This window comes from Mogibacterium kristiansenii (assembly GCF_029224645.1).
Lineage (GTDB): Bacteria > Bacillota > Clostridia > Peptostreptococcales > Anaerovoracaceae > Mogibacterium_A > Mogibacterium_A kristiansenii.
This window is the reverse complement of the sequence record NZ_JAQXUZ010000014.1, coordinates 1-96818: the sequence shown is the minus strand read 5'-3', so window position 1 is coordinate 96818 and position 96818 is coordinate 1. Positions and strand designations below refer to the sequence as shown.

Genomic DNA, 96818 nt, shown 5'->3' with positions numbered 1-96818 from the left:
TTCATTCCCATCATTAACACAATATTTAGCCCAACCACGAGAACCAGAAGTAAGCGAAATAATGTAATTAGAAAGCCGATTGATTTGATATCCATTTGGATTTTCAGTTGGATCCCCAAAGAGTTCTACAAATCGGGCTTTAATCAAATCGTCAAGGTTTGATATCTCTTTTCGGCGTAAATTAATCACTTTCAAGATTTGATCTAACTGTGCGCAAATAGCTACCTGTTTGTTCAGAGGAATTTCTGTAATCTCATATCGAGAGACATAATCATCGGTTTTAAGGTTATGTAATCCCGTCGTCTTATTTTCAAACGGACGAGTACCGCCTTTCTTATAATTTGCAAATAATGAATAGAATACATAACGAGGAAACCACTCATTTTTATCACGCACTCGTAAAAGTCCAGTAAAATTATTAAACAGATATGTGTTTTCGGGACCATCAAAATAGATAACTCGTCCAACTGGCTGTTTATCACTTCCACCAGATTTCTCAATAATGATATCACCAGATTGTAAATACTTTTCGGAAATGTCTTTTTTAGTGATTATTCTAGTTACAACATTCTCATAATTTACAATGCCTTCATTGGTAAAATTTGTCGTTCTAAGAACAGGAATACCAACTCCTGTTTCGTCATCGGTTCCCCATTCTCCCGACAGAGCTTTTCCTGTAATATCTTTAAGTTTTGTCATTTGTTTATTCCTATAAATCTACATTTAAGTAACAAATCCTAATGTCATCTCACGCATTATGAAGTTCCCGTGAAGTGTTGTGCATTTCCGGCAATTCAGCCCCAATCTGCACAACATTTTCGTTCAAGAAGCAGTTCTTTGCCGAGAATTGGAGAAATCACCTTCCTGTATGGATTATCCTATTAGAACATCCCCGGAATCCGTGCTGTTTTTATGCCGAACCCGTCCGAAACGGGCCAGCTGCACACCATCTCGCCGCGTCGCCTTTGAAATGTTAGCGCAAAAAGTAGCTTCCGCCGGCAATATGCATAACGTTTCACACCAACTTCACATTCCGGTCCGGCGGCCACTCTAATTTCCGCTGTTTTCCGCCGTTTCCCGTCAGCCGCTCGGGTCCCACATTTCGCAAAAGAATAAATATCAATTTCTCTCTCTATATATCCGCAAAGCCGCCGAACCGTCAACCCCGGCACACACTTCACTGCACTTCTTAGTCTTCACCCAGCATCACGGTCAGCTCGTCCATCGCCGTGGCGATCTCCATCTCGATTTCCCGCAGGTTGGTGAGAATCTCCTGTGTCGATGGATATTCCACCGGAACGTACTCCACTTCCTTGTATTTGTTGATGGACAGGTCGTAGTCGTTCTCCACGATATCCTCTTTCGGCACCATGAAGCTGTGCTCCGTCCGCTTCCGCTCCATCTCCCCATCCAAGTGATGGAACCGCCGGATGATATCCGGAATATCGTTCTCCTCAATCGGACTCCGCTTGTCATCCAGACTGAGGCCATCGTTTTGCATGTCGTAGAACCAGACGTGATCCGTTCCGCCGGCTTCGGTTTTGGTAAAAATAAGGATCGCCGTAGATACGCCCGCGTACGGTTTGAATACGCCGGAAGGCATAGAGATTACGGCTTCCAGACGGTTGTTCTCCACGATTTCCTTTCGGATGGACTTGTGTGCCTTCGAAGAACCGAACAGCACCCCGTCCGGAACGATGCAGGCACAGCGACCACCGATTTTCAGCATGCGAAGGAACAGGGTTACGAACAGAAGCTCCGTCTTCTTCGTCTTGCAGATTTTCAGCAGATCCGGCGAGACGATATCGTAATCCAAGCTTCCCTTGAACGGCGGATTCGCCAGGACTAATGAATACTTGTTTTTGTCCTCATTCTGATCCGACAGACTGTCTTTGTATTCAATGCACGGGTTGTCAATCCCGTGAGCCATCATGTTCATGGCACCGATACGGAGCATGGTTCGGTCCATGTCGTATCCGTGGAACATGTGATTCAAATAGTGCTCTTTATTCTCCTTATCGAAAAGAACTTCCCGCTTTCGCTCCTCGTCTTCCATCAGATATTCGCTGGCTGCGATGAGGAATCCCGAAGTTCCGCAGGCCGGGTCGCAGATGATTTCATCCGGCTTCGGCTGCATCAATTCCACCATCATTTTGATGATATGGCGCGGTGTACGGAACTGTCCGTTTCTTCCGGCCGTGTTTAATTTGGACAGAAGATACTCGTACACGTCCCCTCGAACATCCTCCTTATCCAGCTTTGTTTCCTTCATCATCCGGAACAAATCGCTGAGCTTCTCCACGACTTTAGAGAGGAGCAGCGGCGTCGGAATCATGAAAATCGCATCGCTCATGTACTTTGAATACGCGCTTTCCCGGTCGCTGTGGAGATTGATGATGAACGGGAACACCTCATTTTTTACCACATCGAACATCTTCTCTGCCGGGAAATCCTGAAATACGGACCACTTCAGCTGCTTTCCGTCTACCGTCCGGCCCTCTACTTCCACTTTATCCTTGAAGATGCTTTCGTGGGAAATTCCCAGCATCATGGCTTCCATGCTGCCCTTATTATCCGCCTCATCCAGATCGTGGATGAACATCAAATAGGTAATCTGCTCAATCACCGTCAGCGGGTTTACGATTCCCCCCGCCGCAAAATCATCCCACAGGCTGTCAATCCGATTTTTCAGTTCTCCGGTTATCATTTTTTCCTCCATTATCCTCTCAGCGCTTCATCCAGTTCGTCCACATTTGCCACGAACTCAAACAGTTCCATCTCCTCCTCCGGCAGGAATTCCTTCTCCACCATCTGGCGAAATGTGCCGCGAAGGGGTTCGTAATATCCGTTGATATTGTACAGAAATGCCCGTTTCTCCGTCCGCCCCAGTCTCTTGAGGGTCAGCACTTCCGTGATTTCCTCCAGGGTTCCGATGCCTCCCGGCATGGCGATAAAAGCATCCCCAAGTTCAATCATCCGACTCTTCCGGGTGGACATGGAGTGCACCACTTCCAAGGTGTGAAGGCCTTCGTGCCCCTGCTCACAGTGCAGCAGGAAATCCGGAATAATGCCGATGACCTTTCCGCCGTTCTCCAGCACGGTATCTGCAATGATTCCCATCAAGCCGATATTGCCGCCGCCGTACACCAGCGTGTGCCCGTTCCCGGCAATCCAGAGCCCCAGTGCCTCCGCCGCTTTCTTGTAATCCGGATCCGACCCCATGCTGGATCCGCAGTATACCGTTACATTCATATATTTCTCCCTCTTCTTTCCGCTTGCATAAAGTCCCTACCATTATACCAATCCGACGCTGAAATTCAAATGTCCCCAGGAAGGTCTTTGTACTATTTTGAATAAAACCCTTAACTTTTTTGGGGTACGTGCTATAATAAAATAGTTCGGTAAGAGTTCTCTACCGACGCGTTATTATTTTTGTGAAATCCAAAAATCGGATTGACAGCAAAGAGGTGAATAAAATGAAAAAAGAAGTTCTAGAGCTTCGGGAAAAGATGAAAGCCAGTGGTGTGGATGTTTATTACGTACCATCCGGCGACTATCACAGTTCCGAGTATGTAAACGATTTCTTTAAAGCTCGTGAATTCATGAGCGGACTGACCGGAGAATCCGGTGAACTCATCGTCGATGACGAAGGTGCTTATCTTTGGACCGACGGCAGATATTTCCTCCAGGCAGAGCGTCAGCTGGCCGGAAGTGAAATCGAGCTGATGAGAATGGCAGAGCCGGGCGTTCCGACCGTTGAAGAATTCCTGATTGACCTGGCCAAGAAAAAAGGCGGCTATACGCTGGGATTTGACGGCAAGGTTGTTCCGGGATATTACGGTGAAGATCTTCAGTCGAAGCTGGGTGAACTGGGCGTTACCATTAAATGGGATAAAGACCTGGTAGGTGAAGTATGGACTTCCCGTCCGCAGATTCAGCCATCGGAAATCTACGAACTGCCACTGACCACTACCGGCAAGACCGCAACCGAAAAGATTGCAGATGTTCGGAAAGCCATGGCCGAAAAGAATGCGGATTACCTGCTGGTTACCGATCTGATGGAAAACGCATGGCTCCTGAACATGAGAGGCAGTGATATCGATTACACACCGGTATTCTTCTCCTTCATCCTGCTTTCCAAGGATTCTGTGAACCTGTACGTAATGGACGGTGCGGTAAAAGATTCCCTGCCGGAAGACCTGTCCTTCGTTACCGTGAAAGGATATGATGAAATCGAACAGGACGTTGCCGCTCTGGATGCATCCAAGACATTGTGGCTGGATTCCGGTTCCGCGAACTACGCTCTGTGCCTGAGAATTCCGGAAGGCATGAAGACGGTGGATGAAGCTACTCCAATCGCTATGATGAAGGCCGTTAAGAATGAGACCGAAATCAAGAGCTCCCTCAACGCGCATAAGAAGGATGCGGTTGCAATGGTCAAATTCATCAAGTGGATTAAGGATGTTGCTGCAAAGACACCGCATCAGACCGAACTCAGTGCGGCAGAACAGCTGCGGAAGTTCCGTGCCGAAGAGGATGGCTTCTTCGATCTGTCCTTTGAGACCATTGCCGGATACGGACCAAACGGTTCCGTCATCCACTACGCACCGACACCGGAAACCGATGCCGAAATTCTGCCGGAAGGCTTCCTGCTTCTGGACTCCGGTGGTCATTACACAGACGGTACCACGGATATTACCCGTACCATCGCCGTTGGACCGCTGACTCAGGAAATGATTGATGACTATACCTATGTTCTCAAGGCTCATCTGGCAATGCACAATGCCGTGTTAACTCCGGGAATGAACGGAATCGACTTGGATGCCATCACCCGTGCACCGATGAGAGCGGTAGGTCTGGACTTTAAGCACGGTCTGTCCCACGGTGTGGGTCACCTTCTCAGCGTCCACGAAGGTCCGAATATCCTTCGCCGTGTACCGACTCCGATTACCATTTGTCCGGGCATGATTATGTCCAACGAGCCGGGCGTATACATCGATAACCAGTTTGGTGTTCGTATCGAGAACGAAGTTCTGATGAAGGACGACGGTAAAGGAAACACCATTAACGAGCCGATCACCTTCGTACCGTACGAGAGAGAAGCCATCAACCCGGCTCTGCTCACCGACGAAGAGCTGGCATGGGTCAACAACTACCACAAGATGGTTCGTGAAGTACTGCTTCCACGCGTGGATGGCGACCTGGCAGAATTCGTCAAGGCACAGACTGAAGAGATTACCAAATAAAGCAACCAATTATAAGGAGACATAGAGATGAAATATACAAACACTGACAAAGCACCTGCTGCAATCGGCCCGTACTCTCAGGCAGTCACTGCCGGCGGATTCCTGTTCATTTCCGGACAGACTCCGTTCAGCCCGGAAACCGGTGAAACCATCGGTACCGATGTTGCGGGACAGGCGGAGCAGGCATGCAAAAACATCGGAGAGATTCTGAAGGCCAACGACCTGACCTTCGAAGATGTGGTAAAGACCACCTGCTTTATCACCGATATGGCAGACTTCGGTGCATTCAATGAAGTCTATGCGAAGTATTTCGTGTCCAAGCCGGCTAGATCCTGCGTTGCGGTAAAAGAACTTCCGAAGAGCATCCTTTGCGAAATCGAAGTAATCGCCGCTGCGAAGTAGGTAAGTGCATTCATTCGATAAACGACACTTGTATAAACGGGAGTGAACCAAAGTTCATGGTTCGCTCCCGCTTTGTTTTTGGTTCTTCACTTTTTCCGCCGCTGCTGCTACACGTACCGCAGAATCTCCACCCAGATTCGTCCCTTCTTAGACTCCCCGCCGATTTCCTGCAGCACCGCCTTTCCTTTTCCCCGCAGCACGATTACCGCCCCCTCGTCAATCCGCTGGTCGATTTTCGTGCACTCCATGTGATCCACCGATACAATTCCGCTTCGAATCCCCTTCACCGCATCGGACCGGGAAAGCTTGAACGCCGTGGACACCACGTTATCCAACCGCAGGCTGGGGAGCGTATCCCGGATGACCTGCACCCGCCGCTCCGGAACCGCCAGCTCCCCGATGGGTCTCACTTCGATTTTGGCATCGGTCCTTCCCACAGATCGATATTCCTGCTCCAGGAACGTGCTGATATCCGGACGGACAATCATGTCCGCCCCCTTCTCATCCACCAGGATGTCGCCAATCATTCGACGCTCAATTCCAAGCCCCAGCACGGAGCCCAGGTAATCCCGATGGCTCAGCTTTCGGTCACTGCCGCCGGTTTCCACGTGAATCACCTGCAGGAATTTCTCCATGCCCAGCACATCCTGCAGCGTCTCCCCGTAATCCTTCGGGGCGATAATCAGAATGCGCCGTTCCGCGTCTTCATATCCCCCATAAAACCAGAATCGAAGATCCGAGTGTCCCCGGCACTCCTCTCGAGCCAGGGCTTGCTGGTGCAGATCCAGAAAATCCGTATTCGTTATATAGAAGCCTTCCTCTGCCTGGCGGATTCGGTCCGCAATCCGAGACTTCAGCAATTTACTATCATCCATTTCATCGGTCACCTTTCGCACGTTGTATTTGTATTTTTATTCTGCTCTTGTCAATAACCAGTCCGCAATATCAACAATTTCAATTCCTTCATAACTGTATTGAGGATGCCTGGTTCTGGCAATCACCTTTTTGGGGTATGCATCACGAATCTGAAGCAATGGCGATACTTCTCGCTCAAAAGTCTCTTTGCCGGTGATATTATCGCTAACCTGAATATAAACCTTCTCGCTGCCTCTTTGTGCCACAAAATCAATTTCTTTTTTATATAGTTTTCCGACATAGACTTCATATCCACGGCGGAGAAGTTCAATGCAGACGATATTCTCATAAACTCTTCCGTAGTCCATATTCCTGCTTCCGAGGATTGCATACCGAATTCCATTGTCGCACAGATAAAACTTTTCCGAAGTCTCCAGATATTTCTTTCCTCGGATATCGTATCGTTTAATATCATAAAAAACGAACGCATTGCACAAGTACTTAATATACTTGCCGATAGTCACGTGATTGGTTGGCATCTCGTTCGCTGTCAACTGCTGACTAATCTTATTCGGAGATGTCAGATTGCTGATGTTATCCATGAGAAACTCGCTTAAACGCTGCAGAACCAATGTATCCGGCAGAATATATTTCTGTATCAAATCTCTTGTGACGATGGTTTCGTAGACTTCCTTGATGTAATTCGTTCTGTCTTTTTCCGTCCTGTACGCATAGGATCCTGCTAAGCCGCCCTTAATCGAATACTCCTCAAAGAGCTTATCCTTATCTTGAACATCATCATAGTATTGACAATACTCTTGAAAACTGAACGGAAAAACATGAATTTCAATGTAGCGGCCTGTAAAAAGTGTCGCCAAATCTGCACTCAGCAGAAAAGCGTTGGAGCCGGTTATGTAAATATCATATTTTCCTTTGGAATAAAGGCTGTTGATTGCCAGTTCAAATTGCGGGCACATCTGAACCTCATCCACAAATAGATAATTGGGTTTTCCTTCTTGATAATTCGCTTCCACATAAGCATGCAATGCATGATATTCTTTAAGTTCTTCATATGCCAAATCCATGAAATCAATGAAGATGACATTAATGTTCTCAAAGCTGCTTTTCAAGTATTCGATATATGCCTGCATTAGTTTCGACTTTCCGCTACGGCGAATTCCTGTGATGATTTTTATATCCGGAGTACCATTTAGTTCGATAATTCGATTCAGGTACTGCGTTCTCGTAATTATTTTCATATAGCCGACCTCTTTCAAAAGTTGAATTTTTTTCGTTTTTCGAAACCATCTTGTTTCACTTATTATACTGCCTGCAAATAGCATATGCAAGAACCCGCTTTCGAAACTTGAAAATTTTTCATTTTTCGAAACCGGCTTTCCGACGGCGCGAATACATCCAAAAAACGCCCGTCGCTACTATGATTTCTATTGTCAAACGCCACCCCCGGTGAGATAATAAACATATATTCTTTATTATATTTATGCAGTCACTGCAGAAAGGGACCCGATATGAACGAACACCCGGTGAACGAACCGTACAAACCCAACGCAAGGGAAACAAGGATTCAGATTATTAAGTTCGCCCTGTTCTCCGCATCGGCGGGAATTATTGAAACCGCCGCTTTTACGGTACTGGACATGGTGACCCCTTGGAAATACTGGCCCTGCTACCTGATTGCCCTGGTACTCTCGGTGCTGTGGAACTTCACGCTGAATCGAGAATTCACCTTTAAATCCGCGAATAATGTGTCCAAAGCCATGGTGCAGATTTTTCTGTTCTACTGCGTCTTCACGCCTCTCTCTACCTGGTGGGGCAATGCGCTGACGGAAAAAGCCGGCTGGAACAGCTACGCCGTCCTTTTTCTCACCATGGCCACGAACCTTATTTCTGAATATATTTACGATCGATTTGTGGTATACCGGAACAGCATGAATACGAACCGGCGGGCACAACGCCAAGAGGAAAGGAGCGAACAAAAATGACAAATTGTGGAATCAGCAGATGGGACTCCCCGGATAAAATCAATGCCGCATTGAAGGCATTGACCGAAGAACCGATCTGGGAGGTGGATGACGACTATTACGAAAACACCATTCTCAAGTATTACGACGAGAAGTGCACCAATTCCAAAGCCATCTACGAAGAAGCGAAGGAATACATCCCGGGAGGCGTGCAGCACAACCTGGCCTTCAACAAGCCGTTCCCGGTAGCCTTCCGGAAAGCCGAAGGGGCCTACCTCTACGACGAGGACGGCAATAAGTACCTGGACTTCCTTCAGGCCGGCGGCCCAACCATTCTGGGAAGCAACTATCCGGCCATTCGGAATGCGGTCATCGAGCTGCTCAATGAATGCGGCCCGGTCACCGGACTCCTGCACAAATCCGAACTTCTTTTGGCCAAAGAGATTCACAAGCACATGCCGGGCGTGGAGATGTTCCGGATGCTGGGCAGCGGCACAGAATCCGTCATGGCCTCCCTGCGAATCGCCCGCATCGCTACCGGAAACAAGCGCATCATTAAAGAAGGCGGCGATTACCACGGCTGGAGCGATCAGATGGTCTACGGCACGAAGATTCCGGGTTCCCGCGGACTGCTGGAATCCCACGGAATTCCGAGACGCCTCTACTCCCTCACCGACGAGGTTCGTCCGAATGACCTGAACATGCTGGAGAGCATGCTGAAGCTGAACAAGTTCCGCGGCGGCACCGCAGCGGTCATCATCGAGCCGTGCGGTCCGGAAAGCGGCACCCGTCCGGTTTCCAAGGAATACAACAAAGGCGTTCGCTACCTCTGCGACAAGTACGGCGCCCTGCTGATTTTCGACGAAGTGGTCACCGGTTTCCGCACCTCCATCGGCGGCGCCCAGGGCTATTTCGACGTCACACCGGACCTCACCATCTTCGGAAAAGTCGTTGCCGGCGGTTATCCGGGAGCCGGCGGCGTCGGCGGAAAAAAAGAATACGCCGGGCTGATGGCGGCCGGCGTTGCCAGCGGAAAACATCGGGCATACGTGGGCGGAACCCTGGCGGCTGCGCCGATTTCCGCACTGGCCGGCTACACCTGCATCAAGGAAATTGAACGCACCAATGCCTGTGAAATTGCCGGAAAAGCGGGAGATAAGCTGACCGACGGAATCAAATCCCTGATTCAGCAGTATCGCCTTCCGTTCGTGGCATATAATCAGGGCAGCATCTGCCACCTGGAATGCACCGGGGCCATGAGCTTCGACTTCTCCTCCTTCAACATCCTGAAATCCGCCGTCGGACTTCTGCGGAACAAGGAAATGATGTACGAACGGAAGGATTCCATGGAGCGGATGGGCGCTGCCTATATGGCCAACGGTCTGGTGACTTTAGCCGGAAGCCGGCTCTACACCTCCATGGCTACCACCGACGAAGTCATCGACGATGCACTGAACCGCTTTGAAGAGGTATTTAAGCACGTGGTTCCTACGGACAAGGGATTGCTGTAAGAAAGAAGAAACGCTATGAAAGAATATATTCTCGCCCACGATATCGGCACCGGTTCCGATAAAGCAGTACTGGTGGATTTTTCCGGCAAGATTATCGCCGCCGCCACCGCCCCCTACCCCACTTTCTATCCGGAGCCGGCATGGGTGGAGCAGAATCCGGAGGATTATTGGAAAGCGGTATGCAGAACCGGCCGGGAAGTTGTAGAAAAAGCAAGCATCCAAAAAAGCCAAATTAAAGGCATCGTGTTCTCTACCCAGGCACAGGGAGTCATTCCCGTGTCCGAGGACGGCACCGTTCTCTATCCCAACATCACCTGGGTGGACGGACGGGCGCAGAAGCAGGCGGAGCATATCATGAACCGCGTGGGCGGCAAGAAGCTGTTCACCCTCTTCGCCGGCACCCCGATCATGGGAAAGGACTGCATCGCAAAAATCACCTGGCTCAAGGAAGAACGCCCGGAAATCTACGCCAAAACCCACCTGATTTTGGACGTAAACGGCTACCTTAAATACAAATGCACCGGCCGCATGGTCACGGAACTGTCCGGAGCTTCCTCCTACGGACTGGATCTAAAGAAAAAGGATTGGATGTCCGTCTTCCCACTGGTGGGCATCGATATGAACCGGCTGCCGCCGCTAGTGGCCAGCACGGATATCGTGGGCGGCCTCACCCGGGAAGCCGCTGCGGAAACGGGACTCATGGAAGGAACGCCGGTGTTCGGCGGATGCGACGACGTCCAGGCGGCGACGGTGGGCTCCGGCATGTGCGACGACGGCGACATTCACATCTATCTAGGCACCTCTGCCTGGGTGGCAGCCTGCAGCCGAACAGCGGACAAATTCAAGCACGGTGCCGCCGCCATCCAAAGCGCCGACAAGGAGATGAACCTGATTGCGGGAATCACGGAATCCGCCGGCGCCAACATCGAGTGGCTGAAGAACCAGTTTTTCCGAAAGGAAATGGAAGAACTGGGTGACGGAATCTATGACTACATGGACTCCGTGGTGGCCGACATCCCACCGGGCAGCGACCACCTGATCTGCACCCCGTGGATGCTGGGAGAGAGATGTCCCGTCTCCTCCACCACCACTCGGGCCACTCTGTTCAACATGACCATGATTCACACCCGGGAGCACATCATGCGAGCCATGTACGAAGGCATCGGATACAACCTGCGGTGGATTCTGGAGAACTACCGGCAGGATTACGGTTTCCGGTGCGACAATTTCCGCATCATCGGCGGCGGTTCTCTGGACAAAGGCTGGATGCAGATTATCGCGGATATTACGGGAAAACATTTTGCGGTGGTGAAGGATCCGCGGAATGCGGGTGCCGTGGGTGCCGCCATGATTCCGTTAATCGGTCTGGGCGTCATTCCGTCCTTTGCGGCAGCGAAGGAATTCGTGCCCATCGAACGGGAATACCACCCAAACCCGGAAAACGCCGCCATCTACAACAAGCTGTTCCAAGATTACAAGAACGTCTATCGTTCGCTGGAAAAAGCTTACCGCCAAGCGAACTCCGCCCGCTTTGAAGGGACGGATCAGGAATAACGGAAAGGAGCACGAACAGAGCTTATGACACTCCACGCAGTGAAACAGAATATAATTGAATACGGAAAAAAATTTGCGGACATCGGTTTCTCTCTGGGGGATTCCCCTCGGATTCTGGTGCAGCAGAACCATCGGGTCTTCGGGACGGAACCGGATGCGGACTTTACCGATCTTCAGGTAAAAGAAATTTGCGACATCACCGGCACTTCCGACCCGGCCAAAGGCGCACTGATTGCCTCCCCTTACGAAGCCATGGTGGTGGCAAAAACAGAATATACCGCCATGTGCATCCGGGATGGTCTGAGCATTCCGGCCGTGCTGGACGATATGGCCATGATTATCGGTAGCCGAGTTTCCATCGTTCCGGAGGATCGCCTCAGCCTGGCCAAAGCCCTGAGAAAATCCCCGTCCGTTCTCACCACGGAAGGCAATCTGATGGTCTGCGGGCGAAACCTGTACGAGGTGTTCACCGGACTCCTGATTCTGGAGAAGAACGCCGGTATCTTTGTGGATGCGGATTTCCTCGGCGGTGCTCATCCGGTGTGCCCGCTGATGGGAAAACTGGAGCATAAAATCTATCTGAAAAAGTATTCTCGGAAAGAGATGGAACGGCAGGACCGGCTGGAACAGCAGGCTCCTGCGGAAATACCGGAAGATATTCTGCAAGACGCGGCATCGGATTACGCGGAGATGGATTTGCCGAAAAAAGACCGGTCACCGGAAGAACAGAAGTGCCGGGAGCAGGTGGTGGAATACGGTATCCGATTGTTGGATTCCGGACTGGTCCAGGGCACCTGGGGAAACCTTTCCCTTCGGCTGGACGATGAATGGATGCTGTGCACCCCATCCGGGATGGACTACCGGGGACTGACTCCGGAGGATATCGTAAAGGTGAACCTGGAAACCTTGGCCTATGAGGGTGCGCTCAAGCCCACTTCGGAAAAGGACTTCCACGCCGGAATCTACCGGAATCGGCCGGATGTAAATGCCGTCATCCACACCCATGCGCGGTACGCCTGCGTCTATGCCGCCTGCGGACTTTCTTTTACCACCAGCAGCGGCGATGCCATCGAATGCGCCGCCTACGGGCCTTCCGGCACCGGTCTGCTTTCCCGAAATGTGCAGAATGCCATCGGGGAGAACCGCGGCTGCCTGATGAAGAACCACGGCATGGTGGCGGTGGGTTCAGACCTGGACGATGCCTTCCACACGGCCATGAGCATCGAAAATGCCGCCAAAGCACGCATCGAACAATTCTGGGCAGAATAACAAAATCTGGGCAGTATAATAAAAACCTGCACCGGGCAACAACAGCTTGCTGTTCGGTGCAGGTTTTTGGTTCTTCACTTTTTATATACGGTTGGATCACCCACATCGTAATCTTTATATTCATCCGGCAAAACTTGCTCAACAATCAAGTTTTCATCCTTGAAGTAACAATTTAGTGTTAGTGTATTACCTTCCTCATCAAAAGGAATCTGCACGGTGTATGAATCACCGGATTTCTTATACGTTCCATCTGCAGTTACTAATGCACTGTTAATTGTTACAACACCCTTCTGTTTAAACTCAATGGTCTGGCTCCTTAATTGTTCTGCAACGTCTTTGTCAAACGAATCGTCAAAAGAGTGTATCTCATTATCTACCAGAGTTCCATATGCTTGCCATTTACCCTTCCGCCGATTCGGCACGGCTTTGGATTCGGTGATTTTCATAGCCACCTGTTTCGTGTTTCCGCTGGAGATTCCGGCCCCCGTGTTGGGGTGCTTTACCGAATAGATTTGATCGAAGGAGAATAGGCTGATCAGCATGATGGCCGCCAGCAGAAGAGCCTTTCGGTTCACCTTCTTCAGGAGGTTGTCCAGCAGCGGCGCAATGAGATAGACTATGGCCAGTCCCCCAAGGCCGAATACCAAAAGTCCTTCCGCGCAAATTCTTCCGTCTATATTCATGAAATATCCGCTGTAGTCCCACCATTTCTGGCCGTATTTCGTCTCCAGGAACCAGGCCGTACCGTATTCCACAATGCCGCAGACCACCACCGTCAGGGTGAACTGCAGCACCGGCTTCTCCCGAAAACGCTTCAGCAGAATCAGCACCAGAAGGCTTCCCACGCCGTAGATTGGAAGCCACGGTCCGTGCAGCACACCGCGGTTGACAAAGACTCCGTCTTCCACCAGATGCAGGCTCACTTCCCAGCACCAGCCCACAAAGGACATCATGAAGAAAATCATGATCAAGCTCAGCAAGGAATAGCTCCGAGTCGGCAGCATGGTGAACCGAGGCGTAAATTGGAAATTGCCGAAGAACGGTCCCAGTCTGCCGGGATACACCACGCCGTCCAGAATCGCCTGACCGTATCCCAGCTGGTACTGCATCGCCTTATTCCGTTCGTATTCCTCCAGCTTTCGGGATGGAAGGAGTTCAACGCCGAACCACTTCGCAATGAATCCGCTCATCCCCGTGGGCTCCGGAACGGCGTTCTTCTCATTTTCTTCAATCCGGCTCACCAAATACGGATACTTCTCTCGCAGTATCTCCTTCGGCGCCGGACAGTAGAGATATTCGTCCATCAGGTTTTCGGTACCGGAGATGCAAGCTTCCTTGGAAACCTCCCGGATTCTTGCGTAATACTCTCCGTAGAACGCCGCTTTATACGGGTTAGAAAAGAAGATGCCGGACAATCCGATGGTGAAAATGTCCAGAACATCCCAGCCCAAGAAGCTCATGTCCGCCTTGAACAGCTCCCACTTGTGACCCTGCATCATTTTTCGCGAGAGGGTGATGACCTCATTGGCTTTTATGGTGGGATTTTCCGCCAGAATATACGGCACCAGCGCATAGGAATACCGCTTAATCACTCCGCCCACGACGGTCAATGTCCACAGGAAACGGTACAGTGACTGTACGAACATGGTCCAGGCGATTTTCGGCCAGGACCGCGTCTCCAGCGGATAGAACAATCGCTGAATCGTGACCTTTTCATATACCCGGCCCTCCAGTACCATACGCCGCATCACCACGCGGTAGGTTTCTTTGATGAACAGCCAAATAAACAGGTACACCGCCACGCTCCCCAGAATCATCAGAGAAATAGAGACGGTTCGGGAACCGGAAAGACTAAGCAGTGCCTCTGCTACGGCGAATCGAAAACCGCCGGCGGAATAGGAATTGGCAATACCGGAAAAAACACCGTTGGACCGGCCCAGGTACCGGCTGTGATCGTTCTTTACGAGATCTTCTTTCTGTTCCCGGATTTCCTTCCGGACCTGATCCCCTTCTCCGTTGGCAATCCGGTCCACCGTTTCTTTGAAATCCGAATTCTCCACAATTGTTTCGTACAGCTGTCCGATGGAAGTGTATTCAATATTGTCCATATGGTAGCGGATGGTGGACATGCCATATTCCACCCCGCAAAAGCTGGCGAAGAGACAGATGACCAGCACCATAAGATAGTGCTTTTTCAGATTTTCCTTCGCCCGTCGTTTTAATTCCTTACGCATAGAACTCCCTATCTATCTTCCATCTTCAAACCGTACGTTCAGCACCATCACTTCGCTGTTGCTCAGAAGCCGAAGCGGCGGTCCGTAGACTCCCACGCCGGAGGTCACCGCCCCGGTGGCCGTGCCCAGCTTCTCCACGCCCCAGTAATTCTCCCACACAAAGGACCGCATGATGGTCAGCGGGAAGAACTGCCCCGCATGGGTATGACCTGCCATCAGCAAATCCACCCCCGTATCCTTGTAATCCTTCAAGTGCTCCGGTTCGTGATTCAGCACCAGCACGGGCTTGTTTTTGTCCACTGTCTGCATCAAGTTCTGAAGGGACTCCCGCCGGTTGTTCCGATATCCGGTCTTCTCCCCGTCCAGCCGACCCACCAGATCTATTTTTCCATCCACCGAAATCACCTGATCCTGAAGCATGGTGATTCCCGCCTTCGCCATCATCCGGTCGATGCGCGGATCCCGCGTGGGATTGGCGTCGGTTTGAGTGGTAAAACCACCCACCAGCTTCTCCGACACATCGTGATTTCCGTACACACCGTACGTTCCGTAGCGGCTTCGGATTCCTTTCAGAACCTTCGCCACCTCCTCCGGCTTGTGAATGGCTTCATATTCGTTATCGTAAATATCCCCGGCCACCAGCACCAGATCCGGATTCTGTTCGTTGATTTTTTTTACCATCCGCTTCATATCCCGAACGCCGATGGAATACCCCAGGTGCCAGTCCGACACCAGCACGATTTTCATCTCCTTCATGCCATCCACCGACTTGTGAATGGTCACGTTCTGCGTGTTCACCGTCACGTGTCTGGCGTGAATGCCGCCGCAAACGGTCAGCCCCGCCGACAGCAGAAGTATGATGCCGAAGGTTGCCGTGTGCCACGTAAAAGCAGGTTTCTTCCACACACGCTTCCGAAGAATCAGCGCGATATCCAGTAGGGCAAAGAAGAACACCAGGTAAATCCAGAAGCCCAGGAAGTAGTTGGAAAATTCAATTATATGGCGCCGAAATCCGTCGGCCGGCAGAAAACGCCCCACCAAAATCATCAGGCAGCACACTCCCACCAGCGTGCACATCCCCACCAAGTATCGCCTCTTCTTTCCGGTGATGAATTCCAGCCCTTTGTGAAAATGCGCCATCGTATATATCAGCAGTATTACGTACACCGCCAGCATGAACCATTTGAACATAAATCTCTGTCTTTACCCTTCCTCGTTTTCTGTATTCTACTTAATATGTTGCTCTTCCGAGCAAACCACATCCACCACCTGCAGCACATCCCCCCGAACCTGAAACCGCACGTCGTAGGAAGCGAACTTCATTCCGTACACGTATCCCGGCTTCTTCTCGTACGCCGCACGGGGATCCTGTTCCAGCACCCCGATTAGAGGCTGCCGCTTCTCTTCGCTCACCTTCCGAAGGAGCTCTTCCGGAAATACCACTTCCAGGAATTTCATCTCCGGCCGGGCGAATCCGGACCTCGCTTTCGGATGCGCATCGGAGTATGCCGCATACGGCTTGATGTCGTAGATGGGCGTGCCGTCCAGCAAGTCTGCGCCGCCTACAATCAGCAGCGGATTCTCCGGGTTTGCCGTGTCCACCCGAAGGAGTTTTACCGCGGACATGCCAAGGCCGTTGGGCCGGAAGGGAGAGCGAGTGGCAAACACCCCTTTCTTCTCCTTTCCGCCCAGCCTTGGCGGCCGCACCAGCTTCGACCATTTCGGTTCCGGCTCTCCTTCCCGGGAATAATCCCAGTTCTCCGAAAACCCGAAAATCAGCCAAAGGTATTCAAAATCTTCCATTCCCCGAACTACATCCGGCGTCCGGAATTCCGGCTCGAACTCCACGGTGCCCGTCAAACCCGGCACCAATCCCGGCTGCCGGGGAATTCCGAATTTCTCTTTGAAATCCGTACGAATGTACGCCACCGGCTGAATGGAAAGCCGGTCTCTCTCTCTACCGGAACAGCACATGGAGCACCTTCTCGTACATCTTCTTGTACGGCTGATACCGCATCGGCAGATCCGGCCGTGTTTTCTTATCCACAATTCCCTTGTAGTGGGAGAAGGTATCGAATCCCCACTTGCCGTGGTAGTTTCCGATTCCGCTGTCGCCCACGCCGCCGAAGCCCAACTTGTTGGACGCGATGTGGATGATGGTGTCGTTCACGCAGCCGCCTCCGAATCGGCATCGGGACAGGAAGTACTCCGCCACTTTCTTTTTTCCGGTAAAAACATACAGCGCCAGTGGATGAGGCAGCCGATTCAGCGTCTGTATCGCTTCCTCCGTGCTGCGGTAGGTGAGAATCGGAAGAATCGGTCCGAAAATCTCTTCTCCCATCACCGGATCGGTCCATTCCACCGAATCCATGATGGTAGGTTCTATCTGCAGGGTTTCCGGATCGGAACCACCGCCCAGAATTACTTTCTCCGGATCCATCAGTCCGTTCAAACGCCGGAAATGCTTCTCGTTGACGATCTTTCCGTAGTCTGGATTCAGCAGTGCATTCGGCGAATACTGCCGGATGGTCTCCGCCTTTAGAGCTTCCGCCAATTCTTCTCGAACATCCTCGTGGCAATAGATGTAATCCGGTGCGATGCAGGTCTGACCGCAGTTCAGGAATTTGCCGAATACGATTCGGCGCGCCGCCAGCTTAATGTTGGCCGTCTTGTCGACGATGCATGGACTCTTCCCGCCCAGCTCCAAGGCAAATGGGGTCAGGTGCTCTGCCGACTTCTGCATCACCAGCTGTCCCACACTCTTGCTTCCGGTAAAAAAGATAAAATCAAATTTCTCATCCAAAAGATACTGATTCTCCTTCCGTCCGCCGGTCACCACCGCAACGTATTCTTCCGGAAAGCAAACTTTAATGATATTCCGGATCACGGATCCGGTCTCCGGAGAGTAGGCGCTCGGCTTCACCATCGCCGTATTGCCCGCTGCAATCGCATCAATCAGCGGCTCCATGGTAAGGAGAAACGGATAGTTCCACGGGCTCATAATCAGCACCGTTCCCAGCGGAGACGGCTTCACAAAGCTGCGAGAACGAAACTGTGCCAGCGGCGTCCGCACGTTCTTCTCCTTGGCAAAGTGCCGCACATTCCGAATCATGTAGGAAATCTCGTCGTACACCATGCCGATTTCACACATAAAGCTCTCGTAGGAGCCCTTTCCCAAATCTGCCTTTAACGCCCGGCAGATGGCATCCTCGTACCGACGAATCCCCGCCCGAAGAGTTTTCAGCGCGGAAATTCGATGTCCCACATCCAGCGTGGTGCCGGTAAGAAAATATTGATTCTGCAAATCTCGAATTCGAATTATTTCTGAGCGATCCATAGCTTCCCTCTTTCCCTGCATCTCGGAACGATTTTCTCTTCCGGTTGCAAAATGCCTACCAAAGTGGTATCTTATAAAAATAATATATAAATCATTGTACCATGAATCTGTGATATAATGAACGAAAAGTAACAAACGGAGGAATTCAATGTCTGAAAAAGTTCTCGTGGCCATGAGCGGCGGTGTGGACAGCAGTGTTGCGGCTTACCTGATTCGGGAAGCCGGATACGAAGCCACCGGCGTCACCATGCGCCTTTATGATAATGAAACCATCGGTATCAGCAGCGCCAAGACCTGCTGCAGCCTGGACAGCATTAACGATGCGGTCAGCGTGGCCAATCGGTTAGGCATCTATTTTCTGGTGTACGATTTCCGAGAGGAGTTCAAGAAGGAAGTCATCCAGCGCTTCATCGACTCCTACGAACAGGGAATTACCCCGAATCCCTGCGTGGAATGCAACCGTTACCTCAAATTCGACCACCTGTACACCGCCGGAAAAGAAATCGATCAGGACTACATCGCTACCGGTCACTATGCCATCATCGAACAGGACCGGGGAACCGGACGATATCTCCTGAAGAAATCCGCCGACCTGAGCAAGGATCAGAGCTATGTGCTCTATTCCCTGACCCAGGATCAGCTCTCCCGCACCCTGTTTCCGCTGGGAGGCCTCCACAAGACGGAAACCCGCCGAATCGCCGAAGAGCAGGGCTTCATCAACGCCGAAAAACGGGACAGCCAGGACATCTGCTTTATCCCGGATGGGGATTACGCCGGCTTTATCGAGAAGTACACCGGCCGAACCTACCCTTCCGGTTATTTCACCGACCGGGAAGGAAATATTCTGGGCGAGCACCGGGGCATCATCCACTACACCATCGGACAGCGAAAGGGCTTAGGTCTCGCCCTGAAGAAACCGATGTATGTGCAGGAGCTGGATATGGAGCGCAACCGGGTCATCCTGGGAGACAACGCGGATCTCTTTACTCGGGAATTCGATGCCAAGGACTTCAACTGGATTGCCACGGATACCCCGGCCTCTGACATTCGGGCCAAAGCCCGAATTCGCTACAAGCACAAAGAGGCGGATGCCACCATCGTCCCAACGGGACCGGATACCGTCCATGTAATTTTCGACGAACCCCAGCGAGCCATCACCCGGGGCCAGTCGGTCGTTCTATACGACGGCGACTACGTCATCGGCGGCGGAACCATCTGCTAGAACCGATTCTGTTTTTACAGAAAATCAAAAACAGGAGCGACTTTGCCGGAATCTTCCGGAAGTCACTCCTGTTTTTTTGATTATCCTTTTAACACTTTTTGTGCCATCTCCATGTATTCGTCTCGGACGACGGACGGGGAAATAATCCGGATTTTTCCGGCGAAACGGAAAATCCAGGAAAAGAAGTTGGGACTGACGGATACCTCCATCGTGGCGAGGAAGTGTTTTTCATCCGTTACCCGCGTGTGTACATCCTCCCCGAAATGGTCGATGACGTACTTCATCACCTCGTTCTCGCATTCCAGGGTCACAATCTGAAGCTCTCCCCGGTACATCTCGAACACCTTCTGGCAATAATCCTCCGGATCCCAGCCCATAGGCTTCTTGGCCGCCGGAAGATCGGCGATTTCCACATTGGTCATCCGATCCACCCGGAAAGAGGAAATGTTCAAGTGCTTGTCCGACCAGCCAATCACGTAATAGAAATCATCGTTCCAAAACAAGGTGTATGGGCTTAGACGATAGAGTTCTCCATTTCCCCGGAGCACCTTCTCCTTCTCCGCGTTGTACTCAAAGTAGTTAAAACGAATCATCTTCTCCCGGCTGATGGCATCGTTAATCAGCTCGATGATATAGTAGATATTCTCGTTCAGCGCTTTCACGCGGCTTCCGAAGATGAGATGCCGCTGCAGCTCGTTTCGCTGGTTCTCGCTCAAGAATCGATTCAGCTTCTCGATAAGCTGCTGGCTTTTCTTTGGTGTTATGAAGCGAGAAGAGGACACCGCATCCACCAAAAGCTTCAGTTCCGGAAGCTCGAACTCCCGCGAACCCCAGAAGTATCGATTCGGCTTGCTCTTGATTTCAATAATATCATAAGCAGAGTCCTCACCGGTCAGGAATTCCATATCCGTCTTCAAGGTCTTCCGATTGGTTCCAACCCCCTGCTCCTCCAGATAATCCAACAAATCATAGGTGGATGCGGGATGCTGTTCATCCGTATTCAGATATAGGTATCGCAACAGAACGATAATTCGTTTCCGCGTGCTGCAATTCGTTAAGTCACCCATCGGCCACACCTCCCGATTCATTAAAGGGTATTAATACGATCCAGTCTGGCAACAATCTGACGAACATTGTCTGGGGAGGTGGCCAGGTTCACGCGGATAAAGTTTTCGTACTTATTCCGGCCGAACCACTCTCCGAAATCCACTGCCAGGTTGCACACATCCCGAATCGTTCGCTCCGTATCCCGTTCCGACAGATAGGCACTTAAGTCCACCCATGCCAGATAGGTCCCCTCGAGCGGGGACACCACTGCTTCCGGAAGCTTCTGTTTCAACCCTTTCACCAGAATCTGATAGTTTCCGTATATTAACCGGATTGCCTGCTCCAGCCACTCTTTTCCGCCCCGGAATGCCGCCTCGTAAGCGACGTATCCGAAGCTGCTTCCGCTCTGCGTCTTGATTCTCCGCGTCATGGCATCATATTTTGCCCGGAGGGCGTCGTTCGGAATAATCGCCATGGCGTTCTGGCAGCTGGCCAGGTTAAACGTCTTGGATGCAGAAGTCAGCGTAATCAGAATGCTGTCATAATCTCCGGCAGTGGCAGCGGTAATCTGCCGGTGTCCCGGCATAATTAAATCGTGGTGAATCTCATCCGCAATAACGTAGACCCCATTCCGCCGGCACACATCCAGCAAATCCCGAAGCTCCTCCTCGCGCCATACTCGGCCCACCGGATTGTGCGGGGAGCAAAGGATGAACAGCTTCACGTCCTTCTTCTGCACCATTGCCTCGAAGCTCTCCAGATCCATGGTGTAGTATCCGTTTTCATCTTTCACCAGCGGAACATCCACCAGTGTGCGGGACGTGTCCCGAATAGCATTGGCGAAAGGATAATATACCGGTGACATCAGTGCGACGCTGTCTTCAATCTCCGTCAGCATCTGAATAATCCAGTAAATAGCCGGAACCACACCCGGAGAATATCGAATCCACAACGGATTGATTTCATACCCATGCCGTTCTTTCATCCATTGGATAAAAGAATCGGTGAAAGACTCCGGAATCGAATAGTACCCGTAAACGTTATAGTTCACGTATTCCGTCAATGCCTCCCGAACGCATTCCGGTGCCTCGATATCCATATCTGCCACCCACGCCGGGAGCAAATCCGTGCGACCAAATTTTTCCTCCAAATCATCCCACTTTACGCTATTTGTATTTCTTCGGTCCTTATATTTCAAAAGACTGTATCTTTCCATTCTCTCCTCCTGATTACTTTACCTTAAGGCGTTCGATTGGTTCCAATTCATCGTCATTTCGAAGATCCCGCAGGTAATTGTATAGTGTTGCCTGGGATACGGAAATCACTTTGCATACATAAGGAATCGCATCTTTCACGTCAAATACGCCCTGAATTCTCAGCCGGCGAATCAATTCCATCTTTCCTTCTTTCGTGGTCAATTCCACCGGATTCATGGCCTCAGCCGAACGACGGATGACATCCTGCGTCATCTTCTGGATGTAATCTTCTTCTCCCAGCATGTTCTCCTGTTCACCCTCATGCAGATTCACGCGAACCATATTTCCCAGATATTGAAGAATTCCATCGATGGTGGAGGTATCCTGATTCACGCAAAGCATGGCGGCCACATCTCCGTTTTCATCTCGGAACAGCATATGAGAAGCTCTCAGCTTCTTTCCTTTTCCGGTATGGCTTTCAAATCCCACCAGATGATCGTCCTCATCGGACAATTTCTCGATGGATTGGCCCACGCCTTCATCCAGAGGGCATCCTGCCTTTCGGCCGGTCACATACCCATTTGCAACATAACTGAGTTTCATTTCTTGCAAATCATGAACCGCAACTTCAGTATCGCTTCCCATTATCTTGGAAAGACCTTTTGCGATATTGGACAGCATATTAATTCGTTCTTCCTGTGTCATATCATTTACCTTTCCTCTTCACTAGCCGTTGCAATCTGTAAATAAATTATAACACATAAACAAAAACTTTGTTCGAATTATTAACGAACTTTTCATCACATAATCTTTATCTCCACAAGAAAAAATGACGTCCCTGTCGGAACGCCATCCTTATTCACATAATTCTGCTAATCGTCGTCTCGAGTCACTTCCACATCGTCCACATCCACGGCATTCGTCTCGTAGACCTGTTCCATCCGATTCGGATCATCCGTACCCTCCGAATAATCCACATCCTCTTCCGGGTAACTTCTGTTTCCGGAATTGCCGTATGTTCTGCTTCTCTCATACTCCGACTCGTATTCATCTTCGCGATTCCGCTTGTACAGGTATTTCTGCACCGCAGAAATCAGTGCGACAATGCCCACCACAATCCAAAAAGCCGGTGTGAACAGAAGCCGCAGAAAAGCGCCCATCGTAAAGAGGACCAGCAGCAGCAAAATGAAACAGCCAAAATTATTATTTCTGTAATACATAGTACTCCTTTACCGGATGCACCTGCCGTTATTTCTTCCGGCACTGACCGAACAGCAGAGGCATCATCTTCTTGCTGTATTCTCCTAGAGAATATTCTCCATTATTCATACACCAATCGGTTACCAGCGCACGCTCACAGATTCCGTACAGCTTCACCATTTCCGTGACGGTCAAATCGTCCCGCAGTTCCCCGTTCTTCTGGCCTTCATCGATAATGCGATTCAGAATTGAAAAGTAGAATCGATTCTTGTCCAGCAGGTTGGAGGCGTCCTCCTTCGTCAGCTGAGCCGCATACTGATTCGCAATCAGTCTGTAGTCGAAGTTCTCTCCGATATAGGTATGAATTCTATAATTTAAGTACATCAATTTCTCAAAGGAATCCAAATCCGCCGGCATCTGTTCTTCCACATTTCTGTACTCTTCATCAAATATAACAGATAACGTGTTCAGTAATGTGTCTTTACTGCGAAAATAATAATAAAAAGTACCCTTAGATATTCCGGCACTCATAATGATATCGTTCAGCGTTGTTTTTTCGAATCCCTTCTGAGAAAACAAGTTCCAGGATTTGCGGATGATTCGTTCTTTGATATTTTCTTCTTTTTCCATTTCGTTCTCCATGATTTTGGCAGTGAGTCCTTTCGCACGGCCATTTTAACTATGTTCTATAACATAGTTTAATCGTTTTTATTATAACAGAATTCCAAATATTTTCAATACCAAAAGGGCCGCCGCATTCCTACAGCAGCCCTTTCGAAAAAGAGTAAGTGTTATATGACGGCAACTAGATTACCGCTGCCATAATTGCTTTAATGGTGTGCATACGATTTTCCGCTTCTTGGAAAACGATGGACTGCGGACCTTCAAAGACTTCCTCGGTCACTTCCAGCGAATCGATTCCGTATTTTTTGCAAACTTCTTTTCCCACCTGTGTATCGGTGTTGTGATATGCCGGAAGACAGTGCATGAAGACACAATCCGGTCCCGCCGCATCCATCAGATCCTGTGTCACACGATACGGATACAAATCCTTGAAACGGTAGTTCCACTTCTCCTCCGGTTCGCCCATGGACACCCATACGTCGGTGTAAATGACATCCGCATCCTTGACCGCATCCATTGGATCCGCATTCATCTCGATGATTGCCCCGGTTTCCTTGGCGATTTCCCGGCACCGATCGATCAGCGGCTGTGGCGGATAATATTCATCCGGTGCACATGCCACGAAATGAAGTCCCATCTTCGCGCAGCCAATCATCAGAGAATCGCCCATGTTGTAACCGGCATCGCCCATGTACACCAGCTTGATGCCCTTCAGTCTGCCGAAATGCTCTTCGATGGTGAGAAAATCCGCCAGAATCTGCGTTGGATGATACTCGTTGGTCAAGCCGTTGATTACCGGAACTTTGGAATACTTCGCCAGGGTTTCCACGCGGCTCTGTTCGAATCCGCGGTACTCAATGGCATCGAACATTCCCGCCAGAACTCGAGCGGTGTCTGCCAAAGTTTCTTTTACACCAATCTGGGATCCGCTGGCCAGATACGTACTTCCCATTCCGAGATCGCTGGCCGCCACCTCAAAGGAACAACGGGTACGGGTACTGCTCTTCTCGAAGATCAGTGCAATGTTTTTTCCCTCATGTGTCTTATGGGGTTTTCCGTCCTTCTTCTCTGCTTTCAATTCCGCAGAGAAATCCAGCAGATACTGAATCTCCTCCGGCGTAAAATCCAGCAATGTCAGGAAATCCCTTCCTTTCAGATCAATACTCATTCCCATTCTCCCTTTTCTTCCTCTAGTATATTTCGAACTGCTTGAATCTGCGCTTCCACAGACTCCACGGAAGTCCCACCTTCCGATTTTCTTCTTTTTACGCAGTTGATTAAATCGATGGCATCGTACAGATCCTGCTCAAACATATCCGAGTACTTCCGATACTCTTCCAGCGGAAGGTTCTCCAATACCATTCCGCTCTTCACGCAGTCGGAAACGATGGTTCCGATGATTTTGTACGCCTCACGGAACGGCATGCCCTTCTTGGTAAGGTAATCCGCCAAATCCGTCGCGTTGATAAATCCCTTCTGTGCCGCATGCATCATATTTTCTTCGTTGGCCTTCATTTCCCGAATCATTGGGGCGAATACCTGAAGGCATATTTTTGCCGTATCGATGGCATCGAACACCGGCTCTTTATCCTCCTGCATATCCTTATTGTATGCCAGCGGAATGCCCTTCAGCACGGTGAGCAGAGACATCAAATCGCCATACACTCTCCCGGTCTTCCCCCGGGCCAGCTCAGCCATATCCGGATTCTTTTTCTGCGGCATGATGGAGGAACCGGTGGTAAAGCTGTCGCTCAGCTCCACGAATTTGAATTCCCAGCTGGACCAGAGAACTACTTCTTCGGCCAGGCGAGAGAAATGCATCATCAGAATGGATAATGCACTGAGCAGTTCCACGCTGTAATCCCGGTCGGAAACCCCATCCAAGCTGTTCAAACAGATGGAATCGAATCCAAGACCTTTTGCTTCCATCCGGCGATCTGTCAGGTAAGTGGTACCTGCAAGAGCGCAGCATCCAATCGGGGATACGTTGGTCCGCTTATACACATCCTTCAGACGGTCCAAATCCCGCAGGTACATCATGGCATACGCCATCAGATGATGCCCGAAGGTAATCGGCTGGGCCCGCTGCAGGTGCGTATATCCCGGCATCACGGTCTTCTTGTATTCCTCCGCCTTGTCGGTCAGCGCTTCCACCATTTCCAGCACCAGCTGCTGCAGATCTTCAATCTCTTCCTTTACGTACATCCGAAGGTCCAGGGCCACCTGATCGTTTCGGCTCCTTGCGGTATGGAGCATCTTTCCTTCCGCTCCGATGCGTTCGGTCAGCGCCCCTTCTACGAACATGTGCACATCCTCGGCGGTCAGATCCACCTCCAGCTTTCCGCTCTCCAAATCCTCCAGGATTCCTTCCAGACCTTCGATAATGTGATCCTTAGCCGCAGCCGGAATGATGCCCTTTGCCGCCAACATTTCTGCATGCATTATCGATCCGGTAATGTCCTGTCTGTACAGTCTCTTATCGAAAGGAATCGACGCATTGAATTTATCGGCAATTTTGTTCAACTCTCCGGCAGTACGGCCGGCCCACATTTTCTTCATATTATATATCTCCTAAAAATCTATTACTTGTTGTTTTTCTGATCGACCATCGCCTGTACGGTAATTGGCAGTCCGAACAGGTTGATGAATCCATTGGCATCGGTCTGGTCGTAATCCGACTCACCGAACGTTGCGATTTCCTCCGAATAGAGGGAATAATCACTCCAAAGTCCGGCCTTGATGATGTTGCCCTTGTACAGTTTCATGCGAACCTTACCGGTTACATTCTCCTGCGTCTTGTCCACAAAAGCAGACAGCGCCTCTCTCAGCGGAGTGTACCACTGACCGTTGTATACCACTTCGGCAAAGGTAATGGCCAATTTCTGTTTCTCGTGCAGAGTCATCTTGTCCAGCGTAGCGGATTCCAGATACTCGTGCGCTTTGTACAGAATGGTGCCTCCCGGTGTCTCATAGACGCCGCGGCACTTCATGCCCACCAGACGGTTCTCGATAATGTCCAACAGACCGATACCATTCTTTCCGCCCAGCTCGTTCAGGGCTAAAATAATTTCCTTCGCGGTCATCTTCTCACCGTTCAATGCCACCGGTGTTCCCTGCTCAAAATCCAGTTCGATATAGGTTGGTTCGTCCGGTGCGTCGATTGGGGATACGCCCATTTCCAGAAATCCCTTCTCTTCGTATTTCGGCTCGTTCTCCACCTCTTCCAGATCCAGGCCTTCATGGCTCAGATGCCAGAGGTTCTTATCCTTAGAGTAGTTGGTCTCACGGTTAATCTTCAGCGGAACATTGTGTGCTTCCGCATAATCGATTTCCTCTTCACGGGACTTGATATCCCACTCACGCCACGGAGCGATGATCGGCATCTCCGGTGCGAAGTGCTTGATGGTCAGCTCGAAACGAACCTGATCGTTTCCCTTTCCGGTGCATCCGTGACAGATGGCATCGGCATTTTCCTTCTTCGCTACCTCTACCAGTCCCTTCGCGATGCACGGTCTTGCGGTACTGGTTCCCAGCAGGTACTCTTCGTAAATTGCACCGGCCTTCATGGTCGGGATGATGAAATCATCCACATATTCATCCGTCAGATCCAGAACGTACAGCTTGGATGCGCCGGTCTTAATGGCCTTCTCTTCCAGACCATCCAGCTCATCATCCTGTCCTACGTTGCCGGATACGGCAATGACTTCGCAGTTATTGTAGTTTTCCTTCAGCCACGGAATGATGATGGAGGTATCCAGACCTCCGGAATATGCAAGTACTACTTTTTTAATCTCTTCCTTTTTCATAACAAATACTCCTTTTCTTTTTCGTTGATGTATTCTATTATACATAATTATTCATACTTATCAATAAAAATTCATGAAAATATGGGTTGTATCAAAGTTTATACACAAGTTATGCACAAAGTTCACTTCCAAGTAATTCTTCTAATTTCATCACAATTCCTTTCCAAGCACTGCCTTTGCGTGCTCTCCCCCGTAAGGTGGACAGCTCAAAAAAAAACAACAGAAAGGCGAGTCCTGTGACTCGCCTTTCTGTTGTTTAGAGGTAATCGGATTCATCTGGAGACTGCATCCCCATTCTTATTCCGCTCTTTCCCTATTACTTAAAATCGTATCCGGCCTGGAAAGCCTTCTTGTTCAGTTCAACGAACTTCGGCTTCACATTCTTCTCAATGTGCTTCATCCAGTCTACATCGTCCAGTGTACCGATGGCCTTAACCAGTGCACCCAGCAGAACGACGTTCATTGCCTTCGGGTTGCCCAGCTCAGTAGCCATATCTCCGGCTTTCAGGGATACAACCTTAACCTTTGCTGCCAGGTCTTCGATAATTCCTTCCGGATACTCTGCCTGACCCTGGTTAACCGGTGCCGGGTTAATTACGAAATCGTTTACTACGATGGATCCGCCCTTCTTCAGGTATGGCAGCCATCTCAGAGCTTCCATGGTTTCGAATGCAACGATAACGTCTGCAGAACCCTTTCCAACGATTGGAGAAAGAACCTTATCTCCATAACGTACCTGAGTACTTACACTTCCGCCACGCTGAGACATTCCGTGAATCTCACTCATCTTAACGTCATAACCAGCTTCCATAAGGCCGCTCGTGAGGATCTTGCTGGCGAGGATGGTTCCCTGTCCGCCGACACCTACGAGGAGTATATTCTTTACTTCGCTCATTATCTTGTCACCTCCGAAATTGCATTGAATGGGCATACCTGCTTGCAGATTGTGCAGCCGTTGCAGCTGGTCTTATCGATTTCTACCTTATCCTTGGTAGACATCAGAGCCGGGCATCCGGTCTTTACGCACATCTTGCAGTTCTTGCACTTATCCTGATCGATTTCACACTGATGTTTGTTCATGGTTGGGAATTCATCCAGATCCTGCTGGCTGAACTTCTTCAGAACGCACGGCCATCTTGTGATGATTACGCTTGGTTCGTCGGTAGCGATGCAAGCATCCAATGCCTTATCAACCTCTTCCAGAATGTTCGGGTTAACAGTGTGGATATTCTCTTCCTTCATGCCGATAGCCTTCAGCAGAGCCGGAATATCTACTTCCGGTGCTTCCTTGCCCATCAGAGTGAATCCGGAACCCGGGTTCTGCTGATGTCCGGTCATACCGGTGATTCTGTTGTCCAGAATTACGCTGATGCTGTGACCCTGGTTGTAGATGGAATCCATGATACTGGTGATACCACTGTGGAAGAATGTGGAGTCACCCAGTACACCAACTGCCTTTGTCTCTGCACCAACCATCTTATATGCCTGGGATGCACCGTGAGCCATGGACAGGCTGGCACCCATGCAGATTGCGGTATCCAGTGCGTTCAGAGGAGCGTTGGCACCCAGTGTGTAGCATCCGATATCTCCGTTGATCATGAGGTTCTTCTTCTTCTTGATTGCCTGGAAGAATCCTCTGTGTGGACATCCTGCACACAGTGATGGAGGTCTTACTACAGACTTCAGTTCGGATTCATAGGATTCCGGAACTTCACCGGTCAGTGCTTCTCTTACGATATCTGTGTTGAGTTCGTCGAAGGTCGGAATAACCGGCTTTCCAACGCACTCAATTCCGTGAATCTGGAGGAATTCCTGCAGATACGGATCCATTTCTTCAATAACATATACCTTCTCAACCTGTGCGCAGAAGTCTTCAATCAGCTTAGTTGGCAGTGGGAAGGTCATACCCAGCTTCAGGTAAGATGCGTTCTCTCCGAAGGTTTCCTTTGCATACTGATAGGAAATTCCGGATGTTACCACACCGATCTTCTTGTCATGCCATTCCGGCTGGTTGATTTCGCAAGTATTTGCATACTCTTCCATCATCTGCAGCTTTGTTTCCAGATTGACTCTCATCTTCTTTGCGTTTGCCGGTGCAGATACATACTTTGTAATCTTCTTCTCATAAGGGATGTAGTCTGCCTCAACACGCTCACCCAGCTCAACGATTCCCTTGGAGTGACATACACGAGTTGTCACGTGGAACAGAACCGGTGCATCGAACTTCTCGGACAGTGCGAACGCCATCTTCATGTAGTCCTTACATTCCTGGCTGGAAGACGGTTCCAGCATCAGCAGTCTTGCTGCCTTTGCATAGTTTCTGTTATCCTGCTCGTTCTGGGAACTGTGCTGTCCCGGATCGTCTGCAGAAATGATTACCAGACCACCGGTAACACCTGTGTATGCTACGGTGAATACTGGGTCAGCTGCTACGTTCAGACCAACGTGCTTCATTGCACAGAAGGAACGAACACCGGCGATGGAAGCACCAATTGCTGCTTCTGCCGCAACCTTCTCGTTCGGAGCCCATTCCGAGTACACGTTTTCCTTGTACTGCGGCATGTTCTCGAGAATCTCTGTACTTGGAGTTCCTGGATAAGCAGATGCGAATACGCAGCCACCTTCATAAGCTCCGCGGGCAATTGCCTCGTTACCCGACATAATTACTTTCTCGGCCATCTAATTACCTCCTAAATCAATTCAAATAAATTTCAAATTGAAATTTCTTTACAACTCGATAATATCACCGCACTTGGCCGGGGTCAACTTTTTTTTGCGAATTTTTTACACATTTTAATTTTTTTACATATCAACAAATTATCGTGAAAATCTTGTATAAAAATTCAAACAAAACACCCTCCTCCCCATACGTCTCGTGGCAAAGAGGGTGTCTATTGATTTTTTTCAATAAAACGATATTCGGTTATTTCAGCCTTAACGGTGTGCTGTCATCTTCCCCTTCATTTTTAATCTCCCGAAGGTAGTTGTACAGCGTGGTCTGAGAGATGGAAAGCGCCTTGCAAATGTACGGCGTCGTTGCTCGAACATCAAAGATTCCCTGACGCTTCAGTTCCTTGAGCAAGGTAATCTTTCCTTCCTTCGTATCCAGATCTCCGGTCGTCATCTTCCAAATGGAATTCATAATCGCGTTCTGCGCCACGTTCTGAATAATATTTCCGCCGCTGTCCCCCGGAGAACATTCTTCATCCGTATTCACGTGAATCTTGTAGTTGATGTAATCCCGAAGCTCTTCCAGCTTGGAATCATCCTGGTTGATGCAGATCAGCACCGCCGGCTCCCCCTTTTCATCCCGGATGATGAAATGGGAGGACCGAAGGCGCTTTCCCTTCTCGGACATCGTACGATATGCAATCATATGTCCGTCATCGTCGGACTGACGCAAAATCATTTTATAGATGGACTTATCCATGCGGGTCCCCACTTCCCGCCCGGTAATATTGCCATTGGCGATGAACACCATTTGCATCTCGTGAAGGTCATGTACCGCTACTTCCGTGTCCCGGCCTTCCACCTTTGCGATGCCCTTTGCCACGCCAATCATAATTTTTATCAGCTCTTCCTGTTTCATATCCTTCCTCTTTTCGTCTCTCTATCTGCCTTACGGTACAAGAAGCTCTTTCATCATTTGTAAGATATACTATCACACCGCGGCAAGGAGTTTCAATATGGGTTGTAATTTTTTTACAAAAAAAAGTGCAGTTGCACCTGCACTTTCGACTTCAATTCAGTTTCCGGAACTAGTCCTCTTTCACCTTGTCCCACATGGTGGACATTCTCTGAATCTGCTTTTCGTCTGTTCCGTTTCGACGGAGCTGCTTCAAATACATTTCCTTCGGAACACCCATCTTCTTGTACGCACCCAGGTATTTCTTCATGTAATTGTTCATATACAGCATAAAGCCGCCCAGATACACGAATCCCAGAACTGCAACAATCAGGGAAGCCTTCCAGCCTACCAGGAATGCCAGAAGAATCACGGCAACAACCCAGACAATGCCGGCTACACGGTTGAATTTGGACCATTTCTCCATATCCAACTGCTTCGGCATCTCTACGCCCTTTTCCTTCATCTGATTCTTATACATATTCTGCTGATAACCTTTTGACTGACGGTTAAACTGTGGTGGACGCTGTTTTCCTTTTCCCATTCTTTCACTCCTTTAAATTAGTCACACTACATTATACAGGGAAATGAGCCATTTTCCAATGGTTTTTTGGCTTTTCTTTATTAATTTTTTCCCTCATCTTCGATCACCTTGATACCTTCGCGGCGCTGCGATACGATTGGCACGTACTCTTCGTCGCCGAACATGGTGGTAAAACCGTTTCCGTTAATTTCACTGACATTGGAAATGGTAATAAACGCCGTCGGATCGATGTTCAGAACCGCTCTCTTCACGCGGTTCAGGTTGCGGCTGCTGATGACGCTGGAAATCACTTCGAAATCTTCCTGAATGTATCCGCCCTTTGCCGGGAAAATAGTAGTGCCGTATCCCAGTTCCAGCAGTTTCTCGTTGATGGATCGGCTCTTTTCCTTACTGAAGATCATGGTCTGTACGCCACCCTGGTTCATTACCAGAATGTAGTTCAAAACCACACTGTAAATCAGCGTATAGAAGATTCCCAGAATAATTCCGTTGGTGTTGGTCATCGGAATCTGGATGATAAAAATACATACGTCCAGTGCAGACATGACCGGCGCTACCTTCCAGCCGAATTTTCGGTTTAAAATAATCGGCGGTACGTCCACACCACCGGTGGAACCACCCATACGAATTACCATACCAATTCCCACACCATCCATGATGCCGGCACAGATTGCCGCCATCAGCGGATCGTCTACCAGATGCTGCAGCGCATCGATGTTCTGAAACAATCCGAGGAAGAACGGAAACAGGAATGTTCCGGCCACAATTGTAGCGGCAAATTTTTTTCCCAGAAGAATCCATCCGATTACGAATAACCCAATATTAATTGCATATACGGTAGGGGTCACACCGAATCCAAAGAAGTGGTTCGCACTTCTTCCAACACCGGTCACCCCTGCAACTACCATGTCATAAGGAAGCGCAAAGCATGCCATAGCACAAGCGCTCATCGCATTTCCAAGAACGAGTTGCACCAGATCTGTTACAGTTTTCATTGTTTTACTCATCGCATTTCCTCCTTCCAATAAAAAACACCCGACATGTCGTCCGGTGTAGAAAAAACAATCTTGCGCGACGAGTATAACGCAAAAAGCCGTGTAAGTCAAGCATATTCCACTTTTTTTGCACTCTTGAAAATACACTGCACGGGAAATATAATAAGAGGTAGTTGTTTATGTTCATTAAGGAGGAACTATAGAAATGAAAGCTTACGAAAGATTTCTTAAGTACGTTACCGTGCGCACACCAAGTGACGAAAACAGCAGCACCATCCCATCCTCTTCTTGCCAATTCAACCTGGCCCACGTTCTGGTGGACGAGATGAAAGCCATCGGCATTGAGGATGCTGAGGTTGACGATCAGTGCTATGTATACGGTCACATTCCGGCAACTCCGGGATATGAGAACTGCACCGCCATTGGTTTTATCGCTCACATGGATACGGTTGCGGACTTCTGCGATCACGATATCGTACCGGTAGTGCATGAAAACTACGACGGAGAGGCATTGGCACTGGGCGACAGCGGTCTGACCCTTTCCCCGGAAATGTTCCCGCACCTTCGGACACTGAAGGGCCGCACCCTCATCACCTCGGATGGAACCACCATCCTGGGCGCCGATGACAAAGCGGGAATCGCCGAAATTCTCACCGCAGTGGAAGATCTTTCGGACATCCCTCACGGACCGATCAGCGTTGCTTTTACCCCGGACGAAGAGATCGGCACCGGCGCATCTCACTTCGATGTAAAGAGATTTGGTGCGACCTACGCGTACACCTTGGACGGTGATACGGAAGGCGAAATTCAGTTTGAGACATTCAACGCCGCTCAGGCAAAATTAACATTCCACGGCACCAACGTGCACCCGGGTTCCGCAAAGAACATCATGGTAAATGCGGCACTGGTAGCAATGGAATACGATTCTCTGCTTCCGGCTGCAGAACGTCCGGAAAGAACCGAGGACTATGAAGGCTTCTATCACCTGACCCACATGGAAGGCAGCGTTTCCGATGCCTCCCTCACCTACATTCTCCGGGATCACGATGCCCATGTTTTCGACAACCGCCAGAAGACCATGCGTCAGGCAGCGAAGTTCATCAATGAACGGTATGGTGCCGGAACTGTGGAACTGGACATTCGGGTTCAGTATCGGAACATGGCAGAAGTTATCGAGAAGTGCCCAATCATCGTAGAAAATGCGAAGAAGGCGTGCAAAGCAGCCGGTGTAGAAGAGCTGATTCTTCCGGTCCGCGGCGGCACTGACGGAAGCACCTTGAGCTTCATGGGTCTGCCTTGCCCGAACCTGGGAACCGGCGGACACGCATACCACGGTCCTTACGAGCACATCACTTTGGAAGGAATGGATCAGTCCATTCAGGTCATCCGGGAATTGATTCGCATCTTCGGAGAACAGGAATAATCCGATGACCGCACTTCATATCTTTGATTGTGACGGTACGCTGCTGGATTCCATGCGAATGTGGGACAACATCAGCAGCGATTATCTCCGAAGTCTGGGCATTCAGCCGCCGGCGGATCTGGCGGAGATTCTGGATCCCCTCACCTTCCCGGAGAGCGTCCGGTACTTGGTAAATCACTTTGACCTGGATGACTACGAAAACACCTCCCGGGGACTGATGGACCGGGTACTGTGGCACTACGAGAACGACCTGGAGCTGTTTCCGGGAATTCAGGAGGAGTTGGAAACGGTGTCCCGAACGGGAGAGCCGATGATTATCCTTACCAATTCCCCTCGGGAGTTCGTGGAAGCCGGACTTCGGCGAACCGGAATCCGGCACTATTTCAGTCGGCTCTTTGTATCCCAGGAACTGGGCATCTCCAAGGACGATCCGGAAATTTTTCGGGTGGTATGCCGGGAAATGAGCGTTCCTCCGGAAGACGCGCTGGTCTATGAGGATTCCGCCTTTGCCATTCAGGCAGCGCGGGAAGCCGGGTGCCGCGTAAAGGAATACGATCGGTATCGTTAACCTTGCTTTTTAGCTTCCGGAGAGTATAATGAGAGAGGAATAACCGAATATCGAACGACGGGGAGCCCAATCCGGGCTGAGAGTAAGGAACGACTTAGACCCTTGACCTGATTTGGGTAATGCCAACGGAGGGAAATGGATTTGGAAGGCTGCGTCAAATTATGGCGCAGCCTTTTGTGTTTTATTCGGTCGTTCATCATGAAAGGAGAAATAAAATGTTCGAGAATTGTTTTGATCGGCTCCGCCAGCGGAGTGCTCTGGTACACAATATCACCAACTACGTGACCGTCAACGATGTGGCCAACATCATTCTCGCCTGCGGTGCCAGCCCAATTATGGCGGATGAACCGGAAGAAGCGGCGGAAATCACCGCCATCTGCACGGGATTGAACATCAACATCGGCACGCTGAATCAACGAACTATCTCGTCTATGTTTGCCGCCGGCAAACAGGCCAAAGCACTGAATCACCCGGTTCTTCTAGACCCGGTAGGTGCCGGCGCCAGCACGCTTCGCACGGATACCGCACGCAGAATTGTGGATGAAATCCATCCGGATGTGATTCGCGGAAATATTTCGGAAATTAAGACCCTGGCACAGGGAAGCGGTACCACCCAGGGCGTGGATGCGGACGTAGCGGATGCTGTGACGGAAGAGAACCTGGATGACAGCATCGCCTTTGTAAAATCCTTCGCCTCTTCCTGCGGCTGCATCGTCGCGGTCACCGGTGCCATTGACCTTGTCAGCGACGGCGACCGTTGCTACGTGATTCGAAACGGCCGGCCGGAAATGGGCCGGATTACGGGAACCGGCTGTCAATTATCCGGAATGATGACCGCATTCATTGCCTCAAATCCGGACAACATGCTGGATGCCGCTGCAGCGGCGGTTTCGGCAATGGGGCTGGCAGGCGAAATCGGCTGGAGCCACATGCAGGCATCCGACGGGAATTCCACCTACCGCAACCGAATCATCGACGCCATCTGCAACATGACCGGAACAGAACTGAAGAAAGGAGCACGTTATGAACTTCGATAATCTTACATCCCCTCGCAAGAGCATCCACCGGGATAACCTTCGCCGGGAGGATTTTCTCGTATACGGTGTCACCGACCGCCACTGGCTTCAGGAGGGCGAACGGCTTTCGGATGTGGTTCGTAAAGCCCTGGATGGCGGCGCAACATTCATTCAGCTCCGGGAAAAGCAGCTGGACGAAGCTGATTTTATGGCCGAAGCATTGGAAATTCAGAAGCTCTGCCGGGAATACGATGTCCCGTTTGTCATCAACGACAACGTGAAAATCGCGGCGGAAATCGGCGCGGACGGTGTACACGTGGGGCAGTCGGATATGGAGGCCGGCAACGTCCGGGAAATTCTGGGCGATAAGCGGATTATCGGCGTTTCCGCCGGAACCGTGGAAGAGGCCAAACAGGCCGAAGCGCGAGGGGCGGACTATCTGGGCGTAGGAGCGATTTTTCCGACAGACTCGAAGGACGACGCCCGTGCCCTGACCATGGATACCCTAAAAGCAATTACCGCTGCAGTGAACATTCCGGTGGTTGCCATCGGCGGAATCACGGAGGAGAATACGCTGGATCTTGCCGGAACAGGAATTGACGGCGTTGCGGTAATCAGTGCGATTTTCGGGCAGAAGGATATTGAAACCGCCGCTCGCAGACTGCTCACCGTGACCAAGCACATTGTAAATAAGTAATTTATGAAGGAGACACTTATGAAAAAGAAAACAGCATTGACGATTGCCGGAAGCGATTCCGGCGGCGGTGCCGGAATTCAGGCCGACATCAAGACTATGACCGTAAACGGCGTTTTCGCCATGAGCGCCATCACCGCATTGACCGCACAGAACACCACCGGCGTAACGGATATTCTCAATTCCACGCCGGAATTTCTGGCACATCAGCTGGATGCGGTATTCACCGATATCTACCCGGATGCCGTGAAAATCGGCATGGTTTCCTCGGCGGAGCTGATTCAGGTCATTGCCGACAAGCTTACGGAATACGATGCGAAGAACATCGTGGTGGATCCGGTAATGGTGGCTACCAGCGGTGCCCGCCTGATTTCCGATGATGCCATTGCCGTTCTTAAGGAAAAGCTGCTGCCTCTGGCACTCCTCAGCACACCGAATATTCCGGAGGCCGAAGTGCTCAGCGGAATGGAAATTCATTCCCCGGAGGATATGGAAAAGGCCGCCGGAAGAATTTACGATGAGTTCGGTTGTGCCGTGCTTCTGAAAGGCGGCCACGACCTGAACGATGCCAACGACCTGTTGTGCACCGGCGACGGACTGAGATGGTTCAAGGGAAAGCGAATCGATAATCCGAACACCCACGGAACCGGATGCACCCTTTCCAGCGCCATCGCTTCCAATCTGGCCAAAGGCATGTCTCTGGAAGATTCTGTAGATCAGGCGAAGCGCTACATTTCCGGAGCCCTGGCGGCTATGCTGGATCTGGGTAAGGGAAAAGGTCCGATGGATCACGCGTTTGCAGTGGAAGGAGAGTATTAATATATGGAGCATAAGACAAATCTATTGGAAAACGGCATGATATGGTTCGGAGCCGGCGTTTCCATTGCGGAAATTCTCACGGGAACCTATTTCGCTTCTCTGGGACTTCGGAACGCCCTCCTCACCATACTCATCGGACACCTTATCGGCTGCACCCTTCTTTTTTTCGCCGGATACATCGGCGGAAAAGCGAGAAAGAGCGCCATGGAGACCACCAAGATGAGTTTCGGACAGAAAGGCGGATTGTTCTTCGCTCTGATGAACGTGATTCAGCTGATTGGCTGGACGGCCATCATGATCTACGACGGCGCGCTGTCCGCCAACGCCATCTGGAATACCGGCATCTGGCTGTGGGCGCTGGTGATTGGCCTGCTGATCATTCTCTGGATTAAAATCGGCATCACCAATCTGGGTAAAATCAACACGGTGACCATGACTGCGCTGTTCATCCTCACACTGGTTCTGTGCAAGGTGATTTTCTTCGGGAATGGCAGTGCCGCACCGATTTCCGAAGGTGGACTTACTTTCGGAGCCGCTGTGGAGATGGCGGTGGCCATGCCCCTTTCCTGGATGCCACTGATCAGCGATTACACCAAGGAAGCGGAAAAACCTTTCGCCGCAACCCTTACCAGCTCTGTCACCTACGGCATCATCAGCTGCTGGATGTACATCATCGGCATGGGGGCAGCGCTCTTTGCAGGCACCACGGATATCTCCCTGATCATGGTTCGCGCCGGACTGGGACTGGCCGGCCTGCTGATTGTGGTTTTCTCCACTGTAACCACCACGTTCCTGGATGCCTACTCCGCCGGAATCTCTGCGGAGTCCCTTACATCTCGGATTTCCGGCAAAAACATGGGAATCTTTGTGGCCGTCATCGGAACCGTGGGTGCCATGCTGTTCCCGATGGACGACATCACCAATTTCCTGTACTTCATCGGCTCCGTTTTCGCTCCGATGATTGCCATCATGATTGCGGATTTCCTGGTAAAAGCAGATGACAGCGGCCGAGACTTCCAGTGGGTCAACCTGCTGGTTTGGCTTCTGGGGTTCTGCCTCTACCGCTACCTCATGACGGTGGACTTCGTGCTGGGCAACACCTTCCCGGACATCCTTATCACCATGATTGTGGCGCTGATTGCCCGGAAGCTGCTTCCGCAGGAGCGGTAAGCATTTGCAGGGTATTTGCGAATTATTGCGGGATAGTGTTAGGAGCTATCCCGCTTTTTAGTTTTGACATATCCGATTAGAGAGGATGATTTATAATGTATACAATTAAATTGATGAATGAGTATCTTCATGGCCCTATATGGGTATACGATGAGGAAGGATTTATAAGAAGAAAATATCCATTAATCGATAACGATGATGAACTGCGGAAATTGAATGAACAGGCAAGAAATCTATATGATTCATTTTATTCATTCAATGAAGATGATAGCGCATGCGTTTTTGATGAGGATGGATATAAAGCAGCATATGAAGAAATGATTGGTATAATTAAAAAAATAGTTCATAAGCTTCAAATGATTAATAATGATGATTTTGTTATTGAAGACTACATCACGAAGAATTAGAACAAAAGTCTAAAAATCAAAATCGCCCAGTCGTTCTAATAGGTTTCGTTTCGGGATGGAGAATCCGCGACGTTTCACCTGTGCACCGGCGGCGGCCCGGATTTAAGTCTAATAATATTGCCCAATATTCGTTCGCACAATCTCATATGCCTAGAAAATCGAAGACACTTCACGCTTTTTGACGGAAAACGCGGATTTAGCGTGAACGCAATTCGCCGCTTTTGCAAAACTCTAATTTTGAAACGACCAATTACAACTGGCGATTCACGCCAACATGGGGATTTCTTCCAAAAGGCGTGAACTTTTTTTAAAGGGTTGTTTGCACGAAGAGAATTACATGTCAAAACCGTGTATAACACAAAAAATATTCACGCTGATTAGCGCGAATTGTAAAATTAGCGTGAAGTCACCCCGAAAATCTAGGCATATTTTATTATATCTACTTATCAAATTCTAACTATCAAATGGAAACCTGTTGGAGATATTAGCATAACCCCATAGGAAAAATGGCTCTTCACTTTTGTAGCATAAAAATGAAGAACCACTTTTTTATCTGAAGATCTCTACCTGCCGGATGAACTCCTTGGATTTTTCAACGTGAATCCCGTGCCCACAGTCAAATCGAATCAATCGGCAATCCGGCAGCGCCTCCAGCACCTGATGAAGGTCTCCTTCTCCCAATGCTCCCAGCAGAATTCCATCCGAACTGACATCCGCTTTCGCCTTCATAAACATCGTTCGGCAATGGATATTTCGAAGCAGTTCTTCATGGAGGATTCCTGCATGAAAGGAATCCGTATAGAATGCTTCGCCAAAGCGGGGATCGTACCGATTCATACCTTGAAAACCGGCCAATGCCGCCTTTGGCCAAAACGGAACCCGGAGATTCTCGTCCGGATTCTTTTGGCGAAATTTTGCGGCCATTCCAATCATTTTTTCTCGTATCTTTTCCCTGGATTTCTCCGGAAAAAAGTTCCAAGCGTACTGATGTGAAAAATAATACAACACAAAATCCGATGTTTCCGTTTGCGTCAAAAACTCGTGGCAGACGGTTGATAGGTCCACGAAATTAAATGTACTTTTCCGTCGCTCTCCCTGGGATGAAAAAAAAGGCGGATCTTCCAATATCAGATTTCGGCAAAGATTGCTGTGAGATGCCACGTATGCCGCAATCAGGCCACCGGAGGAATGCCCAGCAGCGAAACCGGTTTTTCGATCTCATTTTGGATAAAATCAATTACGGCATTTCCAATGTCCACTACATTATATTTCGATGCATCATGCAGACTGCCGCCATGTCCGTAACAATCAACGGCATACACATGGTATTTCTTTGCCAACTTTGGCATGACCTTAAAAAAGCTCTCCGAATCCACCCCTTGCGCATGAATCAGCACCAAGGGCGGATTATCACTGCAAATTTCATAATATTTTAAATAGATATCATCCTTTTCGTAAACCGAGCTCAAGATTTTTTCCATACCGATACCTCCTAAAATCAAAGACGCAACATAATCCGTATTCTCCCGGATTACATTGCGTCTCAGCTTCTATTTTTACAGTAACGAGGAGAACAACCGAAGAATGCTGTTCCAGCCTCTCTGAAGTAAATTCCGTGTTTTTTTGTACTTTTTCGTCACTTCCATGCACAGCGGAAAACAGTGTTCGAAGTCCGCTTTCATGTCCTGCACCGCTTTGCAGTTGGTGAACAGGACGCCGTCTTCAAAGTGATGATAGAGACTTCGGAAATCGAAGTTGATGGTTCCGCACAGCGCCACACGGTCATCCGCAATGAGCTGCTTGGCGTGACAGAAACCCGGCGTGTACTCAAAGATTCGCACCCCGTCTTGAACCAGCCGCTGGTAGTAGGAACGGGTCACCGTATAGATGGTCCGCTTGTCCGGAATTCCCGGCGTGATAATCCGAACGTCTACTCCTCGCTCTGCCGCCAAGCCCATCGCCCGGTTCATTTCATCCGTAATCACCAGGTATGGCGTAATAATCCATACATAGCGTTCTGCGGAAGAAATCGCATTGAGGTACACGTTCTCGCCCACATGCTCCGAATCCAGTGGCGTATCTCCATAGGGCTGAATCAGTGCCCCCTCTTCCTTCTGAGTGTACTCCAGCTCCGGAAAGAAAGGTTCGTAATCCTCATCATCCTTATCCTTCGAGCGGATGGCATTCCACATCTCCAGAAACATCATGGTGAGATTACGCACCGCATTTCCGGTGATTTTTACGCCCGTATCCTTCCAATAACCGTACGGATGGGTGATATTGAAATACTCGTTGGCCAGGTTGTAACCGCCGGTAAATCCCACCTTGCCGTCCACTACCGTAATCTTCCGATGATCTCGGTTGTTGAGGAACACGTTCACCAAAGGGATGACCGGGTTGAACACCCGGCACTGGACTCCGCGGGAACGCATCTCCCGAATAAAGTCCGTGTTGATGAAAGCGATGCTGCCGATATCGTCGTAGAAAATTCGCACATCCAGTCCTTCAGCCGCCTTTTCCGTAAGAATCTCCTTGATTTCCGCAAAGGATTCGGCATTCTCAATGGCATGATACTCCATAAAGATGAATTTTTCCGCCTTTCGAAGCGCATCTTTCTGCGCCTCCAAGGCATCCGCTGCACAGGAAAAGAACTCGATGTCGCTGTCGTCGTATACCGGAAACGGGGCATGCCGGGCGATGTACCGGGACATATTGGCCACGGTATGGTTCTTCTCTTCCATTTTCTTTATGACTTTTGGGTCCTGCCGAATGTACGGAAACAGGCGCGCATCGATATCTTCAAAACGCCGCCGCATTCGCCAAGAGGATCCGTTCAAACCCACAATCAGGTAAATCATGGTCCCGGCAATGGGAAAGGTTAGCATCAAAATAAACCACGGCATCTTCATGGATGCCGTTTTGTTCATGCTAAACAGGGCAATGCAGAGAAGCAATGCCGCCATGCGGGCTACCTGATCCACCCATTCATAATTTTTTTCTATTTGAACCAGTACCAGATACAAAAAATAGCATTGCAACAAAATCGCCACGGCCACCAGAAAAACGCGCATGATGCTGTTCTTGGTCGCCGACTTTTTCTCTTTTGTCGCCGGTTTAATGGATGTGTAATTATTCATTCTTCATTTCTGTCCATCTCGTGGCGAAGGAGCCCGTTCCACGCCCTTCTGCCAAATCAAATCTACTTCGTGTCGTTTTCCTTCTCGTCTTCCGATAACGCCGAATCCTCTTCGGCCAGGAAGGCATCCCCCACTTTCTTCGCCGCAGCGATTAATGCGATGCCGCCGCCCAATCCTACGGCCAGCATTCCCAGAACTGCTTTACTCAGACTCTCTGCCCGCTTCTCACCCTGCGGTTTCGTATTTTCCTTACTCATAGAGATCCTCCTTTCACTGCCGTAAAAGTTCTATTCATTCCATAGTGTAAGCGTACCACATTCCCGTGTTAAGTTCAAATCGATCAAACGCTGATTTTCGGAACCCCGGAAACGCAAGGAAATATTCTTTTTGCTTTTATCAAAACGTCCGTCCACCAATACATCAATCAGCGACAGCATTTCCTCGGTGGCTTCGCAGTGACAATGGGTGCCTTCCGTTTCCAGCATTTCCAGGGTGAATCCGGTGAAGCACCAGATGCTCTTCTCCGGATATTTCCGGCGCACCTTGCGGAGAAAATCCACCAGCACCCGCTGATTCTCCGGCTCGAAGGGTTCTCCCCCCAGCACCGTCAGACCGCAGATATAATCCGGCGCCAGCATTTCCAGAATCCGGTTTTCCGTCTCCTCCGTAAAATCATTTCCGTAGTTAAAGTCCCAGGTTTCCGGCTGAAAGCAGCCTTCACAGTGATTCGTGCATCCGGAAACGAACAGGGACACCCGTACGCCAATGCCGTTTGCAATATCACAGTTTTTTATTTCACCGTAATGCATTTTTTCCTCCTAGCAAAATCGGCCGCTCCTAGGAGTGGCCAATTTCTTTTTATCATCATTACAGATGCAGTACACGATCCTTAATTTCCTGAGTCCGGCCCTGATTCCAGAACTGGGTACCGATGTAACCGCAGGTTCTGCGAGCCACGGACATCAAGTCCTGATTTCGGTTGCCGCAATTCGGGCATTCCCATACCAGTTTGCCGTCACTGTCCTCTACAATCTTAATCTCGCCATCGTAACCGCAGGCAGCGCAATAATCGCTCTTGGTATTCAGCTCTGCGTACATGATGTTGTTGTAGATGAACTTCATCACTTCCAGAACGGCCGGAATGTTGTTCTGCATGTTCGGAACCTCCACATAGCTGATGGCTCCGCCCGGAGAAAGCTGCTGGAATTCCGCTTCCTTCGCCAGCTTGCTGAAGGCATCGATTTTCTCCTCTACATGGATGTGATAGCTGTTGGTAATGTAGTTTTTGTCCGTTACATGCGGGATGATGCCAAATCGTCTCTGCAGGCACTTCGCAAACTTATAGGTGGTGGACTCCATCGGCGTTCCGTATACGGAGTAGCTGATGTGTTCCGCCGCCTTCCAGTATGCACACTTATCGTTCAGGCGCTGCATTACGTCCAGAGCGAATTTTCTTCCCTCTTCTGTAGTATGGCTCTTTCCAATCATGCGATAGCACATCTCAGCCAGTCCGGCATATCCCAGAGAGATGGTGGAATAACCATTGTACAGCAGCGGGTCAATAACTTCCCCCTTCTTCAATCGGGAGATTGCACCGTACTGCCACAGAATCGGTGCCACGTCCGACGGCGTTCCCAGAAGGCGCTCGTGACGGAGACGCAGTGCCCGGTGGCACAGCTCCAGACGATCGTCCAGGATTTCCCAGAAGCGGTCCATATTTCCGTCGGAGGAACAAGCCACGTCCACCAGGTTGATGGTAACCACACCCTGGTTAAACCGTCCGTAGAATTTATGCTTGCCGTTCGGCAGCAACTGATTGTCCTCCACCGTCAGGAAGGAACGGCATCCCATACAGGTGTATACCTCTCCCTTCTTCAGTTCCTTCATCACCTTGGCAGAAATGTAATCCGGCACCATTCTCTTTGCGGTACAGGTCGCTGCCAGTTCTGTCAGATGCCAATACTTGGAATCTTCCGTGATATTATCTTCGTCCAGCACGTAGATCAGCTTCGGGAATGCCGGTGTAATCCACACGCCCTTCTCATTCTTGACGCCCTGAAGTCTCTGACGGAGCACTTCTTCGATGCACATCGCCAAATCGTCTCTCGTCTGTCCTTCCGGTACCTCGTCCAAGTACATGAACATGGTAACAAAAGGTGCCTGTCCGTTGCAGGTCATCAAGGTAATCAGCTGATACTGAATGGTCTGAATACCGTTCTTCACCTCTTCCCGAAGGCGGCGCTCGGTAATCTTGTCGATGATTTCGTCATCCATGGATTCGCCGCAGGCCTTCCGGTCCGCAATCACATGCTCCCGGAGTTTTTTCCGGCTGATATCCACGAATGGCGCCAAATGTGCCAGGGAGAAGGACTGTCCTCCGTACTGGTTGCTGGCTACCTGTGCGATAATCTGGGTGGTAATGTTGCAAGCGGTATAGAAGCTGTGCGGCTTCTCAATCATGGTCTCACTGATAACCGTGCCGTTCTGCAGCATATCCTCCAGGTTAATCAAATCGCAATTGTGTTCCTTCTGTGCATAATAATCGGAATCGTGGAAGTGAATGATTCCCGCTTCATGAGCTGCGGTAATCTCTTCCGGAAGAAGAATTCTCTTGGTCAAATCCCGACTCACTTCTCCGGCCATGTAGTCTCTCTGTGTGGAGTTGATGACCGGGTTCTTGTTGGAATTCTCTTGCTTCGCTTCCTCATTGTTGCATTCAATCAAGGAAAGAATCTTGTCATCCGTGGTGTTGGACTGACGAACCAGGGAACGGGTATACCGATAGGTAATGTACTGCTTCGCAACCTCGTAGGCTCCGTGCTGCATGATGGCCTGTTCCACGAAATCCTGAATCTCTTCCACCGCCGGAGAACGTCCCAAGTCATCACAGGCAACGGTCACGCTCTCTGCAATTCGGCGAATCTGCACCTCGGTCATTCTTTTCTTTTCCGGCACCTGACGGTTGGCCCCCTGAATGGCATGGATAATCTTATCGATGTCGAATTCTACTTCCGCTCCGTTTCTCTTGATTACGTTCACGACAATCTCCTCTTTTCTTTCGCATATATATGTACCATTTTAATAAGCACTCTATATGTAGGGTGCTCTTCGGTACTTACTACCACAACATATTGTTTCCTTTGGTATTATATTACCCATGATGTTGTATGTCAATTGTTTAAATTCCCTATATTTCGCGTTCTTTTTTTTAAACCCAATAACGGCACGCTTTTACGCACAATACGGGCAGAAAAAATATTTTTTTCTATCGATTTCGGAACACGAAATGCTGCACCGGTGTCTTCGCGCTGCGATTGGTCTGACGCAAGGTCAACACCTCAAAAACACTCCCGGGCAACGCTTTCAGATATTCTTCCACCGCAGCCGCCTCTCTTGCGCCTTCCGGATGGCCGGGATAGGCCACGACGGAGATCACGCCTTTGGGTAAAACCAATTGGCAGGCCTGCTCCAGCGACCGCAGGGTCTCTTCTGTTTTTGTGGTAAGATCACAATCCCCGCCGGGCAGATATCCCAAATTGTACATGATAAGCCGGGCCTCCGAAACGTATTTCGACAGATTCACATAGGAGTCCCCGTGTATCCTCACCCTTGGATTCTCCCGGAATTTCTCATGCAGCTCGTTGATTGCTTTTACCTGTATTTCAAACGCGTGCACCGCACCCTTTTCTCCCACGCACTCAGCCAAAAAGAGCGTGTCCAGTCCATGTCCTGCGGTGCAGTCCACGGCGACATCGCCCTTTCGGATATACTCTCGGAGAATTCGGTGCCCTCGCTCAGTGATAGAGAGTCCGAACATGATTTCCTCCCGGTTCAATTATTCTTCATTCTGCTCCCGGGCTTCTTCTTCCATTCCCTTCTGGACTACCCGGATTTTCTCAATGTACTTCTCAGCGTTCTTCCAATCCCCCAGAGACTGGAAGACTTCCACCAGCTCCGTCATCACCTGGATGTTGCTCGGACTCAGGCGAAGGGCATGCTTGTAGGCTTCCACGGACTGTTCCCCTTGTTCCATGCCGGCATAGGCCACGCCCAGGTAATACCAAAGCGGCCACCATTCGCTGTATTGTTCTTCATACAAGGTCAAAACGTCAATTCCGTGCTGGAAGTCCCCGGACAGGATTCGGTTCACCGCATGCTCGATTTCCACCGCCTGCTCCATGGATTCCAGGCGATTCCCGATTTCTTCTCGCATCTCCTGCATCTCATCTGCCGGAATCGGATCCATGGAGGAATCTCCATCTTCCTTTCGATCCCGACTGAGCTCCATGAACTCCTGCCAGGTAATCTGAGCTTTCGTGTACTGCCCCATGTTGGCATAGCTGTAGCCCAGAAAATAATATCCCATATCGAAGTCCGGATGGCGGATGGTCAGCTCCTCGAAAATGTCAAAGGCCTGCGCTTTGAACATTCCCACGTACGCCTCCTCGAGATCCTCCCGGTTATATGCATCGCTGCAGGCTCTTCCGTAAAGGTACAGGGCATCCCGGCTTCCCGGATTCAGCTGAAGGGCGGTTCGGAAATAGATGCAGGCCATCTCGTAATCGCCGCTGCCACCGGCTTTCGCTCCCTCGGAAATCAGCACTTTCTCCGCATTCTCTCCGTACATCCGACGAAGACAAGCCCGGTACGCTTCCGCATACCGAAAATCCGGATCCGCACCGATGACCCGAGCCATGCCCATGGCAATGGTCAGATTCGTGAAATTATCCGTCGCATCTCCCGTAATGGGCACCGGAATCCCGGTAAGAATATCCTTCAGATTGCCGGACTCCAAAAATCGTTCCGAAAGCTCATCGAAAAGCAAATCTTTATTCTTCTCAATGAGAAACGAACGTATCTTATCCGATAAATCCAACTCCATATTATGCATTAATGTCCCATCCCTTTCGATCGAATATTTTTACTTTCTCATAAGAAAGATTCTGTTCCATGTCGCTGTGAAGAATTTCCTGGAGAACCGGCAGCTTCAGCGTCTCATTCGTGGTATCGTAAAGCTCCGTCGCATACGCATAAAGAATCCGATAGAGATTCTCTTCCTTGTACATCATCTTCTCCATCTGATTCTTGGAAATATAGGCCTCCAACCCCTCCAGGAATGCGTACGGCTTCATCCGTCCGTCCAGCAGAATCTTCTGAATGGACTCTTCGAAGCCCCCGCTGTTCACGAACAGATTCAGAAGCTTTCCGATATTCTCGATTCGAATCAATTCCGTCGCCGGCATAAAATCATTTGCGATAACTTCATAAGGTGCCCGGCTCTGATAAGCATAACCGTACTGCTGGGCGTTTCTTCGAAGCTCTGTTCCCCGTTTCAGACGAAGCACCTTCAATTCCATGCGCGATGCCTTCAGATCAAAAATCTTATTAAAGGAACGAGCGAACAGCGCCGGCGTCTCACAAGGAAGTCCGGCCCGAATCACCGTTGTAATCTCAACAGTTCCGTATTCCTGAAGACGGGATACGTTATACATCAGCTGATAGATGTTCGCCTTTCGTCCGGCTGCCGCCAGCGCCTCCGCATTGGTACTTTCCACATCGACATTGAATCGGAATTGACCTTCCCGGGCTGTTCCCAAAAGGCGCACGGTTTCCTCATCCAACAGATCTCCGTTTACATCAAATTCAAACGTGGTGATTCCGTTATCGTTGCTGATCAGATACTCCCAAATGCGATAGGCTCGGTCCCTGCTGTAATTAAACCATTTGTCCACGAACACGACACGCTGTACGTTCTTCACCAGAAAATACCGAAGTTCCGTACAAATCCGATTCAACGGCAAAGAGCGAATCTTTCCCGGATAGTATTGAGAATAGCCGCATCGATCCGGACACCCTCGGAAACTTTCATAATATGCTGTATCGCTCGGCTCCAGTTCCATGTTTTCATACGGAAACGGAAGTGTCTCGAAATCCACCGGTGCCGCCATCGGATTCACCTGAATCCGGTCATCCTGACGATATGCTAGGCCGGCAATATTTTCAAAATCAAACTCGTAGGTAAAAATCGTCCGAAGGAATTGGTACATCACCGATTCCGGTTCGCCTCGGAATACGTAGTCGATTTCCGGGTGCTGTTCCATGAACTCCCGGGTACCGAAGCTGACCTCCGTTCCGCCCATCACCATAATCGATGTCGGAACGGCTTTCTTCACCATCTCTGCGACTTCTGCAACCTTATCCACATTCATCATATTGCAATGGAAATATACAATATTGTATTCGCCCCGAAGGATTTCCCGGAAAATATATCCCACATGATCTGTGGATTCATATTCCACCACATCCGTCTGGCACGGCGCCTCTTCCACAACACTGTAGAGGTACTTCATTGACAGCTTCGTGTGAATGCAATCATTTTGAATTGTTGTAAGAAGAAGTCTCATGGATATCACCTACATTCTTTCCGGCGCTTTGATGCCTAGAAGGTTCAAACAATTTGCAATAACGATGCGAGCCGACTCTACCAGAGCCAACTTCGCCACTTTCTCATCTTCATTGTCCACCAGGATGTGTTCATCGTGGTAGAACTTATTGAAGCTCTGTGCCACATCCACCAGATGACGGGTCAAAATGGACGGTTCATATTTATCCGCTGCATCCAGAATGATCTCCGGTACGCGGTAAATCAGCTTAATCAGGTTATACGCACTGTCGGATGTGATGTACTTCGCATCGAAATCCCCCTTGCGAATCCGTGCCATTTCCTCCTCGGTGGCATTGCGGAGGACGCTGCAAGCTCTGGCATGAGTGTACTGAACGTACGGACCGGTCTCACCGTCGAAGTTCAGCACCTTGTCCCAATTAAATACATAATCCTTGATGCGGTTGTTGGACAGCTCCTGGAAAATTACGGCACCGATACCGACTTCCTTTGCCACTTCGTCCACATCGATTCCCTGCGGATTCTTCTCTTTCATGATTTCCGCAGTCTTCTGAACCGCTTCGTTCAGAACATCTTCCAGGAATACCACGTTGCCCTTACGGGTGGAGAGGGTAGCGCCGCCTTCCAGGCTTACCAGACCGAATGGGATGTGGATGCAGTCTTTCTGCCATTCTTTTCCCATCAGCTCCAGGACCTTCTTCCACTGCTTAAAGTGGAGGTTCTGCTGAGATGCTACCACGTAGATGCACTTATCGAAGTTGTAGTGCTCTTTTCGATAAATCGCTGCGGCGATATCTCTGGTTGCATACAGGCTGGAACCATCGGACTTGGTGATGATTGCCGGTGTCATTCCGTACGGCTCCAGGTCTACAATCTGAGCACCTCTAGATTCTACCAGCAGCTTCTTTTCCTTCAGTTCTTCGATAACCGCCGGCATCTTATCGGAGTAGAAGCTCTCTCCGGCATAGGAATCAAATGTGATTCCCAGCATATCATACACGCGGTTGAATTCCTGCAGGCTCAGTTCCCGGAAGCGCTTCCAGAGACGAACCTCTTCTTCCTCGCCATTTTCCAGTTTCACAAAAGCTTCTCTCGCCTCGTCGTCCAAAGACGGATCGTTTTCTGCCTCCCGGTGGAAACGGGTGTAGTACCCCAGCAGCGCCTTGATTGGATCCTTTTCCAGTTCCTCTTCACTGCCCCACTTGCGGTATGCCACAATCATCTTGCCGAACTGAGTTCCGTAATCTCCCAGATGGTTGATTCGAATCACGTCATAGCCGATTTCATCGTACAGCTTGTAGATTGCATTACCGATAACGGTACTTCTGATATGTCCGATATGGAACGGCTTTGCGATGTTCGGGGAAGAGTATTCCACGATTACCGGGCGATGCTGTCCCACTTCCGATCTGCCGTAATCCTTGCCCTGAGTCAGCACATCCTCCGTCAGAGTCTGCGCATATTCCTTCTTATCCAGGAACATGTTCACATAGGCATTTACCGGCTGAACCTTTTCAAAAATGCCGGCACCTTCGATTCTTGCAGCCACATCCTGTGCAATCAGCGGCGGTGCTTTCCGCAATGTTTTCGCCAAACGGAAGCAAGGGAACGCATAGTCTCCCATCTTGGTGTCTCCCGGAATTTCAATCCACTCCAGGATTTCCTCCGGTGTCATATTCAACGCTTCGTCTTCTGCAATAATTTCAGCAATTTTCTTTTTGTAATCGATCATTTACTGTTCTCCGTTCTCTCTAATTACATTTTCTGTTCCTGCGGGAATCTCGTTTTCCCGAAGCAATCGGGCAAAAATACCATCCCCCGGGATTAAGGTCCCGTCAAAATGGCCGTTGTAAATCTGCCCCACGCCGCAAGAAGGACTTCTCGCCTGAAGGATGGCCCCTTCCAGGGCTTCCCCCATCTGTTCAGCAGCTTTCTGCGCATCCCGGAAGCAGATCGCCGCTCCCCGGACGTATTCGGCGGTAACGTCCACACCGTTTCGGTTCACCACTCGGCATTCTCCGTTCTGTTCCACGATTTCCGCCGGAACCCGCGGAGTGGGAAGCCCCCCGGCACATTCCGGACACACGCCGAAATAAGAATGTTCATGTGAGAATTTTACCACATCTTCCGAGCGATTGTTACCCCCATTATACTTGCAGTTCTCTCCCAGAAGACATTTACTGATAATATACATGCATTACTCCTTCAGCTCTACCACCGTCGCACCTTCTCCGCCCTGATTGTACGGAGCACCTTTAAAGCCCTTTACGCATCGGTTGTGTTTCAAGGCATCCCGCAGTCCCTTCTTCAGAATACCTTCTCCTCGGCCGTGAACCACCGTCACGCTCCGCAGACCTGCAAGGTATGCATCGTCCAGATATTTCTCCATTTCCATTCGAGCATCATCCAGATTTTTTCCAATCAGATTGATGCTCATCGGCACACTTCGCGTCTTCCGAGTCTTGATCTGATTATACTGTCTCTTCTTTCGCTCCTTGTTTCCGGCCTTTTCGCTCTCAATCAGCATCAGGTTTTTCACGTTCACGCCGGTCTTCAAGGCGCCGATCTGCACCATCAGGTTTCCGCGATTGTCCGGAAGGGATACCACCTCGCCATTTTGATTCAGCGACATCACCTTCACCCGCGTTCCGATTTTCAGCTGATCCGGGCGAATCGGCTTTCCTTCCTTCTCTGCCGGAATTGCCGCCGGCTTATCCCGGTACTTCTTTTCGGCTTCCCGAAGTCTCCGCCGGCTTTCCGCCACTTTGTTCACCTGGTGACCCTTGGATTCGTCCTTCATCCGCTTCAGCTCTTCCCGGATATCCTCCACCGTGTCCTCGGTTTCTTTTAGGATGCCTTTCGCCTGATTTCGAGCATCCTCCAGGATTTTCGCCTTCTCTTGCTCGGCCAAGCGAATCTGAGCTTCCGCTTCCTGCAGCCGCTGCTCCGCTTCCTCCTTAATCCGATTGGCTTCCTCGGTAATCCGTTCCGCTTCTTTTCGCTCTTCCTCTACCCGAGTTACCGCATCCTCGAAATTCAGCTCGTTCTCTCCCAGAAGGGCTTCCGCTCTTCGGAGGATTTTATCTTCCAGACCAAGCTTTCTCGAAATTTCAAAGGCGTTGGACTTTCCCGGCAGGCCGACTCGAAGGTGATAGGTGGGAGACAGCGTCTCCACATCGAACTCCATGGATGCGTTTTCCACTTCCGGGGTACTCAGCGCATACTTCTTCAGCTCCGTGTAATGGGTAGTAGCCACCACCAAAGCCCCGCGCTTCCGAAGTTCTTCCAGCTCGGCGATACCCAGCGCCGCACCTTCTGCCGGATCCGTTCCGGAACCCAGCTCATCCAGCAGTACCAAAGATTTCTCATTTACCGTCCGAAAGATTTCCGTGATGTTCTTCATATGAGCAGAAAACGTACTGAGACTCTGCTCGATGCTTTGCTCATCTCCGATATCCGCAAACACTTCCTCCAACACCGGAAGCCGGCTTTCCTCGGAACACGGTACGTGCAGGCCGCTCTGTGCCATTAAAATAAAGAGTCCGATAGTCTTTAAGGTGACCGTCTTACCGCCGGTGTTCGGGCCGGTAATCAGGAGGGTTTTCCAATTTTCTCCCAAAGATACATTGATGGGAACCACCTTGTCCGCCGGAATCAGCGGGTGGCGGCCATGATATATTTCCAGAATCCCCTCTGTGTTCATCCGAGGCTCAAAGGCATTCATCTGAAGGGACAGCTTTCCCTTTGCGCTGATGAAATCCAGCTCCAGAAGAAGCTTCTGGTTATTGTTCAATCCGTGGAAATGTTCCGCTACCCGGCCGGAGAACATCTCCAGAATTCGGGTAATTTCTGCCTGTTCCGCCAGATCCAATTCCCGCAGCTCGTTGTTCATATTTACAACAGACTGCGGTTCGATGAATAAGGTGGATCCGCTCTGGGACTGGTCGTGGACCAATCCCGGAAACATGTTCGCATACTCCCGCTTTACCGGGATGACGTATCGGCCGTTTCGCATGGTGACAATCGCTTCCTGCAGGAATTTCTGTGCGGAAGAGGTACTCACGGTCTTGTTCAGCCGATTCCGAATGCTTTCATTCTTATTGCGAATTTCTTTTCGAATACGTTTCAGCTCCGGTGAAGCGCTGTCCGCCATCTCATCCTCCGACAAAACGCAGCGGTCGATGTCCTTTTCCAGTTCATCCACTCGTTCCAGCAGATTGCCGATTTCCTGAAGGGTCGGAATCTCCGGAACGTCTTCTGTCAGGAATGTTTTTACCTCTCTGGCAATCTGAAGACAAACCCTCACCTGCAGCAGTTCCCGCATGTTCAGCACCCGACCTTTTCGAGCCATCTTCAGAATGCGGCTCAGGTCCGGAAATGCTCCCACCGGAATATTTCCCTTATACAGAATAACGGAAACTGCTTCCGTAGTTTCCGTCTGTGCGTCCTGAATTGCATGCAGGTGGGTCATCGGTTCCAACTTTGAAATTCGTTCCTTCGTCAGTTCGGAACCGGCCTGTTCTGCAAGCATCTCCAATATTCTGTTGTATTCCAGCAGCTTAATCGTTCTACTGTTCATCTTCTTCCCTAAACTTTTTCAAGCTTCTCAGCTCATTCTTAAGGTTCACATTTTCCATCTGGAGATCGAAGTATGCATTCTCCATCTCGGTGCATTTCGCCTGAAGATTCTTGTACTTCTCGCTGTCCTGAATCTGTCTGTCGGAATCATCGTTCATCTGTTCCTTCAGATCCGTCACCTGTTTCTTCGCATTTTCCCAAAGGGTAATGTAATGCTGAACATCGTTGTCCAACTGGTGATTCTCTGTCTGAAGCTTCAGCAGAAGATCGCTGTTCTCCATCAGTTTCTCCGCAATATTAATTGCTGTCAGCACGGCACATTTGTAATTCGGATTGGAATTCAATGCCCGGCTGGTCCGTCTCAGTTCATCATCCACGAACTTGGCAATTTCCTTAATCTTATCTTCGCTCTTCTCTCCAGAAAGCACGTAATCAGCGCCACAAATCGTTACATCCGCTCTGCACTTGTCCATAGTCTGCTCCTCTGTTCTTTATCAATAACTTGTATTCTTCTATATGTTGCGCACTCGTTCGTACATCAATATGCCCGCCGATACAGCTGCGTTCAGGGACTCGATTCCACCGTACATGGGCAGCGTCACCCGTATATCCGAGGCTTCAATCAATTCATCTCCGATGCCATTTCCTTCATTTCCGATTACCAGAAAAACATCTTGTCTCAGGTCGCAATCGTAATACGGAATTCCGCCGTCCGGTGTGGTCACCGCAATGCGCTTTCCGTAATCATGTGCCAACTTCACCAGTTCCCGCCTATCGGATAAAGGAACAATCGGTACATCAAAAATCATGCCCGCTGTCGCACGAAGGACTTTCGGAGAATACACATCGCCCGTTCCCTTCATGGTCACAATTGCATCATATCCCGCTGCCACTGCGGTCCGAATGATTGTCCCGATATTACCCGGATCCTGAAGGCGATCCAGCACCACGCAATTGCTGCCCGGTCGAAAACAGTTTTCGAATTGACTTTCATCCACAACCGGTCGATCTACAATTGCCAGAAGGCCGACACCGTTTCTCGCATCCGTAATCTTCTCAAAAAGGAACGCATCCACCCGTTCTACTCGAACGCCTCGCGTAGAGAGCTCCTCCATCCAAGGTTCGGAAGGATAGATATCCGAAATCAGAAGAGCATCCATACAGATGCCCTTCTGAACAGCTTCTCGTATCAAGTTGCTTCCTTCAATAATCATCTGACCGGAAGCGTCTCTCTTTTTCTTCTGCTGTAATTTCCGAATGCGCTTAATCAGCGGATTTTTTTCTGAACAAATCACTTCACTCATAATTGAAATCGATTAACGCAGGAAATCCGGAACGTCAAATTCCGATGCAGCGGAATTCTCTGCCGGGTCGCTGTTTCTTCTCATCAGCTCATCCAGCGTTATTTCAACGCCTTCCAGACCGTCTCTGGAAACCGTCTTTCTGCTTGGACTCTGAGTGCTGATCTTAGGCGACTCGATCTTGGAACCGGAAATTCCCTCCGACTGGAAGTCGGTTGCAATCAGGGTAACCGATACCTTGTCTGCCATATCTTCCGATACCGATGCACCGAAGATGATATTGGCATCCGGATCTGCCTCCGCCTGAATCTTCTCTGCAATCTTGCTGATGTCCAGCATTCCCATATCCAGACCACCGGAAACGTACAGAAGAATGGATCTTGCGCCATCCACCGATGTCTCCAGCAGCGGACTCTCGATTGCATTTCGAACCGCTTCTTCTACCTTGTTGTCGCCGGATCCAACGCCCACACCCATGTGTGCAACGCCGCGACCTTCCATCGTGGTTCTGACATCCGCATAATCCACGTTGACATATCCTTCCTTGGAAATCAGATCGGAAATACCCTGAACACCCTGTCTCAGTACATCATCTGCCATTGCAAACGCGTCCATGAAGGAAGTGTTCTTTTCGCTGGAGTCAATCAGACGATCGTTCGGGATGATTACCAAAGAATCTACGAAATTCGTGAGATATTCGATACCCTTCTGTGCTCTGTTCCAACGCATCTTTCCTTCAAAAGAAAATGGCTTGGTTACTACGGCTACCGTCAATGCGCCGCAATCCATCGCTGCCTTTGCAATAATCGGTGCTGCACCGGTACCGGTACCGCCGCCCATTCCTGCAGTGATGAACACCAGGTCTGCATCCTGAAGATAACCGGTGATTTCTTCCAGAGTTTCTTCCGCCGCTTTCTGGCCAATCTCCGGATTCGCGCCGGCACCTCTTCCGCCGGTCAGCTTCTCACCAATCTGTATCTTCACCTCTGCCTTGCACTTTGCAAGAGCCTGTCTGTCTGTATTTACGGCAATAAAGGTTACGCCGGACATCTGTGCGTCCACCATTCGATTCACTGCGTTACATCCGCCGCCACCCACACCGACAACCTTGATAATCGCAGCTCTGTCCTGATCTGATATAAAGTCAGAAACAAATTCCATCATAAAGCTCCTCCTATATTTATATCTAATTTATAATACCATAAGATTTACCGAAATGCACTCTATTTCTACAGTTTTTCTTGTTAACCTACACATTTTTTCAACGCTTCTGTATTCAAAAATGCACTTCCTATGTCTATTTTAGTTTCCTATACCTTCGGTTCGAAGGAAGCGTAGCCGCTTTCCGTCAAGGTGACGGTTCCCCGCTTAATTCCTTTCTTGAACAGCGCCTTCAGCACTTTCTGCAGCCGCTCCTTTTCGATGGATTCAATCATGGTTTCCACACGTCCCTTGCAAACCATTGAATCGTATACGTATCCTCGAGCCGTATCGTCGGAGACCTTCAATTTCTTAAAGTACAGGTCTCCGTCATTCATGGCATTCAGGATGCGCAGCGCACTCTTCCATTCCTTGGAATTGGTCACCTCTAATTTCTCACCCAGCTCCATCTTTCGAATCTTGATTCCGGTAACGATGGTCACCTTCGGTTTCGTTTTAGATCGTCGAAGCAGCAATCCCTGCGAATCCACCACCAAGTATTCCTTGTTATATACCACTGCGGCAATCTGTTCCCGTTCTTTCACCCGAATCATCAGGGTACCCGGAATCCGTTTGGATACCTTCGCCTTCTCAATGTACGGACTGCCTTCCAGATATTCCACAATTTCACGGCTTCCGGAATGGTAGAACAGGTTCTTTCCCGTCGTGGCGTGGGCCATGTTGATGATTTCCTCATCGGTAAAGTAATCGTTTCCATCCACTTGAATGGAATCAATGGTGAACACCCCGGTACTCATGAATATCAGCATGGCGACGGTCAGAATGATGATGCCGCATGCCACCTTAAAAGGGCTGGGACGGCTTCGCTTCTTCTGACGCTTCAGGATGTTCGCCGCAATCTGCCGATCCAACTCCGAAGGGGGTTCCTCCGATGCCTCTTCCGAACCGTCCACATCCACCATCTCCGCTGCCAGTTCATCAATCGCTCGGTCAATGGATACGAATTCATCGTCTAATCCGAAATCCATTCCCGCGGAAGTTTCCGAATTATCTTTGTTTATTTGTTTTTCGTCCATATATCCATAATCCCTTCATACACAATGTCGGTAGCGTTTACCGGAGCGCACTTCAGGCTGCATTCCGCCATCCGCCGAACGATATCCGGATCCGCAAGGAGTTCTTTCAATATGTTCACAATTCGGTTCGGCGTATCGCCATCCTCCCGGACGATAATCGCTCCGCCGTTATCCACCACCGCTTTCGCATTGTAGTATTGATGATCTCCGGTTACGTTCGGAGACGGCACGAAGATGGCCGGACAGCCCGACATGGTAATCTCTGAAACGGACAGTGCGCCGGAGCGGCTGATGGCCACATCCGTTGCCGCCAGAGTGTTAGCCATATCCTGAATGTACGGAGACACTCGAACGTTGCTTTTGCCGGAGAGTCCCATCACTTCCAGATTATGCTGTACGTCATCGTAAAATCGCTTGCCGGTGCCGAACAGAATGGTGACGTTCGGGCGGTCGCCGTAGGCACGAATCAGTTCAATCGCCGTATCGTTGATGGCGGTAGCACCCTGACTGCCGCCAAAGGTCATAATCACAAAATCATCTTCCGGTATGCCCAGCAGTTTCCGGGATTCCTTCTTATCCTTTCCGTAGAAATCCTTCCGAACTGGATTTCCGGAATACTGCAGTTTTCGATTCTGCTTGAAGAATTTTCCCGCATCCTCAAAGCCCAGGAACACCTTCTCCGCATATTGAGACAAGAATCGATTCGCCATTCCCGGATACGCGTTCTGCTCATGGATGAATACCTTTGCACCGTATTTATGTGCTGCCAGCACCACCGGAACGCTGACATAACTTCCGGTGCTGATGACGATATCCGGACGGAATTTCTTCATAATCCGGTAGGTCTGACTCTTCCCCCTACCGGTTACCGCCAGGGTCTCCGCCATTTTAAATATGTTGGACCGGTCCACCGCTTTGGAGGGAACGATTTCCAGGGGAAAACCGTGTTTCGGAACGATTTCGTTCTCCATTCCCCGCTCATTTCCGATGTATAGGATTTCGCATTCCGGATTCTTTTCCTTGAATTTATCGCCTATGGCCAGTGCCGGATAAATATGGCCTCCGGTAATTCCTCCCGTTAAAATAATTCTCATGTTATTACCCTCGATTTTTCTTTGAAATATTCAGCATAATTCCCATCGACGCCATGAACACCAGCAGCGACGTTCCGCCGTAACTGACGAATGGAAGCGTAATTCCCGTTGCCGGCATAGAGGCGGTTACAACGGCCACATTCAGAATTACCTGAAGTGCCATCATGACCGTAATTCCAGCGCCCAGATAGAATCCAAGCTTATCCTTTGCCCGAACAGTAATGACAAAGCATCGATAAATCAGCAGAAGATATACGGACAACAGTACCACCAGACCCACGAATCCCAATTCTTCTCCGATAATCGCCAGAATGAAATCGTTCTGGGGTTCCGGAAGATAGAGGTTCTTGGTGATGCTTTTACCCGGTCCCAGACCGAAAAGCCCTCCGTTTCCCAGTGCAATCAGTCCTTGGGATACCTGATATCCTTCTCCCTGAGCATCCTTGAACGGATCGATAAAGTTGGTCATTCGTGCGTACCAGTGGGAGTCGGGGTAGAACATCAGGATAAATATCAATCCGCCGATTAGGGCCAATGCTGCCAGCACCAGCCATCCGTTCCACATGCCCGCCACGTACATGATGCCAATCATGATGGCGGCGATTACAATTGCCGTGGACAGGTTCGGCTGTTTGATAATCAGTCCCAGATGCACTATCATTACGCCGAAGAGGACGAACACGTAGATGGTTCGAACTCTTCTCGGCCGCTCCGCCACGTATCCGGCGGTGAAAATAATCATAAAAAGCTTGGAGAATTCACTCGGCGTAATTCTCAGCGGTCCCAGCTGAAACCATCGTGTCGCAAAGTTAACCGTAACGCCCAGCGGTGTGAACAAGAGTGCCAGCGCTCCAACGGACACCACCGCAAACACCCAGTAGTACTTTGTGTATTTGTGGTAATCACATCGGGTGAACATCGCCATCACGCCAATTCCCAACGCTACCCATGCCAGCTGTCTCCGCAGGTAGTAGTACGGATCGTTGTAGAAATTGGTAGTGGTGTAGTACCCTGCGCTGAACACCATCACGATGCCGAAGGCAATCAGGATTCCGGAAATCAGAGCCACCGATGCATCGTAGTTCACCGCTAAAGAACCCAGCATGCTGTCCACGTTCCATTTCGGTGTTCTGCGGACTTTCTTCTCCTTCTTTCCACTATTCGATTGCTTCTTCCGGCTGATCACACCCATCTACTTTCCGTTCTCCATTTCATCTTTCAACGAAGCAGCTGCTGAACACAGGCCTTGAAATGATCTCCCCGCTGCTCGTAATTATCGTACATATCCCAGCTTGCGCATGCCGGCGAAAGGAGCACCTTATCTCCTTCTTCTGCCAACTCCATGCACTTCTTCACGCAAGCATTCATATCTTTTTCATTATAAATCGCGTCAAATCCGACTTTTCTTGCGCATGCCTCAATCTGATTGGCATCCCGGCCCAGAAGTACCAGTGCCTTTACCCGTCCTTGCAGGTTCTCCGCCAATTCCGTAAAGTCCTGCGCCTTTCCGTCTCCGCCGGCAATGAGAACAATGTTCTCCTTCAGCGCTTTCAGCGCGATAACTGCCGCATCCACATTGGTTCCCTTGGAATCGTTGTAGAATTTCACGCCATCCACCAGGCCGCAGTACTCAATTCGATGCTCCACACCCGGGAACTCCACGATGGCTTCCCGAATGGACTCCGGATCCACCCCGGCGAAGAAGCTGATTGCCGCCGCCGACAACGCGTTCTCCACGTTGTGATCGCCGATAATCTTCAGATCGTGAATGCTGCAGATTGGCCGAACGATTCCGTTTTCATCTCGGATGACCATCTCGTCATCCTGAAGGAAGGCACCCATTTTCAGTTCTTCTTTTCGGCTAAAAGGAACCACGGTGGCTTTGCATTTTTCCGCCAAGGCGAAACAAGTCTTGTCATCGTAGTTAATCACCAGATAATCGTTTTCATCCTGATTTCGGAACACCTGCGCCTTTGCCGCTCCGTAAGCTTCCATGGTCTTGTGGCGATTCAGATGATCCGGTGTCAGATTCAAGATAGCTGAAACCTTTGCATGAAATTCCTTCACCGTCTCCAACTGGAAGCTGCTGGCTTCCGTCACCATCCATTCATCCTCCGTGGATTCCAGTGCTTTTGAAACCACTGCCACACCGATATTTCCTACGACTGCCGTCTTGCGGCGTGCCTTTTCGAAGATTTTGCCTACCAAGGTCGTTGTGGTGGTCTTTCCGTTGGTGCCGGTAATGGCAATGAAGGTTCCCTTGCTCAGGCGATACGCCAACTCCAGCTCACCGATGACCTCGACGCCGGATAATCTCGCTTCCTGCAGAAATGACAGGTCCGGTGACACGCCGGGGCTGATTACGACCAAATCATATTCGCCCATGTTATCCGGATTGCATTCAAAGAGCGCAGGAACGCCCTCTTTTTCCAGGTATTTTGCAAACTTTGGATCCACGACATCCACCGTGCGCACATCCTGTGCCACCACCTGTGCGCCCAGCTTGTGCAGCTCCTGAACCGCCGCCTTGCCGGATTTCCCCATTCCCACTACAAGAATTTTTTTACCTTTCACTTCATCTCTCATCATCTCTGCGCCTCCTTATCTAAATCGTTCCGAAGTATGCAATCACACCCAGAACCGCTGTTACTGCACAAAACATATACACTACGTTGTATTCTTTCATTCCGCCCAACTCGAAGTGATGGTGCAGCGGAGCCATTCGGAAAAATCTCTTCCCGCCGGTCTTCCGGAAGTACGCCACCTGGATGATTACCGAAAGGGCTTCCAGCACGTAGATTAATCCCACCAGCGGAAGGAGGAATTCTTTTCCCGTTACCACTGCGATTCCGGAAAGTACGCCGCCCAGTGCCATGGAACCGGTATCACCCATGAAGATTTTCGCCGGATAGTGATTGAACAGAAGAAATCCAATCAATGCACCCGCCACCACGGTTCCGCTGACGGTCAAAATGGTGTCTCCATCCTTCCATCCGATGACGGCAAAGGTTATTCCCACAATGGCAGTCACGCCAGCAGCCAGTCCATCCAGTCCATCGGTGAGGTTCACCGCATTTGACATGGCGATTTCCACGAACATTACAAACGGAATGTACAGAAGTCCAAAGCTTACGCCGATCTTCAGAAACGGAATGAACAGGTCTTCCCGTCCGGTCCGCATCATATAGAACGCCAGGCCGATGCTGAACACGGCCTGCATGATCAGCTTCTGCTTTGCCGTTAATCCCAGATTTTCCTTTTTGGCGATTTTGTTGAAGTCATCGATAAATCCGATTGCCCCAAAAGCAAGCATCGTCAGAACGATGGCCACCGCGTCCCGCACCAGGTGCGGACTTGCCCAGGATTTGAGCGGGTCTGAAACCCGAACCATGAATATCGCCATTCCGGCTGCAATGCCAATGAAGATGGCAATTCCGCCCATCGTCGGTGTACCTTGCTTCTTGAGGTGAGCCTTCGGGCCTTCCTCCCGGATATACTGACCGAACTGTTTCCGATGGAAGTACGGAATTAATCCGTAGGTCATCAGTGCGGTAATCGCCAGGGGCATAACGAAATATAGAATTACGTCCAATAGTGTCATTTTTCTTTTTATCCTTTTCTTTATTTTATTTCCGTTCCTATTGTACTACTCTGTGATTGCTGTGACAAATTTTTCCAGTTCCATGGAACGAGATGCCTTCACGTAGACCAAATCGCCGGCCTGAAGCATCGGGCGAACGGCTTTGGCAGCATCTTCCCGGTCCTCATAATACAGAACCTGCAAATCCGAAGATGCCGATTCTCCCCCTTCTGCAATGGCTTTGCCGTTCTCACCGATGGCCACCAGAATATCCACCGGCTTGGAAGCCGCGTATTCCCCTACGCTTCGGTGGAGCTGTTCCGAGTGATCTCCCAGCTCGAACATGCTTCCCAATACAGCGATTTTTCTCTTTCCCGGACTGTTCACCAGCACGTCGATTCCGGCCTTCATGGATTCCGGACTGGCATTGTAGGTATCGTTGATGACAGAGTAGTCCGTCCCTTTCACCACGCTGAGCCGGTTTGCGTTCGTCTCCACCTCGCAAAGCGCTTCTACGGACTCTTCCATGGTTATTCCAAAGACTTCTCCGATAGCCATAGCCAAAACCGCATTCCCCAGGTTGTGGGCACCGATAACCGGCAGTTTGAGGGTAACCGTCTCGTCACCGTGGGTCACATTGCATTGAACGCCCTCAATGCCCCGGTCACGAATATCCGAAAGATGATAATCCTCGCCGCCTTTCGAACCCACCGTAACGATTCTCGCATCGGAGGGCTGATGGCGCTGCGCATTTTCTTTTGTGAGAATATCGGAATCCGTATTGATTACCAATGTATTCTCCAGAGTGAATCCGGTGGATACTCGAAGTTTCTCTTCCAGAAGCTTCTCCCGAGTGCCGTACACCTCCAGGTGGGAGGTGCCCACGTTGGTGATTACGGCTGCCTCCGGCTTCGCAATCCGGGACAGCTCACCCATGGCACTGCCGTAGCCTGCACCCATTTCAATGACCGCAACCTGAATGTCTTCCGCAAAGGAAAATGCCGTCAGAGGAATTCCGAATTCGCTGTTCAGATTTCCCGGTGTCTTTCCCGTGCGGTAGCGGCTTCGCAGTACGCTGTAGAGAAATTCCTTTGTGCTTGTTTTCCCCACGCTTCCGGTCACGCCCACCTTTCGGAGACCGCTCCAGTCATCCAAATATTTTTCGCCCAGGTCCATCAGCGCCAAACGGGTATCCGGTACCAGAATGACATTCACATCTTTCTTCGCACCCATCTTTTCCGCCCAATCCGAATCGGACACCACCACATTCCGGCATCCTTTCTCATATACATCCGGCAGAAACCGGTGTGCATCGGCTCGCTCTCCGATGATGGCAAAGAACAGGCATTCCACCGGGATATCCCGGGAGTCAATGGACACGGCGGTGACGCTGTCGTGTCGGTTTCCCTCTGCCCTTGCGTATATTTTTCCTTTTACCGCCTCTGCAATGTATTCCAGATTCGTTCGCTTCATTTTCTTTCGTTCCTTTTTCTTAAAATTTTATTTGCTGTACAGATATACCGTGCTGTGCGGGGATACTTTCGTTCCGGATTTCGGATACTGATCCACCACGTGGAAGGATTTCCCGCTGTCCGCCGGTACCGCCTTGTATTTCAATCCCCTTGCGGAAAGATAATTGATGGCACTCTTGCTGTTCATTCCGGTGACCTTCGGAACAATCACCTTGGTCTCCTGATCTCTTCTTTCATTCTTGGCGTATTTCTTGCTGACGCCCAGATACGGAAGTACACCGGACATAATCCGTTTCACGATTGGGCCCGCATTCACCGCACCGAATTCGCTTCCCTTCGGACGGGTCACCATGACCAGCACCGTCACTTGAGGGTCGTCCATTGGTGCCATTGCGATAAAAGAAGCCACCGTATCGTGGGAGTATCCGCCGTTGGATGCGATATTCGCCGTTCCGGTCTTGCCGCCGATACGGTATCCCGGGATGTAGGCTGCGCCGCCGCCGCCCTTCTCCACGTAATACTGCATGATTTCCCGCATCTTGTCCGCCACTTCCGTAGATACCACCTTTCGAACCTTGGTATCCTTTATGGTCCGTACCGTCTTTCCGTCGCTGTCCAAAATCTTCTGAACCACCTTCGGTTTCATCAGGTTTCCGTCATTTCCCAAAGCGTTGATGGCACACATCAGCTGAATCGGCGTGATGGCGATACCCTGGCCGAAGCCGGTGGTCGCCAGATCCACATCTCCCAGATTGGTCGGATTCTTTACGATGGAATTTCCCTCTCCCGGCAAATCAATGCCGGTCTTGTCATCGAAACCAAAGAGGTCGATATAGTCGTAAAATCTCTTGGATCCCATGTTCAGGGCCACCCGAGCCATTGCCGGGTTGCAGGAATTTCCCACCGCCTGCTTCAGGGATTCTGTGCCGTGGGCCGTTCCCCAGCAGTTGATCTTCGTTCCGTTTACCACGATATACCCCGGGCACTTGTACCGGGATTTCCGATTCGCACTGCCGGAATCCAAAGCCGAGGCTGCCGTTACTAACTTGAAGGTGGAACCCGGTTCGTAGACCCCGCTGATAATCGGATTCGTCCACATCCGGCTCAGGTACTTACTCTGCTTGGAATCGGATAGTTTGCTGAACTGCTTTAATGCATACGGATCTGACGGTTCATACGGATTATTCGGATCGTAACTCGGATAGTTCACCATGGCCAGCACATCGCCGGATTTCGGACTCATTATAACACAGCTGATGGATTCGGCACGGGTCTTCTTCTCTCCGGCTGCCACCGCCTCCTCTGCGTAATTCTGAATCACTCCGTCAATGGTGGTGACGATGCTCTTGCCGTCTTCCGCCTGATAGTATTTTCGATTTCCGTTGAACAGGGTATTCCCCTGACTGTCGGTGGTGCTGAGTTTTCGTCCTTTCACACCGGTGAGCAGTGCGTTGTACTGGTACTCCAGCCCGCTTCTTCCGCTGTTGTTGGAATCCACGAAACCGATAACGTGAGAAGCGAAGTCCTTGTTCGGATAACTCCGGGCCATGGAAGTCTTCACCACCACGCTGTCATCGTACAGTTTCTGAAGCGCCTTTACATCATCTCTTCTCAGGCCGTCCGCCAGCTTAATTAGGTTGTCCTTGTTTTCAAATTTTTCCTTGAGCTCCTTCTCGCTGAGCCCGGTGTATTTCGACATATTCTTCAGGACTTTCTTTCGTTCGTCCTCTGTAATTTTCTTATCCTTGTACAGACTTTGGGAATACACATACAGCTCGTATTCCGTTACGCTTTGTGCCAGCGGATTCATATTGGCATCGTAGATCGTTCCCCGCACCGGATCGATGGTGGTATCCTGATCCTGCATCTCCGTGGCCTTTTCGTTCAAATCGTCTCCCCGAACAATCTGCCAATAGGCCAGCCGGAATGTCAGAACCGAAAACATCAGCACCACCAGCATGAATCCGATGCCCAGCCTCCGCCGATTCTCATCCACCACCCCGGTTCTCCGGGACATGGCCTCATCTATTCTCTTTTTCTTCGTACTTTTACGGGGTTTGTTGCTCATTCCTTATATCCACAAAAAACCACTACCCCGAAAAGACGGAGTGTGGTTTCAATTATCCATGAAATTAGTTATAGGCTTCTTTCTTTATCGTGTCCGCCAGACTGCTTCCTTGTTTCTTCTCATCCCGAATGGTGATGTAGTTGCTCTCGTCCGGCTGAACCATCCCATACTTTTTCGTGGCAATCGTTTCCACCTTCTCAATGCTGGTGGCATCGTTAATCTGTTCGTTCAGCGAATCGATTTCCGCCTGAAGAACGTCATTTCGTGCTGCCAGGGTGTTGTTCTGCTGCTGCAGATTCGTGGAATACGCTGCCATAAAAACAATTCCCAGGAGCAGCAGAGCACCGCACAGAATATATTTAATTGCGATTTTGTATTGTGCTGCAGCTGCCTGTGTCGTCGTCTTTGTTCTTCGTCTTGCAGCTGCTTTTCGGCCGGTATTTACCGCTGTACTCATTGCTTCCTCCTGTATATTATTGATATCTTTCTATATTTTCTCTATGACGCGCAGTTTTGCACTCCGCGCTCTCGGATTCTCCTCCAGTTCCCGTTCTCCCGGGGCAATTGGCTTTCGAGTGACCTTTCGCACATCCGGCTTCTTTCCGCACACGCACACCGGAAATTCCGGCGGACAGGTGCACGGATTCAGCCGAGCGTTAAAGGCTTCCTTTACCATCCGGTCTTCCAGTGAATGGAAGGTGATGATGGCCAATCTGCCGCCCGGAGCCAGTATATCCGGAAGGTGCTCCACCGCCGTCTTCAAATGTTCCAATTCTCCGTTTACCTCAATTCGAATGGCCTGGAACGTCCGTTTTGCCGGATGCGGCCCGTTTCGTCTTGCCGAAGCCGGAATGGCCGCTTTAATCACCTCCACCAGCTCCCCGGTGGTTTCAATCGGCTTCTCCTCTCGGCGGCGAACGATAAACTGTGCAATTCGAGATGCCCACCGTTCTTCTCCATATTCCTTGATGATTCGGTGGAGTTCTTTTTCATCGTATTCATTGACTACGTTGTATGCCGTAAAACTGTCGTCCTCATTCATCCGCATATCCATCGGCGCATCGTGCATGTAGGAAAATCCCCGTTCCGCCGTATCCAGCTGAAACGAGGATACGCCCAGATCCAACAGAATTCCGTCCACCGGCCGTCCTGCCGTTTCCAGAATTCGATCCACCTCGGAATAGTTGGAATGGAGAAATATTTTTTTACAAGAATAAGGTTCCAAACGCTTTTGGGAGGCTTCCAGCGCGGCCGTATCCCGGTCCACTGCCAGGAGTGTGCCCGCTTCGGATAACCGTTCGCAAATTCCGGAAGAATGCCCGCCGCCGCCGGTGGTTCCGTCCACATAGAACCCATCCGGCCGGATGTTCAAGGATTCCATTACTTCGTCGTATAGTACCGGTACATGTCTGAATGTCATTTTCGCCTCTATATATCGTATTCTTCTAACTTTGCAATAAATTCTTCGTCGTTGAACATGTTCTCACTTTCGGAGTCGTTGTAGACCTCCTTGCTCCACACCTCAATCTTATCCATAGCGCCCAAAGTAATCAGATCCTTCGTGATGGAAGCGTAGTTCTTGAGGTTCTGGGGAATCAGGATTCGTCCCTGGGAGTCCAGCTGACACTCACTGGCATTGGAAAAGAACTCCCGGATGAACCGCCGCATATCCCGATCCGTCTGACGGAGCTTTCGCATCTTTGCCACCAGCTCGTCCCAATCCTCCATGGTGTAAATGTAAAGACAGGTATCAAAACCACGGGCCAGCATGCATTTGCCGCCCAGCTGATTCCGATACTTCGACGGAACAATCATTCTATTTTTATTGTCAATAGAATTTTCATAAGTTCCCGTGAACATAGCTGCCTTCCTAAATTTTCATACACGTCTCGACTGTAATTCAATATATGCCCCATTTTAAACCACTTCACCCCACTTTTCAACAAAAACCACCAAAAAACATATTTCCTCCCCCCTTTTCCATAAAAAAAGAACCGCCGCATTGCTGCAGCGATTCTCGCACTTCTGCATATTCCGTTATTCCCAACGTTTCAATCCGAATACCGCATGGACATTGTCTTCCCCGTTCGCTTCGGTTTTGAAATAGACGATTTTATCCGCACGCGGGTCCATTTTTCCCGGGTCCAAAAAATCACTTCGAAGGATTTTCAGTTCACTGCCCAGCGGCGCCTCGTGAACGAACCGCATGTTCAGGGAAGTGATGCAGTATTCCTCCACATTCGGAATGCAATCGTACAAACAGTTGTAATACCGGGCGTTGTTCATGTGCCCGTTAATGTCAGTCAGCGTTAGAGTTACCGGCACCGTTCCGCCGTCCTTCCATTCCATCGTCTTTGGAATCCGAAATCTCGTCGGAATTCCCATCACCGGTTCCCGGTCCTCCGGGTAGGAAGACATGTCATACTCACTCTGAAGCACCAGTTTCCGGGTATCCACGTCCACCAGCGCCCAGTTGCTGTATGCTCGCGCCACCAGATTCCCCTCCAAATAGAGCTCATACGCCCGTGGAAAATTCGCCGCCTTCGCCGGAACGACCCAGGTATCGCAGTCCACATGGGCATACTTGTATACCGGCCGCATTATTTCCACGCTCATGCGGCTAACCACAAAAGCTTTCCGCTCTTCCCGGTAGATCAATCCGTAGTCTTTATCCGTATCGTGCATCTGATGATCTGCCGTTTCCTGGAGATACTGCACCAGTGCCGTCGGCGTCAACGCATCGTGACGGTCGATTTCATAAGATCTTGTCTCAAAAGACTTTGTATATTTCATCCGTTTTACCCCTTATATCTGAACCAGTTGTCCGGTGATTCCCTCCGCATCCCGAGATGCCAGGAATCGCACCGTACCGCCCAATTTCGGTTCCGCTTCTTCCCGATTCGAAAGAAGCAATCCATTCACACGAATTCGCTTATCCCGCAGCGAACGAGCCAGGGACTGAATCATCCCCTTCAGGGCCGACTGCAGCATGTTCTCCGCCAAAGACATCGGTTCGGACGTTTCCCAATCCGAATCCCCGGATTGCAACAGAACAATCACGCTTCCCCCTTCCCCCATCAAGGGCAGCATGGTCTGCAGGTAGAAACCCACGGCATCCAAATTCTTCATAATGCTTTCCCGGTCTTTGCTCCAATCTTCTGCCGGCTGTTCTCGATTCAGTTCTGGAAGAATGTTGCACACCAACGTATCCAGCCGGTCCTCCATGAATTCTTTCACCACATCTGCGGCAAACTCCATGGAATTCCGATTAAACACGTTGCATTTGATGTTCAGCGCCCCGGTTTCCCGGCTCAGTTCCAGCGCTTCCTTATATCGATCCCGACAGAAAAAGGCGGTGGTGGCTCCCCGATCGGTAAAAGCACGCACCAACGATTCTCCTCGGCTTCCGGTTCCCTCTGCAATCAGGACATGCCGGCTTTTTTTATTCTCACTTTCCAGAAGCATTCTGACTTCCTCCCTTTCGGCCCCATGTGTGACTCATAATTTCACTTACATTATACACCGAAACGAAGGCATCCGGATCCACCTTATCGATTAAATTAATCAGGGTCACGTATTCCTGACGATTTACGATGATGTTCAATTCCTTGTAGTGGTGGTAGTCGAATGCACCGGTTGCCTCGTAGAAGGTCGCACCGCTGTACATCACGTTGATGACGTAATCCCGAATTTCTTCAATATGATCCGATACCACGCACACCTTCTTCTTGATGCTGAAACCAAAGAGGAAGTGATCCAGGATGATTCCCTGGAAATAGGTTCCCAGAATACTCAGTAATCCGGTCTTGATATCGTAGATGAAAATGGATGGGATTGCTACCGCCATTCCGCAGACGGACATCGCGGTTCCCAGCTCCATATGGAAATATTTATTCATAATTTTGGTGATTACATCCAGTCCGCCGGAGGATGCGTTGTTCATAAACAAGAGGGATGCTCCCAGTGCATAGAGGAACAGGTATCCCAGCATATCCAAGAATTGATCGTCCATCAATGACTGCATGTTCGGGTAGATTTTCTCCAGAATCCGAATCACGATTGGCAGCAGAATGGACGGATACAGAGTTCGATATGTGAACTCCTTTCCCACAAAAACAGCGGACAGCAGCAGGCAGATTCCGTTCAGAATAATCAGAAGGGTACCTACCGTCATCGGAACGAATTTTGCAATCAACACTGCCAGACCGGAGATGCTTCCTACCGCCAAATGGCTTGGAGTCAGAAAGAAAAACACCGCAAAGGAAGCGATAATGGTTCCAATTGTAATAATAATATAATCCTGAATGCGCTCTTTTGTACTTTTCACCAAATTTCTCCTTTATTCAAAACAAGAATTTATCTTCAGCCAACAAAGGATTATACCATTTGTTATAAAAAAGTCATGTTCTTTTTTTAATACATTCTTAACAATTTGAACGCTCCCGGCTCTTCATTTTTGAAAAAAGGTGTTGATGATGGAATTCTTATTCCGTCATCAACACCAAAAAGCATCGAACGATTATTCTTCTTTTCCGTCCCAGCAGTAGGTGCACAGGTTTTCCACCGGAATGCCAACGGATTCCAGCATATCCTCCAGGCGGTTGTACTGCAGGGTATCATATCCCTGCTGCTTCCGAATCACTTCAATCATGTTCTGATATTTCTCGCTGTCCGGATTCAGGTAATCACCCAATTCATCGTCCTCCATGTGACGGCCTTCCAGCTCATCAATGGCTCTTCTGGCAATCAGTTCCAGCGCAGAGCGGGAACGGGAGAAGTTGAGATATTTGCAGCCGAACAGGATTGGCGGACATGCCGGACGAACGTGAATTTCTTTCGCCCCGCAGGAATAGAGGTACTTAGCCTTTTCCGCCAGCTGGGTGCCTCTGACGATGGAGTCGTCAATCAGCACAATTCTCTTATCCTTAATCAGTTCCGGAACCGGAATCAGCTTCATCTTTGCGATGAAATCCCGCTTGGTCTGAATGGTCGGCATGAAAGATCTCGGCCAAGTCGGAGTGTATTTGATAAACGGACGGGAATACGGCAGTCTGGCCTCATTGGAATATCCGATGGCGTGTGCCACGCCGGAGTCCGGAACGCCCGCAACGATATCCACATCTTCTCTCTTCAAGGTATCTCGATGGGCAATCGCCGCACCACAGCGATGTCTCATGGCCTCCACGGAAATATCTTCATAAGAAGATGCCGGATAACCGTAGTATACCCACAGGAACGTGCAGATCTTCATCTTCTTTCCCGGTTCTGCCAGAACGGTCACGCCGTCGCTGGTCATGATGTCGATTTCTCCCGGACCCAGGTTCTTGTAATCTTCGTATCCCAGATTCAAATACGCAAATTCCTCGAAGCTGGCGCAGTATCCGGTGTCCTTCTTTCCGATGGCCAACGGCGTACGACCCAACTTATCCCGCACGCAGAAAATTCCCCGCTTGGTCATAATCAGCATGCTCATGGATCCTTCAATCACGTCCTGCGCATGGCGGATGCCGTCAATCATATTATCTTTCTCGTTAATCAGGGCTGCCACCAGTTCTGTGGTATTGATGTCTCCATCTCCCATTTCCATGAACTGGGTCGTTCCGTTATCAAACAGCTTCTGCAGCAATTCCGCCTTATTGCTGATCTTTCCAACGGTGGTAATGGCAAAGGTTCCGTGGTGGGAGCGCACCGTCAAAGGCTGCGGTTCATAATCCGAAATAGATCCCATGCCCATGTTTCCCTTCATGCGAGATACATCGGCATCGAATTTCGTTCTAAAAGGAGAATTTTCAATATTATGAATGGCCCGATCAAATCCATTCTCTCCGTACACTACCAATCCGCCACGTCTGGTTCCCAAATGAGAGTGATAATCCGTTCCGAAAAACAAATCAAACACACAATCTTCTTTCAACGTCGCTGCAAAAAAACCGCCCATACGAAACCCCTTTCCTGTCGTTTCATCTGTCTTGCATCTAAAACCTAATACAAGGTATTGTATCACCCCCCGACGAAATTGACAACAGAAAAAGGACCGCTTTTGCAGTCCTTTTCCAATGAATCGGTATTCGTATGTTCTTTAAAGCGGGCAGATTACATCATGCCGCCCATGCCGCCGCCGGCAGGCATTGCCGGTGCCGGAGTATCCTCTTTGATTTCCGTAATTCCTGCTTCTGTGGTAAGGAGCATGCCGGAAACGCTTGCTGCATTCTGCAGTGCGGAACGGGTTACTTTTACCGGATCCACGATGCCGGCATCAATCATGTTTACATACTCGTCGCTTGCGGCGTTGAATCCGATTCCTTCCGGAGATTCTTTTACCTTGGATACCACAACGCTGCCTTCGAAACCGGCGTTCTCCGCAATCTGACGAACCGGCTCTTCCAGTGCTCTCTCAACAATCTTCGCACCGGTTCTCATATCGCCTTCCAGGCTGTCTGCATACTCAGTAACTGCCGGAATTGCACCGATCAGTGCTACACCACCGCCTGAAACGATGCCTTCCTCTACCGCAGCTCTGGTTGCGTTCAGTGCATCTTCCAGTCTCAGCTTCTTATCCTTCAGCTCGGTCTCCGTTGCTGCACCGGCATTGATTACCGCAACACCACCGGCCAGCTTTGCCAGTCTCTCCTGAAGCTTCTCGCGGTCGAAATCGGAAGTCGTCTCTTCTGCCTCTGCGCGGATGGAATCGATTCTCTCCTTAATCTCGGTGCGGCTGCCGTTTCCGTTGACGATAACGGTGCGATCTTTGTTGACCTTAACGGTTTCCGCTCTGCCCAGCATATCGATGGTGGTCTCCTTCAGCTCGTAACCCAGCTCCTCGCTGATTACGGTACCGCCGGTCAGGATGGCGATATCCTCCATCATGGCCTTTCTTCTGTCGCCGAATCCCGGAGCCTTTACAGCAACGACATCCAGGGTTCCTCTCAGCTTATTGACAACCAGAGTAGCCAGTGCTTCGCCTTCTACGTCATCTGCAACGATCAGCAGCTTGCTTCCGGATTTCATGATATCCTCCAGCAGCGGAACGATTTCCTGAATGTTGCTGATTTTCTTGTCGGTCAGCAGGATGTATGGGTGATCCAGAACGGCTTCCATCTTCTCGCTGTTAGCAGCCATGTATGGGGACAGATAACCTCTGTCGAACTGCATACCTTCTACAACGTCCAAAGTGGTTCCCAGAGACTTGGATTCCTCAACGGTGATGACACCGTCTTTGCCCACCTTGTCCATGGCTTCCGAAATCAGTCTGCCGATTTCCTGGTCGCCGGCGGATACGGAAGCAACCTGTGCGATGCTCTCCTTGTCGTCTACTTTCTTTGCGCTGTTCTTCAGATAATCTACAGCAACTTCAACGGCACCGTCGATACCTCTCTTCAGAACCATTGGATTTGCACCGGCAGTGACGTTCTTGAATCCTTCTCTTACGATTGCCTGTGTCAGAAGGGTTGCAGTGGTAGTACCGTCACCGGCCACATCATTGGTCTTGGTGGCAACTTCTTTGACCAGCTGTGCACCCATGTTCTCTACCTGATCTTCCAGCTCGACTTCCTTTGCGATGGACACACCGTCATTGGTAATCAGTGGGGATCCGTAAGACTTCTCAATCAGAACGTTTCGTCCCTTCGGTCCCAGTGTAATCTTAACGGTGTCTGCCAGCTTATCCACACCTGACAGAAGCTTTCTTCTGGATTCTTCTCCGTAAAACAAATCTTTAGCCATTTTTCTATCCTCCTATATCAATCGGCAGTTACTCGATTACTGCCAGAATATCTTTCTGTTCCATAATGGTATATTCCACACCTTCGTGTTTCAAATCCGTGCCGCCGTAACGAGAGAAAATTACGTGGTCTCCCTCTTTCAGCTGCATCTTCTCGTCCTCAGTTCCGGGACCAACTGCTACAACAACCGCCTGCTGAGGTCTTTCCTTTGCACTGCCGGAAAGAATCAATCCGCCTTCGGTCTTTTCCAATGCCTCGTCCTTCTTTATAACTACTCTTGCGCCCAATGGCTTAATTCCTAAACTCATTCCAGTTTCCTCCTCTATTATCTTTTTCTGTTAGCACTCATATTAATCGAGTGCCAACTTTCAAGAATTATTCTACTCACCTGCTCCTAGGATGTCAACCTCTTTCCTCGGAAAAAATGTGAAGTTATCTTCATTTTTCTATTTCCGCTTCTCCCGCTCGCTCTTTCGGATGTACACGTCCTTCACCTGAATATTCACATGTCCCAAAGAGAAGGAGGTCATGGTGCGAAGCACCTGCCAGATTTCCTGCTGGAACATGATGCAGTGACGACCGGCGCCCGGGAACTTTCGAATTCGCACTTCCACCACCAGGTTGAATCCGGACACATTTCCGTTATGGTAGAAATTCAGCACCTTAATGCACCCCCGATGGGCTTCCGCCGCAATCATGATAATATCCCGAATGGCTTCCTCTCGGATTTCAAACTTTCCGGAATAGCTGAACGGCGGCCGCACGATGGTCCGTTCTTTTCCGGATTCCTCCTGTAATGCCCGGCTGCGGAAGAATCTCGTTGGATTCAAGATGTATCCCGCAAAATTACGTTTCAATTGACCCATCGGTACCGGAATGGCATGCTCTCCGCCCTGCATCCGATGTTCTCCTGCCACCTTTCGCTGTTCTTCCGTCGTAAAATCTTCGATGTACATGCGGTGATTCGGCGCCGGAAGTTCCAGGGCATCCAGAATCCAATTCACCATTCGATCCGAAGTTCCGATAACCATCAATTTATCCGGATTTAATTCCAAGAGCTTTTTTCGAACTTCTTCCCGGTGGTCATCGTAGTTGAACAGTGCGGTTCGCATCGCCGCCGCCTTCGACGAGCATTCCTTTGCGGAACGACCGGCAGCGATTCCGCCCCGGTAGATCAGCAATCCATCATCAATGATGGCATCGATATGTTTTTCCCGGCATATTCTTGCCGCACTGTAGCTTTTTCCGGTTCCGCTTTTTCCTGTAAAAGAATATATTTCCATTGTTAAGTTATCCTTACTAAAGTTAAGTTTACAAAACTACCAAACAGGTGTTATAATCAACTCATAAATACTATAAAGGAGGTACAGTCATGGCTTATGTAATCAGCAGTGAGTGCATCGGTTGTGGAGCTTGTGCCGCTGGATGCCCAGTAGAAGCAATCAGCGAAGGTTCCCCATATGTTATCGATGCGGATGCATGCATCGATTGTGGTGCTTGTGCAGATACATGTCCTGTAGGTGCACCTGCAGAAGCTTAGTTCTTCAAGACATTCTATCATGCATGATTTATTATTAGAAAATCCCGTAGCGTTTGCTACGGGATTTTCTTTTATGCATTCATTTCGAATTAACGATTTTCCTTCTCCTTGCTGCTGATTAAGAACGACAGCGTGTGCAAACTCTCACTCAAATGTACATTCTCAATGGCAATACGTTCCGGAATATCCAAATCAATCGGTGCAAAGTTCCAAATACCTTCTACACCGCCGCGAACCAATGTATCCGCCACTTCCTGTGCGTTATCCTTTCCGCAGCAGATAATTCCGATATCGATATTGTTGTTTCGAACGTAGTCCTCCAGCTCGGAAGAGTTCTGAACCTTTACGCCGTTAATTGCCAATCCAACAATAGTTGGATTCACATCAAAAAGACCTACAATGCTGAATCCAAACTTGTAGTTCAGGATGTGATTGGTAATCGCCTGTCCTAGATGGCCCACACCCACGACAACGGTCTTGTACTCTCTGTCCAGTCCCAGAATTTTGTTAATCTCCGCATACAGATGATCTACACTGTATCCGTATCCCTGCTGACCAAATCCGCCGAACGTATTCAAATCCTGACGAATCTGAGATGCCGTATAACCAATCAATTCACTTAGTTCGTTGGAAGAAATTTTCTTCACTCCACGGCTTCGAAGATCTCCCAAATATCTTCTGTACCGTGGAAGACGCCGGATGATGGCGTTCGAAACTCTCGTATTATTTTTCATACTTTAACCAACCTTCTTTCTGAATTCTATTTCACAGCAGACAAACCACAACCCCATAAATTATTCTTCGTGGTCATCCACGTATTCCACCAGGTCACGTACGGTCTCAAATTTCTCTGCTTCCTCATCCGGAATTTCCAAACCGAAAGTTTCCTCAATTCCCAGAATGATTTCCACCATATCCAATGAGTCGCCCTCCAGGTCCTTCATCAGATTTGTGTCCATCTCTACCATATCTTCGTCAATACCAAGCTGCTCTACAATCAGTTCTCTGATTTTTTCAAATGTCATCACATTTTCCTCCGTTTAATTTATCACATTGTTAATTATAGTGAAAATAAGTGCTTTATGCAAGTTTTTTTATTGAAGTTCCATCCATTCCTCGTATTGTACTTCCAATTCCGCCTTATATTGTTCCAATAACGCCCCTTTTTCCTGAAGGAGTTCTACATTGGACATGTTCTCCGGAGCACAGAGAAGCTCTTCGGTCTCCTGGATTTTGGCTTCCAAGTCCTCAATGATTCCTTCCAGCTCCATAATGCGGCGTTCCTGCCGCCGCTGCTCCGCTTCCTGCTCCTTCCGAAGTCTCCGTTCTTCTTCGGCAGACAGTTCTCCGTCAGACGTACTCTTGGATTTCTCCCCGGAACTTTCTGCCGCCTTCCGTTCTTCTTTTTTCTGAAGATAGTAATCGAAACGCCCTTTGTATTCCACGATTCCATCGGTCGTCAATTCAAAGATTCGGGTCGGGAGCTTCTGCAGAAGATAACGGTCGTGGGAAACGATAATCAGGGTTCCCTCGAAATCCAGCAGTGCATCCTCTACCACCTCTTTGGCATCGATGTCCAAATGGTTGGTTGGTTCGTCCAGAATCAGGGTATTGGCACCGGACAGCATCAGTTTCAGCAGGGAAAGCTTTGCCTTTTCGCCGCCGGACAGGCTGCGAATCTGCTTAAACACATCATCCCCGCGGAACAGGAACCGTCCCAGAATCGACCGCATCTCCGTATCCGTATACAGATGATAGGCATTCTTCATCTCTCCCAGCACCGTTTCATTCTCATCCAGAAGAAGCTGTCCCTGATCGTAATATCCGAAATTCACGTTGTGACCGATTTTCAGATATCCCCGGTCCGCCTGCTCCTTTCCCATCAGAATCCGAAGCAATGTGGTTTTGCCCACACCGTTATCCCCGATGATGCAAATCCGTTCTCCCTTCTTGATGTCGAAGGAGACGTGATCGAACAGCTTCCGTTCGCCGAAGGATTTCTCCAAATCCTCCGCCAGCATCACATCGTTGCCGCTCTTGTATTCTGAGTGGAAAGTGAGTTTCATCCGATTGTTTTCCGTTACCGGCCGATCTTTCACTTCCATATGCGCCAGGCGCTTCTCTCTGGATCTTGCCCGGTTCACCAGCTTTTCCGTGCCGTGTCCTTTGAAACGGCGGATAATCTCTTCCTGCTTCTCGATTTCCTTCTGCTGCTTCTCATATTCCCGCAGCGCCACTTCCATCCGCTCTTCGTGCTTAATCAGATACTCGGAGTAATTTCCCCGATAATCCGTCAGATGACATCGGCTCACCTCGAAAATCCGATTCACCAGCTGGTCCAAGAAGTACCGGTCATGGGATACCACGATAATCGTTCCCTTGTACGCCTTCAGATATTGTTCCAGCCATTCCAGCATCCGAAGATCCAGGTGGTTGGTGGGCTCATCCAGCATCAGAATATCCGGCTGCTTCAGGAGCATGCAAGCCATGGCCAGACGAGTTCGTTCGCCGCCGGACAGCATGCTGATTTTTTTATCGTATTCCGATTCACCAAATCCCATATTGCGAAGTACGGACTTCAGCTCACTCTTATAGGTGTAACCGCCCTGCTCCTTGTACTTCTCCATGAGCGCGGTGTACTGTTCCAGATTCCGATTGAAATCCGGATGTTCGTGATCGGAAATGGCTTCTTCCAGCCGATGGATTTCCTTCTCCATCTCGTGGAATCGGGTAAAGGTTTTCTCCGCTTCCCGCAGCACCGTTCCCTCGGAAAAAAAATGATTTCTCTGTTTCAGGTATCCGACGGTATATCCGTTTCGTACGTAGAAGTTTCCGGTAGTCGGGGCGGCTTCGCCGGACAGAATCGACAGAAGCGTGGTCTTCCCCGCTCCGTTGGGTCCCACGATTCCGATTCGGTCTCCCTTGTTGATACTGAAAGACACATCTTCCAGTATCACATCCACTCCGTAACTTTTGCCAATTTCACTGGCCGACATTATCAGCATATCTGTAATCTAGAATTCCAAGCCCGGAATCGCATCCAGATCCGGACCGGCAAATTCTCCTTTCTTCATTTTGTAATAAGCGGAACACGCAATCATCACGCCGTTGTCCGTGCAGTACAGCGGCCGCGGCTGCATTACTTGAATTCCGTATTTCTCTCCTTCTTCCCGAATCATCTCCCGAAGACGTGAGTTGGAGGCCACGCCGCCGGCCATAACGATTCGATTCTGCCCGAATTCCCGGGCTGCGGATATCGCTTTGTTCACGATGACTTCCACCACCGCTTCCTGGAAGCTGGCGGCCATGTCCGCCACATTGATTTCTTTTCCCGCCTGTCTGCAGGAATTGATGTGGTTCAGGGCTGCCGTTTTCAACCCGCTAAAGCTAAAGTCGTAGCTCCCCGGCTCCAGATACACCCGCTTGAATTCGATGGCGTGGGGATCTCCCTCCTTTGCGGCCCGATCCACTTTTGGTCCGCCGGGATACCCCAGCCCAATAACCCGGGCCACCTTGTCAAAGGCTTCTCCCGCCGCATCATCTCGGGTTTCTCCCAGGGTTTCGCATTGATTGTAATCCTTTACAAAAACGATATTCGTATGACCGCCGGACACCACCAGTCCCATAAAAGGCGGCTCCAGTTCCGGATATTCCACGTAATTGGCCGCAATATGCCCGTGCATGTGATTCACCGCCACCAACGGAATATCCTTGGCAAAAGATATTGCTTTGGCGGCCGCTACGCCCACCAGCAGCGCGCCCACCAAACCCGGCCCGTAGGTAACGCCGACTAAATCCACCTCATTGATGGTAATCTGCGCTTCCTCCAAAGCCTGGGACAGCACCCCGTTAATATTCTCCAGGTGCCGCCTGGATGCAATTTCCGGGACTACCCCGCCAAATGCGGTGTGAATATCAATCTGGGATGAAATCACATTGGCCAATACTTCTCGGCCGTCGGCAACGATACCGATTGCGGTTTCATCACAGCTGGATTCAATTCCAAGGGTGATATGTTTTCCATTCTTCATAACATCATCTCATTCTCTATTTTAAAATTTTGCGCATCAGCAATGCGTCTTCTCCGTTATCGATATAGTACTTCTCCCGGCGTCCGATGACCTCAAAACCCAGCTTCTCATAAAGGTGAATCGCCGGTGCGTTGGATTCCCGAACTTCCAGACTGAATTCTTCATTATCATCCTGCGTCAGCCATCGTATCATGTAATCCATCATCTTCCGGCCAATGCCTCGGCCCCGGTATTCCGGCGCCACGGCAATGTTGTTCAGCTGCCCTTCTCCGGCAATCTGCCACACATCCATGTACCCGGCAAAACTTCCGTTCCATTCCGCAACGATAACCGTGGCCAATTCGTTTTCCTCCACGTCGTGACGAATGGACTCCAAACTCCAGGGGATGGGAAAGGTGATTTCTTCCAGATAAGCGATATCGGAAATATCTTCCGAAGCCGCCGGACGAATCAATAACGGTATTTCTTTTCGCGTATTATCCATGTATCTTACTGCTCAGTGTACCCGATTCCAGCCGCATCTCGGCTTCGCTTTTGCGCATGTAGTTCGGCATCAGTTTCTCGTAGGAAACCGTCTCCCCGGATTGTACCCGGCGAAGTGCCACCTGCGCTGCACTTTTTCCGTTCTGATACCGAACCGATTCCGGTGCAAAGGCATACATTTCCTCCGAGAGCTCCGTGGAAATAATGTCCCGGTAGGCATCAATTCCGTCTCCGGTGAAGAATACCGGTCCCTCCAGCTTCCGGATTTCGTTCAGCAGACCTTCAATCATATACTGTTTCTCCGGAAGAATCGGCTCCGGTCCGTCCGTTGTGGCCTTCCACAGTCCGGCATAGGTCTGGTGTCTCCGGGCGTTGATAATCGGGCAGATGTATTTCTCCCCGCTGCTGTTCTCCATTCCCTGATACGCCATGGCTTCCAAGGTGGACACCGAGACGCAGGGGAGATTCAGAACCTGTCCCAAAGTTCGGGCCGTCGTGACGCCGATTCGAATTCCCGTAAAGGACCCCGGACCCACAGAGGCTCCGATATGCGTCAAATCTGTTTTTTCAATACCGGCGTTCCGAAGGCATTCTTCCGTCAGCGTGATGATGTCCTTCAGATGATTCATCACATCGGAAGAAGAGGCCGTCCAGCAATTTCCTTCTTGATCGATCACTGCGGCCGATCCGTACTTACCGGTAGTCTCAAGTGCTAGAATATGCATTGATAAATTCGCTCTCCTTCTTTCTCTCCATAGCGGATTCGAATCAACAGGGAATCCTCCGGCAGGACATCTTCCACAATGTCCGACCATTCCACAATACTGATTCCGTCTCCGTAAAAATAGTCTTCCGCCCCGATATCCAGCAGTTCGTCCCCGGAACCAAGGCGGTACGCATCGAAGTGGAACAGTGGAATCCGGCCGCTTCGATGTTCTTTTACAATGTTGAAAGTCGGGCTGCTGATATTCTCGTGAATGCCCAGCCCTTCCGCTATGTACTTCGTCAGAGTGGTCTTTCCGGTTCCAAGATCTCCCTCCAGCGCCAGAACATCTCCCGGCTTCAGGTACGATGAAAGCTCGAGGCCGAAATCCCGGGTCTCGAGCTCATTGTGAACCGTCCAGTTGAAATTTTTCTTCTCTTCTAATTTCTTCCTGATTTCTTCTCTCATAGATTGCTTTAAGCTTCCGTTTCCATACAAAGTTTTTCCATCATAGCCGTGTAAATTCGCGTCATCTTCATTAGAGCCTCGATGCTGAGACGTTCATCCGGCTGATGCATCCGGTCTTCTTCCCCCGGGAACAGCGCACCGAACGCAACCATCCGTCGGAACACTTTGGCGTAAGTGCCGCCTCGATCCACGAACGGCTTGTTCTCGTCGTCGCCGGTTTCCTCCACGTATACGGAACACAAGGTCTGAATGAACGGATCGTCCACCGGTACGTAAGCCGGCTTGTCGTCCCCCTTCTTAATTAGCCCAATATTCGTTCCTTCCAGGGTTTTCTCTACCCCTTCGTAAACATTCTCTGAGGTATAGCTGATCGGATAACGAACATTCAATGTGACGGTCGCCACATCGTTGCTCAGTTCCATCATTCCCACGTTGCAAATCAGTTTGCCGGATGGTTCATCTTGGAATGCGCATTCCATATTCTCTCCGTGAAGCTTGAATCCGATGTGCTCATTATAATATCGAATCCATTCGGTAACTTCATCGCTGACGAAATCCAATCTTCCCAAGAAGGCCATCAGAATGCTAATGGCGTTCAGGCCCTTGTGCGGATCGGCACCGTGGGCGCTGATTCCGGTGGCTTCAATGGCCAGCGAAGTTCCCACCTTCCGGGTTTTCAGATTGTATCCGGTTTCCTTCGCAAAGGCTTCTGCCTTCGTGCGAATCGTGTCATATTCCCCATTGTCTCCCGATGCCACCACCGCCTTTGCGGTTCGCGGAACGATATTCGGGGCAAGGCCGCCGTTAATTTTCGACAGAACCAGTCCTTCTTTCGGGGAATACTTCTTCATCCGAGATGCCAGCTGGAACTTCATATTTCCCATCTCTCCGTTGGTCAGCGGAAACTCTCCGTCCGGAGTAATGCCGTAATCCGGCATCCGATCCTTTTCCAGATAGTAGTGCACGCTGTCCCGTCCGGTTTCCTCATCCAGCCCCAGGATCAGTCGAATGGTATCGGTCGGACGATATCCCGCTTCCTTGAGGGCTTTCATTCCGTACAAGCAGGCAATAACCGGTCCCTTGTCGTCCAAAGTGCCGCGGCCGAGCATCCAGCCATCGGCGATTTCAGCAGCATAAGGATCGAAGGTCCAACCATCACCCTCCGGAACGATATCCAGATGGCCGGCAATACCGAAAATTTGAGCATCCGGATTCTCGGATTTCCATTCAATATGACCGCAGTAGTGATCCCAGTCCTTTACCTCGAAGCCCAGTTCCTTTCCCAGCTTCAAGGTGTATTGATATGCTTCTTCCACGCCGGCGCCAAATGGATACACTTCGCCCTCCGGACTCCGGCAAGGCTCCGTCCGGACGCTGCGAATGCGAACCAGCTCTTGGAGCTTTTCCAGCATCTCCGCTTTATTCTTTTCGAGTATTTCTCTGTAAACCATAATTCCTCATTTCATCGATTTCTAATTAGTGTTCAATTTTCTTCATGCTGTCTGCCTTCGTTTTCGATTTCGTGACGTATGCGGAAACCAGTTTCCCATCTCTTACGGTAGAAATGTTCACCCGGCGCACCGGATTCCCATCCTGATCGAAGTTAAACACACCGGTAGCGCAGCGCAAGTCCTTCGTGTCGGCCAATGCATCTCGAATATCCGTCGGTTTCAAGCTTCGGGCATTGTTAATTGCATTGATGGTAATCATATACGCATCATACCCCAGTACCGTATTCTGCGTCGGAATGTCCCGCTGTCCATACCGATTCGCATATTTCACCAGGAACCGCTGAGTTTCAGCGGTAAATCCCGTCTCTGCGGTGCCGCCGGAATTCAGTACGTTATCGGATGTGAAGGAAATCTTAATCTGCGGATGTTTCTCTTTCATCTTCAGAAAATCTTCCGTCAGCCACTCCTGATTTCCCAGGAATCGAATATTTGTCATATTTCTTTTTTCAATTTGCTGATACAGAAGATCCGCCTTCTCCAGACCGATTGGCGAGAATACCACTTCTGCCCCGGATTTCTGAATTTGCTTTGCCAACTTCACCATATTGAACTCATCTATTCCGATGGATTCATCCAGTACCACCTCCGGTCCGGACTTCTTTCCCTCTTTCCGAAGGCGAGTCTTGAATGCCGACCGCATCTTTTCCTGGGTACTGTCATTCTGAATGGTAATGATGGCAACCTTCTTGGCGGAAAGCTCTTTGATGGTGTATTCCGCCAGACCGGTGCCTCTCTGGTCATATGTAATGCAGGCACGGAACGCATACGGATTGTTTTCCGTAATCAGCGGGTTGCTGGCCGAAGGGGTAATCATCGGAATTTTCGCCTTCCTCGCTTCTTCCGCGGCAATCATGGAATTCGCTTCTTCCGCACTCCCGATAATCGCTACCGGATTCAGTTTGATTAAACTCTCAATTGCCGCCTTCGCCGTATTGGTGTCGGATTCGGTATCGATTCGGACCAGTTCCACCCGCACGCCTTTTACATTGCTGTACATGCTGTGGGCCAGCTGAATTCCCTTGATTTCCTCTTTACCAACGTTCTTATACTGTCCGCTTTCCGGTTCAAATACGCCAACGTAGATGACGTTGGAATCCTCCGTCTCCTTATCGATGAATGTCCGGCGAAAATTATCATAACTGGTACAACCGGACAGCATAAGCACTGCCGTAAATGTAAGCATGAGACAGATTGTTTTTATAGCTGTTCTGCTAATTTTCAAGTCTTAGTACCTCTTTCAATTCTTCCCCATCTGTAATGTCGTTCACGCGGCCGCGCAGCTTTGCCGCACCGGGATAGCCTTTCGTATACCAGCCCACGTGCTTTCTCATCTCCCGCACCGCAGAATATTCACCCTTCAGGGTCACCAAACCTTCGTAGTGACGAATCATCATTTCCGATCGTTCTTTCCAAGTGGGAGCCGTGTAAGGCTCTCCGTTATATGCCGCGAGAAGGTCCTTGAAAATCCATGGATTTCCCAAAGATCCCCGCGCAATCATCACGCCGTCACAACCGGTTTCCTTCATCATCCGGAGCGCGTCTTCGCCACAATTCACATCTCCGTTTCCGATTACCGGTATCATCACGTTTTCTTTCACCCGGCGAATAATGCTCCAATCCGCCGTTCCCTGATAATACTGCTCCCGAGTTCGTCCATGAACGGTGACCGCTGCTGCGCCTGCCGCCTCCGCCGCCTTTGCGCATTCTACCGCATTCACCGACTCATCGTCGAATCCCTTTCGCATCTTTACCGTCACCGGCTTGTCGCTGTTCTTCACCGCCGCAGTCACAATATCGTATATCCGATCCGGATTCCGCATCAGTGCCGCTCCGTCTCCGTTCCGTACAACCTTTGGTACCGGACATCCCATGTTGATATCCAAAAAACAGTTCAAGCCGGAATTCAGCATCCGGGCTGCTTCACCGATAATGTCCGGTTCGCTGCCGAATATCTGAACTCCGGTTGGTCCGGCATTTTCCGGAATGTACAAGAGCTTCGGTGTTTTTCGGTCTCCGTAATACAAACCCTTTGCACTGACCATTTCCGTATAGGTCAGCGCCGCCCCCTGCTCTTCGCACAGGGAACGCATCACCGCATCGGTGATGCCCGCAAGGGGAGCCAACATAAAGGGGTTTCGGAGTTCAATTCCACCAATATTCAACATATTCTATTTCTTTCTTACTGCTTTATTCTTCTCGTAAACCTCAACGAGACCATCCAATGTCAATCGCCGATCGATTACATCGATACAGGAGACCCCGCTATCTACCATGGTCGCCATACCACCGGTAGCGATAACCTTGATGTCCTCGTATTTTTTTCCGTAATCCGACACCAGTTCCTTCTTCATGCCCTCGATGATTCGTTCTGCCAGACCCATCTGACCGAAAATCAGACCCGCCTGCATATTTTCAATGGTATTCTTGCAGATAACACGATTCGGTGTTTCCAGATCCACATTCGGCAGCTTCGCCGTGTGCTCAAAGAGCGCCGTCGCCGAGGTCTTAATTCCCGGTGCAATCGCACCGCCCAGGAACTCCGCATCCTCTGTTACCACGCAGAATGTGGTCGCCGTTCCGAAGTCCACCACAATCAGCGGTCCGTCATATTTCGCATGAGCGGCCACCGCATTCACAATTCGGTCCGAACCAATCTGACGAGGGTCGTCGCATTTAATCTTTAAGCCGGTTTTAATTCCCGTCTCCACCACCAGCGGCGTGATGTTAAAATACTTCAGGCACATGTGCTGCAGTGTAAACAGCAGTGACGGCACTACCGTTGAGATAATAGCATCGTCAATGTCCTTCGGACTGATTCCGTCATGGCGAAACATCTGATCGATAATGACGCCGTATTCATCCGCGCTTCGCTTGTTGTCGGTAGCCATTCTCCAGCTGCCGATCATCTTTCGATTCTTAAAAACCCCCAGTACAACATTTGTATTCCCAACATCCACTGTCAGAAGCATCCTATTGATCCTCCAGTCTTCTCAATGCCAATGCCATCGTCAAACCCGGAATAATCCGGTTACCGGTCATTTCTGCGCCCAGAATTTCATTAATTCGCTTCAGACGATACTGTACCGTATTATTATGAATGCTCATAAATTCTGCCGTCTTGTTGCTGTTCATGCTGGCATCCAGCACAAAAGTCTCCAGGGTTTCCAGCAACAGTTTTCCTTTGTTGGAAGAAACTTCTCTGCTGAACGGTTCCAGCAGATCCAGATACATCTTCTTCAGGCTGCTGCTTTGCAGGATAATATCCATGCAGTTGCAAACCATGGACATTTCATATTTTGTAAAAACACGTTTGTATGGGAATACGGTTTCCACGTAGTTCCAGGTTTCGTTAATCAGCTTAAATCCTTCTACCGCATTGTCCAAATTCTCGATTCCTGTGGAATGGAAAATCCGAACATTCGGCTTTCCGGCTTTCAGCGCGTCGAACATGTCCAGACAAGCGTTCTTCAATGCCATTGGTTTTTCCTCCGAAGCGCTGACATAAATCAAGCCGTAAAACTCGTTCTGCTCCACCAGCGGAAGAATACCCAGGTTATATTTCATCTTATATTCATCGATAATATCGATGAAATCCGAATTATCGATTCCGTTGGCATAGAAGGAGCTGAGGAAAATCTTATTCTTCATGTCCGCTTCATCTACCAGCGTATAGCAGAAGGACAGATCGTTTCGAATTGCGGCTTTGATGAATTCGGCTCTGGAATCTCTCTCCGGAGTATACTTCCACATTCCCATCGCCAGTTCAATTACCTCTGCCAGCTTCGTAATCTCTACGGCAGAGTAGTTATCATTATCATCCACAATCATGAGAATGTGTTTTTCACCGTTGATATCGATAATTCCCCAATAGGTAATTACATCCGAAATCTCCACCTGAGTGAATACCGATGAATGGGTGATATCCCTTCTTTTGGCCACATTGATGGCATTCTCGATGGTCTCCTTATGACGGGTCTCAATCGTGAGAATCGGATTGAACTCCAGCGTCATCAGAACCACCTGGTAGTCGTTGTGTACCGCTGCCTCCTTGAGCGCGCTTTGGAAATTGCTGTGCTTTTCAAAGTTCAGCAGATGATAAATGGTATTGTTCAGCAGGTTATCGCTGTAGTTATGTCCGTAGAGGATTTTGTCCATCACCTGTTCGATTACCATGGCGTAAGTCAGCTCGCCTTCATCCGCAATGGTAATCACCAGAAGGCCGCTCTCCTCTGCCGCTTTGATTACGCGGCTGTCCAGCGCACGAACACCGTGCTCGTTCAGGAACACCACCAGCGTGGCAATTTGCTTTCTGCCAAATCCGGAGATTACACGGCACTGTGCTTCCACATCGTCCTTAATCTGCCAAAAATGAGTTAACACCATCTGTTCCGGCACGCCGTTTCGCTCCACGCCGGCTTCCAGATTATTTTCATCAAAAACCGATACCGAACGAACTCGCCGGTCGCTTTTTCTCATGCAAGATTCTACAGTACTGTTTCTAAACGCGTCTAACCTTAGACAATCCTCGACTGTAATTTTCATCTTTTCACACCCCTCTACTTTTCTTCCGTTTCGTTATCCTTCTCTTCAGAATCGCATTCGGAATTGCGTTCAATTTCGTGAGTCTCTTCCCGGGATGAATTCTCGTCCTTGGTCTTCATCGCCTCCGCTGCCTCGCCGGCTTTCAAAAGCGCCTTAAGAATTTCTTCTTTGGCAGGGGTCATCTCTTCCTCGGATCCCATAATGGACTGCTTTAATTCTTCCATGCGGGCTTCTTCCGCTGCCTTCCGCTCCGCTTCCAGACGAGCGCTTTCTTCCGCTTCAGCAGCATTCCGCTTCTCTCTTTCTTCTTCTTCCGCCTGTACCTGAGCCTGCAGTTCTTCCGGTGTAACGGTTCCATCGTACAGCGCTTCGAACTGGGTTCCGTCCAGGGTCTCTACCAGAAGCAGCGCCTGAGCCACCCTTTCCAAAGCATCATCATGCTCCTGCAGAATCCGAATGGTTTCCGCATAGCTGTCTTCCAGAATGGAACGGATTTCCATATCGATTTCCGATGCAATGGTTTCCGAATAATTCTGGCGGGTGGAGAAATCCTTGCCCAGGAACACTTCTCCGCCGGAATTGAAGCTTACCGGTCCCAGCTTCTCGCTGAATCCGTATTCCGTAATCATGGAACGAGCAATCTGAGTTGCGCGCTCCAAGTCGTTGCTGGCTCCAGTGCTGATGTCATCCAGCTTCAGCTGTTCCGCTACACGGCCGCCCAGCAGATGCTTGATGGAATTCAGCATGTTGCCCTTGGTCTCAAAGAACTGATCCTTTTCCGGCAGAGACATGGTGAATCCACCGGCCATTCCTCTTGGAATAATGGTAATCTGATGAACCGGATCCGACTTCGGCAGGGACTTCATCACCACCGCATGTCCGGCTTCGTGGTATGCCGTCAGCTTTCGTTCCTCTTCAGAAATCATCCGAGATTTCTTCTGCGGTCCCGCAATGACCTTTGTAGTTGCTTCCTCGATTTCATCCATACGAATCTTGGTGCCGTTACGGCGTGCGGTCAACAACGCTGCCTCATTTACCAGATTCTCGATATCCGCCGGAGAGAATCCCGGTGTTCTCTTAGCCAGAACTTCCAGAGACACGTCCTCTGCCAGCGGTTTATTCTTCGTGTGTACCTTGAAAATTTCTTCTCTTGCCTTTACATCCGGCATGCCGATGACAATCTGGCGGTCAAAACGTCCCGGTCTCAGCAGCGCCGGATCCAGAACATCCGGACGGTTGGTGGCTGCCAGGATGATAATTCCGGCGTTTTCGTCAAATCCGTCCATCTCCACCAGCAGCTGGTTCAGGGTCTGTTCTCTTTCGTCGTTTCCGCCGCCCAGGCCGGCACCTCTCTTCCGTCCTACGGCATCAATCTCATCGATAAAAATAATGCACGGTGCATTCTTCTTTGCCTGCTCGAAGAGGTCACGGACACGGGAAGCGCCGACACCAACGAACATCTCCACGAAGTCCGAACCGGAAATCGTAAAGAACGGTACACCCGCTTCACCTGCAGTGGCCTTGGAAATGTAGGTTTTACCGGTACCAGGATTACCCACCATCAGCACACCTTTCGGAATTCTGGCTCCCAGCTGGGAGTACTTTCCCGGATTTCTTAAGAAGTCTACAATTTCCTGAAGCTCTTCCTTTTCCTCCTTGAGGCCGGCTACATCCTTAAAGGTAATGCTCTTTCCGTTATCCTTATACAGCTTTGCCCGATTCTTTCCGAACTGGAAGGCCTTGTTGTTCCCGCCCTGGCTCATCATAAAGTAGAACAGGAAAATCAGCGCCACCACCATAATAATCGTCGGCAGCAGCGAGAAGAAGTTCACGCTGCTTTCCGGCGGATCGCTTTCCAGCGTAATCTGGTGCTTCTCCAACATGGAATTGATGTAATGCTCTTCCACCCAGCTGATTTCAACTACCGAAGGCGCATAGGCAAACTCTACGTTGCCGTTCTTCTTCGTTCCGCTGAGTTTCCGATCTGTAATGTTCAAAGATTCATATTTCTTACCGTCCAGCTGTTCCACGAACTGGGAGAATTTAATCTCCTTCTTCGAAGCCGGGTTGTCCATTCCCCGATACAGGTAGGCTGCACCCAAAACAATCATGAAGATAAGTAAATAAATACCGAAGTTCTTGCTTGCTCGTTTCAATTTGATGATTCCCTTTCTATCGATAACAATAAAATTTGTTTATTTACACAAACTGCTAGGTTATTTTATCATAGGCAATCGGTGATTTCAAGAAATAAAAACGCTTTCGACCCTTCCTCAATCTGATACTTTTGTGAAATTCTTCCCTTCTTCTGTTCCACTTCATTTGGGATTCCGGAATTCGGAAGAATCCAAAGTATTTCTCTACCGATTGCGATCATCTCCAGCCAATCCCGATACTCCTTTGGGATTTTTCGGTCCACCATGTAATCCTGGATTTTCTTGTGCTTTCCGCCGGCGATGCCAATTCGGTCTCCGGCTTTTCGGGTTCTCAGCATCAGCTTTTTTTCCGGCTCCGGATATTCCCGGCAAAGCTTATCGTAGTCCAGCACCGCACACGGCACAATTTCCTTTTGAGCATTTCGGACGTCCTCGAAGGCCGCGGAGTCTTTTTTTAGGACCTGCACCCGTAAGTGATGCCGCCCTTCCATCGCGTGTTCGTCATCCGGTGCCACTTTTCGAAACACCAGCTCCTCATAGCGGCGCTCCGCCCGCCAGCCCCCGGGCAGGTTCACAGATGCGGAGGGATTCTCCGACTTCAGGATGTTCAGGACGTTCTCCACGATGGTGTACCGGAGATTTTCGTCTCCGCTGCATTCTCGAATCACTTGGGCCACCACCCGGCGGATTATCGCCGAATGCAGGACCCGAAGTCCGTTTGCATCCAGAATCCGTTCGTCCTGCGGTGTTTCCCGTTGAAGCGCGGCGCGAGCGGTTCGGGCTTGCTCTTCCATGTAATTCTCTTCCGGGCCGGCAATTTCCGCCAGGCTTTGCAATGCCTCTTTGACCCCGGGGTTGAAATATTTCTCCAGATAGGGAATCAGCTCCCGGCGAATTCGGTTCCGGGTGTACTCCACGCTATCGTTGCTTTCGTCGTAGTTGGGGCGCAGCGCGTGCTCCGCTGCATAGTCTTCAATTTCCTTTCGGGGAGTGGAAAGCAGCGGCCGGACGATGGCATATCCCTTTTCATCTCGTCGGGTGGAGGGGATTCCCGCCAGTCCTCGGATTCCGGTGCCTCGCACGATGCGCTGCAGCAGGGTTTCGCACTGATCGTCTGCGTTGTGAGCCAGGGCGATGCGAATGCGCTCCTTCGGAACACCTTCCTGCAGAAGTTCCTCCGCCACTTCGTCGAAAATCCGGTATCGTGCCGTACGTCCCGCCTCTTCCACCGAACACTTCTGCGCCCGGGCAATGCTTCGGCAGTCGATTCGGCGAACTCGGCAGGGCAGATTCCATTCCCTGCAAATTTCTGCCGCATGGCGTTCTTCACTGTCGGCGTTCTCCCGCAGTTGATGGTTCACGTGAACGGGAACGATATTCAGATTTTCCGGAGATTCCAGCTCCTTTAAAATATGAAGCAAGGTCAGCGAGTCCGGTCCCCCGGACAATCCCAGAATCACCGTGCTGTTTTTCGGAACCAATCCGCCTTGCTGTACTCTTTTTACCAGTCCGTCCATGGTCCTTTCGTCCCCTTCGTTACTCTTTCTCGTCCCTTGGGATATCGAAGAATCGGCAGCCGTTGGCATAGAGAATTTCTTCCGCCGCTTCGTATTCCATATCTTTAATCAATGCAATTCGCCGAATGATATGTTCGATATACGGCGACCGGTTCGGCCGTCCCCGGAAGGGTTCCGGCGTAAGGTACGGCGCATCGGTTTCCGTCATGATAAATTCGATAGGAACCTGTTTTACCACTTCCACCGTCTTTCGGCCGTTTTTGAAGGTCACCGGTCCGCCGATAGAAATAGTGGCCCCCAAAGCCACGTATTCCTTGGCCAATTCCGCCGATCCAGAGAAGCAGTGGAGCTGCACCCGGGCATCCGGAACCGGCTGTCCGCTTGCATTCAGCCGCGTCGGGAAAGCCGTCTTTCGCTCTTCCGAGAACAAGCCTTCCTCTTTCAGTATGTCCAGTGTCAGCTGATTGGCATCTCGTGTATGAATCATCACCGGCACCTGATGGCTCATGCCAATCCGAAGCTGCTTCCGGAACAACTCAATCTGTTCTTCTTTCGTGTCCTTGCCATAATGGAAATCCAGCCCGATTTCTCCAAGCGCCTGCACTTTACGATGTGCCAGCATCTCTTCAATGCGTGTCAGATCCTCCTCCGTGTATTCCGCCGCATGCTCCGGATGGATGCCCACCGCTGCATAGCACCAGGAATACGTTTCCGCATCCTCAATGGCCTTCCGGGAAGATGACACCGAGTCGCCTGCGTCGATGATGATTCCAACATCCGATGCGGCGATTTCTTCCGCCCGCTGCGTCCGCTCTTCCTCGTCAAAGCCCTCAAAATTCAAATGTGTATGTGCGTCGAATATCATATTTCCCCTCATGTTGAAAAAAGGGTCTCGAGATGCATGCTCTCAAGACCCGTTCTCTCTGTTATGCGATATCTATTTCTTGTTCTTCGTAGCAACCTTTTCCTGACGAATCTGAGACAGCGCTTCCAATTCCTTCTCGATATCGAGACGCGGGAAAAGAACCTCTCCCTTCTGCACCTTGCAACCATCCATCTGATAGAAGGTAAAAGCATCCTCCCATTTTGCTTCCACGTCCGCCAGTCCCAGCTGTTCTCTCATGCGCTCCGAAGTGGTGTGCATGTATGGGATTATCAGGATGGAAACGATTCTCAGTGCTTCTACCAGGTTCCGAAGAACGGTATCCAGCTCTGCCTTCCGCTCCGGATCCTTTGCCAGAATCCACGGGGTCTTCTCGTCGATATACTTATTCGCTCTGCGAACGATTGCCCAGATTTCATCCAGCGCCATGTTGAACTGGAAGGTATCCATCTTATCTTCCACCCGGTTGCCGGCGGTTGTTGCCAGCTCCTGCAGCTCTTCGTCAATCTCATCCTTCGTTGTTGCTTCCGGAACCACACCATCGTTGTACTTCATAATCATGGATACGGTTCTGGACAGCAAGTTCCCCAGGTCATTGGCCAGATCGTAGTTGAGGCGCTTCAGCATAATCTCATTGGTGTAGACGCCGTCCTGACCGAAGGTGTACTCTCTCAGCAAGAAGTACTTCAGCGCATCGATGCCGTAGCGGTCGATGAGGATTTCCGGATCCACCACGTTGCCCTTGGACTTGGACATCTTTCCGCCGTCAATCAGCAGCCATCCGTGTCCCAGCACCTGCTTCGGCAGCGGTTCCTTCAGGGACATAAGCATTGCCGGCCAAATGATGGAGTGGAAACGCACGATTTCCTTGCCCACCAGGTGGACATCCACCGGCCAGTACTTCTTGTACAGTTCATCGTCTTCCGAATATCCCAAAGCGGTGATGTAGTTGGACAGCGCATCCAGCCATACGTAGATGACGTGTTCTTCGTCAATCGGAACCGGGATTCCCCAGTCGAAGGTGGAACGGGAAATGCAAAGATCTTCCAGACCCTGCTCCACAAAGGAAATCATTTCATTTCTGCGCGCTTCCGGCTGCAAAAAATCCGGGTTGTTCCGGAAATTATCCAGCAGCGCATCGCTGTACTTGGACAGACGGAAGAAGTACGCATCTTCGCTCATCTTCTTCACTTCACGACCGCAGTCCGGGCACTTTCCGTCTACCAGCTGAGATTCCGGCCAGTAGGATTCACACGGAGTGCAGTACCAGCCTTCGTACTTGCCCTTGTAGATGTCTCCATTCTCGTACATCTTCATGAAGATGTTCTGTACTCTCTTGATATGACGCGGCTCCGTGGTCCGAATGAAATCATCGTAGCTGATTTCCATCTTATCCCAGAGTCTCAGAATGGTTTCCACCACACCGTCTACGTATTCTTTCGGTGTGACCTGAGCTTCTTCCGCACATTTCTCAATCTTCTGTCCGTGTTCATCCGTCCCGGTGAGGAAGCGCACATCGTATCCGCTGAGTCTCTTGAACCGAGCCATGGCATCCGCCATTACGGTGCAGTAGGTGTGTCCGATATGCAGTTTCGCACTTGGATAATAAATTGGTGTAGTAATATAATATGTTCCCTTGTATTCCGACATTTCCCTTAACCTTTCTATGCTATTCTTTTTGGCGATTAGTCGATGATGTAATCGTCATCCTCTTCGCCCCAGTCCACATCCGACCAGTCGTCTTCCAGGAAGATTTCGTCAAAAATCTTTTTGGTGGTAACAACCAGAAGTGCACCTGCCAGCATGCTGACACCGGCAATCCGCATTCCCAGCTTCGCCGCCTTCTTCCGTCTTATTGCTTTTGCAGCCGCAATGTCCTGCTCCGTCATGATTTCCCTCATCTTCGCTGTATTTCTTTTCTTCAAGGTCATGATGTACCTCCTTTATGCCACTACTTTTCTGTAGATAAAAACTTAGCCTCATTATACCCAATATGAACCATTTATTCAAGGTTTGAACCTGCGGATTTCCATCTTGAATCGCTTCGCTTTAATGCTAAGCGACCCGATTGCTTTTCTCAAATATTAATGACCCGACCCATCTCCCCGGATACGCGATGGGAAATGGCAACTACCGTTCGTTTCTCCGATGCTCGCTTCAATGCCTGCATCACTTGATGCTCGGTTTCTGCATCCAGATTGGCCGTGATTTCATCCAGAAGAAGAATCTTCGGTTCCGCCACGATTGCCCTTGCAATTGACAGAAGCTGCCACTGACCCTGCGAAAACAATTCCGGGACGCACCGGGTATCATAGCCCTCTTCCAGCGTTTCGATTTCCGAATCCAATCCGGCAAGGCGAGCTGCCCTTTTCACCTGCTCTCGGGAAACGGATTCATCGTATAACGTAATCTGCTCCGCCACGGTTCCCGGCACCATGTGATAGGATTGTTCCACATAGCCAAACCATTTTCTTTTTTCTGACGGCGGTACCTTTGTTGCAGGAATACCGCTTACCAGCACTTCCCCCGCCTCGGGAGAGTACAGTCCCAGAAGAAGCTTGAAAATCGTGCTTTTTCCCGCGCCGGTGCGACCGGAAAGAGTCACCTGCTCCCCTTCTTCCACCCGGAAAGTCATATCTTTCAATACAATGTGTTCATCATAGCCAAAGGTAACGTGATCGAATTCCAGCAGCGGAACTTTTCGTTCAATGTTTTCTCCCGAGTTTGGTGCACGTTCTTCAATTTCCCCAATTTCTTCCATCTCGAAAAATTCATTAATTCGGTGAATTCCGGCCATAGCCGTCTGAATGGTCTGAATCTCCATTCCCAAACTTTCCACCGGCGCAAAGATCTGAGAAATATAATTCATCACCGCCACCGCAGTTCCCGCCGACATTCCGAAAAACATCAGAACCTTCGAATTACCGGAAGCGGAGAGCATCATAATCATCGCAACCACTACCGCATTGAGAATCAGAATCACCGGTGAATATACGGAATCGTAGAAATTTGTTTTTTCCAGTGCCCGGTAACTGTCGGTAATGTATCCATCATATCGCTCCTTCATATACCTTTCTTTTCCCAGACAATGAACGGTACGAATGTTATGAAGGGTTTCCGGCACGTGTCCCGACGCACGCGCCACCGCCTTTCGATTGGAAATTTCGGCCGCCAATGTGTTTTTCTGAACATATCTTGTAAATGCGAAAATCCCCGGCAGCAAAAGAACCAGCAGCAGCGCAAGGCCCGGATTCCGGTACCGAATTACTACCAGAATGCTGATGATTTTGCAGCTGTCGGCAACCATGCTGACGATGCCGGAAGTAAAAAGATTCTCCACCGTGTCCACATCTCCGATGAATCGGGAAACCAGCACCCCCGGCTCTTGTCGTGTAATGCCTTCAGTGGTAAGATTCGTGAATTTCTCCATCAAGCTGCTGCGAAGCGCATGCGTCATTTTCTGTCCGAACACCGTCAACAATGCCTCTCGAGTCGCTTCCAACAGTCCGGTACACGCCAGGAATCCGAAATAGGATAAAATAAGCATCGCGGACAGCCCCTGTTCTCTGGTAATGCCATCGATAATTCGGGCAAGCACCAGCGGCGGAAGAAGCGTGGTCAGGATTGCACCGATTGTGGCACAAAAAAGCCCGCCGGACAGCGCTTTATGCTCTTTCGTGGTACGAAAAATTACCGCCCAAACCGAATTCTTCTTTTCGATCGTTCTATTGCTCTTCCCCACTACGACCTCCTGTCTGTGCCTCATATAGCTCCGCATATTTCGGCACGGATTCAATCAATTCGTCATGGGTTCCGAACGTTCCGCATCCGTTCTCCAGCCAAAGCACCTTGTCCAGTTCCGGAAACAGATACAGCCTGTGAGAAATCAGCAGCACGACGGAATCCTTCGTCATATTCCGAAGATTTCGGAATACCTCCCGTTCCGTATTTCTGTCCAAGGCGGAAAATGGATCGTCCAGAATCAGCAGCGGCTTTCGGTGATAGAGGATTCTCGCCAAGGCAAGGCGCTGAGCCTGTCCTCCCGACAGCCGAAGGCCACCGGACCCAATCAGCGTTTCCACCCCCTCTTCCATGTCCGCCACTTCCCGCTCCAGGCATACGGCTTTCACATACGGCATACAGTCTTTCGAATCTCCCAGTTTGATGTTGTCAGCAACGGTATCGCAGAACAGCTCCGGATCGTGGCCCATATATCCCACAATGCCTTTTCGATCCGCATCTTCCGAAGTCTGCAGTTCCAATCCTGCGAATCGCATCAATCCGCCATATGGATGTTCGCAGAGAAAGACCTTTCCCAAAGTGGATTTTCCCGATGCTACTGCACCGGTAATCCCGATGACTTCTCCCGGTTTCGCGGAGAAAGAAATATCCTCCAGAATTCTTTTTCCATCGGGATAAGCAAACGACAAACGATCTACGGAAAGATTTCCGGGTTTCTGCACTATCCGATTCTCTCTTTCGTCCGCCGATTTCATTAAGGGACGAATCCGTTCCCAGGAAACCTGTGCTTTGTGCACTGCGTTGAATAGTTTTGCAGCGGAAGAGGATTTCACAGAGAGCTTCAAGAAGCAAGACAGAAATGTGGTAAAGGCAGCAATATCCCAGGTGCACCATCCGGTCCCCACTACGTTCCGCCGGCCAAAGTACAGAATGAAAATGACGCCGGCCGTGGAAATAATCCGGTAAATCGGTGGCATTACGGTGCTCCAAATACTTGCTTTTACCGCCGATATTTCATACGCATTCAGGTTCTCTTCGTAAGCGTTCCGCCGATTATTTTCACAGCCGAACACGCGATAGGTGATGGCATTTTCACCTCGATCCAACGTGGCGGCACTCAGCACACCGGATTCCTTCTTGTACGCCTCGCCGGTCCGCTGGACGACATTCTTCATCTTCTCTGCGATACAATAGGAAATCGGCGGAAAAATCAGGCAAAGCAAAGAAAGGCGCCAATCATACCGGAGCAACATCCCGGTATATGCCGCCAAGGCCACGCCCGTATCAAATATTTCCGTCGTGAATTTCCGCATCCCTTCCGCACAATCGTCCACGTCCAGAATGGCTTTGATTAAAATATCCCCTTTTCCTTCTTCCTGAAGTTCGGTGCGACTCTTTACCACCAGATTCCCATAGAGGATGCCTTTCATCCGGCGCTTGACGTTATTGGCAAAACGACGCACATAGAACCGTTTGATATATCTGGCGCCCTGCACAATGAGAATTGCACCCACATATCCCAGAACCAGCCGTATCATATCGTGATATTCTCCGGTTCCGTTCAAGATATTCACCAGACATCCGGTCATCTGACCTTCAAACCACGGTCCGGAAAGCAAACCCAGATTATAGAAAAGGCCGGACAGCGTCACCACCAGCAATGCACGCCATTCCACTCGGAAATAGGAAAGGATTCTATCCGATTGAAACTTTGCCATATCCTACTCGGTTGCGTTCCGTCTTAATTTAATTATGGTACTACTCATCGTTCGCTCCTCCTTCTTCGCGCAACAAAAACTCCATAAGGCCCTCACATCCTTGCCTTACATCCCGATAAGTATCTTCAAAATTTCCGGTGTACCATGGATCCGCAATATCTCCCTGCCCTTGAGCGAAATCCAATAAAAGAAAAATCTTTCCCGCCGAGTCACCTCCGACAATCCGCTTCATATTTCGAATGTTTGCGGAATCCATTCCAATCAGATAATCGTATTCATCGTAATCCGAAGGTTTCATCTGTACCGCCCGGTGTGGAATTACGGGAATATGCTCCTTCTTTAACTTTCGCACCGTTCCGGGATGAACCGGATTTCCAATTTCTTCCCGACTGGTAGCGGCGGAATCAATCCGGAAATCCGAGGAAAGACCCCTGCAGTCTACCAAGTGCTGCATCACGCTTTGAGCCATCGTGCTGCGACAGATATTGCCGTGGCAGATGAATAGGATTTTTATCATTGTTGCATAACCTCGCAGTTCTTAGTTTTTACCCGAATACTCGTTTCAATAATTCTACAACATTCTCATTTTTTAGCCCATATCTTTTCAATGAATTTTGATCAAATGGTTCCTGCTCCAACAAGTCAATAAAACTATGTATATCGGCATCTACTGCTATCGGCAATTCTTCTACTTTTTCAAGCATAAGCTCCGAAGCAATACGCAAAACATCTTTTTTATGCTTCCTTATGTCACTGGAATCCACTTTTTCTCCTGAATCTTTTCGCTTTTGCAAATCAAGATACGCTTTTGCTTTAAAAAGAATGATATATTCCGGTCTTAAAACAGAAAGTCCATTTCTCACTTCTTTTCCATTGAGTAGTGCCTTATAGTAATCATCATTCAGAAGAACTGCAGACAAACTGGAGACTTCATCATCAATATGAATTGGAGTAATTCCTTTTGCATTTTTTAATTTAAAATCACTTCTACAAAACAATTCAATCATTTTCGGAAATTCATCGTCTTCTGGTTTATCAAACCTATAAAATGGTGAATTGAAAAAGTAAGTTCCAGTTCAGCAAAAAACTTTCAGCTTTGCAAAAGTAAATTCTGGTATGGGGGGTAAAATTAGAGTAAATAGTGAAAATACCGTGCAAATATGGCGAATACGGAAGGATAGTTTGTAA

The 96818-nt window shown here is 49.9% G+C and carries 90 protein-coding genes; 15 read left to right on the top strand and 75 right to left on the bottom strand.

The genetic code is table 11. The annotated features are described in order from the left end of the window. From PUE40_RS03975 to PUE40_RS03965, 3 genes are all read right to left on the bottom strand, one after another. Nucleotides 1-699, bottom strand: a 699-nt coding sequence (locus tag PUE40_RS03975) for a restriction endonuclease subunit S (protein ID WP_277671973.1), incomplete at its 3' end; no start/stop codon positions are given. Between the two features lie 490 nt (nt 700-1189). After that, entirely contained in the window at nt 1190-2707 is a 1518-nt protein-coding gene (locus tag PUE40_RS03970) for a class I SAM-dependent DNA methyltransferase (protein ID WP_277671972.1), read from the bottom strand. Between the two features lie 11 nt (nt 2708-2718). Then, entirely contained in the window at nt 2719-3252 is a 534-nt protein-coding gene (locus PUE40_RS03965) for an LOG family protein (RefSeq protein WP_277671971.1), read from the bottom strand. A 224-nt stretch (nt 3253-3476) separates the two neighbouring features. On the opposite strand from PUE40_RS03965, the gene PUE40_RS03960 reads away from it, so the two are divergent. After that, on the top strand, nt 3477-5246 hold the full coding sequence (locus PUE40_RS03960; protein ID WP_277671970.1) for an aminopeptidase P family protein: 1770 nt from the start codon (nt 3477-3479) through the stop codon (nt 5244-5246). Nucleotides 5247-5273: 27 nt separating this feature from the next. Then, nucleotides 5274-5648 (top strand): RidA family protein, encoded by a 375-nt coding sequence (locus PUE40_RS03955; RefSeq protein ID WP_154554074.1) that lies wholly within the window; start codon nt 5274-5276, stop codon nt 5646-5648. Between the two features lie 107 nt (nt 5649-5755). Here the strand turns inward: PUE40_RS03955 and PUE40_RS03950 are convergent, their stop codons facing one another. Next, nucleotides 5756-6523, bottom strand: a complete 768-nt coding sequence (locus PUE40_RS03950; RefSeq protein WP_277671969.1) for a YlmH family RNA-binding protein — start codon at nt 6521-6523, stop codon at nt 5756-5758. 36 nt (nt 6524-6559) lie between these two features. Beyond that, nucleotides 6560-7762 carry an ATP-binding protein gene (locus tag PUE40_RS03945; RefSeq protein WP_154554076.1) on the bottom strand — a complete coding sequence of 401 codons (1203 nt, stop codon included), beginning with the start codon at nt 7760-7762 and terminating at the stop codon, nt 6560-6562. 270 nt (nt 7763-8032) lie between these two features. Between PUE40_RS03945 and PUE40_RS03940 the strand changes: the two genes are divergently transcribed. Genes PUE40_RS03940 through PUE40_RS03925 form a run of 4 tightly spaced genes read left to right on the top strand, consistent with a single transcriptional unit; the run spans nt 8033 to nt 12819 of the window. Beyond that, nucleotides 8033-8506: a GtrA family protein gene (locus PUE40_RS03940; protein WP_277671968.1), complete on the top strand. Its 474-nt coding sequence runs from the start codon at nt 8033-8035 to the stop codon at nt 8504-8506. Then, nucleotides 8503-9996 carry an aspartate aminotransferase family protein gene (locus PUE40_RS03935; RefSeq protein WP_154554078.1) on the top strand — a complete coding sequence of 498 codons (1494 nt, stop codon included), beginning with the start codon at nt 8503-8505 and terminating at the stop codon, nt 9994-9996. Before PUE40_RS03940 ends, PUE40_RS03935 begins: the two co-directional genes overlap by 4 nt. 15 nt (nt 9997-10011) lie before the next feature. Then, a complete protein-coding gene (locus PUE40_RS03930; RefSeq protein ID WP_277671967.1) occupies nt 10012-11550 on the top strand; it encodes a xylulokinase in 1539 nt (512 codons plus the stop codon). A 39-nt stretch (nt 11551-11589) separates the two neighbouring features. After that, nucleotides 11590-12819, top strand: coding sequence for a class II aldolase/adducin family protein (locus PUE40_RS03925; protein ID WP_277671966.1), 1230 nt, complete (start codon nt 11590-11592; stop codon nt 12817-12819). A 74-nt stretch (nt 12820-12893) separates the two neighbouring features. Here PUE40_RS03925 and PUE40_RS03920 read toward each other — a convergent pair whose 3' ends face one another. Genes PUE40_RS03920 through PUE40_RS03905 form a run of 4 tightly spaced genes read right to left on the bottom strand, consistent with a single transcriptional unit; the run spans nt 12894 to nt 18390 of the window. Next, on the bottom strand, nt 12894-15053 hold the full coding sequence (locus PUE40_RS03920; RefSeq protein ID WP_277671965.1) for a DUF975 family protein: 2160 nt from the start codon (nt 15051-15053) through the stop codon (nt 12894-12896). 12 nt (nt 15054-15065) lie between these two features. Beyond that, nucleotides 15066-16244 (bottom strand): metallophosphoesterase, encoded by a 1179-nt coding sequence (locus PUE40_RS03915; protein ID WP_277671964.1) that lies wholly within the window; start codon nt 16242-16244, stop codon nt 15066-15068. 36 nt (nt 16245-16280) lie between these two features. After that, nucleotides 16281-17027, bottom strand: a complete 747-nt coding sequence (gene tsaA / locus PUE40_RS03910; RefSeq protein ID WP_277671963.1) for a tRNA (N6-threonylcarbamoyladenosine(37)-N6)-methyltransferase TrmO — start codon at nt 17025-17027, stop codon at nt 16281-16283. Next, nucleotides 17011-18390 (bottom strand): aldehyde dehydrogenase, encoded by a 1380-nt coding sequence (locus PUE40_RS03905; RefSeq protein WP_277671962.1) that lies wholly within the window; start codon nt 18388-18390, stop codon nt 17011-17013. Before PUE40_RS03905 ends, tsaA begins: the two co-directional genes overlap by 17 nt. A gap of 148 nt (nt 18391-18538) precedes the next feature. Here PUE40_RS03905 and mnmA point away from each other — a divergent pair, with 148 nt between their 5' ends. Continuing rightward, nucleotides 18539-19612, top strand: a complete 1074-nt coding sequence (gene mnmA, locus PUE40_RS03900) for a tRNA 2-thiouridine(34) synthase MnmA (RefSeq protein WP_154554085.1) — start codon at nt 18539-18541, stop codon at nt 19610-19612. Nucleotides 19613-19692: 80 nt separating this feature from the next. Here the strand turns inward: mnmA and PUE40_RS03895 are convergent, their stop codons facing one another. The 13 genes from PUE40_RS03895 to PUE40_RS03835 form a co-directional block, all read right to left on the bottom strand. Next, nucleotides 19693-20679, bottom strand: a complete 987-nt coding sequence (locus PUE40_RS03895; protein WP_154554086.1) for a helix-turn-helix transcriptional regulator — start codon at nt 20677-20679, stop codon at nt 19693-19695. Between the two features lie 20 nt (nt 20680-20699). Then, complete coding sequence (locus PUE40_RS03890) at nt 20700-21875, bottom strand: MalY/PatB family protein (RefSeq protein ID WP_154554087.1); 1176 nt, start codon at nt 21873-21875, stop codon at nt 20700-20702. A gap of 13 nt (nt 21876-21888) precedes the next feature. After that, entirely contained in the window at nt 21889-22560 is a 672-nt protein-coding gene (locus tag PUE40_RS03885) for a helix-turn-helix transcriptional regulator (RefSeq protein ID WP_154554088.1), read from the bottom strand. A 167-nt stretch (nt 22561-22727) separates the two neighbouring features. Continuing rightward, a complete protein-coding gene (locus tag PUE40_RS03880) occupies nt 22728-23075 on the bottom strand; it encodes a hypothetical protein (RefSeq protein WP_277671961.1) in 348 nt (115 codons plus the stop codon). 28 nt (nt 23076-23103) lie between these two features. Beyond that, a complete protein-coding gene (locus PUE40_RS03875; protein WP_235898195.1) occupies nt 23104-23685 on the bottom strand; it encodes a TetR/AcrR family transcriptional regulator in 582 nt (193 codons plus the stop codon). 175 nt (nt 23686-23860) lie between these two features. Continuing rightward, entirely contained in the window at nt 23861-24847 is a 987-nt protein-coding gene (argF, locus tag PUE40_RS03870) for an ornithine carbamoyltransferase (RefSeq protein WP_330681538.1), read from the bottom strand. After that, nucleotides 24844-26238, bottom strand: coding sequence for an argininosuccinate lyase (argH, locus tag PUE40_RS03865; protein WP_277671960.1), 1395 nt, complete (start codon nt 26236-26238; stop codon nt 24844-24846). Before argH ends, argF begins: the two co-directional genes overlap by 4 nt. A gap of 23 nt (nt 26239-26261) precedes the next feature. Then, complete coding sequence (locus tag PUE40_RS03860) at nt 26262-27485, bottom strand: argininosuccinate synthase (protein WP_154554093.1); 1224 nt, start codon at nt 27483-27485, stop codon at nt 26262-26264. 316 nt (nt 27486-27801) lie between these two features. Continuing rightward, complete coding sequence (locus tag PUE40_RS03855) at nt 27802-28380, bottom strand: indolepyruvate oxidoreductase subunit beta (protein WP_154554094.1); 579 nt, start codon at nt 28378-28380, stop codon at nt 27802-27804. Then, entirely contained in the window at nt 28380-30164 is a 1785-nt protein-coding gene (gene iorA, locus PUE40_RS03850) for an indolepyruvate ferredoxin oxidoreductase subunit alpha (protein WP_154554095.1), read from the bottom strand. Before iorA ends, PUE40_RS03855 begins: the two co-directional genes overlap by 1 nt. A 244-nt stretch (nt 30165-30408) precedes the next feature. Further along, a complete protein-coding gene (locus PUE40_RS03845; protein ID WP_154554096.1) occupies nt 30409-31074 on the bottom strand; it encodes a helix-turn-helix transcriptional regulator in 666 nt (221 codons plus the stop codon). A 169-nt stretch (nt 31075-31243) separates the two neighbouring features. Then, nucleotides 31244-31654 carry a hypothetical protein gene (locus PUE40_RS03840; protein WP_154554097.1) on the bottom strand — a complete coding sequence of 137 codons (411 nt, stop codon included), beginning with the start codon at nt 31652-31654 and terminating at the stop codon, nt 31244-31246. An 80-nt stretch (nt 31655-31734) separates the two neighbouring features. Continuing rightward, nucleotides 31735-32661 carry a YitT family protein gene (locus PUE40_RS03835; protein WP_154554098.1) on the bottom strand — a complete coding sequence of 309 codons (927 nt, stop codon included), beginning with the start codon at nt 32659-32661 and terminating at the stop codon, nt 31735-31737. 193 nt (nt 32662-32854) lie between these two features. Between PUE40_RS03835 and pepT the strand changes: the two genes are divergently transcribed. The 7 genes from pepT (at nt 32855) to PUE40_RS03800 (ending at nt 38746) form a co-directional block, all read left to right on the top strand. Beyond that, nucleotides 32855-34072 (top strand): peptidase T, encoded by a 1218-nt coding sequence (pepT, locus tag PUE40_RS03830; RefSeq protein WP_154554099.1) that lies wholly within the window; start codon nt 32855-32857, stop codon nt 34070-34072. 4 nt (nt 34073-34076) lie between these two features. Beyond that, on the top strand, nt 34077-34640 hold the full coding sequence (locus tag PUE40_RS03825) for an HAD family hydrolase (protein ID WP_154554100.1): 564 nt from the start codon (nt 34077-34079) through the stop codon (nt 34638-34640). Between the two features lie 215 nt (nt 34641-34855). After that, on the top strand, nt 34856-35677 hold the full coding sequence (thiM, locus tag PUE40_RS03820) for a hydroxyethylthiazole kinase (RefSeq protein WP_277671959.1): 822 nt from the start codon (nt 34856-34858) through the stop codon (nt 35675-35677). Next, a complete protein-coding gene (gene thiE / locus PUE40_RS03815) occupies nt 35664-36353 on the top strand; it encodes a thiamine phosphate synthase (RefSeq protein WP_154554102.1) in 690 nt (229 codons plus the stop codon). Before thiM ends, thiE begins: the two co-directional genes overlap by 14 nt. 18 nt (nt 36354-36371) lie before the next feature. Beyond that, a complete protein-coding gene (thiD, locus tag PUE40_RS03810; protein ID WP_277671958.1) occupies nt 36372-37169 on the top strand; it encodes a bifunctional hydroxymethylpyrimidine kinase/phosphomethylpyrimidine kinase in 798 nt (265 codons plus the stop codon). Between the two features lie 3 nt (nt 37170-37172). Then, nucleotides 37173-38339, top strand: coding sequence for a putative hydroxymethylpyrimidine transporter CytX (gene cytX, locus PUE40_RS03805; protein WP_154554104.1), 1167 nt, complete (start codon nt 37173-37175; stop codon nt 38337-38339). 95 nt (nt 38340-38434) lie between these two features. Next, on the top strand, nt 38435-38746 hold the full coding sequence (locus PUE40_RS03800; protein WP_277671957.1) for a hypothetical protein: 312 nt from the start codon (nt 38435-38437) through the stop codon (nt 38744-38746). Nucleotides 38747-39295: 549 nt separating this feature from the next. Here PUE40_RS03800 and PUE40_RS03795 read toward each other — a convergent pair. The 32 genes from PUE40_RS03795 to PUE40_RS03640 form a co-directional block, all read right to left on the bottom strand. Further along, the gene (locus tag PUE40_RS03795; RefSeq protein WP_277671956.1) at nt 39296-39679 is read right to left on the bottom strand and encodes an alpha/beta fold hydrolase; all 384 of its coding nucleotides are present in this window, start codon (nt 39677-39679) and stop codon (nt 39296-39298) included. A 239-nt stretch (nt 39680-39918) separates the two neighbouring features. Beyond that, on the bottom strand, nt 39919-40227 hold the full coding sequence (locus PUE40_RS03790) for an alpha/beta fold hydrolase (protein WP_277671955.1): 309 nt from the start codon (nt 40225-40227) through the stop codon (nt 39919-39921). Between the two features lie 75 nt (nt 40228-40302). Beyond that, nucleotides 40303-41883 (bottom strand): cardiolipin synthase, encoded by a 1581-nt coding sequence (gene cls / locus PUE40_RS03785; RefSeq protein ID WP_277671954.1) that lies wholly within the window; start codon nt 41881-41883, stop codon nt 40303-40305. A gap of 62 nt (nt 41884-41945) precedes the next feature. Next, the gene (locus PUE40_RS03780) at nt 41946-42140 is read right to left on the bottom strand and encodes a hypothetical protein (protein WP_154554108.1); all 195 of its coding nucleotides are present in this window, start codon (nt 42138-42140) and stop codon (nt 41946-41948) included. 30 nt (nt 42141-42170) lie between these two features. After that, a complete protein-coding gene (nrdG, locus tag PUE40_RS03775) occupies nt 42171-42692 on the bottom strand; it encodes an anaerobic ribonucleoside-triphosphate reductase activating protein (RefSeq protein ID WP_154554109.1) in 522 nt (173 codons plus the stop codon). Between the two features lie 58 nt (nt 42693-42750). After that, nucleotides 42751-44922 (bottom strand): anaerobic ribonucleoside-triphosphate reductase, encoded by a 2172-nt coding sequence (gene nrdD / locus PUE40_RS03770; RefSeq protein ID WP_277671953.1) that lies wholly within the window; start codon nt 44920-44922, stop codon nt 42751-42753. Between the two features lie 226 nt (nt 44923-45148). Beyond that, nucleotides 45149-45700 (bottom strand): tRNA 5-(aminomethyl)-2-thiouridylate-methyltransferase MnmM, encoded by a 552-nt coding sequence (gene mnmM, locus PUE40_RS03765; RefSeq protein ID WP_277671952.1) that lies wholly within the window; start codon nt 45698-45700, stop codon nt 45149-45151. 18 nt (nt 45701-45718) lie between these two features. Next, nucleotides 45719-46774 carry a tetratricopeptide repeat protein gene (locus PUE40_RS03760; RefSeq protein WP_277671951.1) on the bottom strand — a complete coding sequence of 352 codons (1056 nt, stop codon included), beginning with the start codon at nt 46772-46774 and terminating at the stop codon, nt 45719-45721. Beyond that, entirely contained in the window at nt 46767-48287 is a 1521-nt protein-coding gene (locus tag PUE40_RS03755; protein WP_277671950.1) for a B12-binding domain-containing radical SAM protein, read from the bottom strand. The genes PUE40_RS03760 and PUE40_RS03755 overlap by 8 nt, the downstream gene beginning before the upstream one ends. Nucleotides 48288-48296: 9 nt before the next feature. Beyond that, nucleotides 48297-50018, bottom strand: a complete 1722-nt coding sequence (gene argS, locus PUE40_RS03750) for an arginine--tRNA ligase (RefSeq protein ID WP_154554113.1) — start codon at nt 50016-50018, stop codon at nt 48297-48299. Next, the gene (locus tag PUE40_RS03745; RefSeq protein WP_154554114.1) at nt 50019-50480 is read right to left on the bottom strand and encodes a 2-thiouracil desulfurase family protein; all 462 of its coding nucleotides are present in this window, start codon (nt 50478-50480) and stop codon (nt 50019-50021) included. A gap of 3 nt (nt 50481-50483) precedes the next feature. Further along, the gene (locus PUE40_RS03740) at nt 50484-52865 is read right to left on the bottom strand and encodes an endonuclease MutS2 (protein ID WP_277671949.1); all 2382 of its coding nucleotides are present in this window, start codon (nt 52863-52865) and stop codon (nt 50484-50486) included. After that, entirely contained in the window at nt 52855-53337 is a 483-nt protein-coding gene (locus PUE40_RS03735) for a cell division protein ZapA (RefSeq protein WP_154554116.1), read from the bottom strand. Before PUE40_RS03735 ends, PUE40_RS03740 begins: the two co-directional genes overlap by 11 nt. 39 nt (nt 53338-53376) lie before the next feature. Continuing rightward, a complete protein-coding gene (locus PUE40_RS03730) occupies nt 53377-54159 on the bottom strand; it encodes a TrmH family RNA methyltransferase (protein ID WP_277671948.1) in 783 nt (260 codons plus the stop codon). Between the two features lie 21 nt (nt 54160-54180). Beyond that, nucleotides 54181-55329, bottom strand: a complete 1149-nt coding sequence (ftsZ, locus tag PUE40_RS03725; protein ID WP_154554118.1) for a cell division protein FtsZ — start codon at nt 55327-55329, stop codon at nt 54181-54183. Between the two features lie 146 nt (nt 55330-55475). Beyond that, on the bottom strand, nt 55476-56354 hold the full coding sequence (locus PUE40_RS03720) for a cell division protein FtsQ/DivIB (RefSeq protein WP_277671947.1): 879 nt from the start codon (nt 56352-56354) through the stop codon (nt 55476-55478). Nucleotides 56355-56383: 29 nt separating this feature from the next. After that, a complete protein-coding gene (murG, locus tag PUE40_RS03715) occupies nt 56384-57496 on the bottom strand; it encodes an undecaprenyldiphospho-muramoylpentapeptide beta-N-acetylglucosaminyltransferase (protein ID WP_277671946.1) in 1113 nt (370 codons plus the stop codon). A gap of 4 nt (nt 57497-57500) precedes the next feature. Beyond that, entirely contained in the window at nt 57501-58688 is a 1188-nt protein-coding gene (locus tag PUE40_RS03710) for an FtsW/RodA/SpoVE family cell cycle protein (RefSeq protein WP_277671945.1), read from the bottom strand. 26 nt (nt 58689-58714) lie between these two features. Continuing rightward, nucleotides 58715-60085 carry a UDP-N-acetylmuramoyl-L-alanine--D-glutamate ligase gene (gene murD / locus PUE40_RS03705; RefSeq protein WP_277671944.1) on the bottom strand — a complete coding sequence of 457 codons (1371 nt, stop codon included), beginning with the start codon at nt 60083-60085 and terminating at the stop codon, nt 58715-58717. Nucleotides 60086-60101: 16 nt separating this feature from the next. Continuing rightward, nucleotides 60102-61097, bottom strand: a complete 996-nt coding sequence (mraY, locus tag PUE40_RS03700) for a phospho-N-acetylmuramoyl-pentapeptide-transferase (RefSeq protein WP_154554123.1) — start codon at nt 61095-61097, stop codon at nt 60102-60104. Nucleotides 61098-61142: 45 nt separating this feature from the next. Then, on the bottom strand, nt 61143-62549 hold the full coding sequence (locus PUE40_RS03695) for a UDP-N-acetylmuramoyl-tripeptide--D-alanyl-D-alanine ligase (RefSeq protein WP_277671943.1): 1407 nt from the start codon (nt 62547-62549) through the stop codon (nt 61143-61145). Between the two features lie 27 nt (nt 62550-62576). Beyond that, complete coding sequence (locus tag PUE40_RS03690; RefSeq protein ID WP_277671942.1) at nt 62577-64616, bottom strand: penicillin-binding transpeptidase domain-containing protein; 2040 nt, start codon at nt 64614-64616, stop codon at nt 62577-62579. 64 nt (nt 64617-64680) lie between these two features. Next, entirely contained in the window at nt 64681-65073 is a 393-nt protein-coding gene (locus PUE40_RS03685; protein ID WP_277671941.1) for a septum formation initiator family protein, read from the bottom strand. 30 nt (nt 65074-65103) lie between these two features. Continuing rightward, complete coding sequence (gene rsmH, locus PUE40_RS03680) at nt 65104-66036, bottom strand: 16S rRNA (cytosine(1402)-N(4))-methyltransferase RsmH (RefSeq protein ID WP_154554127.1); 933 nt, start codon at nt 66034-66036, stop codon at nt 65104-65106. Nucleotides 66037-66044: 8 nt separating this feature from the next. After that, a complete protein-coding gene (gene mraZ / locus PUE40_RS03675; RefSeq protein ID WP_154554128.1) occupies nt 66045-66476 on the bottom strand; it encodes a division/cell wall cluster transcriptional repressor MraZ in 432 nt (143 codons plus the stop codon). Between the two features lie 177 nt (nt 66477-66653). Continuing rightward, nucleotides 66654-67409, bottom strand: coding sequence for an acyl-[acyl-carrier-protein] thioesterase (locus PUE40_RS03670; protein ID WP_277671940.1), 756 nt, complete (start codon nt 67407-67409; stop codon nt 66654-66656). A gap of 12 nt (nt 67410-67421) precedes the next feature. Then, nucleotides 67422-68081 (bottom strand): SDR family oxidoreductase, encoded by a 660-nt coding sequence (locus tag PUE40_RS03665; RefSeq protein ID WP_154554130.1) that lies wholly within the window; start codon nt 68079-68081, stop codon nt 67422-67424. Continuing rightward, nucleotides 68065-68943, bottom strand: coding sequence for a YitT family protein (locus tag PUE40_RS03660; protein WP_277671939.1), 879 nt, complete (start codon nt 68941-68943; stop codon nt 68065-68067). Before PUE40_RS03660 ends, PUE40_RS03665 begins: the two co-directional genes overlap by 17 nt. Nucleotides 68944-69135: 192 nt before the next feature. Next, the gene (locus PUE40_RS03655) at nt 69136-70554 is read right to left on the bottom strand and encodes an amidophosphoribosyltransferase (RefSeq protein WP_154554132.1); all 1419 of its coding nucleotides are present in this window, start codon (nt 70552-70554) and stop codon (nt 69136-69138) included. A gap of 155 nt (nt 70555-70709) precedes the next feature. Then, nucleotides 70710-72338: a chaperonin GroEL gene (groL, locus tag PUE40_RS03650; protein ID WP_277671938.1), complete on the bottom strand. Its 1629-nt coding sequence runs from the start codon at nt 72336-72338 to the stop codon at nt 70710-70712. A gap of 28 nt (nt 72339-72366) precedes the next feature. Beyond that, nucleotides 72367-72645 (bottom strand): co-chaperone GroES, encoded by a 279-nt coding sequence (locus PUE40_RS03645; protein ID WP_154554134.1) that lies wholly within the window; start codon nt 72643-72645, stop codon nt 72367-72369. A gap of 138 nt (nt 72646-72783) precedes the next feature. After that, entirely contained in the window at nt 72784-73620 is an 837-nt protein-coding gene (locus PUE40_RS03640) for a hypothetical protein (RefSeq protein WP_154554135.1), read from the bottom strand. An 89-nt stretch (nt 73621-73709) separates the two neighbouring features. On the opposite strand from PUE40_RS03640, the gene PUE40_RS03635 reads away from it, so the two are divergent. Continuing rightward, nucleotides 73710-73877 carry a DUF362 domain-containing protein gene (locus tag PUE40_RS03635; protein WP_154554136.1) on the top strand — a complete coding sequence of 56 codons (168 nt, stop codon included), beginning with the start codon at nt 73710-73712 and terminating at the stop codon, nt 73875-73877. An 89-nt stretch (nt 73878-73966) separates the two neighbouring features. On the opposite strand, the gene PUE40_RS03630 is transcribed toward PUE40_RS03635, so the two are convergent. The 21 genes from PUE40_RS03630 to PUE40_RS03530 form a co-directional block, all read right to left on the bottom strand. Next, nucleotides 73967-74611, bottom strand: a complete 645-nt coding sequence (locus PUE40_RS03630) for a redox-sensing transcriptional repressor Rex (RefSeq protein WP_154554137.1) — start codon at nt 74609-74611, stop codon at nt 73967-73969. Between the two features lie 60 nt (nt 74612-74671). Continuing rightward, the gene (acpP, locus tag PUE40_RS03625) at nt 74672-74902 is read right to left on the bottom strand and encodes an acyl carrier protein (protein ID WP_154554138.1); all 231 of its coding nucleotides are present in this window, start codon (nt 74900-74902) and stop codon (nt 74672-74674) included. A 69-nt stretch (nt 74903-74971) separates the two neighbouring features. Beyond that, on the bottom strand, nt 74972-76834 hold the full coding sequence (locus PUE40_RS03620) for an ABC-F family ATP-binding cassette domain-containing protein (RefSeq protein WP_277671937.1): 1863 nt from the start codon (nt 76832-76834) through the stop codon (nt 74972-74974). Nucleotides 76835-76891: 57 nt separating this feature from the next. Further along, nucleotides 76892-77908, bottom strand: coding sequence for a tRNA (adenosine(37)-N6)-threonylcarbamoyltransferase complex transferase subunit TsaD (gene tsaD / locus PUE40_RS03615; RefSeq protein WP_154554140.1), 1017 nt, complete (start codon nt 77906-77908; stop codon nt 76892-76894). 16 nt (nt 77909-77924) lie between these two features. Beyond that, nucleotides 77925-78392, bottom strand: a complete 468-nt coding sequence (rimI, locus tag PUE40_RS03610; protein ID WP_154554141.1) for a ribosomal protein S18-alanine N-acetyltransferase — start codon at nt 78390-78392, stop codon at nt 77925-77927. After that, nucleotides 78385-79116, bottom strand: coding sequence for a tRNA (adenosine(37)-N6)-threonylcarbamoyltransferase complex dimerization subunit type 1 TsaB (tsaB, locus tag PUE40_RS03605; protein WP_277671936.1), 732 nt, complete (start codon nt 79114-79116; stop codon nt 78385-78387). The genes rimI and tsaB overlap by 8 nt, the downstream gene beginning before the upstream one ends. Further along, nucleotides 79104-79562 (bottom strand): tRNA (adenosine(37)-N6)-threonylcarbamoyltransferase complex ATPase subunit type 1 TsaE, encoded by a 459-nt coding sequence (gene tsaE, locus PUE40_RS03600; RefSeq protein ID WP_277671935.1) that lies wholly within the window; start codon nt 79560-79562, stop codon nt 79104-79106. Before tsaE ends, tsaB begins: the two co-directional genes overlap by 13 nt. An 8-nt stretch (nt 79563-79570) precedes the next feature. Further along, nucleotides 79571-81013, bottom strand: a complete 1443-nt coding sequence (gene pepV, locus PUE40_RS03595) for a dipeptidase PepV (RefSeq protein WP_277671934.1) — start codon at nt 81011-81013, stop codon at nt 79571-79573. A 25-nt stretch (nt 81014-81038) separates the two neighbouring features. Beyond that, a complete protein-coding gene (locus tag PUE40_RS03590; RefSeq protein WP_277671933.1) occupies nt 81039-82295 on the bottom strand; it encodes an ABC transporter substrate-binding protein in 1257 nt (418 codons plus the stop codon). Continuing rightward, complete coding sequence (gene dusB, locus PUE40_RS03585; RefSeq protein WP_334296004.1) at nt 82285-83235, bottom strand: tRNA dihydrouridine synthase DusB; 951 nt, start codon at nt 83233-83235, stop codon at nt 82285-82287. Before dusB ends, PUE40_RS03590 begins: the two co-directional genes overlap by 11 nt. 6 nt (nt 83236-83241) lie before the next feature. Continuing rightward, the gene (locus PUE40_RS03580; protein ID WP_154554147.1) at nt 83242-84042 is read right to left on the bottom strand and encodes a type III pantothenate kinase; all 801 of its coding nucleotides are present in this window, start codon (nt 84040-84042) and stop codon (nt 83242-83244) included. Between the two features lies 1 nt (nt 84043). After that, entirely contained in the window at nt 84044-85615 is a 1572-nt protein-coding gene (locus PUE40_RS03575; RefSeq protein WP_154554148.1) for a PucR family transcriptional regulator ligand-binding domain-containing protein, read from the bottom strand. Between the two features lie 14 nt (nt 85616-85629). Next, the gene (ftsH, locus tag PUE40_RS03570; protein WP_154554149.1) at nt 85630-87771 is read right to left on the bottom strand and encodes an ATP-dependent zinc metalloprotease FtsH; all 2142 of its coding nucleotides are present in this window, start codon (nt 87769-87771) and stop codon (nt 85630-85632) included. Nucleotides 87772-87839: 68 nt separating this feature from the next. Beyond that, complete coding sequence (gene tilS, locus PUE40_RS03565; RefSeq protein ID WP_277671932.1) at nt 87840-89357, bottom strand: tRNA lysidine(34) synthetase TilS; 1518 nt, start codon at nt 89355-89357, stop codon at nt 87840-87842. Next, the gene (locus tag PUE40_RS03560) at nt 89308-90153 is read right to left on the bottom strand and encodes a TatD family hydrolase (RefSeq protein WP_277671931.1); all 846 of its coding nucleotides are present in this window, start codon (nt 90151-90153) and stop codon (nt 89308-89310) included. The genes tilS and PUE40_RS03560 overlap by 50 nt, the downstream gene beginning before the upstream one ends. A 72-nt stretch (nt 90154-90225) precedes the next feature. Continuing rightward, on the bottom strand, nt 90226-91839 hold the full coding sequence (gene metG / locus PUE40_RS03555; protein ID WP_277671974.1) for a methionine--tRNA ligase: 1614 nt from the start codon (nt 91837-91839) through the stop codon (nt 90226-90228). A gap of 17 nt (nt 91840-91856) precedes the next feature. Further along, nucleotides 91857-92102: a hypothetical protein gene (locus PUE40_RS03550; protein ID WP_154554153.1), complete on the bottom strand. Its 246-nt coding sequence runs from the start codon at nt 92100-92102 to the stop codon at nt 91857-91859. A gap of 146 nt (nt 92103-92248) precedes the next feature. Beyond that, entirely contained in the window at nt 92249-93913 is a 1665-nt protein-coding gene (locus PUE40_RS03545; RefSeq protein ID WP_277671930.1) for an ABC transporter ATP-binding protein, read from the bottom strand. Next, complete coding sequence (locus tag PUE40_RS03540; protein WP_277671929.1) at nt 93897-95630, bottom strand: ABC transporter ATP-binding protein; 1734 nt, start codon at nt 95628-95630, stop codon at nt 93897-93899. Before PUE40_RS03540 ends, PUE40_RS03545 begins: the two co-directional genes overlap by 17 nt. 40 nt (nt 95631-95670) lie before the next feature. Further along, the gene (locus tag PUE40_RS03535) at nt 95671-96147 is read right to left on the bottom strand and encodes a low molecular weight protein-tyrosine-phosphatase (protein ID WP_154554156.1); all 477 of its coding nucleotides are present in this window, start codon (nt 96145-96147) and stop codon (nt 95671-95673) included. A gap of 28 nt (nt 96148-96175) precedes the next feature. After that, entirely contained in the window at nt 96176-96637 is a 462-nt protein-coding gene (locus tag PUE40_RS03530) for a hypothetical protein (protein ID WP_277671928.1), read from the bottom strand. Nucleotides 96638-96818: the final 181 nt, after the last annotated feature.

Excerpts from the sequence above, each read along its gene's own strand:
- PUE40_RS03840 (WP_154554097.1), bottom strand. The coding sequence starts at position 31,654 with ATGGGAAAAGGAAAACAGCGTCCACCACAGTTTAACCGTCAGTCAAAA.
- PUE40_RS03915 (WP_277671964.1), bottom strand. The coding sequence starts at position 16,244 with ATGTTCAAATGGTTCATGCTGGCGGTGTACGTAATACTGCTGATATAT.
- PUE40_RS03920 (WP_277671965.1), bottom strand. The coding sequence starts at position 15,053 with ATGCGTAAGGAATTAAAACGACGGGCGAAGGAAAATCTGAAAAAGCAC.
- PUE40_RS03720 (WP_277671947.1), bottom strand. The coding sequence starts at position 56,354 with ATGGATTTCGGATTAGACGATGAATTCGTATCCATTGACCGAGCGATT.
- PUE40_RS03790 (WP_277671955.1), bottom strand. The coding sequence starts at position 40,227 with ATGGAAAAAATCTTGAGCTCGGTTTACGAAAAGGATGATATCTATTTA.
- PUE40_RS03950 (WP_277671969.1), bottom strand. The coding sequence starts at position 6,523 with ATGGATGATAGTAAATTGCTGAAGTCTCGGATTGCGGACCGAATCCGC.
- PUE40_RS03695 (WP_277671943.1), bottom strand. The coding sequence starts at position 62,549 with ATGAAGCGAACGAATCTGGAATACATTGCAGAGGCGGTAAAAGGAAAA.
- cytX (WP_154554104.1), top strand. The coding sequence starts at position 37,173 with ATGGAGCATAAGACAAATCTATTGGAAAACGGCATGATATGGTTCGGA.
- PUE40_RS03835 (WP_154554098.1), bottom strand. The coding sequence starts at position 32,661 with ATGAGTAAAACAATGAAAACTGTAACAGATCTGGTGCAACTCGTTCTT.
- argH (WP_277671960.1), bottom strand. The coding sequence starts at position 26,238 with ATGAAGAAAATGTGGGCCGGCCGTACTGCCGGAGAGTTGAACAAAATT.
- mraY (WP_154554123.1), bottom strand. The coding sequence starts at position 61,097 with ATGACACTATTGGACGTAATTCTATATTTCGTTATGCCCCTGGCGATT.
- mnmA (WP_154554085.1), top strand. The coding sequence starts at position 18,539 with ATGTCTGAAAAAGTTCTCGTGGCCATGAGCGGCGGTGTGGACAGCAGT.
- PUE40_RS03780 (WP_154554108.1), bottom strand. The coding sequence starts at position 42,140 with ATGAGTAAGGAAAATACGAAACCGCAGGGTGAGAAGCGGGCAGAGAGT.
- PUE40_RS03890 (WP_154554087.1), bottom strand. The coding sequence starts at position 21,875 with ATGGAAAGATACAGTCTTTTGAAATATAAGGACCGAAGAAATACAAAT.
- argF (WP_330681538.1), bottom strand. The coding sequence starts at position 24,847 with ATGAGTATTGATCTGAAAGGAAGGGATTTCCTGACATTGCTGGATTTT.
- argS (WP_154554113.1), bottom strand. The coding sequence starts at position 50,018 with ATGATCGATTACAAAAAGAAAATTGCTGAAATTATTGCAGAAGACGAA.
- PUE40_RS03885 (WP_154554088.1), bottom strand. The coding sequence starts at position 22,560 with ATGACACAGGAAGAACGAATTAATATGCTGTCCAATATCGCAAAAGGT.
- rimI (WP_154554141.1), bottom strand. The coding sequence starts at position 78,392 with ATGGATAATACGCGAAAAGAAATACCGTTATTGATTCGTCCGGCGGCT.
- PUE40_RS03550 (WP_154554153.1), bottom strand. The coding sequence starts at position 92,102 with ATGACCTTGAAGAAAAGAAATACAGCGAAGATGAGGGAAATCATGACG.
- mnmM (WP_277671952.1), bottom strand. The coding sequence starts at position 45,700 with ATGTTCGGACTCTCTATCACTGAGCGAGGGCACCGAATTCTCCGAGAG.
- PUE40_RS03960 (WP_277671970.1), top strand. The coding sequence starts at position 3,477 with ATGAAAAAAGAAGTTCTAGAGCTTCGGGAAAAGATGAAAGCCAGTGGT.
- PUE40_RS03540 (WP_277671929.1), bottom strand. The coding sequence starts at position 95,630 with ATGGCAAAGTTTCAATCGGATAGAATCCTTTCCTATTTCCGAGTGGAA.
- thiM (WP_277671959.1), top strand. The coding sequence starts at position 34,856 with ATGTTCGAGAATTGTTTTGATCGGCTCCGCCAGCGGAGTGCTCTGGTA.
- PUE40_RS03935 (WP_154554078.1), top strand. The coding sequence starts at position 8,503 with ATGACAAATTGTGGAATCAGCAGATGGGACTCCCCGGATAAAATCAAT.
- PUE40_RS03880 (WP_277671961.1), bottom strand. The coding sequence starts at position 23,075 with ATGTATTACAGAAATAATAATTTTGGCTGTTTCATTTTGCTGCTGCTG.
- PUE40_RS03795 (WP_277671956.1), bottom strand. The coding sequence starts at position 39,679 with ATGATTGGAATGGCCGCAAAATTTCGCCAAAAGAATCCGGACGAGAAT.
- ftsZ (WP_154554118.1), bottom strand. The coding sequence starts at position 55,329 with ATGATGGAATTTGTTTCTGACTTTATATCAGATCAGGACAGAGCTGCG.
- PUE40_RS03745 (WP_154554114.1), bottom strand. The coding sequence starts at position 50,480 with ATGTATATTATCAGTAAATGTCTTCTGGGAGAGAACTGCAAGTATAAT.
- tilS (WP_277671932.1), bottom strand. The coding sequence starts at position 89,357 with ATGCCAACGGCTGCCGATTCTTCGATATCCCAAGGGACGAGAAAGAGT.
- PUE40_RS03740 (WP_277671949.1), bottom strand. The coding sequence starts at position 52,865 with ATGAACAGTAGAACGATTAAGCTGCTGGAATACAACAGAATATTGGAG.
- PUE40_RS03855 (WP_154554094.1), bottom strand. The coding sequence starts at position 28,380 with ATGAGCGAAGTAAAGAATATACTCCTCGTAGGTGTCGGCGGACAGGGA.
- PUE40_RS03580 (WP_154554147.1), bottom strand. The coding sequence starts at position 84,042 with ATGCTTCTGACAGTGGATGTTGGGAATACAAATGTTGTACTGGGGGTT.
- PUE40_RS03535 (WP_154554156.1), bottom strand. The coding sequence starts at position 96,147 with ATGATAAAAATCCTATTCATCTGCCACGGCAATATCTGTCGCAGCACG.
- iorA (WP_154554095.1), bottom strand. The coding sequence starts at position 30,164 with ATGGCCGAGAAAGTAATTATGTCGGGTAACGAGGCAATTGCCCGCGGA.
- PUE40_RS03875 (WP_235898195.1), bottom strand. The coding sequence starts at position 23,685 with ATGGAAAAAGAAGAAAATATCAAAGAACGAATCATCCGCAAATCCTGG.
- PUE40_RS03825 (WP_154554100.1), top strand. The coding sequence starts at position 34,077 with ATGACCGCACTTCATATCTTTGATTGTGACGGTACGCTGCTGGATTCC.
- PUE40_RS03955 (WP_154554074.1), top strand. The coding sequence starts at position 5,274 with ATGAAATATACAAACACTGACAAAGCACCTGCTGCAATCGGCCCGTAC.
- PUE40_RS03895 (WP_154554086.1), bottom strand. The coding sequence starts at position 20,679 with ATGGGTGACTTAACGAATTGCAGCACGCGGAAACGAATTATCGTTCTG.
- mraZ (WP_154554128.1), bottom strand. The coding sequence starts at position 66,476 with ATGTTCACGGGAACTTATGAAAATTCTATTGACAATAAAAATAGAATG.
- PUE40_RS03560 (WP_277671931.1), bottom strand. The coding sequence starts at position 90,153 with ATGATATTCGACGCACATACACATTTGAATTTTGAGGGCTTTGACGAG.
- PUE40_RS03655 (WP_154554132.1), bottom strand. The coding sequence starts at position 70,554 with ATGGGCGGTTTTTTTGCAGCGACGTTGAAAGAAGATTGTGTGTTTGAT.
- tsaE (WP_277671935.1), bottom strand. The coding sequence starts at position 79,562 with ATGAGAGAAGAAATCAGGAAGAAATTAGAAGAGAAGAAAAATTTCAAC.
- pepT (WP_154554099.1), top strand. The coding sequence starts at position 32,855 with ATGAAAGCTTACGAAAGATTTCTTAAGTACGTTACCGTGCGCACACCA.
- cls (WP_277671954.1), bottom strand. The coding sequence starts at position 41,883 with ATGAATAATTACACATCCATTAAACCGGCGACAAAAGAGAAAAAGTCG.
- PUE40_RS03760 (WP_277671951.1), bottom strand. The coding sequence starts at position 46,774 with ATGCATAATATGGAGTTGGATTTATCGGATAAGATACGTTCGTTTCTC.
- PUE40_RS03860 (WP_154554093.1), bottom strand. The coding sequence starts at position 27,485 with ATGAAAAAGGAAGAGATTAAAAAAGTAGTACTTGCATATTCCGGAGGT.
- PUE40_RS03970 (WP_277671972.1), bottom strand. The coding sequence starts at position 2,707 with ATGATAACCGGAGAACTGAAAAATCGGATTGACAGCCTGTGGGATGAT.
- PUE40_RS03665 (WP_154554130.1), bottom strand. The coding sequence starts at position 68,081 with ATGCTTCTGGAAAGTGAGAATAAAAAAAGCCGGCATGTCCTGATTGCA.
- PUE40_RS03530 (WP_277671928.1), bottom strand. The coding sequence starts at position 96,637 with ATGATTGAATTGTTTTGTAGAAGTGATTTTAAATTAAAAAATGCAAAA.
- PUE40_RS03640 (WP_154554135.1), bottom strand. The coding sequence starts at position 73,620 with ATGGAAATATATTCTTTTACAGGAAAAAGCGGAACCGGAAAAAGCTAC.
- PUE40_RS03645 (WP_154554134.1), bottom strand. The coding sequence starts at position 72,645 with ATGAGTTTAGGAATTAAGCCATTGGGCGCAAGAGTAGTTATAAAGAAG.
- PUE40_RS03735 (WP_154554116.1), bottom strand. The coding sequence starts at position 53,337 with ATGGACAAGTGCAGAGCGGATGTAACGATTTGTGGCGCTGATTACGTG.
- acpP (WP_154554138.1), bottom strand. The coding sequence starts at position 74,902 with ATGACATTTGAAAAAATCAGAGAACTGATTGTAGAGCAGCTTGGTATT.
- thiD (WP_277671958.1), top strand. The coding sequence starts at position 36,372 with ATGAAAAAGAAAACAGCATTGACGATTGCCGGAAGCGATTCCGGCGGC.
- tsaB (WP_277671936.1), bottom strand. The coding sequence starts at position 79,116 with ATGCATATTCTAGCACTTGAGACTACCGGTAAGTACGGATCGGCCGCA.
- PUE40_RS03685 (WP_277671941.1), bottom strand. The coding sequence starts at position 65,073 with ATGAGTACAGCGGTAAATACCGGCCGAAAAGCAGCTGCAAGACGAAGA.
- PUE40_RS03630 (WP_154554137.1), bottom strand. The coding sequence starts at position 74,611 with ATGAAAAATAATACGAGAGTTTCGAACGCCATCATCCGGCGTCTTCCA.
- PUE40_RS03670 (WP_277671940.1), bottom strand. The coding sequence starts at position 67,409 with ATGAAATATACAAAGTCTTTTGAGACAAGATCTTATGAAATCGACCGT.
- PUE40_RS03710 (WP_277671945.1), bottom strand. The coding sequence starts at position 58,688 with ATGGGTGTGATCAGCCGGAAGAAGCAATCGAATAGTGGAAAGAAGGAG.
- PUE40_RS03575 (WP_154554148.1), bottom strand. The coding sequence starts at position 85,615 with ATGAAAATTACAGTCGAGGATTGTCTAAGGTTAGACGCGTTTAGAAAC.
- nrdG (WP_154554109.1), bottom strand. The coding sequence starts at position 42,692 with ATGCATTACGGTGAAATAAAAAACTGTGATATTGCAAACGGCATTGGC.
- PUE40_RS03905 (WP_277671962.1), bottom strand. The coding sequence starts at position 18,390 with ATGGATCGCTCAGAAATAATTCGAATTCGAGATTTGCAGAATCAATAT.
- PUE40_RS03965 (WP_277671971.1), bottom strand. The coding sequence starts at position 3,252 with ATGAATGTAACGGTATACTGCGGATCCAGCATGGGGTCGGATCCGGAT.
- tsaD (WP_154554140.1), bottom strand. The coding sequence starts at position 77,908 with ATGAAGAATGGAAAACATATCACCCTTGGAATTGAATCCAGCTGTGAT.
- PUE40_RS03945 (WP_154554076.1), bottom strand. The coding sequence starts at position 7,762 with ATGAAAATAATTACGAGAACGCAGTACCTGAATCGAATTATCGAACTA.
- PUE40_RS03755 (WP_277671950.1), bottom strand. The coding sequence starts at position 48,287 with ATGAGACTTCTTCTTACAACAATTCAAAATGATTGCATTCACACGAAG.
- PUE40_RS03930 (WP_277671967.1), top strand. The coding sequence starts at position 10,012 with ATGAAAGAATATATTCTCGCCCACGATATCGGCACCGGTTCCGATAAA.
- PUE40_RS03800 (WP_277671957.1), top strand. The coding sequence starts at position 38,435 with ATGTATACAATTAAATTGATGAATGAGTATCTTCATGGCCCTATATGG.
- pepV (WP_277671934.1), bottom strand. The coding sequence starts at position 81,013 with ATGGTTTACAGAGAAATACTCGAAAAGAATAAAGCGGAGATGCTGGAA.
- PUE40_RS03845 (WP_154554096.1), bottom strand. The coding sequence starts at position 31,074 with ATGAAACAGGAAGAGCTGATAAAAATTATGATTGGCGTGGCAAAGGGC.
- PUE40_RS03940 (WP_277671968.1), top strand. The coding sequence starts at position 8,033 with ATGAACGAACACCCGGTGAACGAACCGTACAAACCCAACGCAAGGGAA.
- thiE (WP_154554102.1), top strand. The coding sequence starts at position 35,664 with ATGAACTTCGATAATCTTACATCCCCTCGCAAGAGCATCCACCGGGAT.
- tsaA (WP_277671963.1), bottom strand. The coding sequence starts at position 17,027 with ATGTGCTGTTCCGGTAGAGAGAGAGACCGGCTTTCCATTCAGCCGGTG.
- murG (WP_277671946.1), bottom strand. The coding sequence starts at position 57,496 with ATGAGAATTATTTTAACGGGAGGAATTACCGGAGGCCATATTTATCCG.
- PUE40_RS03635 (WP_154554136.1), top strand. The coding sequence starts at position 73,710 with ATGGCTTATGTAATCAGCAGTGAGTGCATCGGTTGTGGAGCTTGTGCC.
- rsmH (WP_154554127.1), bottom strand. The coding sequence starts at position 66,036 with ATGACATTCAGACATGTACCGGTACTATACGACGAAGTAATGGAATCC.
- PUE40_RS03690 (WP_277671942.1), bottom strand. The coding sequence starts at position 64,616 with ATGAGCAACAAACCCCGTAAAAGTACGAAGAAAAAGAGAATAGATGAG.
- groL (WP_277671938.1), bottom strand. The coding sequence starts at position 72,338 with ATGGCTAAAGATTTGTTTTACGGAGAAGAATCCAGAAGAAAGCTTCTG.
- murD (WP_277671944.1), bottom strand. The coding sequence starts at position 60,085 with ATGATGAGAGATGAAGTGAAAGGTAAAAAAATTCTTGTAGTGGGAATG.